Source organism: Catenulispora yoronensis, assembly GCF_039531695.1.
GTDB lineage: Bacteria > Actinomycetota > Actinomycetes > Streptomycetales > Catenulisporaceae > Catenulispora > Catenulispora yoronensis.
Genome location: NZ_BAAAQN010000040.1, coordinates 1 through 115,343 on the forward strand (window position 1 = coordinate 1; position 115,343 = coordinate 115,343).

Annotated in this window: 13 protein-coding genes and 3 pseudogenes (1 of these 16 running past the window's edge); 13 read left to right on the forward strand and 3 right to left on the reverse strand. The window is 71.5% G+C overall.

Translation table 11 applies throughout. The features are described from left to right. Positions 1-745: 745 nt before the first annotated feature. Positions 746-1,618, reverse strand: coding sequence for a metallophosphoesterase family protein (locus tag ABD481_RS28315; RefSeq protein ID WP_344668827.1), 873 nt, complete (start codon positions 1,616-1,618; stop codon positions 746-748). Between the two features lie 43 nt (positions 1,619-1,661). Then, entirely contained in the window at positions 1,662-2,240 is a 579-nt protein-coding gene (locus tag ABD481_RS28320; protein WP_344668828.1) for a hypothetical protein, read from the reverse strand. A 288-nt stretch (positions 2,241-2,528) separates the two neighbouring features. Here ABD481_RS28320 and ABD481_RS28325 point away from each other — a divergent pair, with 288 nt between their 5' ends. From ABD481_RS28325 to ABD481_RS28385, 13 genes and pseudogenes are all read left to right on the forward strand, one after another. After that, the gene (locus ABD481_RS28325; RefSeq protein WP_344668829.1) at positions 2,529-3,488 is read left to right on the forward strand and encodes a quinone oxidoreductase family protein; all 960 of its coding nucleotides are present in this window, start codon (positions 2,529-2,531) and stop codon (positions 3,486-3,488) included. Between the two features lie 106 nt (positions 3,489-3,594). Next, positions 3,595-3,825 (forward strand): DUF5988 family protein, encoded by a 231-nt coding sequence (locus ABD481_RS28330; RefSeq protein ID WP_344668830.1) that lies wholly within the window; start codon positions 3,595-3,597, stop codon positions 3,823-3,825. Positions 3,826-3,927: 102 nt separating this feature from the next. Beyond that, a pseudogene (locus tag ABD481_RS28335) lies at positions 3,928-20,437 on the forward strand (SDR family NAD(P)-dependent oxidoreductase); the annotation flags it as partial. 382 nt (positions 20,438-20,819) lie between these two features. Beyond that, positions 20,820-22,007, forward strand: coding sequence for an FAD-dependent oxidoreductase (locus ABD481_RS28340; protein ID WP_344668832.1), 1,188 nt, complete (start codon positions 20,820-20,822; stop codon positions 22,005-22,007). A gap of 111 nt (positions 22,008-22,118) precedes the next feature. After that, entirely contained in the window at positions 22,119-23,666 is a 1,548-nt protein-coding gene (locus tag ABD481_RS28345) for a class I SAM-dependent methyltransferase (RefSeq protein ID WP_344668833.1), read from the forward strand. Between the two features lie 15 nt (positions 23,667-23,681). Further along, positions 23,682-24,617, forward strand: a complete 936-nt coding sequence (locus tag ABD481_RS28350; protein ID WP_344668834.1) for an SDR family NAD(P)-dependent oxidoreductase — start codon at positions 23,682-23,684, stop codon at positions 24,615-24,617. A 214-nt stretch (positions 24,618-24,831) separates the two neighbouring features. Further along, positions 24,832-49,959, forward strand: coding sequence for a type I polyketide synthase (locus ABD481_RS28355; protein WP_344668835.1), 25,128 nt, complete (start codon positions 24,832-24,834; stop codon positions 49,957-49,959). Between the two features lie 75 nt (positions 49,960-50,034). Further along, a complete protein-coding gene (locus ABD481_RS28360; protein WP_344668836.1) occupies positions 50,035-70,020 on the forward strand; it encodes a type I polyketide synthase in 19,986 nt (6,661 codons plus the stop codon). Between the two features lie 48 nt (positions 70,021-70,068). Further along, positions 70,069-92,853, forward strand: coding sequence for an SDR family NAD(P)-dependent oxidoreductase (locus ABD481_RS28365; protein WP_344668837.1), 22,785 nt, complete (start codon positions 70,069-70,071; stop codon positions 92,851-92,853). Positions 92,854-93,064: 211 nt separating this feature from the next. Next, positions 93,065-102,394 (forward strand): annotated as a pseudogene (locus ABD481_RS28370) (SDR family NAD(P)-dependent oxidoreductase); the annotation flags it as partial. Between the two features lie 30 nt (positions 102,395-102,424). Beyond that, positions 102,425-113,083: pseudogene (locus tag ABD481_RS28375) on the forward strand (SDR family NAD(P)-dependent oxidoreductase); the annotation flags it as partial. A gap of 54 nt (positions 113,084-113,137) precedes the next feature. Then, the gene (locus ABD481_RS28380) at positions 113,138-114,862 is read left to right on the forward strand and encodes a class I SAM-dependent methyltransferase (RefSeq protein WP_344668840.1); all 1,725 of its coding nucleotides are present in this window, start codon (positions 113,138-113,140) and stop codon (positions 114,860-114,862) included. Positions 114,863-114,895: 33 nt separating this feature from the next. Further along, complete coding sequence (locus ABD481_RS28385; protein ID WP_344668841.1) at positions 114,896-115,183, forward strand: hypothetical protein; 288 nt, start codon at positions 114,896-114,898, stop codon at positions 115,181-115,183. A gap of 128 nt (positions 115,184-115,311) precedes the next feature. On the opposite strand, the gene ABD481_RS28390 is transcribed toward ABD481_RS28385, so the two are convergent. Continuing rightward, positions 115,312-115,343 carry the 3' portion of a TetR/AcrR family transcriptional regulator C-terminal domain-containing protein gene (locus tag ABD481_RS28390; protein WP_344668842.1) on the reverse strand. The gene runs 760 nt beyond the window's last position, so only the last 32 of its 792 coding nucleotides appear in the window; its start codon lies off the right edge, out of view; the stop codon is at positions 115,312-115,314.

Consider the following 115,343-nt stretch of genomic DNA (forward strand, 5'->3'; position numbering starts at 1 on the left):
GTTGCGGTTGCCAGGAGGGAGGGGAGGTGGGGGCGGTGGGGGTGGGGGTTGGGATGTGGGTCGGGATGTGGGTCGTTGGTGGAGTGGGGGTGGAGGCGGGGGTCGGCGGAGTGGGGGTGGGCGGCGGGGTTGTTGGTGGAGTGGGCGTGATGGTGAGTGGTGGCGGAGTGGGGGTGATGGTGAGTGGTGGCGGAGTGGGGGTGGGCGGCGGGGTTGGGGGTGTTGGGCATGGGTGGTTCTGCCTTCTTTGGGTTTTGCTGGTGGGGTCGTAGATAGATCCTCCTGTAGGGGAAGGCGTGGTGGGTAAGCCATTTGACTGGCGGTGAGATGGGTTGGGCTGAAAGCCAAAAGCTGAAAGCCAAAAGTTGAAAGCCAGTCAAAAGCTGGGCAGAGCAGGCGCTTCCAGCGAGGGCCTCGGATCCCTCGGGGAACTGGCGCCGGCTCCATAGGGGGGTGACTGCTAGTCCCTGCGCTGGCGGTTTGTGAGGTGGGGTTCGTTCCCCTCGGTCACGTCGGCAGCCCTACGGGTACAGCGCCGCCGCCCGGGTGTAAAGTCCATGCCGCTGCGGTGAGTGCTGTTGGGCGGCGGTTGTGCGTGCATGAACTTGACACCCGGTCGGCGGCGCTGTAGGCAAAGCCCTGCCGACGTGACCGAGGGGAACGAACCAAAACCCGGGCAGGGGACTGTGGACTCGGGGGCGGTGGTGGTGGCCGAGTCGTTTGGCTGGCGGTTGGCCGCTCTGCGTCAGGGGTTGAATACGTCGCCGGGCATGGTGGCGGGTGCGGGGCGGATTTGGCGCAGGGGGTTGACCGGGGGGCGTTTCTCCCATTCGCGGGGGTAGCCCAGTGAGACTTCGGTGAAGCGGACGCTGTCGTGGATGGTGCGGCGGGGGATGTGGAGGTGGCCGTAGACGACGTCTACCGCGCCGAAGCGTTTGTGCCAGTCGGCGGTGGCTTCGGTGCCGCACCATTGGGCGAACTCCGGGTGGCGGAGGACGCGGGTGGGGTCGCGGACCAGGGGATAGTGGTTCACCAGGATGGTGGGGAGGTCCGGGAGGGCTGTGAGGCGGGCTTCGGTGCTGGCTACGCGGGCTTGGCACCAGGCTTCGCGGGTGGGGTAGGGGTCGGGGTGGAGGAGGTACTGGTCGGTGCAGATGATGCCGGCGGCTTCGGCTATGGCGAGGCCTTCGGCGGGGTCGCGGGCGCCGGGTGGGAGGAAGGTGTAGTCGTAGAGGAGGAACAGGGGTGCTATCAGGACCGGGCCGCCGGGGCCGGGCCAGATGGGGTAGTCGTCCTCGGGGGTGAGGATGCCGAGTTTGCGGCATTCCATCACCAGGCGGAGGTAGCGGTGCTCGCCGCGGAACTTCACCGGGTCGCGGGGGTGGCTCCAGAGTTCGTGGTTGCCCGGGGTCCAGATCACCTGGGCGAAGCGGGTGGACAGGAGGCGGAGGGCTGCCACCACGTCGGCGAAGAGTTCGCCGACGTCGCCGGCGACGATCAGCCAGTCGTCGGGGTGGGTGGGGCGCAGGCGCTCCACGACCTGGCGGTTGGTCGCGTGGGCGACGTGCAGGTCGCTGATGGCCCACAGGCGCGGCGTCGCAGGGTTCTGGTCGCTCATCGTGTCGATTATCTTCCCGCGACGCCGGTCTGTGCCAGAGCGGTCAGGCGGTGTCGGCGACCTTGTCCAGGACCAGGTTGCCGGCCGGCTCCCACTTGCCGTCCTTGACGTAGGTGATGTCGTCGACGAGTTGGCCGGCCTCGTTGAAGGAGAAGGCGTCGGTGCTCTCGATCCATTCGCCCTGGGATTCGCCGCTCTCGGCGCCGGCGATGATGACGCGCAGGTAGCGGCCGGTGAAGGCGAAGGTGCCGTTCTCCCAGCCCGGGGAGTAGACGGTGCCGAAGCTGCCGAGGTTGTCGGCGTACTGGGCGACGTACTGGCCGTTGACCGAGTCCCAGCCGAAGTCCCAGTAGCCGACCACGGTGCCGGTGTTGGTGTTGGTCGGGATCGTCATCTTCACCTCGATGAAGTTCCCGTCCAGGATCTTGCGGCCCTGGAAGATGATCTGCATCTCCCCCTCGTCCGGGACCGGGGTGGTCAGGCCCCGGTACTCGCCGAGCAGCCAGTCCAGCTGCTCCATCTGCTTCGGCGGCGGGTTGATCAGGATCGAGTCGGACGGGGCGTCCTCGGGGGCCGTCGGCCGCAGCGCCGTGGTGCCCTTGAACGAGGTCGAGTCAGCCATTCATCACTCCAGTGTCCTGGCGGCGCGGTGCCGGCGGCATCGGAAATCCGGATCGGTCCGGACCACCCAGCACAGTAAGAAGCGGGGGTTTGCGGCGGCAATGAAACGTACGGCAAGTCAAGGGTTCCGAAACGCGGGTCAAGGGCGGGCAGGGGGCGGGCGGACGGTGCGGCTCTAGGGGACGGGCCCCGGAGTCGGGGCGCACCCCCTAAGCGCCCAGGAAGTCTTTTTCAGCGTTGCTAAATTGCGCTCGAACCCCATTCGGCGGTGAATTCCCGAGGAGGCGTGGTGAAGGCTGCGGTCCTGTATGGCATCGGACAGATCCCCAAGTACGAGGACTTCCCAGAACCCCTGGCGGGGGAAGGGGAAATCGTCCTCCAGGTCAGGGCGGTGGCCGTCGAGAACGTCGACAAGGCGATCGCGGCCGGCACCCACTACGCGAGCAAGCGGTACACGTCGCAGTTTCCTGTCATCCCCGGCTTCGACGGCATCGGGGTGCGGGAGGACGGGACGGTGGTTGGTTTCGCTACTACGCGTCTGCCGTATGGGGCGCTGGCGGAGCGTACGGTCGCGCCTGCTGAGGCGGTGGGTCCGGTGCCGGAGGGCATCGAGCCTGAGGTGTGCGCGGTGCTCGCGGCGGCCGTCACCGGCATGTCGATCAAGACCGCCGCTGGTTTCCAGCCCGGTGAGACGGTGCTGGTGCAGGGCGCTACTGGGGTGGCGGGTCGGCTCGCGGTCAAGGTGGCCAAGCTTCTCGGGGCCGGCCGGATCGTGGCGACCGGCCGCGATGCCGGGGCGTTGGAGCAGCTGACCGAGCTCGGCGTGGACACCGTGATCAACACGGCGGTGTCCGACGATGAGCTGGTCGCCGCCTATCGCAAGGCCCGGGGCGACGGCTTCGACGTGGTCGTGGACTATCTGTGGGCGCGGCCGACGGAGATCCTGCTGCGCACGCTGATCCCCGAGTCGTTCTCGTTCGGCCGGCCCACGCGGGTGGTCCAGGTCGGCGAGTCCGCCGGGTCGACGCTGTCGGTCTCGGCCGATGCCCTGCGCACGTCCGGTGTGGAGATCTACGGCGCGGCCAAGGGCCTCAACGCCGAGGTGATGGGTGAGGTCTACGAGCAGATCGTGGGCTGGACCCGGGCCGGGGCGCTGACCTTCGAGGTGGAGCGGGTGCCGCTGAGCGAGATCGAGTCCGCGTGGCAGCGCACTGATCTGCGCGGCAAGCGGCTGGTCATCGTGCCCTGACGTCAGGGTGCACGGCGTCGTTAGGGGCCGCTAAGGGTGTCGGCGGCTCCGCGGCGCATTCGATGATGGCGGCACGATCTGAGGACGAGGCCCTGGAGGTTTTCAGGTGAACGGATCAACCTCACACAGCGGCTACGAGGAAGTCCACGCCACGGTGGTGGTCGAAGGCGGTCCCCCCGGGCTCGCCCACGCGGCCGACAGCGCCACCTTCGGGGGCGGGGAGCGGGTCAAGGTCCCCTACCTCGGCGGATACGAGCACTACGAACGGGTCGAGGAGGCGGACGGTCCGGGCCCGCTGGTCTACCGCTGGCTCTACCGGACCGCCGTGGCTGAATGACCCGTGGGCCGGCACCCACCAGGACGACTCTTCCCGGGGAGGGACCACATGCTCCGCGCTGATCTGATCCGGCCTCTGCCCGAGACCCTCCGAGCGCATGCCGAGCGGATCGGCGCGAAGCCGGCGTTCCACGACGCCCGCCGGTCTGTGACGTACGCCGAGCTGGAGGCCCGGACCCGGCGGCTCGGCGGGCACCTGGCCTCCGGGCTCGGGGTGCCGCGCGGGGAGCGGGTGGCGATCCTGCTGGACAACGCGGTGGAGGTGGTCGAGAGCTACCTCGGCGTCCATCGGGCGGCGGCGGTGGGCGTGCCGGTCAACCCGCGCTCGACCGACGAGGAACTGGCGCACATCCTGGACGACAGCGGTGCCAGGGTCCTGATCACCGATGTGCCGCACGTGGAGCAGGTGCGGCGGGTCCGGGCCGGGCGCGAGCACCTGGTTGTCGTCGTGGTCGACGGCGACAGTGCACTGATAGACGGCGCGTACTCCTTCCACGAGCTCACCGAGACCGAACCCGAGCGGCCCGCGCCCGACGACCTCGGGCTCGACGAGCCGGCGTGGATCCTCTACACCTCCGGTACGACCGGCCTGCCGAAGGGCGTGGTGTCGACCGAGCGGAACTGCCTGTGGTCGGTGGCCGCTGCCTACGTGCCGTTGCTCGGCCTATCAGAGGACGATCACGTCCTGTGGCCGCTGCCTCTGTTCCACAGCTTGGCGCACGTGCTGTGCGTCATGGGCGTCACGACGGTCGGCGCGACGGCGCGCATCGTCCGGGACTTCTCGCCCGAGGAGATCCTGGACCTGCTGCGCGACGGCGACTATACGTATCTGGTCGGCGTTCCGACGATGTATCAGTATCTGCTGCGGTTCGCCGAGACCCGTCAGTGGTCGGCCCCGACCTTGCGGACTTGCCTCATCACTGGCGCGGTCACGACGCCGGACCTGGGTAAGCGCTTCGAGGCCGCCTTTGGCGTGCCGCTGCTGGACACCTATGGCAGCACCGAGACTTCGGGCGCCATCACCGCGAACACCGCCGACGGCGAGCGGGTCGCAGGGTCCTGCGGGCGTCCGGTCCCCGGTCTCGAACTGCGGGTCGTGGATCCGGAGACTTTGGCGGACGTGCGGCGCGGGGACGAGGGCGAGGTGTGGGTCAGCGCCCCCAACGTCATGATCGGGTACCACAGGGCGCCGGAGGCCACCGCGGCGGCCTTGGTGGACGGGACCTGGTATCGGACCGGCGATTTGGCGCGCCAGGACGAGCGCGGGAACCTGACCATCACTGGACGTATTAAGGAACTGATTATCCGGGGCGGCGAGAACATCCACCCGGGTGAGATCGAGCGGGTGCTGCTGACCGTGGACGGCGTCGCCGACGCGGCCGTGGGCGGCAGGCCCGATGCCCTGTACGGCGAAGTGCCGGTCGCGTACGTGGTGCCTCAGGCCGAGGGCGCGGTGGAAGCGGCACAGGTGTTCGCGGCGTGTAGGGAGCAGTTGGCGTACTACAAGGTGCCGGCCGAGGTCTACACGCTCGACGCCGTTCCGCGGACCGCGTCCGGCAAGGTCCGCCGCCATTTGCTGAAGAAGGCTCGGTCTCGGCTGCTGGGGCTGCGCGACGACGTTCTGCATACCGTTGAGTGGGTCGGTGTGCCGGGCGGCGAGCACGGTTCCTCGGCGTGGGCGCTGGTCGGGGAGGACCCGTTCGGGCTGGGGCCCGGGTTCGAAGCCTGCGTCGGGTCGCTCCGTGAGGTGCCCGAGGCGGCCGAGGCCGTGGTGTGTGCGGGGGGCGACGTCGCCGCCAAGGGCGTCGGCGAGGTCAACAACGTGGTGTGGCGCGTCCTGAAGTCGATCCGGGGATGGGTCGCCTCGGAGGGGGCCGGGACGCGGCGGCTGGCGGTGGTGACGCGGGGTGCGGTGGCGCGGTCGGCCGACGAGCCGGTGACCGATCTTGTCGGGGCGGCGGTGTGGGGTCTGGTGCGGGCGGTTCAGGCGGAGCTTCCCGGGCGCGTGGTGTTGGTCGATGTCGATCAGGACTTTGAGTCCGGGTCCGCCGAAGGCGCAGGGCTCTCGGCGGTACTCAGCGGCCTGGGTGATGAACCACAGGCAGTAGTTCGGCGCGGGCAGGTCTTGGTGCCTCGGTTGGTGCGGGCGTCGTTCGGCCGGGAGGAGGACGGCGCGCTGTGGGACCGGTCGGGGACCGTTGTCGTCTCGGCTGCGTTGGACGAGTCCGGGCGCGACGTCGTCGAACAACTGGTGCGGGCCGAAGGCGTGCACAGTGTTCTGATTTTCACTCCGTCGGCGTTCGAGAAGGAGTCGGCGCGCTGGTTGCGCGAGCTGGGCGGGCTCGGCGTGCGGGCGCGGGTGGTGTGGGACGCGCCGGCAGAGCGGGACCTGATTGCGACGGCCTTGGCCGGGGTGCCATCGCGGCGGCCGGTACGAGGTGTGCTGCATGTTGCCGATGCGGCGGCGAGTGGTGAGCAGAGTGCGGCTGGTGCGTTGTCGTTGGGCCGTATGCAGGTCGATCGGGCGTTGCGCGGCTCGATGGAGATGGCGTGGACACTGCATGAGCTGACTCGTGGGTCGCAGCTCACTGCGTTCGTCACGCTGTCGAGTGCGGATGGCGTTCTCGGAGCTGCTGGCCGGGCCGGTTGGGCTGCTGGCGAGGCATTCGTGAACGCGCTGGCGGGCGTCCCCCTGGCGTGGGGACCGCTGCACGGGGCTTCAGTGGCTGGGAATGCTGCGCTGTCGTCGATGACGGTGGCGTTGACCCCGGCGGAGCGGTTGTCGGTGCTAGCTGCGGCGTCGCCCGCGGCACGTCAGGGTGTCGGACCGGTTGTTGCCGCGCGTTTCGATGTTCCGCACATCCGTTCTCTGGGACGCGAGGTCGCCTCGCCGCTTCTTCGTGGCCTGGTTCTCGGCGATGCGGTCGTGCCCGACGCGGAGGCGCGCCTGTTGCAGTTGGTACGGAGCGAGGTCGCCCGGCTGATCGGCGGCGTCGACGAAGCCGACATCGATCCGGACCGGGCGTTCCGTGAACTCCAGTTCGGCTCGGTGGCGGCCGTCGAACTGCGCAACGGCCTCGCGGCCGCGACCGGGCTGAAGTTGCCCGCGACGCTCGCGTTCGACTACCCGACCGCCCGGAGGATCGCGAGCTACCTGCGACAGCGGATGGCGGGGGAGTGGCCTTCGGCCGCGCTGGACGCCGGCCGCGCCGGGCGTCGGCGGCGGTCCGGGGAGGAGTTCGACGAGCCGATCGCGATCGTCGGTATGGCCTGCCGCTATCCCGGCGATGTGCGCACCGTCGACGAGTTCTGGGACCTGATCGCCGCCGGCCGCGACGGCGTCACCCCGTTCCCCACCGACCGGGGCTGGGACCTCGACGCGATCTTCGGACCCGAGCTGGACACCGTCTACCGCCCCGAGGGCGGCTTCGTGTCCGGCATGGCCGATTTCGACGCCGACTTCTTCGGGATCTCCCCGCGCGAAGCGCTCACCATGGATCCGCAGCAACGACTGCTGCTGGAGACGTCGTGGGAAGCTCTGGAACACGCGGGGATCGATCCGCTGACGCTGCGCGGTGAGCAGGCCGGGGTGTTCGCGGGCCTGATGTATCACGACTACGCGCTCCGGTTGGCCGGCACTCCTGACTACGTCGCAGGGTTCGTCGATCCGGGGATCGCGGGCAGCGTCGTGTCGGGGCGGATCGCCTACACGCTGGGCCTGACCGGCCCGGCGGTGACCGTCGACACCGCGTGCTCCTCGTCGCTAGTGGCGCTGCATTGGGCAGTTCAGGCGCTGCGCAACGGTGAGTGCTCGATGGCGCTGGCCGGCGGTGTGACGGTGATGTCGACGCCGGGAGCGTTCGCCGGGTTCGCACGGCAGGGCGGGTTGGCTGGGGACGGCCGGTGCAAGTCGTATGCGGGTGCGGCGGACGGGACTGGGTGGGGTGAGGGTGTCGGGGTTTTGGTGGTGGAGCGGTTGTCGGATGCCCGGCGGTTGGGGCATCGGGTGTGGGGTGTGGTGCGTGGTTCGGCGGTGAATCAGGATGGTGCGTCGAACGGACTTACGGCTCCCAACGGTCCGTCCCAGGAGCGCGTCATTGTGCAGGCGCTCGCCGACGCCGGGCTCGGGGCTTCGGACGTCGACTTGGTCGAGGGCCATGGGACCGGTACGCGGCTTGGCGACCCGATCGAGGCGCAGGCGCTGTTGGCGACGTACGGCCGGGAGCGGGCGGACGCGCCGCTGTGGTTGGGGTCGGTGAAGTCGAACATCGGACACACCCAGGCTGCGGCCGGGGTGGCCGGGATCATCAAGACGGTGCAGGCCATGCGGCACGAAGTGATGCCGGCGACGTTGCACGTCGACGAGCCTTCGCCTCAGGTGGATTGGTCGGCCGGTGGCGTCGAACTGCTGACTGAGGCACGGGAGTGGCGTCGGGCGGCGGGACGGCCGCGCCGGGCCGGGGTGTCGTCGTTCGGGATCAGCGGGACGAACGCGCATGTGATTGTGGAGGAGGGCGATCCGGAGCCGGTTGGAGCGGTCTTGCCGGTGCCTTCTGGTGGTGTGGTGTGGGGGTTGTCGGCGAAGTCGGAGGGTGCGCTGCGGGCGCAGGCTTCGCGCCTGGCGCAGTGGACTGCGGATGGTGATGAAGGGCTCGTTGAAACCGGCCTTGCTCTGGCGCGACGCTCCAGTTTCGCCCACCGGGCCGTGGTGATTGGTCAGGATCGCGAGTCTGTGGTTGCGGGTCTGCGATCGGTTGCTGCTGGTGATGCGAACGCGATTTCGGGTGCGGTGGTCCCGGGGGTGTCGAGCGGCGGAGTGTCGAGCAGCGGAGTGTCGAGCAGCGGGGTGCTGAGTGGCGGAGTGTCGAGTGGCGGGGCGCTGGTGTTTCCGGGGCAGGGGTGGCAGCGGGTGGGGGTTGGTGCTGGTCTGCTGGCTGGTGGTGTGTTCGCGGAGGCGATCGCGGAGTGTGGGGAGGCTTTGAGGCAGTGGGTTGATTTTGATTTGGTGGAGGTGCTTTCCGGGTCGGATGATGCGTGGTTGGCCCGGGTGGACGTGGTGCAGCCGGTGTTGTGGGCGGTGATGGTTGGGCTGGCGCGGGTGTGGGAGTCGCTCGGCGTGGCGCCCCCAGTCGTGGTGGGGCATTCCCAAGGTGAGATCGCTGCGGCCGTGGTGGCGGGTGCGCTTAGCGTGGAGGATGGCGCGCGGGTGGTGGCGGTTCGTTCGCGGGTGATTCGTGAGCATCTTGCGGGTTCGGGGGCGATGGCGTCGGTGGCGGCGTCGGCGGCTGAGGTTGAAAGCTGGCTGGTCGACGGGGTGTCCATCGCGGCGGTGAATGGTCCTGCTGCGGTGACGGTTGCTGGTGAGCGTGAGGCGGTGTTGGCCTTTGCGGCTGAGATCGAGGTGCGGGGTGTGCGGGTTCGGGTTGTCGATGTCGACTACGCGTCGCATTCGCCGATGGTCGCCCAGATCGAAGACGTCCTTCGGCGCGAACTCGCCGGGCTGACTCCGCGCAAGTTGGCTCCCGGGCGCCGCTGGTTGTCGACCGTCACCGGGCAGTGGATGACCGGCACTGAGGCCGATGCCGAGTACTGGTACCGGAATCTGCGGCAGCAGGTCGGGTTCTCCCCGGCTGTCGAGCAGCTGGTGCGTGAAGGCCATCGGCTGTTCGTGGAGGCCTCCGGCCATCCGGTGTTGACCTCGGGCATCGAGCAGATCTTCGAGGCGTCGGGGGTGGCGGGCGCCGTCAGTGGCACCCTTCGCCGCGACGTCGCCGACCCCACCGGCCTCCTGACCTCGGCCGCGCGCCTGTTCACCGCCGGAGTCCCGATCGAGTGGCCGCGTCTGCTGTCCGACGCGACCGATGTGTTGAAGCCCTCGGTTCCGCCGTATGCGTTCGAACGTTCTCGCTATTGGGTCGACGGCCCGATCGGTGGCGTCGGGGACATCGGCGCAGTGGGTCTGTCAGCGCTCGATCACCCGCTGCTCGGTGCGTCTGTGGCGCTGGCCGACGGCGGATGCGTGTTGACCGGTCGGCTGTCGGTGACCGCGCAACCGTGGTTGGCGGACCATGCCGTGTCGGGGACCGTGCTGCTGGCCGGGACGGCGCTCGTCGAGCTGGCGTTGCGTGCCGGCGAGGCGACAGGGCATGGGCTGCTTCGTGAGCTGACGTTGCAGGCACCGGTGGTGCTTCCGGAGTCGGGCGCGTTGCAATTGCAGGTCACGGTCGGCGCACCGGCTGCGGACGGCGTCCAGGAGCTGTCGATCCACACGCGTCCCGCTGGTCAGGACTCTGAATCGACCGAGTGGACTTGCCACGCGAACGGCTTGCTCGCTGGTGAGGGGCAGCACGCCACGGTGAATGCCGCCCTGTTCGCACAGTGGCCACCGCTGGGTGCGGAACCGCTGTCGGTCGAGGGGCTGTACGAGCGGCTCGCCGAGATCGGGGTCGGCTACGGGCCGTCGTTCCGGGCGTTGCAGCGCGCGTGGCGCCGCGACGATGAGGTGCTCGCCGAGGTGGCGCTGCCGGATCAGGCGTCTGACGAAGATCGCTTCGGGTTGCATCCGGTACTGCTCGACGCGGCGTTGCAGGCGTGGGCGCTGGCTGATGCGCGCGATAGCGTGCGGATGCCATTCGTGTGGTCGGACGTGCGACTGGCTGCCGTCGGCGCGCGCAGCCTGCGGGTGCGGGTCGCGAGTGTCGCCGACGGCGGTGTCAGTGTTCTGGGGGTTGATGACGCGGGCGACTTGGTGGTCTCGGCGGCGTCGATGGTGTCGCGGCCGGTGGACGCGGAACAGGTGCGTTCGTGGGGACGGAGCGGCGCGGCTGATGGGCTGCTGGCCCTGGAATGGGTGCCGGCGCAGGCGGCGGCTGGAGCGGAAGCCGTTGCCGAATGGATGTTCGTGCCGACGGGAGGCGGCGCGGATCAGGTCGCTGATGTGGTGTGGGAGGTCCTGGAGCGAGTCCGGCATTGGTTGTCGAACGAGTCCGAGGGCCGACTGGGCGTCGTCACCCGCGGCGCAGTCGGCGAACCGGTCACCGATGTGGCCGCGGCAGCCGTCTGGGGCCTGATTCGCTCGATGCAAGCCGAGAACCCCGGCCGACTGCTCCTTGTAGACATAGAAATAGATACAGAAATCGACTCCGCTACTGGCGATCTGGCGGCGATCGTCAGCAACCTCGGAGACGACGATCAAGCGGCCGTGCGCGATGGCGTGCTGCTCGTACCACGACTGGTTCGCACGCCCGCGTCGGTCGAGACGGAAGCCGACCCGACCTGGGACCCGGCCGGCACCGTCCTCGTCACCGGCGGAACCGGCGGACTCGGCCGCCACGTGCTGCGCCACCTCGCGACGACCCACGGGATCCGCAGCCTCCTGATCCTCTCCCGCTCGGGGCCGTCGACTCCCGAAGCCCTCACCCTGGCCGCCGAGCTGGCCGCCCTCGGCGTCCGCGTCCGGCTGATCGCCGGGGACGTCGCCGACCGCGAGTTCCTCGCCGACGCGCTCGCCGGTGTTCCGCAGCGCTGGCCGCTACGTGGCGTCGTCCACGTCGCAGGGCTCGTCGACGACGGCGTCGCTCTGTCCCTCACCCGGGATCAGGTCGACCGCGTCCTGCGGGTGAAGGCCGGTGCCGCGCTGGCGTTGCACGAACTGACCGCCGACCTGCCGCTGACCGCGTTCGCGCTGTTCTCCAGCGCGGCCGCGATCCTCGGCGCGGGCGGCCAGGCGAACTACGCCGCGGGCAACGCGTTCCTGGACGGTTTCGCGTCCTGGCGTCGGTCGCAGGGGCTGCCGGCGACGTCGATGGCCTGGGGACTGTGGGACGAACAGCGCGGCATGGGAGGCCGTCTCGGCCAAGGTGACCGCAAGCGCCTTCAGCAGCTTGCCGCGCCGCTCTCCGTCGAGCACGGCCTGGAACTGTTCGACGCCGCGCTGGCGAATGCCGCCCCGATGTCCGTCCCGCTGCGGTTCAACGCGGCGTTCGCGCGGACGTTGGATCCGGTCCCGCCTCTGTTGCGGTCGCTGGTCCGTGGCGCTCCGCGTCGCGCCGTGAGTTCGAACACTGGTACCCCTGGCGGAGCGGGATTGGCGACCCGGCTGGCGGTGCTCGATCCCGAAACACAGCTCACTGAGTTGCTCACCCTCGTGCGCACGCATGTCGCCTCTGTCCTCAGGCACGACAGCGCGGACCGGGTCGACGTCGAGAACACCTTCAAGGGACTGGGCTTCGACTCCCTTACCGCCGTCGAACTGCGCAACAGCCTGCAAGCGGCGCTGGGCCGTCCGCTCTCCGCGACGGTCGTCTTCGACCACCCGCACCCGCGCGAGCTCGCTGAGCACCTGCGCGACCAGCTGCCCGGCGGATCGCGGCGCTCGGTGGTGGTGCAGGCGGCGGCGGTGGCGGACGAGCCGATCGCGATCGTCGGCATGGCGTGCCGCTTCCCCGGCGGGGCCACGACGCCGGAGGAGTTCTGGCAGCTGCTCGCGCAGGGCCGGGACGCCGTCACCGGGTTCCCGACCGACCGGGGCTGGGACGTGGAGGGCATCTACGACCCCGAGCCGCTCACGCCCGGCCGCACCTACGCCCGCCACGGCGCGTTCCTGCACGACGCCGCGCAGTTCGACGCCGCGTTCTTCGGGATCTCGCCGCGCGAAGCGCTGGCCATGGACCCGCAGCAACGCCTGTTGCTGGAGACGTCCTGGGAGGCATTGGAGCAGGCCGGCGTGGAGCCGGACACGCTGCGCGGATCGGCGACCGGCGTGTTCGTCGGCACCAACGGCCAGGACTACGGCCGCGACGCCGTCGGGCTGCCCGACGAGGTGGAGGGCTACGTCGGCATCGGCAGCTCGGCGAGCGTGATGTCGGGCCGCGTGTCCTATGTCCTAGGGCTGACAGGCCCGGCGGTGACTGTGGACACCGCGTGCTCCTCGTCGCTGGTGGCGCTGCATCTGGCGGCGCAGGCGCTGCGCTCCGGCGAGTGCTCGATGGCGCTGACCGGAGGCGTGACGGTGATGGCCAAGCCGTGGCCGTTCGTCGAGTTCAGCCGCCAGCAGGGCCTGTCGGCCGACGGCCGGTGCAAGGCCTTCGCCGCCGGCGCCGACGGCTTCGGCATGGCCGAGGGCATCGGGATGCTGGTGGTGGAGCGGCTGTCGGAGGCCCGCAAGCGCGGCCACCGCGTGCTGGGCCTGGTCCGGGGCTCGGCGGTGAATCAGGACGGTGCGTCGAACGGTCTCACCGCGCCCAACGGCCCCTCCCAGGAGCGCGTGATTCTGCAAGCCCTGGCGAATGCGGGTCTTGAGACGCAGGACGTGGACCTGGTCGAAGGCCACGGCACCGGCACCACGCTCGGCGACCCGATCGAGGCGCAGGCGCTGTTGGCGACCTACGGCCAGGGCCGGACGGCCGACGAGCCGCTGTGGCTGGGATCGGTGAAGTCGAACATCGGCCACACCCAAGCCGCGGCCGGTGTGGCGGGGATCATCAAGACCGTGCTGGCGCTCCGGCACGAGCTGATGCCGCCGACGCTGCACGTGGACGAGCCCACATCGCAGGTCGACTGGTCGGCGGGGGACGTGGAACTGCTCGCGCGAGCGCGCGAGTGGCGCCGGACCGAGGGTCGTCCGCGCCGTGCGGGCGTGTCCTCGTTCGGGATCAGCGGAACCAACGCGCACATCATCGTCGAAGAGGGTGACCCGGAGCCGGCGGTTGAGGGGCTGCCGAGCCCGGCGGGTGGGATCGCGTGGGCGCTGTCGGCGAAGTCGGAGGCCGCGCTCCGCGCGCAGGCCTCGCGCCTCGCGCAATGGGCGACGGATGGTGCGGACAGGGCGGTCGGTGCGGACGATGCCGACGGCGCGGGCGGCGACGACGGACTCGTCGAGACCGGTCTGGCTCTGGCCCGACGTTCACGGTTCGCGCACCGCGCAGTGGTCGTCGGCCAGGATCGGCGCGCGCTGGTCGAGGGCCTGCGATCGATCGCCGCGGGGGACCCGACCTCGATCGCGGGAACGGCGCTGCCCGATGTGTCCGGCGGCGGCGTGCTGGTGTTCCCGGGACAAGGCTGGCAAAGGATCGGCGTCGGCGCCGGCATGTTGACCAACGGCGGGGTCTTCGCCGAGACGATCGCCGAATGCGGCGCGGCACTGCGACAGTGGACTGATTTCGACCTCGTGGACGTACTGTTCGGATCGGACGAAGCCTGGCTCGGTCGGGTCGACGTGGTCCAGCCGGTGCTGTGGGCTGTCATGGTCGGCCTGGCGCGGATGTGGGAGTCGCTGGGTGTCGCGCCTTCGGTCGTGGTCGGGCACTCGCAGGGCGAGATCGCGGCGGCCGTCGTGGCCGGCGCCCTCAGCGTTGAGGACGGCGCTCGCGTCGTGGCGGTGCGTTCGCGGGTGATTCGCGACCACCTCGCGGGATCGGGCGCCATGGCCTCGATCGCAGCCTCGGCGGCCGACGTCGAGACCTGGCTGTCCGGCGCGGTGTCGATCGCGGCGGTGAACGGCCCGGGCGCGGTGACGGTCGCCGGCGAGCGCGAGGCGGTCCTGAGCTTCGCCGCGGACATGGAGGCCCGCGAGGTCCGCGTGCGGGTCGTCGATGTCGACTACGCCTCGCACTCGCCGATGGTCGAACAGATCGAGGACGTCCTGCGCCACGAGCTGGCCGGGCTGAGTCCGCGTGAGCCGGCACCGGGTCGGCGCTGGCTGTCGACGGTGACCGGGCAATGGATGACCGGTCTCGAAGCCGACGCCGACTACTGGTACCGGAACCTTCGCCAGCAGGTGGCCTTCGCTCCCGCTGTCGAACAGCTGATGCGTGATGGGCATCGCCTGTTCGTGGAGGCTTCCGGCCATCCGGTTCTGACCTCCGGCATCGAGCAGCTCTTTGACCTGCTGGGAGAATCCGGAGCCGTCAGCGGCACCCTGCGGCGTGACCTACCGGACGCGAACGCCCTGCTGGTCTCGGCCGCACGGCTGTTCACCGCCGGCGCTCCGATCGCGTGGCCGAAGCTGCTGACCGACGGCCCCGATGCCGATTCCGATGCCGCAGCCACAGCCGCAGGCCAGAGCGTGGCATCGTTGACGCTGCCGCCGTACGCCTTCGACCGCGCACGCTACTGGCTGGAGAGCCAGAGCTCTGTGATCGGCGACGTCGCCGCGGCAGGGCTCGTTCCAACCGGGCATCCTCTCCTGGGCGCAGCAGTCCCGCTGGCCGACGGCGGCTGCGTGCTGACCGGTCGGCTGTCCGTCGCCACGCAGCCATGGCTGGCGGACCACGCCGTCTCCGGGACGGTCCTGCTCGCCGGAGCAGCCCTGGTGGAGCTGGCGCTTAGGGCCGCGCAGGAGACCGACTGCGGCGGCGTCGGGGAGCTGACGTTGCAGGCTCCTGTCGTCCTCTCCACCGACAGCGCACTTCAGGTGCGGCTGACCGTCAGTGCCCCGGCCGGTGCACAGGCGCGGAGCCTGACGATTCATACCCGTCCCGAGAACCAGGACACTGAGTCCGAGTGGATGTTGCACGCCGCCGGCTCCCTCGTCGGCGCGCCTGAGCAGCCCGGACCAGACGTCACAGTGTTCGAACAGTGGCCGCCGCGCGGCGCGGATCCACTGCCGGTCGAAGGTATGTATGACCGACTAGCCGATATCGGTGTCGAGTACGGTCCGTCCTTCCGGGCGCTGCGCCGCGCGTGGAGTCGCGACGGAGAGGTGTTCGCCGAAGTCGCCCTCGACGATGCCAACGACACAGACCGGGGCTTCGGCCTGGACCCGGTGCTCCTGGACGCGGCATTGCAGGCCTGGGCGCTCGCCGACGGCGGCGACGGCGTGCGTATGCCGTTTGCCTGGTCGGATGTGCACCTCACAGCCATCGGCGCGCGCAGCCTCCGCGTGCGGATATCGGCTGACGCCACCGGCGTCGGCGTGCTGGGCGTGGACGACGCCGGCGATGTCGTGATCTCGGTCGGGTCGATGGTTTCGCGGCCGGTGGAGACCGACCAGGTTCGCGCCTGGGGACGGGGAACCACGACCGATGGCTTGCTCGGCCTGGAGTGGATCCCGGTGCCTCCGGCTCAGCAGGCAGCGACCCCGGAGACGCCGACTGAGTGGATCTTCGTTCCCGAAGGCCAAGTCGCCGATGTGGTCTGGCAGGTCCTGGAACAAGTCCAGGAGTGGCTGAGAGGCGATCCCGCAGGGCGACTCGCTGTCGTGACCCGTGGCGCGGTCGGCGATACCGTGACTGATCTCGGCGGCTCCGCTGTATGGGGACTGATTCGCACGGTCCAGTCGGAGCACCCCGGCCGCTTGGTACTCGTCGACACGGATTCTGAAAGCACCCCGGAACACGTGGCGCCGCTCTTGGCCGAACTAGGCGACGCCGAGCAGGCAGCCATTCGCAGCGGTGCTGTTCTGGTGCCTCGGCTGACGCGGATACCGACGCCAACTGAGCCTGCCACCTCATGGGATCCCAACAGCACAGTCCTCATCACCGGTGTGACCGGCGGACTCGGCCGCCACGTGGCACGCCATCTCGTCCGGACCCACGGCATTCGCAGCCTCCTGCTTGTCTCCCGCTCCGGCCCGGCGGCCCCTGACGCGCTGGCGTTGGCGGCCGAGCTGTCGGGCCTCGGCGCCCGCGTCCGCCTCACCGCCGCCGATGCCGCCGAGACCTCGGCCGTCCGTGACCTCCTCACCAGCGTTCCGTCGCATCTGCCCCTGCGCGGCGTGGTGCACGTCGCCGGAGTCGTGGACGACGCGCTCGCCCTTTCGCTCACCCGCCCGCACCTCGACCGCGTCTTCCGCGTCAAGGTCGACGCGGCCTGGACCCTGCACCAACTCACCGCCGACCTGCCGCTGACCGCCTTCGTCCTCTTCTCCGGCGCCGCAGGCATCCTGGGCGGCGCCGGCCAGGCGAACTACGCGGCGGGCAACGCCTACCTGGACGGCCTCGCGGCCTGGCGCCATGCACAAGGCCTCCCGGCGACCTCGCTGGCCTGGGGTCTGTGGGACGAAACCCACGGCATGGGCGGTCGCCTCACAGCCAGCGAGCGCCAGCGCCTTCAGCGTTTCGCAGTCCCACTCTCCGTGAATCAGGGTCTTGAGCTGTTCGACTCCGGAGTCGCCACCGGTCTGCCGCTCGTCGTGCCGCTGCGCCTCGACCCGACGGCGGTGCGTCGCCTCGATCGGGTTCCTGACCTGCTGCGCGGCTTGGTGCGAGACACTCCCCGGCGCGCCGTGACGACCGCCGGTGCAGTCTCCTCCGCTGCCGCCCACGGACTGGCAGCCGAGCTATCAGCCCTCGATGACGAGGCCCAGCTTCGCGAACTCCTCGCCCTGGTCCGCATCCGCGTCGCCGGCGTCCTTGGTCATACCGGCCCGGAGACCGTCGACGCCGACGAATCGTTCAAGGTCCTCGGCGTCGACTCGCTGATGGCCGTCGAAGTCCGGAACACACTGGCAGCGGCTATCGGCTTCTCGCTGCCCGCAACCCTTGTGTTCGACCACCCCAGCCCCCGCGCGCTCGCGCGCTACCTGCGGGACCGCCTGCCAGGTGCAGTCAGCGGTGTTTCCACGACCGGACCGAAGCGGACGCCCAGCAAGCGGAACCCGATCCCCGTCGACGAGCCGATCGCGATCGTCGGCATGGCCTGCCGGTTCCCCGGCGGCGCCGACACCCCGGAGGCGTTCTGGCAGCTTCTTGCCGACGGCGCGGACGCGATGACCGGCTTCCCCACCGACCGCGGATGGTCCGCCGACGCCATCGCAGAGCCCGATGACTCGACTGGACCTGCCTACGCCCGCCGCGGTGCCTTCCTCCACCGAGCCGGCGACTTCGACGCGGGCTTCTTCGGCATCAGCCCGAACGAGGCCCTGGCCATGGACCCGCAGCAGCGCCTGCTGCTCGAAACCGCCTGGGAAGCCCTCGAACGCGCGGGCATCGACCCGGAGGCCCTCCGCGACACCGACACCGGCGTTTTCATCGGCACCAACGGCCAGGACTACGGCCGGGTCGCCGCGTCCGATCCCGGCGTCGCCCCCGAGGTCGCGAGCCATCTGGGCGTCGGCAGCTCGGCCAGCGTCATGTCCGGCCGCGTCTCCTACACGCTCGGCCTTACCGGTCCGGCCGTGACCGTCGACACCGCCTGCTCCTCCTCGCTGGTGGCGCTGCACTGGGCAGCGCAGGCGCTGCGCAACGGCGAGTGCGCGCTCGCCCTCACCGGCGGCGTCACGGTGATGGCCACTCCCATGCTGTTCCCCGAATTCGCCAGCCAGGGCGGCATGGCCGCAGACGGCCGCTGCAAGTCCTTCGCCGGAGCCGCTGACGGGACCGGCTGGGGCGAGGGTGTCGGCATGCTGGCCGTGGAGCTGCTCTCCGACGCGCGCCGCCTCGGTCACCGTGTGCTCGGCGTGGTCCGCGGCTCGGCGGTGAACCAGGACGGCGCCTCCAACGGCCTGACCGCGCCGAACGGGCCTTCGCAGGAACGGGTGATCCGACAGGCGATCGCCGCCGCCGGGATCAGCGCCGCCGCCGTCGATCTCGTCGAGGGCCACGGTACCGGCACCAAGCTCGGCGACCCGATCGAGGCCCAGGCCCTGTTGGCCACCTACGGCCGGGACCGGAGCGGCGGACCGCTCTGGCTCGGCTCGGTGAAGTCGAACATCGGCCACACCCAGGCGGCCGCGGGCGTTGCGGGCGTCATCAAGACCGTGCTGGCGATGCAGAACGCTGAAATGCCCGTCACGCTGCACGTGGACGAACCGTCCCCGCACGTCGACTGGTCCGACGGCGACGTCCGGCTGCTGACCGGTGCCCGGGCCTGGCCGCGCGACCCGAACCGGGCCCGCCTGGCCGGCGTGTCCTCCTTCGGGATCAGCGGCACCAACGCCCACGTCGTCATCGAGGAAGGCGACCCGAACCCCGAGCCGTCCGAACAACCGTTGCCGGTCCCGGCCGGCGGCGTGGCGTGGCTGCTGTCGAGCAGATCCGGGCGCGGCCTGCGCGGCCAGGCCTCGCGCCTTGCGCAGTGGGCCGCCGACAGCGCTGACGGCATCGTCGAGAGCGGGCTGGCGCTGGCGACGCGGCGTGCCCGCTTGGCCCACCGCGCGACCGTGGTCGGCGCCGATCGCGCCGAGCTGGTCGAACGGCTCCGCCTGCTTGCCGAGGGCGTGCCCGCGCCGGGCCTCTTCACCGCTCCTGGTTCTGGCGCCGCGCGCCTCGACGACACCGACGGCGGCGTGGCGGCGCTGTTCTCCGGCCAGGGTTCACAGCGTGCTGCGATGGGCCTCGGCCTGCACGGAGTCGCACCGGTGTTCACCGAGATCCTCGATCTGGTGTGCGCCGAACTCGGCCTCGACCTGGACACTCTCGGCGACGCCGAACGGCTGAACCGAACCGAGATCACCCAGCGCGCCTTGTTCGCGATCCAGGTCGCGACCTTCCGCCAGCTCGAAGCCTGGGGCCTGACAGTGTCCTGGCTCGGCGGCCACTCCATCGGCGAGCTGACCGCAGCCTACCTGGCCGGCGTGTGGGACCTCGAAGGCGCCTGCCGGATCGTGGCCGCGCGCGGACGGCTGATGGGCCAGGCGCGCGCCGGCGGCGCGATGGCCGCGTTGGAGGCGACCGAGGCCCAGGTCCTCGAAGACCTGGCAACCGTCGACGGCCACATCGGCCTCGCCGCCGTCAACGGGCCGACGTCGGCCGTCGTCTCCGGGGACGCCGAAGCGGTCGAAGCCCTCGTCGCGAGCTACAAGGCCGCCGGTCGCAGAGCACGAAGGCTCACCGTGTCGCACGCCTTCCACAGCGCTCATATGGACGACGCGCTCGCAGGGTTCGAACGGATCGTCGCCTCCGTTCCGGCGTCGGCGCCGCGTCTGCGCCTCGTGTCCACGCTGACCGGCCTCGAACTCGACGATCAGGCGACCGATCCCGGCTATTGGGTACGGCAGCTCCGCGAGCCGGTCCGGTTCGCCGACGCCGTGACGTTCCTGGCCCGGCGGGGAGTCGCAGCCTTCGTCGACGTCAGCCCGGACGGCGTGCTGACCTCGATGATCAGCGGGGCGCTGCCGGAGGAGGCGGCCGAGACCCCGGTCGTCCCGACCCTGAGCGCGGAAGTCCCGGAGCCGGTCGCGCTGCTCCACGCCGCTGCCGCGCTGGACGTTGTCGGAGCGGCACGGATCGCCTGGCCCACCGTGCTTGCCGAACAGAGTCAGCCGGCCGAGCTCGAAACCGAGATCGCAGGAATCGAACTTCCTACTCACGCCTTCGCCCGGACCCGATACTGGCTCGCCATGTCCGGCGGCGGACACGCGAACCCGCACCTGGCCGCGACCATGTCCGCCGAGACCACCGACCACGACGACAGCCAGTCCGACGACCACCCCTGGCGCGAGCGCCTGTTCGCCGCCTCGTCGGCACAGCGCACAGATCTCCTTCTCAGCCTGGTCCGCGACCAGGTGCAGCGGCTCCTCGGCTACGCCGCCGAGGAGATCGACGTCGACCGCGGCCTGCTCGAACTCGGCCTCTCCTCCGTCACCGGCGTCGAGCTCAGCCGCCGGCTGAGTACGGCCACCGGCCTGCGGTTGCCCGCGACCCTCATCTTCGATCACGGCACCGTCGCCGCGATCGTCAAACAGCTGACCGCGCTCGTCGCCGACGCTGCTGACGCCGCCGACACCACGCCCGGATCCCCCGGTCACGGCGTCGCGACGGCGGCCGACTTCGAACGGCTGGAGCGTGCGCTGGCGACGCCGAGCGCCGAACGCTCCGAGCGCGAGCGCGTGACCGCCGGTCTGGAGCGGCTGCTCCGGCTGTGGCGGTCCGACGACGGCCGCGCCGACGGTGCCCTTTCCGATCCCGGCCGCCCCGACGGCGGACTGCCCGACCTGCGGTCCGCCGGCGTGGACGAGGTCCTGTCCTTCATCCGGGACGACCTCGGCCTGGACGACGCCCTCGACGGGCACTGAGAAACCCCGACGTTCAGCACAGCTCCCAGAGAGGTGGAACCGTGAAAGTCGTCATCATCGGAGCCGGGGTCGGCGGCCTGGCCGCCGCGGCCGGACTGCTGGCCGAGGGCCACGAGGTCGAGGTGTACGAGCGCTCCTCGGAGCTGCGCGCCACCGGCAACGGCATGATCGTGTGGCCGAACGGCTGCGGCATCGTGGACTCCCTCGGCATCCCCGCGCGCGAGCTCGGCATGCCCATGGACATCGGGGAGCAGGTGCTCGACAACGGCACCGTCATCTTCCACACCGAGTACGCCGGGATGGAGGAGTACTACGGCACGCCGCCGATCATGATCGGGCGTCCCCGCCTCGTGGCCCGCCTCGCCGAACTGCTGCCGGAGGGCACGCTGCGCCTGAACAAGCAGTGCACCGCGGTGCGCAACGTCGGCGGCGCCGGCCGCAAGGCCACCGGCGCGCTGGCCACCTTCGCCGACGGCACCAAGGCCGAGGGCGACGTCCTGATCGGCGCCGACGGCCTCGGATCCATCGTCCGCCGCACGATCCACGGCCCGCGCCCGGCCGCCTACACCGGCTGGGCCGCCTGGCACGGCGCGACCAAGGCCGACATCGAGCTCACCGGCCAGGCGAAGGTGCAGGCCTTCTCCGGCGCGAACGGCATCGCGGCGCTGCACCCGATCGGGTTCGGCCAGCTGTTCTGGGCCTTCGAGACGCCCTGGGAGGAAGGCGACAAGATCCCGCGGCTGCCGGACGGCTCCAGCGAGGTGGACACCGGCACCAAGGTCGGCAACCTCAAGGCCCGCTTCGGCGGCTGGGCCGAACCGGTCCCGACGCTGCTGGACTCGATCGAGGAGAACGACGTCAGCGTCTTCCCGTTCGTCCGCCACAAGGTGCCGCGGCACTGGGGCGAGGGCCGCATGACGCTGGTCGGCGACGCCGCGCACGTGGTCTCCCCGCGCACCGCGCAGGGCGTGAATCAGGCCCTTGAGGACGCCTGGGTCCTGACCCAGACCCTGCGCGACGGCAACGGCGACCCCTCGGCGCAGCTGCGCACCTATTGCAATACCCGCCGTTCGAAAGTCCGGGCCCTGACCATCACCGCGCAGATGATGGACAACAAGTACGGCCTGAAGGTCCTCGGCTGGATCACCAAGTACCTGAAGCAGGACTCGACCGAGGCCATGAACCGCAACCTGCGGATGTACAGCAACTACCTCAAGAAGCTGGACTGAAACAGCAGGTCAAGGCGGCGTGCTCGACACCCCTGGGGGCTTAGGGGTTCGGGCCGGGTACGCCCCCTAACATTCTCCGACGCCGGTAACCCCATAGGTAGGATTTCGAGCATGCCGACCAGTGAAATGGAATCAGTGATTGGCGACGGAATATCGTTCGCCGAGAGTTTCAACGCGTTCAACGCGGCTTCTCCGAGCGGATTGGTCGGTGCTTTCTGGCCGCTCCTGGAATCGCTGTGGACCGACGGCACGGTGCGGCCCGCCGCCTACGACGCCGTCGCCGGACTGGTGTCCGCCTTCCCGGCGGCGGACGGCCGCCGGCAGGCGCTGACCGCGCTGCTGCTCGGTCTGATCGCCGAGGCCGAGGGCGTCGACGCCGCCACCCGGAACCGGATCCGCGGCACCGTCCCCGGGGCCCTGGAGCTGCTGGCCAAGCACGGCGACGACGAGATGCTTCGCAGTGCCCTGCTGTACCTGGTCGAGCACTTCCCCGAGGACGCCGACCAGACCCTCGCCGCCGCCAAGGGCCTGAACCTGACCGCCGAGGAGGCCAGCCGCCTGGAGCGCAGCCTGAGCGTCCCGGACGTCGCCGACAAGGAAGGCGTGCTGCGCGTCGGCCGCACCTTCCCGGCGCCGACGGTCTGGGACATCCCCGCCGACGAGCTGCCCGGCGTCGGCGGCTGGGCGTCCTGGCTCGACCTGGACGAAGAGAAGATCAAGCTGGTGTGGGTGATGGACGCCGACTCGCTGCGCGCCGTCGACGGCGGGCGCGCGCTGTGGCTGGCCCAGGAGCGCGAGCTCGCCCCCTACGACCCGGCGCGGACGCCGACCGTCAGCGTGCCCGACCCGGCCCGGTTCGACGTGGCCGCCGTCGTGGGCGGCGCGACCCCGCTGGCCGCCGCGATGCGCTGCCCGACGTGTCAGGGCCCGATCACCGCCGTCGGCTCGGACGCGGCCTGCGCGGCCTGCGAGGCCTGCGAGAAGACCTATCCGGTGGGCGAGGAGTACCTGGACTTCATCCCCGAGGTCGACGACATCTACGACCCGTTCGTGCTGCCCGCCTACGGCCGCGGCATCCGGGAGGCGTTCCTGCGCCTGGTCGGCGAGAACTGGGGCGCGGCGCTGACGCTGGACCAGGAGGACGCGTTCCTGCGCGAGCACTTCGTCCCGGCCGAGGGCCCGATCATCGACATCGGCCCGGACAACGGCAAGACCACGAAGCTGTTCGCCGAGATGTTCGGCGCCGACCGGATCGCGCTGGTCGACCAGTCCGGCCCGATGCTGCGCTTCGTGCGCGGCCGCGCCCACGGCCTGACCGCGCTGCGCGCGATGTGCTACGACATGCCGTTCGCCGACCACAGCGTCGGTGCGGTCAACTGCTGGAACGTGTGGCAGGGCGCCAGCGACAAGCCGTCGCTGATCACCGAGATGCGCCGAGTGCTGCGGCCCGGCGGCGTGTTCACCTTCCTGGCCTACCGGCCCTCGCCGAACCCCGTCGGCCGCTACTTCCAGCAGAAGCTGAACATCAAGACCCTGGATCTCTACGAGCCCGAGGCCCTGCGCGCCGCGCTGGACGCCGACGGTTTCGACGTGTCCGCGTACGCCGAGCACGGCAGTGGCCTGATGCTGGTCGCGGCGCGCGCCCGCGAGCTGGACTGAGCCGGAGGAGGAATCGTGGACACCTTCGCCGGCAAATTCGCGGTGGTCACCGGCGGCGGCTCCGGGATGGGCCGCGAGCTGGTATTGGCGCTGGCCGGGCAGGGCTGCTCGGTCGCCGCCTGCGACTTGAACCTGGCCGGGGCCGAGCAGGTCGCCGAGGCGGCCCGCGCGGTGGCCCCGGCCGGCACCGCCGTCACCGCGCACGCCTGTGACGTCTCCGACGAGACACAGGTCCTGCGGTTCAAGGACGAGGTGCTCGCCGCCCACCCCGGCAGAGCCCTGAATCTGGTCTTCAACAACGCCGGCATCGGCGGCGCGGGCAGCTTCATCGACGACCCGCGCGCCATGTGGGAGCGGGTCTTCGCGATCGACTGGTGGGGCGTCTACTACTGCACGCGGGCGTTCCTGCCGCTGCTGATCGAGGGCCCCGAAGGGGTCCTGGTGAACACCAGCAGCATGAACGCGCTGCGCCCCACCCACGGCCCGAACCGGCCGCTGACCGCCTACGGCACCGCCAAGGCCGCGGTGAAGGCCTTCACCGAAGCGCTGATCGAGGACCTGCGCGAGCACGCGCCGCACGTGAGCGCGGCCGTGGTGCTGCCCGGCCACATCGGCACCGACTTCTTCGCCAACAGCCGCCTGGCCCATGGCGAAGGGGACCCGGAGACCATGACCGAGGCCGAGATCGAGGCGCAGCGGCCGATCCTGGCCCGCTACGGCGTGCCGGCCGAGTCCACCACCGAGGAGCTGCGCCAGTTCATGATCCGGCCCGGAGTGCTGTTCCGGGAGTCGGCGCCGGTGACCGCGGCCGAGGCCGCCGCGATCATCCTGGACGCGGTGCGCGCCGGCCGGTGGCGCATCGTCGTCGGCAAGGACGCCGAGGAGCTCGACGCGCAGGTGCGCGCCGACCCCGAGGCGGTGTACGAGCCGGCCGGGACCGCGGCCGAGTGATGACGACGACGTCGACCCGGCCGCGGACCCGGCCCTGACCTCTGCGCGGTGGCCCGGACTCCGGGCCACCGCGTTCCACGCTCGACCGACCACGGTGCGCGAGGTGCGACGCCTCGTGCGGCTGCGCCGTGCCCTGATGCCGGCCGCCCGGCCCGTGGTCGCAGTCCACTGACAATCCGTTCGGTAACCCGTCTAGGTAGGCGCGAGGTACGCGATGAACAGGGAAGAAGAACTCCTCGACTATCTCAAGCGGGTCACCGCGGACCTCCAGCGCACCAGACTGCGGCTGCGGGAGTTCGAGGCCGGGGCGCGCGAACCGATCGCGATCGTCGGCATGGCCTGCCGGATGCCCGGCGGAGTGCGCGGCGCCGACGAGCTGTGGCAGCTGGTCGCTCAGGGCCGCGACGCGGTCTCCGGCTTCCCCGAGGACCGCGGCTGGGACTTGGAACGGCTCTACGACCCGGATCCGGACCGGCCCGGCACCAGCTACGTCCGCGAAGGCGGATTCCTTGACGCGGTCGCGGATTTCGACGCCGGGTTCTTCGGCATCTCGCCGCGCGAGGCGCTCGCGATGGACCCGCAACAGCGGCTGCTGCTGGAGACGGTGTGGGAGGCGATCGAGGACGCCGGGATCGACCCGGCGGCCTTGCGCGGCCGTGACGGCGCGGTGTTCGTCGGCACCAGCATGCAGGACTACTCGCGGCTGGTGCTCGGCGGCGGGGCCTCGGAATCAGAGGGCTACTTCACCGCCGGCAACGCCGCGAGCCTGGTCTCCGGCCGCCTGGCCTACGCCTACGGGCTCGAAGGGCCCGCCGTCACCGTCGACACCGCGTGCTCGTCCTCGCTGGTGGCGCTGCACCTGGCCGCGCAGGCGCTGCGCAACCGGGAGTGCTCGTTCGCGCTGGTCGGCGGGGCGATGGTGATGTCCACCCCGGACGGGTTCGTGGAGTTCAGCCGGCAGCGCGGACTGGCGCCCGACGGCCGGTGCAAGTCCTACGCGGCCGCCGCCGACGGGACCGGCTGGGCCGAGGGCGTCGGCGTTTTGGTGGTCGAGCGGCTCTCCGACGCGCGCGCCGCCGGGCACCAGGTGCTGGCCGTCGTCCGGGGCAGCGCGGTCAACCAGGACGGCGCCAGCAGCGGTCTGACCGCGCCGAACGGTCCGTCGCAGGAACGGGTGATCCTCCAGGCGCTGGCCAACGCCGGGATCTCAGCGCACGACGTCGACGTGGTCGAGGGCCACGGCACCGGCACCCGGCTCGGCGACCCGATCGAGGCCCAAGCACTGCTGGCCACCTACGGCCGCGGCCGATCGCAGGACGCGCCGCTGTGGCTGGGGTCGATCAAGTCGAACATCGGGCACACCCAGGCCGCCGCCGGGGTCGCCGGGATCATCAAGATGGTGCAGGCGTTGCGGCATCGCGTCATGCCCGCGACGCTGCATGTGGACGCACCGTCGCCGCACGTGGACTGGAGCGTCGGCCGGATCGAGCTGCTGGCCGAGGCCCGCGAGTGGTCGGCGGTCGAGGGCCGCCCGCGGCGTGCGGGGGTGTCGTCGTTCGGCATCAGCGGCACCAACGCGCACATCATTCTCGAAGAGGGTGACCAGGACGCGGCTGAGGTCGAGACCGTCAGCGCTCCTGACGCGGGTCGGCCGGTCGCGTGGGCAGTCTCCGGCAAGACGGCTGCCGCGTTGCGTGCCCAGGCGGCGAAGCTTGCGGATTGGGCAGATACGGCCGGAGACGACGGCAGTGAGACAGGGCTCGCCGATATCGCGCTGGCGTTGACCACACAGCGTGCGAAGCTTTCGCATCGCGCCGTTGTCACCGGCGCCGACCGGGCCGACTTGATCAGCGCTCTGCGTTCGATCGCCGCCGAGGCTCCCACCGCCGCCGTGCACCGCGCCGCGTCGAGCACCGGCGGTCTGACGGCGGTGTTCTTCTCCGGGCAGGGTTCGCAGCGTGCTGCCATGGGGCTCGGTGTGTATGGTCTGCTGCCGGAGTTCACCGAGGCGCTCGACGAAGTCCGCGCACATCTGGACCCGTTGCTCGGCGTGCCGCTGCTGACGCTGCTGGCCGACGGCGAGCAGCTCGGACGCACCGAGTTCACTCAGCCGGCGCTGTTCGCCGTGCAGGTGGCGTGGTTCCGGCAGCTCGAAGCCTGGGGTCTGCGCGCCGACTTCCTCGGCGGCCACTCGATCGGCGAGCTGACCGCCGCGCACCTGGCCGGGCTGTGGGATCTGCCCGCCGCCTGCGCGGTCGTCGCTGCTCGCGGCCGCCTGATGCAGCAGGCCCGGTCCGGCGGCGCGATGCTGGCCGTGGCCGCCACCGAGGCGGAGATCGCCGAACAGCTCACCGGGCTGACCGACCGCGTGGACATCGCCGCCGTCAACGGCCCGCGCTCGGTGGTCGTCTCCGGCGACGCCGATCTGGTGGAGACGCTGGGCGAGCGGTGGCGTGCCGAGGGGCGAAAAGTGCGCTCGCTGCGTGTGTCGCACGCTTTCCACTCCCCGCACATGGACGCGGTCCTGGACGAGTTCCGTGCGCTGCTGGAATCAGTGCCTTGTCAGACGCCGCGAGCCGGACTGGTCTCCAACCTCACCGGCGGCGACGCCACGGCGCTGGTGACCGACCCCGCCTACTGGGTCGACCACGCGCGGCGTGCGGTGCGGTTCGCCGACGGCGTGCACTGGACCGCCGCGCAGGGTGCGACCCTGTTCGTCGACGTCAGCCCGGACGGCGTGCTGACGTCGATGATCTCCGGCGCGCTGCCGGACGAGGTCGCCGAGCGGTGCACGGTGCTGCCGGTGGCCCGCGTCGACCGGGCCGAGGACGCCGCCCTGTTGGACGCGGTCGCCGGTATCGAGGCCGCGGGCCGCTTTGTCGACTGGCCGCGCGTCTACGCCGGGCAGACCACGGGGCGTCGCGTCCAGCTGCCCACCTACGCGTTCGAACATGCTCGCTATTGGTTGGAGGGTGGCGGCGCCGCTACCGGCGATTTGCGCGCCGCCGGGCTCGGTGTGGCCGCGCACCCGCTGCTGGCCGCTACGGTATCGCTGGCCGGTGGCCGTGGCGTCGTGCTCACCGGACGACTCTCCCAGGCCGCGCAGCCGTGGCTGGCCGACCGGGTCCTCGGCGGCCTGGTGCTGTTGCCGGAGGCGGCGCTGGTGGAACTCGCAGTGCGCGCCGGTGACGAGGTCGGCTGCGGCCGGTTGCGGAGCCTGGACCTGCACGCGCCGGTGCCGATCCCCGAAGGCAGCAGCGTGGCCGTGCAGGTCACGGTCGGCGCGCCGGAGGCCGATGGAAGCCGTCCGCTGGCCGTCCACACCTCCGCCCGCGACGCCGAACCCGGTGATGGCGACTGGGTCGAGCATGCCACTGGCATGTTGGAGCCGGTCGGCGCCGACGCTGCGCCGGACACTGCGGACCTGACAGGCGAGTGGCCTCCGGCCGGTGCTGTATCAGTGTCCGTTGACGCGCTCTACGAGCGTCTGGCGGGTGCCGGCGCGGCGTTCGGGCCGACGGTGCGAGGGCTGACCGGGCTGTGGCGGCGCGGGCGTGACCTGTTCGCCGAGGTCGCGCTGCCCGAGTCGACAGCTGCGCAGGCCGCTGCCTACGGCTTGCATCCGGCGTTGCTCGACGCCGCGCTTCAGGCTTTGGCCGCCACGGATGGCGCGGGGCGCGAGCCCGGTCTGCGCGCCGTCAGTACTCTGCGGAACCTGCGGCTGCATGCGGCGGGGAGCGCCGGGCTGCGGGTTCGGCTGCGAGGCGACGGCAACGGTGACACCATTGCGATCACCGCGGCCGACCAGGACGGAACACCTGTCCTGACCGTCGATGCGGTGCGGACTCGTGCCCTGCCCGACACCGAACTCAGAGGCCTGAGCCGAGGTCCCGAGCGTGACTCCCTCTTTGTCACCGAGTGGACGACCATCGCCGCGCCGAGCCCGGAACACACGCCTCGACGCTGGGCCGTCGCAGGTCCCGACACTGGTTCGGCGCTCGCCGCGCTGACCGCGTCCGGGCTGGAGCCGGTCGCGGCCGAGGACGCCGATCGGGTGGTGTTCACCGTGCCGGCCGCCGACACGTACGCGGACATCACGCGAGTGCTGAGCGAGACGCTGGACGTCGTCCGGGCTTGGGCCGCGGATACCGATGGCGTTCCGGGCGCGCGCCTGGTCATCGCTACGCGCGGTGCCGCTTCCCCCGATGGCGGCGAGGTTGCCGACCTGGCCTCGGCCGCTGTCTGGGGGCTGGTGCGCTCGGCGCAGACCGAGCATCCGGAGCGGTTCCTGCTCGCCGATCTCGACGGGGATCCCGAGTCGTGGACCGTACTGCTGCGCGCCGCTGAGGGCGACGAGCCGCAGCTTGCGCTTCGTGCCGGGAGCCCGCATGCTCCGCGGCTGGCGCGGGCTCGGGACCTGACCCCTGCCGACCCTGATCAGGGCCCGGTCTGGGACCCCGAGGGCACGGTGCTGATCACCGGCGGCACCGGCGGTCTCGGGGCGATTCTCGCCCGGCATCTGGTCGGGGCGCATGGCGTTCGGCACCTGGTCCTGGCCTCGCGCACCGGCGGCGCGACGCCCGGGGCCGACGCTTTGGTGGCCGACCTTGCCGCTCTCGGCGCGGTAGCGGAGGCAGTGGCCTGCGACGTCACGGATCGCGAGGCAGTGGCAGCGCTGCTGGCCGCCATCCCGGCCGAGCGGCCGGTGAAGGCCGTGGTCCATGCCGCCGCCGTCGTCGACGACGGCGTGGTCGCGACCATGAGCGGTGAGCGCCTGGATCGGGTCATGGCCCCGCAGGCCCTTGGCGCGTGGAACCTGCACGAGCTGACCGCCGACCTGCCGCTCGATGCGTTCGTGCTGTTCTCCGGTGCCGCCGGGATATTCGGTGGCCCCGGGCAGGCCAACTACGCGGCGGGCAACGCCTTCCTGGACGCGCTCGCCGCGCATCGGCGGCACCGTGGCCTGCCCGCGGTGTCCCTGGCGTGGGGACTGTGGGCCGAGCCGACGCGGATGACCGCGCAGCTGAGCCACACCGACTTGGCCCGGATGGCGCGTGCCGGAACCGGCGCGCTGTCGACTGCTGACGGCCTGGCGCTGTTCGACGCCGTGACCGGATCCGTCGCGGCTGACGTGCCGCCGGTGCTGATCCCGACCCGGCTGGAGGTCGCCACGATCCAGGCGACGGCGACCCCTGATTCGGTCTCGGCCCTTTTGCGTGGCCTGATACGGATTCCGGCGCGCCCGGCGGCCAGTGCCGGCGGCGAGGGGCGTTCGGCGCTGGCCACGCGGCTGGCGGGCAATACGCGGGAGGAGCAGCACGAGGCGCTGCTGGAGATCGTGCGGGCGCAGGCCGCCGTCGTCCTCGGGCACGCCTCGGCCGACGCTGTGGACGCCGAACGGGCGTTCAACGAGATGGGCTTCGACTCCCTGACGGCGGTCGAGCTTCGCAACAGCCTGGGTTCCGCGCTCGGCCTGCGGCTGCCCGCGACGCTCATCTTCGACTACCCGACGCCGGACGACGTCGCCCGGTATCTGCTGCGTCAGATCTTCGGCGACGATCGGGCCACGGTGGTGCGGGCCGCGGCCATGGCCGACGAGCCGATCGCGATCGTCGGGATGGCGTGCCGGTATCCCGGGGGCGTCAGCACGCCGGAGGAGTTCTGGGACCTGGTCGCCCAGGGCCGCGACGGCATCACGCCGTTCCCGACCGATCGCGGCTGGAAGCTCGACAACATCTACGACTTCGCTCTCGACGAGCTGGGACGCGAGTTCACCGAGCGCGGCGGCTTCGTCGCCGACGCCTCCGGTTTCGATGCCGCGTTCTTCGGGATCTCGCCGCGCGAGGCGCTGGCCATGGATCCGCAGCAGCGGTTGGTGCTGGAGGCGAGCTGGGAGGCGTTCGAGCGGGCCGGGCTGGACCCGGTCGGGCTCAAGGGCAGCGAGACCGGCGTCTTCGTCGGTACCTATGCACAGGACTATGCGACGCTGCGCGATTACGCGCCCGCGGACGCCGAGCTGTATCTGGGCACTGGTACGGCCGCCAGCGTCATGTCCGGCCGCGTCGCCTACGCTTTCGGCCTGACCGGCCCGGCGGTGACGGTCGACACGGCGTGTTCGTCGTCGCTGGTGGCGCTGCATTTGGCGGCGCAGGCGCTGCGCAGTGGCGAGTGCACGATGGCGCTGGCCGGCGGTGTCGCGGTGATGTCGGTGCCGGCCGGGTTCATCGAATTCGCCAAGCAAGGCGGCCTGGCCGCCGACGGCCGCTGCAAGTCCTACTCCGGCTCCGCCGACGGCACCGGCTGGGGCGAGGGCGTCGGGATGTTGGTGGTGGAGCGGCTGTCGGATGCACGGCGGCTCGGGCATCGGGTGTTGGGGATCGTCAAGGGCTCGGCGGTGAATCAGGACGGCGCCTCCAACGGTCTGACGGCGCCGAACGGTCCGTCGCAAGAGCGGGTGATCCTTCAGGCGCTGGCCAACGCAGGGCTCGAAGTCTCCGACGTCGATCTGGTCGAGGGCCACGGCACCGGCACGCGGCTCGGCGACCCGATCGAGGCGCAGGCTCTGCTGGCGACGTATGGGCAGGGCCGGGCCGACGGGCCGATCTGGCTGGGCTCGGTGAAGTCCAACATCGGGCACACGCAGGCCGCAGCGGGTGTGGCCGGGGTGATCAAGACCGTTATGGCGATGCGGCACGAGACGATGCCCCGGACGCTGCATCTGGACGAGCCTTCGCCACAGGTGGATTGGTCGGCGGGAGAGGTGGAGCTGCTGACGGCGGCTCGGGAGTGGCCGCGGGATGCGGGGCGGCCGCGCAGGGCCGGGGTGTCGTCGTTCGGGATCAGTGGGACGAACGCGCATGTGATTGTGGAGGAGGGGGATCCGGAGCCGGTTGTTGAGGTATTGCCGGTGCCGGTGGGTGGGGTTGCTTGGACGTTGTCGGCGAAGTCGGAGGGGGCGCTGCGGGCGCAGGCGGGGCGGCTTGCGGAGTTTGCGACGGATGGGGATGTGGGGCTGGTTGAGACCGGGTTGGCGTTGGCGGGGCGGTCGCGATTCGGGGTTCGCGCTGCGGTGGTTGGTCAAAGTCGCCAGGCGCTGGTGACAGAGCTGTTGGAATTGGCGGAGGGCGGCGGTCTTACAAGCTCTAAAGCGATTGTCAGTGGTTCGGTGGCGGTGTTGTTTTCCGGGCAGGGGTCGCAGCGTCTTGGGATGGGTCTTGGGCTGCGGGGTGTGTTGCCGGTATTCACTGAGGTGTTCGATGAGGCGTGCGAGCTGCTGGGTTTGTCGATTGAGCTGCTCTCTGATGGTGAGGCGCTTGATCGGACTGAGGTGACTCAGCCTGCGTTGTTTGCGGTGCAGGTGGCGGCGTTCCGGCAGCTGGAAGCGTGGGGGTTGAGCGCGTCGTGGCTCGGCGGTCATTCGATCGGCGAGTTGAGCGCCGCGCACATCGCGGGTGTCTGGGACCTCGAAGGTGCCTGCAAGATCGTTGCGGCGCGCGGTCGGTTGATGGGTCAGGCGCGCGCCGGTGGTGCGATGGCCGCCCTGGAAGCGACCGAGGCCGAGGTGCTGGCGAGCCTGCCCGATGGTGTCGGTATCGCAGCGGTCAACGGCCCGACCTCGATCGTCGTCTCCGGTGATGCGGATGCTGTCGATGCGCTGGTTGAGCGGTATAAGGACTCTGGCCACAGGACTCGGCGTCTATCGGTCTCTCATGCCTTCCACAGTCATCACATGGACTCGGCGCTCGCGGAGTTCGAACAGGTCGTCGCATCGGTCCCGGCCTCCGCGCCGCGCCTGAAGCTGGTCTCCACCCTTACCGGTGTTGAGCTGTCCGGCGAGGCGATCGACCCGACCTATTGGGTCCGCCAACTCCGCGAAGCCGTCCGTTTCGGCGATGCCGTGACCTTCCTGGCTGCCCAGGGCGCAGCCGTCTATGTGGACGTCAGCCCGGATGGCGTGTTGACCTCGATGATCTCCAACGTCCTCGCCGAGCCCGCGACCGTCGTCCCGACGCTCCGCAAGGACGTTGACGAGCCGCTCGCGCTGACCCGCACCGCCGCCGCCCTCCACGCCGCAGGGTTGCGTATCAAGTGGCCGGACGTCATCGCCAATGGCGCGGACCTCGCGCAGCTCAACCCTGTTGCGCTCCCCACCTACGCCTTCGAACACACCCGCTATTGGCTCGACGCCCCGGTTGCGAAGGCGATCATGGCGACGACCGAAGTCGACGCCGCGTTCTGGGACCTTGTCGGTGGCGGTGACGTCGATGCTGTTGCTGATGCGCTGGGCGTTGTGGGTGACGGTGAGCGGGATGCCCTGGCCGGCGTTGTGCCCGCGCTGGCTCGGTGGCGTGGTCGTGGACGGGTCGCGGGGTGGCGCTATGAGACGACGTGGGAACCGGTGGCCGTGTCGGCGACCGCGCTTGATGGCGAATGGCTGTTGGTCACCTCGGACCGGGTTCCCGCTGGTCTGACCGAAGTTGTGGGCGACGGCTTGGCCCGGCGCGGCGCAACTATCAGGACTCTCACTCTCGACGAGTTCGAAGTGATGGCTGCTAACGGCGATCAGTGGCCTGAAAGGTTCACTGTTGTCTCGCTGCTCGGTTGCGCGGCTGTCACGGAGCAAGAGGCTGGGAGTGGGCTCGGATCCGGCATTGTCGACAATGTCCGTCTGGTTCAAGCGGCTATCCAGACACCTGCCCGCATCTGGGCACTGACTCGCGGCGGCGCTCCGGTCTCGGGCGGTGCTCCGCTCAACGCCTGGGCGTGGCAGCAATTCGCCCTTGGCCGGGTCGCCGGACTGGAATACCCGCACAACTGGCGCGGCGTGGTCGACCTGCCTGACGACGTCGACGACGCAGTTCTTGACCGCCTGCAAGCGGCACTCGGCGCCGGTACTGACACAATCACCGAGGACCAGGTGGCCGTGCGTGCCGAAGGCGTCTGGGCCCAGCGCCTGGTCCGCGTCCCCGCACCTGCCCCGGCCGCCGCTTCCGGTACCTGGACCACGGGTGGAACCGTCCTGGTCACCGGCGCGAGCGGAGCCCTCGGCGGCCGCATCGCCCGCTGGGTGGCCGAACACGGCGCGGCTCGCGTGGTGCTCGCCTCGCGTCGGGGCGCCGCTGCCGAAGGTGCCGACCAACTGGCCGAGGCGGTGACCGCTCTCGGCGCCGAGCCGATATTCGTACCTTGCGACGTATCCGACCGCGTCCAGGTCCGCGAGCTGATCCAGTCCCACGGCGAGGACCTGACCGCCGTCTTCCACGTGGCCGGCGCGGCGGCCCTGACCGTGCTCGCCGACGGAACTGACGACTGGTCGCCGTTGATGGCGGCGAAGGTCGCTGGCGCCTGGTGGCTCGACGCCGAGCTCGGCGACCGCGATCTCGACGCGTTCGTCGTGTTCTCCTCCATCTCCGGGACCTGGGGCAGCGGAAGTCAGGGTGCGTACGCGACGGCGAACGCCTTCCTGGACGGGCTCGTCGCCGCTAGACGTGCGCGCGGACTGACGGGGACGAGTGTGTCCTGGGGCCCGTGGGGCGGCGGCGGAATGGCCGAGGGCGAGGCGGGGGAGTACTTGGCCCGCCGCGGACTCCGGACCCTGGCACCCGAAGCAGCCCTCATGGCGCTCGAACAGGTGCTCCTTGAGGACCGGACCACGACCGTCGTCGCCGACATCGACTGGACCATATTCGCCCCCGCATTCACTCTCGCGCGGCTCGCGCCGCTGTTCGACGGCGTCCCGGAAGCCGTCGCCGCACTCCGCCCCGCCGAGCCGACCGCGCAGGAGGCGGGCTCGGCGACGGCGACTTCGGCGATGACGGTCGCGGCGGCGCTCGCCGCGGAACTCGCGGCGCTGGGCAGCGCGGAGCAGCGGCAGCAAGCGTTGCTGCGCGTGGTGCGTACCCAGGCGGCCGGCGTGCTCGGGCACGCCTCGGCCGACGGCGTCGCCCCGACCGTGTCGTTCACCGAACTCGGCATCGACTCCCTGACCGCGGTCGAGCTGCGCAACAAGATCGCGACTGCCACCGGCCAATCGCTGCCCGCGACGCTCGTCTTCGACTATCCGAACGCCGCAGCCGTTGCCGAACTACTGGGCGAACGCTTCTCCGGCCAGGCGCCGCGTTCGGTCGTGGTGCAGGCCGGCGCGGTCGCCGACGAGCCGCTCGCGATCGTCGGCATGGCCTGCCGCTACCCGGGCGGCGTCACGTCGGCCGCCGAGTTCTGGGACCTCATCGCGGCCGGCGGCGACGGCATCGCTGTCGGTTTCCCGACCGACCGCGGCTGGGAGTCGGCTGCCTCCGTCCTCAGCTCCGGCGCGGCCCACGGCGGGACGTTCCTGCCGGCCGGCGGTTTCGTGCCGGGCGCGGCCGAGTTCGATCCCGGCTTCTTCGGGATCTCGCCGCGCGAGGCCGTGGCGATGGACCCGCAGCAGCGGATTCTGCTGGAGGCATCGTGGGAGGCGCTGGAACATGCCGGACTCGATCCGCTGGCGCTGCACGGTAGCCAGGTCGGGGTCTTCATCGGCGCGAGCAGCCCCGACTACGCGGTCCTCGCGGGCAACAACCCCGAGGCGATGCACGGCTACGCAGCGACCGGCGTCTCGGGCAGCGTGCTGTCCGGGCGCGTCGCCTATGCGCTGGGCCTGACCGGCCCGGCGGTGACGGTGGACACTGCGTGTTCGTCGTCGTTGGTAGCGCTGCATTGGGCCGCGCAGGCGCTGCGTAACGGCGAGTGCACGTCGGCGCTGGTGGGCGGTGTGACGGTGATGTCGACACCGAGCGCCTTCGTCGAGTTCGCACGGCAGGGCGGCTTGGCGCGGGACGGCCGGTGCAAGTCGTATGCGGGTGCGGCGGACGGGACTGGGTGGGGTGAGGGTGTCGGGGTCCTGATGGTCGAGCGGTTGTCGGATGCTCGGCGGTTGGGGCATCGGGTGTGGGGTGTGGTGCGTGGTTCGGCGGTGAATCAGGATGGTGCGTCGAATGGTTTGACGGCGCCGAATGGTCCGTCGCAGGAGCGGGTGATTCTTCAGGCGTTGGCGAATGCGGGTCTTGAGGCCGGTGATGTGGATCTGGTCGAGGGTCATGGGACTGGGACGACGCTGGGTGACCCGATCGAGGCGCAGGCATTGCTTGCGACCTATGGCCGGGACCGGACGGACGGACCGGTGTGGTTGGGGTCGGTGAAGTCGAACATCGGGCACACCCAGGCAGCTGCCGGGGTCGCGGGAATCATCAAGGCCGTGTTCGCGATGCGGCATGGGGTGATGCCGGCGACGTTGCATGTGGATGAGCCTTCGCCGCAGGTGGATTGGTCGGCGGGGGAGTTGGAGCTGCTGACGGAGGCGCGGGAGTGGCGGCGGATGGAGGGGCGGCCGAGGCGGGCCGGGGTGTCCTCGTTCGGGATCAGCGGGACGAACGCGCACGTGATCATTGAGGAAGGTGATCTGGAGCCGGAGCCCGCGGCGTTGCCGGTGCCGGTGGGCGGGGTGGTTTGGCCGTTGTCGGCGAAGTCGGAGAGTGCGCTGCGGGCGCAGGCGGCGCGGCTCGCCGAGTGGACGGCCGACAGCGATGAGGGGCTTGTTGAGACGGCGTTGGCGTTGCTGGGGCGGTCGCGGTTCGGGGTTCGGGCTGCGGTGGTCGGGGCTGATCGGGCGGCGATGGTTGCTGGCCTGCGGAGGCTTGCTGGGGCGGCTGAACGGTTGGTCGGGTCGGCGGGTGCGGTGGCTGGGGCGGGTGTGTTTGAGGGTTCTGGTTCGGCTGGTTCTGCCGTGGCGGTGTTGTTTTCGGGGCAAGGGTCACAGCGCATTGGGATGGGTCTTGGGCTGCGTGGTGTGTTGCCGGTCTTTACTGAGGTGTTCGATCGGGCGTGCGAGCTGCTCGGTCTCTCTGTTGAGGCGTTGTCTGATGCCGAGGTTTTGAACCGGACTGAGGTGACCCAGCCTGCGTTGTTCGCAGTGCAGGTGGCGGCGTTCCGGCAGCTCGAAGCGTGGGGTCTGAGCGTCTCCTGGCTCGGCGGTCATTCGATCGGCGAGTTGAGCGCCGCGCACATCGCAGGTGTCTGGGATCTGGAAGGCGCCTGCAAGATCGTCGCGGCGCGCGGTCGGCTGATGAGCCAGGCGCGCGCCGGTGGTGCGATGGCCGCTCTCGAAGCGACCGAAGCCGAAGTGCTGGCGAGCCTGCCCGATGGCGTCGGCATCGCGGCGGTGAACGGCCCGACCTCGGTAGTCGTCTCGGGCGATGCGGATGCTGTCGATGCGCTGGTCGAGCGGTATAAGGACTCTGGCCATCGGGCCCGGCGCCTGACGGTCTCGCATGCTTTCCACAGTCATCACATGGACTCGGCCCTCGCGGAGTTCGAACAGGTCGTCGCGTCGGTCCCGGCCTCCGCGCCGCGCCTGAAGCTGGTTTCCACCCTTACCGGCACCGAACTGTCCAGCGAGGCCACCGACCCGACCTACTGGGTCCGCCAACTCCGCCATGCCGTCCGCTTCGCAGACGCGGTGACTTTCCTCGCGGACCAGGGCGCTGAGCTGTTCGTGGAGGTCAGCCCGGACGGGGTCCTGACGTCGATGATCTCCGGAATCCTCGACGAGGCCGTCGTCGTTCCGACGCTTCGCAAGGATGTTGACGAGCCGCGCGCCCTGACGAGTACCGCTGCCGCCCTGCACGCCGCCGGGCTCGACCTTGACTGGCCGACCGTCCTGGACGTCGACGCCGAACAGATCATCGCATCGGCCAGCCTCCCGACCTACGCCTTCGACCATGCCCACTACTGGATCGAGACCGGCGCTCGACACGTGGAGAGCGTGGAAGAGTCCATGGCCAGGTGGCGTTACGAGACGACCTGGCAGTCGGTGAGTCTGCCCGCTGGTGGCGAGCTGTCCGGGACGTGGGTCATCGTGACGTCGTCGCAGACTCCGGAAGCCTTGGCCGCCGCACTGGTCGGCGGGCTGGCGGCGCGCGGCGTCTCGGTGCGTGTCGCCGATGTGTTGGAGTGCGAGTCTTGGGCCGCGAGTCAGTGGTCTGAAGTCGGTGGCGTGCTGGCGCTGCTCGGGCGAGGTGAAGCAGACGGCGGTCTGGATGCGACCGTGCGCCTGCTCCGCATCTGCGCCGAGGCCGGGGCCGGCCGCGTCTGGGCCGTCACGCAGGGCGTCGGGCGCAGTGGGTCCCAGGCGCGTGCCGACGCTTGGGCGTGGCCGACGTGGGGCTTGGCCCGCGTCGCGGCACTCGACTGCCCGCCTGCGCTCTGGGGCGGCGTGATCGATCTGCCGGACGACACCGCATCAGTGTTCGACGACCTCGTGGCTGTACTGTCCGGCGACGTCGAGGATCAGGTCAGCCTGGATGGCGACGGCGTGTGGGCGCAGCGTCTCGTACGCATAGCCGCACCCGCCGCTGCCAACACCTGGTCGGGCGTCCGAGGCACGGTCCTCGTCACCGGTGCCAGCGGCGCGCTTGGCGGACGTGTCGCGGAGTGGGTGGCCGCGCACGGTGCCGAACGCATCGTGCTCGCGTCCCGCCGTGGCGCGGACGCTGAGGGAGCGTCGGAGATGGCGGCGCGCTTGGAGGCAGCGGGGGTCGAAGCGGTGTTCGTCCGCTGCGATGTCGCTGACCGCGATCAGGTGCGGGAGTTGGTGCAGGCGTGCGGTCCGGATCTGTCGGCGGTGTTCCATGCTGCTGGTGTCGCGGCCCTCACCCCAATCGCCGCCGACACCAAGACGGACAGCAACACCGACACCAACACCGACAGCACCACTGACGCCGTCGCCGACTGGACCCGCGTCATGGCCGCCAAGGCCCACGGCGCGTGGTGGCTCGACACCGAACTCGCCGACCGCGAGCTCGACGCCTTCGTCGTCTTCTCCTCCATCTCTGGCACCTGGGGCAGCGGCACTCAGGGTGCTTACGCCGCCGCCAACGCCTTCCTCGACGGCCTGATCGCGGCCCGCCGTGCCCGCGGCCTGTCCGGCACGAGCGTGGCCTGGGGCCCCTGGGGCGGCGGCGGTATGGCCGAGGGCGAGGCCGCCGAATACCTGGCACGGCGCGGCCTGCGCACGCTCGATCCAGACCTCGCGCTCACCGCCCTGGAGCAGGTCCTCGCCGAGGACCGGCCGCGGACGGTCGTCGCCGACGTCGACTGGAGTATCTTCGCCCCCGCATTCACCCTCGCGCGCCCCGCGCCGTTGCTGAGCACCGTTCCCGAAGCGGCCGCCGCACTCCGCGAGCAGGAAGAGGACGCGCAGAGCATCACCTCCGCCGCTTCCGTGCTGGCCACGCTTCTGGTTGGCAAGTCGGTCGCCGAGCAGCTCGACATCGTCCTTGAGCTTGTTCGCTCCCGCGCCGCCGCGATCCTCGGCCACGCCTCGGCGGAAGCCATTGCCGCCGACGCCGCGTTCAACGAGATCGGCTTCGATTCCCTGACCGCCGTCGAGCTGCGCAACAGCCTCGCCGCCGCGTCCGGGATCTCGTTGCCGGCCACGCTGATCTTCGACTATCCGACCTCGCGCGCGGTCGCCTCGATGCTTCGCGACCGTGCCGACGCGAGCGGGGCCGGTCGGTCCACGGTGATCGTGCAGGCGGCGGCGGTCGCGGACGAGCCGATCGCGATTGTCGGCATGGCCTGCCGATTCCCGGGCGGGGCACAGAGCCCTGATGAGTTCTGGGACCTGATCGCCAGTGGCCGCGACGGCGTCGTGCCGTTCCCCGATGACCGGGGCTGGGATCTCGGCACGATCTTCGATTCCGTGTCCGACGGCTCGCACCGAGGCGGCGGCGGCTTCCTGGCGGACGCCGCCCTCTTCGACGCCGCCTTCTTCGGGATCTCGCCGCGCGAGGCGATCGCGATGGACCCGCAGCAGCGCCTGGTACTGGAGGCCTCGTGGGAGGCGTTGGAGCACGCGGGCCTGGACCCGGCCACGCTGCGCGATTCGCAGACCGGCGTGTTCGTCGGGGCCGGGACCTCGGAGTACGCGGCGCTGCTCGCCGGCGACCGCAAGCAGGCCGAGGGCTACGGCCTGACCGGCAACGTGGCCAGCGTGCTCTCCGGCCGTGTCTCCTACGTCCTCGGGCTGACCGGTCCCGCGGTGACCGTGGACACCGCGTGCTCGTCGTCGCTGGTCGCGCTGCACTGGGCCGCGCAAGCGCTGCGCAGCGGTGAGTGCTCGATGGCACTGGCCGGTGGCGTCACGGTGATGGCGACGCCTGGCACGTTCACCGAGTTCGCCCGCCAGGACGGCTTGGCCTTCGACGGCCGGTGCAAGTCGTACTCGGCGGACGCGGACGGGACCGGCTGGGGCGAGGGCGTCGGCATGCTGGTGGTGGAGCGGCTGTCGGACGCACGGCGGCTCGGGCATCGCGTGCTGGGCCTGATGCGGGGCTCGGCGGTGAATCAGGACGGCGCTTCGAACGGACTGACGGCGCCGAACGGGCCGTCGCAGGAGCGAGTGATCCTCCAGGCGCTGGCCAACGCAGGGCTCGAAGTCTCGGATGTGGATCTGGTCGAGGGCCACGGCACCGGCACCAGGCTCGGCGACCCGATCGAGGCGCAGGCGTTGCTGGCGACCTACGGCCAGGGGCGAGCGAACGGGCCGCTGTGGCTGGGGTCGGTGAAGTCGAACATCGGCCACACGCAGTCGGCGGCCGGCGTGGCGGGGATCATCAAGGCGGTTCAGGCCCTGCGGCACGAGGTGATGCCGCGGACGCTGCATCTGGAGGAGGCGTCGCCGCAGGTCGATTGGTCGACGGGAGCGGTGGAGCTGCTGCGGCAGGCGCGGGAGTGGCGGCGGGAAGCGGGGCGGCCGCGGCGGGCTGGGGTGTCCTCGTTCGGGATCAGCGGGACGAACGCGCATGTGATCATCGAGGAGGGGGATCCGGAGTCGGAGGCGGCCGAGGTGTTGCCGGTGCCGGCCGGCGGGGTGGTTTGGCCGTTGTCGGCGAAGTCGGAGGGTGCCCTGCGGGCGCAGGCGCGGCGGCTGGCGGAGTGGACGGCTGATATCGACGAGGGGCTTGTTGAGACTGCGCTGGCGTTGGCGGGGCGGTCGCGGTTCGGGTATCGGGCTGCGGTGGTTGGTGAAAGTCGCCAGTCTCTTGTGACACAGCTGTTGGAGGTGGCTGAAAGCGGCGGTCTCTCAAGCGCTGAAACCCGTGCTGGTAGTTCGGTGGCGGTGTTGTTCTCGGGGCAGGGGTCGCAGCGCGTTGGCATGGGTCTTGGACTGCGGGGTGTGTTGCCAGTCTTCACCGAGGTGTTCGATGACGTGTGCGAACGGCTTGGTTTGTCGATCGCGGTGCTCTCCGATGGGGAGGCGCTGAATCGGACTGAGGTGACTCAGCCTGCGTTGTTCGCCGTGCAGGTGGCGGCCTATCGGCAGCTCGAAGCGTGGGGTCTGAGCGCCTCCTGGCTCGGCGGACACTCGATCGGTGAGCTGAGCGCGGCGTACCTGGCCGGTGTCTGGGATCTCGAAGGCGCCTGCAAGATTGTCGCCGCGCGCGGTCGGTTGATGGGCCAGGCGCGCGCCGGTGGTGCGATGGCTGCTCTCGAAGCAACCGAGGCCGAGGTCCTAGCGAGCCTGCCTGAGGGTGTCGGAATCGCGGCTGTTAATGGTCCGACCTCGGTGGTCGTCTCCGGTGATGCCGATGTGGTCGAAGCCCTGGTCGAGCGTTATAAGGACTCTGGCCATCGGGCTCGGCGCCTGACCGTGTCGCATGCTTTCCACAGCCACCACATGGATTCCGCGCTCGTCGAGTTCGAAAAGATCGTCGCCTCAGTCCCGACCCACCTTCCCCGCCAGCGACTGGTCTCGACCCTGACCGGCACCGAACTCGCGGACGACGTCACCGATCCGACCTACTGGGTCCGTCAGCTCCGCGAAGCTGTCCGCTTTGTCGACGCGGTGACCTTCCTGGCTGGCCAAGGCGCCAATGTGTTTGTGGACGTGAGTCCCGATGGCGTCCTCACCTCGATGATCTCCGGCATCGTCAACGAGCAGGCCACTGTTATCCCGACCCTGCGTAAGGACGCTGACGAGCCGTCCGCCCTGCTCCAGACCGCCGCACGGCTGTTCGCCTCCGGCGTCGAGCTGGCCTGGCCGGACGTGCTCGGGGTTCCGGAGTCGGCGGCGATCGCCCGCGTGGACACTCCGTCCTACGGCTTCGAACGCATCCGCTACTGGGCCGACGGCCGCGCCTTCTTCTCCGGTCGGGGCAGCGGCCTGGGCGCCGTCGATCACCCGCTGCTCGAAGCCGCGACCGAGCTTGCCGACGGCGGCCGGGTGCTTGAGGGCCGGCTGTCGCTGTCGACGCATCCGTGGCTCGGCGACCACCTGATCGGCGGGACGGTGTTCGTTCCCGGCACCGGGCTGGTCGAGTTGGCGATCCGGGCCGGTGATGAGGTCGGATGCGGCGTTCTTCGAGAACTGACACTGCACGCCCCGCTGGTCGTTCCGGCCGAGGGCGCGATCCAGGTTCAGGTGCGGCTCATCCGCGACGCTGAGGCGGTGGGCAGTGACGGCGACGGTTACCAGGTCAGCGTTCACTCCCGCTCCGAGCGCGGGGCGGCAGGGGAGTGGACCCTGCATGCGCGCGGAGAGCTGGGCGTTGGCGACCTCGGAGAGGGGTCAGAGCCGCCGGTCGAGCTGACCGCGGCCGAGGTCTGGCCGCCGGAGGACGTCGAAGCCGTCCCTCTGGACGGCGTTTACGAAGGCTTGGCAGAGCTCGGATACGGCTACGGACCGGTGTTCCAGGGCTTGTGCGGAATCTGGCGACGTGGTGATGACGAACTGTTCGTCGAAGCGGCGCTGCCGGAGGGTACCGACGGCGACGGCTTCGGCCTCCACCCCGCGCTGCTCGACGCCGTGCTGCACGGTCTCGGGGCGTCCGGGTGGGAAGGCCCTGGGCTCGGCGGCCTGCCGTTCGTGTGGAGCGATGTGCAGTTGTCGGCTTCCGGTGCACAAGCGCTGCGGGCCCGGCTGACCCGGGCTCGCGACGGCGGCGGCGTGCACGTCATCGCGGTCGACGGCTCCGGCGAGCCGGTCGTGGAGGTTGGCCGGCTCGTGATGCGGCCGCTGCCATCGGCGTCGGCCCCGGGACCCGTGGCCGCCCCGGGTTCAGCGGCGGTCCAGGACTCGCTGTTCGAAGTGGACTGGATCGCGCTCGACACCGAGCGCGTCGCATCGGTGGAGCTCGACGAGGCCGCCGTCACCGAGTCGATGCTGTTCCGGCCAATGTCATCGATCGTTGATACCGGCGCGCGCGCCCGTGAGCTCGCGACCCTGACCTTGGACGCGATCAAGGGCTGGATCGGCGGCGAGCAGCATCAGGCGGCTCGGCTGGTCGTCGTCATCGCCCCGAGCAAGGACCCCGCATACGGTGCGGTGGCCGGGCTCGTGCGCTCGGCACAGACCGAGCATCCCGACCGGATCATGCTGGTGGACGTTGACTCCGATGAAAACGTGTCGCTGCTTGCCAGGGTTCTACCGTTGGCCGCCTCCGAGCCGCAGCTCATGGTGCGCGGGGACCAGATCCTGGCCGCGCGGCTGGTGCGTGCGAAGTCCACTTCTGAAGCCGAGGCGACGGAAACCGAGCCGATCTGGGACGCAGATGGCACCGTCCTGATAACCGGCGGCACCGGCGGTCTCGGCGCGCTGGTCGCCCGACACCTCGCCCACGTCCACGGCGTTCGCAGCCTTCTGCTGATGTCGCGCTCGGGACCGGCCGGCGCCACTACGCAGGCGCTCGTCACAGAACTCGCCTCGATCGGGACCCGGGTGCGGGTGGTGGTCGGCGATGTCACCGACCGGGAGACGCTCGCTGCTGCCATCGCCGCCGTGCCCTCGCGCCGACCTTTGCGCGGCGTGGTTCATGCCGCCGGCGTCGTCGACGACACCTTGATCGAGAACCTGTCCGCCGAGCGCCTGGCCGGGGTCCTCAGCGTGAAGGCCGATGCGGCGTGGCACCTGCACGAGCTGACCGCGAACCTCGCGTCGGTCACGCGATTCGTACTCTTCTCCAGCGCGTCGGCCGTGTTCGGCGCCGGAGGACAGTCCAACTACGCAGCCGGCAACGCGTTCCTGGACGCACTGGCGTCGTGGCGAACCGAGGAACTCGGCCTGCCCGCGGTTTCGGTGGCGTGGGGCCTGTGGGAGGAAGCCGCGGGCATGTCCGGCCGGCTTCAGGCCGAGCAGGTACGTCGTCTCGCGCAGGCCGGTGAGGCCCTCACCGCCGAGCGAGGACTCGCGCTGCTCGACGCGGCGGCCGTCGGTGACCGGGCTCAGCTCGTCGCCACGAACCTCGGCCTGACGGCGCTTGCGGCGCAGAGCAGCGACGCCTTCCTGCCGCCGCTGCTGCGGACCCTGATACCACGAGCCCGGCGCCGTAGCGCTGTGGACGCCGGGTCTGCGCCTTCGGGCGTGCTCGCTGCGCAGCTGGCCGGGTTGGGCGAGCAGGAGCAGGTGCGGGCGTTGCTGGGGATCGTGCGTGCACAGGCCGCAACGGTTCTGGGGCACGCGTCGGGTGACGCGGTGGCGCCCAGTGTGCCGTTCACGGATCTGGGCTTTGATTCGCTGACGTCGGTCGAGCTGCGCAACGGGCTGGCGCGAGCCACCGGACTCACGCTGCCTGCCACGCTGGTGTTCGACTATCCGAGTCCTGATGCAGTGGCGGGTTACCTGCGCGGCCGGGTCGATGGCGGCGGATCGCGCACGGCGGTCGTCAAGGCGGCGCGGCGAAGCACGACGGCGGTGGACGAGCCGATCGCGATCGTCGGCATGGCCTGCCGCTATCCCGGCGGCGTGACGACGCCCGAAGCGTTCTGGGACCTGATCGCGCAGGGCCGCGACGGGGTCGGGCCGTTCCCGACCGACCGGGGCTGGGACCTCGACGCGATCTTCGGCGCCGGATCCGAGTCGTCGGTGCCTGCCTACCTGGCCGAGGGCGGGTTCGTGCCCGACATGGCCGAGTTCGACGCGCCGTTCTTCGGGATCTCGCCGCGCGAGGCGCTGGCCATGGACCCGCAGCAGCGGCTGTTGCTCGAAACGACGTGGGAGGCTTTGGAGCGGGCCGGAATCGATCCGGTCAGCCTGCGCGGCGAGCAGGCCGGGGTGTTCGCGGGGCTGATGTATCACGACTACGCGGCCCGATTGCCGGTCGTGCCGGAGAGCGTGCTCGGGTTCGTCGACACCGGCAATGCCGGCAGCGCGTTGTCCGGCCGGATCTCCTACGTTTTCGGGCTTACCGGTCCGGCGGTGACGGTCGACACGGCGTGTTCGTCGTCGCTGGTCGCGCTGCACTTGGCAGCCCAGGCGCTGCGCAATGGCGAGTGCTCGATCGCGCTGGCCAGCGGCGTTACGGTGATGGCGACGTCCACCACGTTCTCGGGCATGGCCCGGCAGGGCGGACTGGCGCGCGATGGCCGGTGCAAGTCGTACTCTGCGGCGGCTGACGGGACCGGCTGGGGCGAGGGCGTCGGCGTGCTGGTGGTGGAGCGGCTGTCGGACGCGCGGCGGCTCGGGCACCAGGTGCTGGGCCTGGTGCGCGGCTCGGCGGTGAATCAGGACGGTGCTTCGAACGGATTGACGGCGCCGAACGGGCCGTCGCAGGAGCGGGTGATCCTCCAAGCCTTGGCGAATGCGGGTCTTGAGACCGGTGACGTGGACCTGGTCGAGGGACACGGCACCGGCACCACGCTCGGTGACCCGATCGAGGCGCAGGCGCTTTTGGCGACCTATGGGCAGGGCCGGACGGCCGATGGGCCGCTGTGGCTGGGCTCGGTGAAGTCGAACATCGGGCACACGCAGGCCGCGGCGGGCGTGGCCGGGGTGATCAAGGCCGTGCTCGCGATGCGCAACGACCTGATGCCGAAGACGCTGCACCTGGAGGAGGCGTCGCCGCAGGTCGACTGGACGGCGGGGGAAGTGGAGCTGCTGGCCGAGCCGCGCGTGTGGGAGCGGGATCCGAGGCGGCCTCGGCGGGTGGGCGTGTCTTCGTTCGGGATCAGCGGGACGAACGCGCATGTGATCATCGAGGAGGGGGATTCGGAGCCTGCGGTTGAGACGTTGCCGGTGCCGGTGGGTGGAGTTGCGTGGGCGTTGTCGGCGAAGTCGGAGGTGGCGCTGCGGGCGCAGGCAGGGCGGCTGGCGGAGTGGACGGCCGATAGTGATGAGGGGCTTGTTGAGACTGCGTTGGCATTGGCGGGGCGGTCGCGGTTCGGGGTCCGTGCCGTGGTGGTTGGTGAAAGTCGCCAGTCGTTGGTGACACAACTGTTGGAAGTGGCAGGCGGCAGTGGTCTGACAAGCTCCAAGGTGCCCGCTGGTGGTTCCGTGGCTGTGCTGTTCTCGGGGCAAGGGTCGCAGCGGGTGGGGATGGGTCTTGGGCTGCGTGGTGTGTTGCCGGTGTTCACTGAGGTGTTCGATGAGGTGTGCGAGCAGCTGGGTTTGTCGGTTGATCTGCTTTCGGATGTCGAGGCGCTCAGTCGGACTGAGGTGACTCAGCCTGCGTTGTTCGCGGTGCAGGTGGCGGCGTATCGGCAGCTCGAAGCGTGGGGTCTGAGTGCGTCGTGGCTCGGCGGTCATTCGATCGGTGAGCTGAGCGCCGCGCACATTGCAGGTGTCTGGGATCTCGAAGGTGCCTGCAAGGTCGTTGCGGCGCGTGGTCGTCTGATGGGACAGGCGCGCGCGGGTGGTGCGATGGCCGCTCTCGAAGCGACTGAGGCCGAGGTGCTGGCGAGCCTGCCCGACGGCGTCGGTATCGCGGCGGTGAACGGCCCGACCTCAGTTGTCGTCTCCGGTGACGCGGAAGCTGTCGATGCGCTGGTCGATATGTATAAGAGCTCTGGAAGTCGAGCCAGCAAGCTGGCCGTGTCGCACGCTTTCCACAGCCACCACATGGACTCGGCGCTTGAAGAGTTCGAACGGATCGTCGCCTCGGTCCCGGCCTCGGCCCCGCGCCTGAAGCTGGTGTCCACGCTGACCGGTACCGAGCTCGCCGAAGAAGCGACCGAGGCGTCGTATTGGGTCCGTCAGCTCCGCCATGCGGTCCGTTTCGCGGACGCGGTGTCCTTCCTTGCGGAACAGGGCGCCGGCGTCTTCGTGGACGTCAGCCCGGATGGTGTCCTGACCTCGATGATCTCCGGGGTGGTTGAGGAGGCGGTCGTTGTCCCGACCCTCCGCAAGGACGTCGACGAGCCGCTCGCGTTGACCCACACCGCCGCTGCGCTGCACGCCGCAGGCCATGACATCGCCTGGCCCACGGTTCTTGGCAGCAGCGTGCAGCCCGGCGGCGTCGTCCTCCCCACCTATGCCTTCGAACACGCTCGCTACTGGCTGGACATCGAGCCCAGCACCGGCGACGTGCGCTCGGCGGGCCTCGGCGCCTCCGACCACCCGCTGCTCGGTGCGCGGGTCGGGCTGGCCGGTGGCGGCTGTGTGCTGACCGGCCGGTTGGCGGTGTCGACGCAGCGTTGGCTGGCCGACCATATGGTGTCGGGGACGGTGCTGCTGCCCGGTACGGGGCTTGTCGACCTGGCGATCCGAGCCGGTGACGAGGTCGGGTGCCCGTTGCTCAGGGAGCTGACATTGCAGGCTCCGCTGGTGTTGTCGGCGGATGGGGCGCGGCAGTTGCAGATCACCGTCTCGGCTCCGCTTGAGGACGGGACCTGCGAGGTCGCCATCCACAGTCGCCCCGATGAGCCGACGTCCGGTGGCCAGGGTGGTCAGGGTGGTCAGGGTGTCCAGGGCGGCGAGGCGGCGGTGTGGACGCAGCACGCCAGCGGTGTCCTGGCCGCCGCCGAACCGGACGGTCGGCTGAGCGAGTTCGGCGTTTGGCCGCCGGAAGATGCGGAGTCGGTGAGCGTGGAAGGGCTCTACGACACGCTTGCCGCCGCCGGATTCGACTACGGACCCACGTTCCAGGGCCTCCGAGAGGCCTGGCGCAGCGGCGACGAACTGTTTGTCGAAGTGGCACTGCCGACTGGCGACGGCGCAGACCTCCTCGCCAGCTCCGTTTCCGGCTCGGCCGCTCCGACAGCCGACGCTTTCGGGCTTCACCCAGCGTTGTTGGACTCCGTCCTGCACGCGGTTTCGCTCGCGGGCTGGCAGGAGCACCCCGGCGTGGAGGGCCTCCCGTTCGCCTGGAGCGGCGTTGTTCTGCACGCCACCGGCGCGGGTCTGCTCCGTGCGCGGCTGGCGAAGGTGGCCGAAGGCGGCATCTCGATCGTCGCCGTGGATGCTGCCGGCGCGCCGGTGGCCGACGTCGAACGCCTCGTGCTCCGTCCCCTCCCGCAGGTTGCGCTGGCCGAGGCCGGAGCGCGTGCCGACTCGATCGCCAACGACGTGTTCCGCATCAGCTGGACCGCCGTCGACACGGCATCCGACGGCGAAACAGCTCTGGTCCCGTGGAAGCTGCTGCGCGACGGCGACAAGCTGGCAGATGTCGAAGACCAGGACGCATGGATCGTCTACGAGCCCGGACTCGCACGGGCGGAGGAGGCTCTTAGCGTCGCCGTCCGCGCTCGCAAGGCCACAGCGCGCGCGCTCGACGTCGTTCAGCAGTGGGTGGCCGCCGACCGGAGTGACCTGGCGCGACTGGTCGTGGTGACCAGGGGCGCCGTGGCGGTCGGTTCGGAGGATGCCGGTTCCGAATCAGGAATCCTCGACCTGCCGGGCGCGGCCATCTGGGGTCTAATTCGCACAGCTCAATCCGAGCACCCTGGCCGGGTCGTCCTCGTCGACCTCGACGACGCGACCCCGCACGACCAAGCCGTGGCGCTCGCCGCGTCCGCGACCGACGAACCGCAACTCGCGCTGCGGTCCGGCAAGCCCTGGGCAGCCCGCCTGGCACGAGTCGCCATCGAGGCCGAACCCCAGCCGCAGCCGACCGACGCCGAGGCATCAAAGCCCTGGGACCCGGACGCCACGGTCCTCATCACCGGCGGAACCGGCGGCCTGGGCGCCTTGGTAGCGCGCCACCTGGTCACCAACCACGGGGTCCGCAGCCTTCTGCTTCTCTCCCGCTCCGGCCCGGCCGCCCGCGGCGTCAGCAGCCTGATTACTGATCTCGCGCACCTCGGCGCCCGGGTCCGGGTCATCGCCGCCGACGTCTCGGACCACGCCGCTTTGGCCGCCGTCCTCGCCACCGCCACCGCCGCCGATCCGGGTCGTCCCCTACGCGGCGTGGTCCACGCCGCCGGGGTGCTTGACGACGGCACCTTCGAGACCCTTACTCCTGAACGGCTCGACACCGTGATGCGTGTGAAGGCCGACGCCGCCTGGACGCTGCACGAGCTGACCGCCGATCTCGCGCTGACCCACTTCGTGCTCTTTTCCAGCGCGGCCGCCGCCTTCGGAGCGCCAGGCCAGGGCAACTATGCCGCGGCCAACGCCTTCCTGGACGCCTTGGCCACCTGGCGCTCCCAGCAGGGGTTGCCCGGCGGCGGGGTCTCGATGGCGTGGGGCTTGTGGGAGCAGGACTCCGGCATGGGAGGCCGGCTCGGCGAGGCGCAGGCGCGGCGACTGACGCAGACCGGTGCCGCGCTGAGCCCGGAACGCGGACTGGCGTTGTTCGACCTGGGCGCGACCTTGTCAGTGCCCGCACTTGTCCTGACCCACCTGGACCTGGCCGGATGGCGCGCTCAGACGACCGGTGCCGGATTGCCGGTTCCCGCCGTGCTGCGCACGCTGGTCCCGCGCGGGCGGCGGGCAGCGGCCGGCGCCGGCGGCGCGGGCGGTGCCGGCGGCGCGGGTGGCTCGGGTGGCGCGGGCGGCTCGGAGGCCGAGCTGCTGGCCCGGCGCCTGGAGGGCCTGGACGCCGCCGAACGCCGTCAGGCGCTCGTGGACGTCGTCCGCGCGCAGGTCGCGACCGTGCTCGGCTACCGCGCCGACGCGCCGATCGACCTCGCGCTCGGCTTCCTCGACCTCGGCTTCGACTCGCTGACCGCCGTCGAGCTCCGCAACCGCCTGCGCGCGGCCACCGGCGCCAAGCTCCCGGCGACGTTGATCTTCGATTATCCGACCCCTGTCGCGGTGGCGGAGCGCATAGGGGTCCTCCTCGAACCCCGAGGGACAGCGGCTTCCAGCTCTGTGAGCATGGATCCCGCCGAGGCGGAGATCCGCGACGTCCTGCGGTCGATCCCGCTCAGCCGCTTGCGGCGGGCGGGGCTGCTGGAGGAGCTGCTGCGGCTGGCCGGGACGTCGGGCGCCGCGGACCACGGGTCCGGCCCGGGCCTGGGCCCGGGTACCGCCTCGGGGGCCCCGGCCTCCGAGCAGAACGGAGCGGGGGACGGGACGGCGGACGACGACCTCGACCTGATGGACGTCGACGAACTGGTGCAGCGCGCGCTCCGCGACTCCACGCTGTGACGGCTCGCCGACTGGGCCGTATGAGGGCTTTGCGACTTCAGTGAGTGCTTGGTGAGTGAGGAATCGAGGCAGGGGATGGCCGCGTCCGAAGACCGCGTTGTCAAAGCACTGCGTGAGTCGTTGCGCGAGAACGAGGTGCTCCGGCGGCAGAACGCCCACCTGCTCGCGGAGCTGACCGAGCCGATCGCCGTGGTCGGGATGGGCTGCCGCCTGCCCGGCGGCGTCGGATCCCCCGAGGAGCTGTGGCGGCTGGTGGCCGAGGGCCGGGACGGTGTCTCGCCGTTCCCCCGCGACCGGGGCTGGGACGTGGAGAACATCTTCACCGATCCCGAACTGGACCGCTCCTACGAACCGGTCGGCGGGTTCGTCGACGACGTCGCAGGGTTCGACGCCGCCTTCTTCGGGATCTCCCCGCGCGAGGCCGTGGCGATGGACCCGCAGCAGCGCCTGGTGCTGGAGACCTCGTGGGAGGCCCTGGAGCACGCGGGCCTGGACCCGGCCGCGCTGCGCGGGACGCAGACCGGCGTGTTCACCGGCCTGATGCTGCACGACTACGCGATGGCGGCGCAGGACGTGCCGCGCGAGGTGCAGACGTATCTGGGCGTCGGCGGCGCCGGCAGCGTGGTCTCCGGCCGCGTCGCCTACACGCTGGGACTCACCGGCCCGGCGGTCACCATCGACACCGCGTGCTCGTCGTCGCTGGTGGCGCTGCACCTGGCCTGCGAGGCGCTGCGGCGTGGGGACTGCACGCTGGCCCTGGCCGGCGGAGTGTCGGTGATGGCGACGCCGGGCGAGTTCGTGGACTTCGCGCGGCAGGGCGGTCTGGCCGGGGATGGCCGGTGCAAGTCGTATGCGGGGGCGGCGGATGGTACGGGGTGGGGTGAGGGCGTAGGGGTTCTGGTGGTGGAGCGGCTGTCGGATGCTCGACGGCTGGGCCACCGGGTGTGGGGTGTGGTGCGTGGTTCGGCGGTGAATCAGGACGGTGCGTCGAATGGGCTTACGGCGCCGAATGGTCCGTCGCAGGAGCGGGTGATTCTTCAGGCGTTGGCGAATGCTGGTCTTGAGGCCGGTGATGTGGATCTGGTCGAGGGTCATGGGACTGGGACGACGCTGGGTGACCCGATCGAGGCGCAGGCGCTGTTGGCGACGTATGGGCAGGGTCGGGCCGGCGGGCCGGTGTGGTTGGGGTCGGTGAAGTCGAACATCGGACATACGCAGGCTGCGGCTGGTGTGGCGGGGATCATCAAGGCTCTGCTGGCGATGCGGTATGGGGTGATGCCGGCGACGTTGCATGTGGATGAGCCTTCGCCGCAGGTGGATTGGTCGGCGGGGGAGTTGGAGCTGCTGACTGAGGCGCGGGAGTGGGGGCGGACGGAGGGGCGGCCGCGGCGGGCTGGGGTGTCCTCGTTCGGGATCAGTGGGACGAATGCGCATGTGGTTCTGGAGGAGGGGGATCCGGAGCCGGAGGCGGCCGAGGGGCTGGCGGTGCCTTCGGGCGGGGTGGTGTGGGCGCTGTCGGCGAAGTCGGAGGGGGCGCTGCGGGCGCAGGCGGGGCGGCTGGCTGAGTGGGCTGCTGATGAGGATGAAGGGCTTGTTGAGACTGGGTTGGCTTTGGCGGGGCGGTCGCGTTTTGGGGTTCGGGCTGCGGTGGTGGGGGCTGATTGGGCGGCGATGGTTGCTGGCCTGCGGAGGCTTGCTGGGGCGGCTGATCGGTCGGTCGGGTCGGCGGGTGCGGTGGCCGGAGCGCCGGTTGAGTCGGTTGGGGTGGTGGCCGGGTCGGGCGTGTTCGAAGGTTCTGGTTCGGCTGCTTCTGCCGTGGCGGTGTTGTTTTCGGGGCAGGGGTCGCAGCGCGTTGGGATGGGTCTTGGGCTGCGTGGTGTGTTGCCGGTCTTTACTGAGGTGTTCGATCGGGTGTGCGAGCTGCTCGGTCTCTCTGTTGAGGCGTTGTCTGATGCCGAGGTTCTGAACCGGACCGAGGTGACCCAGCCTGCGTTGTTTGCGGTTCAGGTGGCGGCCTATCGGCAGCTCGAAGCATGGGGCCTGGGCGCGTCCTGGCTTGGCGGTCATTCGATCGGCGAGCTGAGCGCGGCGCATATCGCGGGTGTCTGGGATCTTGAGGGTGCCTGCAAGATCGTTGCGGCGCGTGGTCGTCTGATGGGGCAGGCGCGCGCCGGCGGTGCGATGGCCGCTTTGGAGGCGACCGAGGCCGAGGTGTTGGCGAGCCTGCCCGATGGCGTGTGCATCGCGGCGGTGAACGGCCCGACCTCGGTGGTCGTCTCCGGTGATGCCGATGTGGTCGAAACCCTGGTCGAGCGTTATAAGGACTCTGGCCATCGGGCTCGGCGCCTGACGGTCTCGCATGCTTTCCACAGCCATCACATGGACTCGGCGCTGGTCGAGTTCGAAAAGATCGTCGCCTCGGTCCCGGCCACGCTCCCACGCCTGAAGCTGGTCTCGACCCTGACCGGCACGCAGCTCGGCGAAGACGTGACCGACCCCCGGTATTGGGTGCGTCAGGTGCGCGAGACGGTCCGGTTCGCTGATGCCGTGACGTTCCTGGCGGAGCAGGGTGCCGGGGTGTTCGTGGACGTCAGCCCGGACGGCGTCCTGACCTCCATGATGGCAGGCGTCCTCGATGAGTCGGCCGCTGCCATCCCGACCTTGCGTAAGGATGCTGACGAGCCGAGCGCCCTGACCCAGAGCGCAGCCGCCCTCTTCAGCGCCGGAATCGACGTCGACTGGTCGGCGGTGCTGGGCGGTGGCGGCGCCGGGTCGGCCCAGCTCGAACTGCCCACCTACGCCTTCGACCACACCCGCTATTGGCTGGAGGCGCCCGCTGTCGCGGCGCTCGCCGACGGCGATTCCGAGTTCTGGGATCTGGTGGAGCGCCGGGACACCGAGGGCGTCGCGCGGTCTCTCGGCGTCGCCGAGGCCGAGCGCCAGGCGCTCGCCGATGCGCTGCCGGTGCTCGCACGCTGGCGGGAGCGGAGCCGCATTTCGCGCTGGCAGTACGGGGTCTCGTGGCAGCGAGTGGCGTCGGAGGCCACGCGCAGCCTGTCAGGGTCCTGGCTTGCCGTGGCGTCGTCGCGGACGCCTGCCGACCTCGTCGAGCGGCTGCGTGTCGGCCTCGCCGAGCGTGGCGCCGAGACCGTGACCGTGGCTGAGCTCCAGGAGTGCGAGGCCTGGGACGCCGAGCGCTGGGCCGAGTTCGGCGGCGTGGTGTCGCTACTGGGCATCGGGGAGTCGACGGCCACGGCCTCCGGCGTCGGTGCCGCAGTCACCGAAACCACGCGGCTGCTCCGGGCCTGTGCCGACGGCACGCGTATCTGGGCTCTGACCCAAGGCGGCACCGCCGCTCCCGGTGCTGCGCCGACCGATGCGTGGGCCTGGCAGACCTGGGGCTTGGGACGTGTCGCGGCACTGGAGTTCCCTGCCGTGTGGGGCGGCCTCGTCGACCTGCCGGAGGACCTCGGACCGGCGGTGTTGGACCAACTGGCGGGCGTCCTTGCCGCCGACGCGTCGGAAGAGGACCAACTCGCCGTACGGTCCGACGGCATCTGGGCCGCACGTGTCCTGCGCACATCGCAGCCCTCGGGCACGCAACCGGCAGACGGTCCGTGGAGTGCGCGCGGCACCGTTCTCGTCACCGGCGCCAGTGGCGCGCTGGGCGGACTCGTCGCGCAGTGGGTCGCCGAGCACGGTGCCGAGCGTGTGGTACTGGCGTCGCGTCGCGGTGACCAGGCCGAGGGCGCGACGGAGCTGGCGGCCCGGCTGGAGGCTGAGGGCGCGGAGGCCGTGTTCGTCCGCTGCGATATGGCGGATCGGGCGCAGGTCGGCGACCTGGTGCGGGCCTGCGGCGACGAGTTGTCAGCAGTCTTCCACGTCGCCGGTGTCGCCGATCTGACGCCGATCGAGTCCGCCCCCGACGCCGACTGGGCCCACGTCATGGGCGCCAAGGCGGCCGGTGCGTGGTGGCTCGACGCCGAACTCGGCGACCGGGAACTCGACGCCTTCGTCGTGTTCTCCTCCATCGCCGGGACCTGGGGCGGCGGCGGTCAGGGCGCGTATGCTGCCGCGAACGCCTTCCTGGACGGTCTTGTCGTCTCCCGCCGCGAGCGCGGCCTGGCGGGCAGCAGCGTCGCCTGGGGTCCGTGGGCCGGTGCCGGGGTCGCGGCCGACGACGCCGAAGCCGCCGCCTACCTCGCACGTCGTGGTCTGCGCGCCATGGACCCGGACTCGGCTCTCGCGGCCCTCGACCGCGCGCTGGTCGAGAACCGGGCCGCGACGGTCGTCGCCGACGTCGACTGGTCCGTTTTCGCACCCGCCTTCGTCATGGCCCGCCCCGCGCCGCTGCTGGCGTCCGTGCCAGAGGCGGCCGCGGCGCTGCAACTGGCCGGTGCCGACAGCGAAGCGAAGGCCGGCGCCGGCGCTGACAGCCGCCTGGCCGCCGAGCTGGCCGGTCGCAACCCCGAGGAGCAGCTCAGGATCCTGTTGGAACTGGTGTGCCTGCGAGTGGCCGCCGTGCTCGGTCATGCATCCGCCGACGCCGTGGACGCGCACGCCGCGTTCAAAGACTTGGGCTTTGACTCGCTGACGGCCGTCGAGCTTCGCAATGCCCTGGCTAAGGCGACCGGCCTGACGCTGCCCGCGTCGCTGGTCTTCGACTACCCGAGCCCCACCGCGCTGGCCTCGCTCCTGCGCGACCGCATCGGCTTGGCGGCGGGCGCCGGTGCGGCGCGCACGGTGGTGGTGCAGGCGGCCGCGGTGGCGGACGAGCCGATCGCGATCGTCGGCATGGCCTGCCGCTTCCCCGGGGGTGTGCGGAATCCGGACGAGTTCTGGGACCTGATCGCGAGCGGTCGCGACGGCATCGTGCCGATTCCGACCGATCGGGGTTGGGGCGACAGTGCGACGATCCTCGGCGCCGACCGGAACGCTGAGGGCACCGCGGATGTCACCACCGGACCGGCCGACATCGCGGGCGGCTTCCTGGCCGGTGCGGCTGATTTCGACGCCGCCTTCTTCGGGATCTCTCCGCGCGAGGCGCTCGCGATGGATCCCCAGCAGCGGTTGCTGCTCGAAACGACCTGGGAGGCACTGGAGAGCGTCGGCATCGCGCCGGCGAGTGTGCACGGTCAGCAGGTGGGAGTCTTCACCGGCGCCGGGACGTCGGAATACTCGACGCTGCTGGCCGGTGCCGCCGACCGGCTCCAGGGCTTCGGGCTGACCGGCAACGTCGCGAGCGTGATGTCGGGCCGGATCTCCTACGTGTTCGGGCTGACGGGTCCGGCCGTGACGGTCGACACGGCGTGTTCGTCGTCGCTCGTCGCGCTGCACTTGGCGGCCCAGGCGTTGCGCAACGGCGAGTGTTCGATGGCGCTGGCCGGCGGCGTCGCGGTGATGGCGACGCCGATCGCGTTCATGGAGTTCGCACGCCAGGACGGGCTTGCCTCCGACGGCCGGTGCAAGTCGTACGCGGGAGCGGCCGACGGCACCGGCTGGGGCGAGGGCGTCGGCATGCTCGTCGTCGAGCGGCTCTCCGATGCCCGGCGCCTGGGCCACCGCGTGCTTGGCGTCATGCGCGGCTCGGCGGTGAATCAGGACGGCGCTTCGAACGGACTTACGGCGCCGAACGGGCCGTCGCAGGAGCGAGTGATTCTTCAAGCGCTGGCCAACGCAGGGCTCGAAGTCGCGGACGTGGATCTCGTCGAGGGTCACGGGACCGGTACGCGGCTCGGCGACCCGATCGAGGCGCAGGCGTTGCTGGCGACCTATGGTCAGGACCGGTCCGAGGGCCCGCTGTGGCTGGGGTCGGTGAAGTCGAACATCGGCCACACGCAGGCCGCCGCCGGGGTCGCGGGTGTGATCAAGGCCGTGCAGGCGCTGCGCCGCGAGGTGATGCCCGCGACGCTGCATCTGGACGAGCCGTCGCCGCAGGTGGACTGGTCGGCCGGCGCGGTGCGGCTGCTGGCGGAGCCGCAGGAGTGGCGGCGGACGGAGGGACGGCCGCGGCGGGCCGGGGTGTCCTCGTTCGGGATCAGCGGGACGAACGCGCACGTGATCATCGAGGAAGGGGATGCGGAGCCGCTCGTTGAAGCGTTGCCGGTGCCTTCTGGTGGTGTGGCGTGGGGGTTGTCGGCGAAGTCGGAGGGTGCGCTGCGGGCGCAGGCTTCGCGGTTGGCGCAGTGGACTGCCGATGGTGATGAAGGGCTCGTTGAAACCGGTCTCGCGCTGGCGCGGCGTTCCGGTTTCGCCCATCGGGCCGTGGTGATTGGTCAGGATCGCGAGTCTGTGGTTGCGGGTCTGCGGTCGGTTGCCGCTGGTGATGCGAACACGATTTCGGGTTCAGTGATCTCGGGGGTGTCGAGCAGCGGAGTGTCGAGCGGCGGCGTGTTGGTGTTTCCGGGGCAGGGGTGGCAGCGGGTGGGGGTTGGTGCTGGTTTGCTGGCTGGTGGTGTGTTCGCGGAGGCGATTGCGGAGTGCGGTGTAGCGCTGCGGCAGTGGGCTGATTTCGATCTGGTGGAGGTGCTTTCTGGTTCGGATGAGGTGTGGTTGGGGCGGGTGGATGTGGTGCAGCCGGTGTTGTGGGCGGTGATGGTTGGGCTGGCGCGGGTGTGGGAGTCGTTGGGGGTGGCGCCCTCGGTGGTGGTGGGCCATTCGCAGGGTGAGATCGCGGCGGCGGTGGTGGCGGGTGCGCTCAGTGTGGAGGATGGCGCGCGGGTGGTTGCGGTGCGTTCGCGGGTGATTCGTGAGCATCTTGCGGGTTCGGGGGCGATGGCCTCGGTGGCGGCGTCGGCGGCTGAGGTTGAAAGCTGGCTGGTCGACGGGGTTTCCATCGCGGCGGTGAATGGTCCTGCTGCGGTGACGGTTGCTGGTGATCGTGAGGCGGTGTTGGCCTTTGCCGCTGAGATCGAGGCGCGGGGTGTGCGGGTTCGGGTGGTCGATGTCGACTACGCATCGCACTCGCCGATGGTCGCCCAGATCGAGGACGTCCTTCGGCGCGAACTTGCCGGGCTGACTCCTCGCGAGCTGGCTCCCGGGCGCCGGTGGCTGTCGACGGTGACCGGTCAGTGGATGACTGGTACTGAGGCTGATGCTGAGTATTGGTATCGGAATCTGCGTCAGCAGGTCGGGTTCTCCCCGGCCGTCGAGCAGCTGATAGGCGAGGGCCATCGGCTGTTTGTAGAGGCCTCCGGGCACCCTGTGCTGACCTCGGGCATTGAGCAGGTTCTCGAAAACGCCGAAGTGGCCGGTGCCGTCAGTGGCACTCTGCGCCGCGACACCGCCGACGCGACAGCGCTGCTGGCCTCCGTTGGACGGCTGTTCACCGCCGGTGTTCCGATCGATTGGCCGGTTCTCCTCTCGGGCGGCGTGGCCGCCGAGCCGGCGGTGACAGTCCCCGCATACGCGTTCGACCACTCGCGCTACTGGCTCGACGCCCCGACCACGTCCGTCGGCGACATCGGCGCCGTCGGCCTGGCGGCGACCGGCCATCCGCTGCTCGGCGCCGCCGTTCCGCTCGCCGACGGCGGCTGGGTCCTCACCGGCCGGCTCTCGATCGCCACCCAGCCCTGGTTGGCCGACCACGCCGTGTCGGGGACCGTGCTGCTGGCCGGGACGGCGCTGGTGGAGATCGCGCTGCGGGCCGGGGAGACGGCCGGGCACGCGGTTCTTCGTGAACTGACATTGCAGGCCCCGGTGGTGATTCCGGAGTCCGGAGCGTTGCAGCTGCAAGTCACGGTCGGCGCGGCCGGGCGCGATGGCGCGTGCGAGTTCGTCGTGCACACGCGCCTGGAGGACGCCGAAAACGCCGATGGCGAGTGGACACGCCACGCCTCCGGTTTCCTCGCCGACGCGTCGGCGGCGGTGGTCGATGCCGAGGGCTTCGCGGTGTGGCCGCCGCAGGGTGCTGTGACGTTGCCCGTCGAAGGGATGTACGAGCGGCTGGTGGAGCTCGGCGTCGAATACGGGCCGTCGTTCTGGGCCTTGCGTCGTGCGTGGCAGCGTGATGGTGAGGTGTTCGCCGAGATCGCGCTGCCGGAGACCACGGCCGACACCGACCGGTTCGGCGTGCATCCGGTGCTGTTGGACGCGGCGCTGCTGGCGTGGGCCGTGGCCGGGGGTGGAGACGGCGACAGCGGTGGCGAGACCGGCCAGGTCCGGATGCCGTTTGCGTGGTCGGAAGTGCGCCTCGCAGCAATCGGCGCGCGCAGCCTGCGCGTCCGGTTGGCGGCCGCCGCCGACGGCGGTGTCAGTGTGCTGGGTGTCGACGACACCGGGGCGGCCGTGGTCGCGGTCGGGTCGATGGTCTCGCGTCCGGTCGACGCCGGGCAGGCCCGGTCGTGGGGACGCGGCGGGGCCGACGGGCTGCTGGGACTGGACTGGGTGCCGATAGCGGTGCCGGTGTCGCCGGTTGCGCCGGCGTCGACGCAGTTGTCAGCGTCCTCGGCGTCGGCGAGGTCGTCGGCCGACGCCGCGGTCGAATGGCTGTTCGTGCCGGCTGGGCAGCGTGCCGATCAGGTTGCTGATGTGGCGTGGAGCGTGCTGGAGCAGGTCCAGGCCTGGCTGACGAACGAGGTACCGGAACGCCTCGTGGTCGTGACGCGCGGCGCGGTCGGCGACACGGTCGAGAACTTGGCCGGCGCGGCTGTGTGGGGACTGATTCGCTCGGTGCAGTCCGAGCACCCCGGCCGCCTCATTCTTCTGGATGCCGACCCCACTTCCACCACCGACACCGACGAACTGGCCGCGGTCGTGGCCGCCCTCGGCGACGAGGAGCAGGCGGCGCTACGTGACGGAGCCGTGCTGGTGCCCCGCCTGATCCGCATGGCCGCGCCCGCGCCCGCAGACGCGGACGAAGCCGGAGCAGTGTGGGACCAGGACGGAACAGTCCTGGTCACCGGCGGCACCGGCGGCCTCGGCCGCCACGTGGTGCGCCACCTGGCGACCGCCCACGGTATCCGCAGCATGCTGATCCTCTCGCGCTCCGGCCCGTCGAGCGCCGACGCGCTCACCCTGGTGCAGGAATTGGCAGAGCTGGGCGTTCGGGTCCGGATGGTCGCCGGTGACGTCGCCGATCGCGACACGCTCGCCGAGCTGATCGCGGCCATTCCGTCGCGGTGGCCGCTGCGCGGCGTCGTGCACGTCGCAGGGCTCGCCGATGACGCCGTCGCCCTGTCGCTGACGCACGAACAGCTGACGCGAGTCCTGCGCGTGAAGGTCGACGCGGTGTGGGCACTCCACGAACTGACCGCCGATCTCCCGCTCACCGCGTTCATCACCTTCTCCAGCGCGGCAGCCATCCTCGGCGCCGGCGGCCAGGCGAACTACGCCGCCGCCAACGCCTTCCTCGACGCGTTCGCGACCTGGCGGCGTGCGCAAAGGCTTCCAGCCACCTCGCTGGCCTGGGGCCTGTGGGACGAGGAGCGTGGCCTGGGAGGCCGCCTCACCAGCGGAGATCGCAAGCGGCTGCAACGGCTGGCGGCTCCGCTCTCGGTGGAGCAGGGCCTCAGCCTGTTCGATCTGGCGACCGGATCGACCCTCGCCATCCCCCTCCGTCTCAACCTCGCGTTCGCGCGCACCATGAACCCCGTCCCACCGCTTCTGCGAGCCCTGGTTCGCACCACCCCCCGCCGCGTCACCAGCGCCGATCCGGCCCTCGGCGCGGCGACCGGCGACACCCTCGCCTCCCGTCTCGCCGCGCTCGACGCCGACGCCCAGGCGCGCGAGGTACTGGCCCTGGTCCGCGCGCAGGCCGCCGCCGTCCTCGGCCACTCCGGTGCCGACGCGATCGGCGTCGACCAACCATTCAGCGAACTCGGGTTCGACTCGCTGACCTCGGTCGAGTTCCGCAACGGTCTGGCCGCCGCGCTTTCGCTGACCCTCCCCACCACCCTCGTTTTCGACTTCCCCACGCCGACCGCCGTCACCGCGTTCGTGCGCGACCGCCTCAGCGGCGTGACCAGGGCCGTGGTCGTGCAGGCCGCGGCGGTGGCCGACGAGCCGATCGCGATCGTCGGCATGGCCTGCCGCTATCCGGGCGGGATCGGCTCGGCCGAGGATCTCTGGGAACTGATCGTGTCCGGCGGCGACGGCATCAGCGCCGTCCCGGCCGATCGGGGCTGGGACACCGTGGACTCGGCCCGGGGCGGCTTCCTGGAGAGCGTCGCAGGGTTCGATGCCGCCTTCTTCGGCATCTCGCCGCGCGAGGCCCAGGCGATGGACCCGCAGCAGCGCTTGCTGCTGGAAACGACGTGGGAAGCCCTGGAAGACGCCGGGATCGACCCGACCGCGCTGCACGGTTCGCAGACCGGTGTGTTCGTCGGCGCGGGCAATCCCGACTACGCAGTCCTCGCCGGCCGACACCACGAGGCCGCGCAGGGCTACGCCGCCACCGGCGTCTCCGGCAGCGTGATCTCCGGCCGCGTCGCCTACGTCCTCGGCCTGACCGGCCCGGCAGTCACCGTGGACACCGCCTGCTCCTCCTCCCTGGTCGCCCTCCACCTGGCCGCGCAGGCCCTGCGCAGCGGCGAGTGCTCGATGGCCCTGGCCAGCGGCGTCACCGTCCTCGCCACGCCTGGCGCCTTCAGCGAGTTCACGCTCCAGAGCGGCTTGGCCGCCGACGGCCGCTGCAAGGCGTTCGCCGCCTCCGCCGACGGGTTCGGCATGGCCGAGGGCGTCGGCGTGCTCGTCGTCGAACGGCTCTCCGACGCCCGCCGCGCCGGCCACCAAGTCCTCGGCGTCCTGCGCGGCTCGGCCGTGAACCAGGACGGCGCCTCCAACGGCCTCACCGCTCCGAACGGCCCGTCGCAGGAACGTGTGATCCTCCAGGCGCTCGCCAATGCCGGTGTCGACGCGGCCGACGTCGATCTGGTGGAGGCACACGGGACCGGCACGCGGCTCGGCGACCCGATCGAGGCGCGGGCGCTGCTGGCGACCTACGGCCGCGAACGGAGCGGCGGCCCGCTGCGGCTCGGCTCGGTGAAGTCGAACATCGGCCACACCCAGGCCGCCGCCGGGGTGGCCGGCGTGATCAAGACCGTGCTCGCCATGCGGCACGGGCTCATGCCCGCGACGCTGCATGTCGACGCGCCGTCGCCGGAGGTGGACTGGTCGGCCGGCGCCGTCGAGCTGCTGACCGCGGCCCGGCCGTGGCCGCGCGAGGACGGCCGTCCCCGGCGCGCCGGCGTCTCGTCGTTCGGTATGAGTGGGACGAACGCCCACGTCATCGTGGAAGAAGGCGACGCCGAGCCGGCGGCGGCGACCGCGCCGGTTCCGCTGCCCGAGGGCGGCGTCGCCTGGCCGCTGTCGGCGAAGACCGAGGCCGCGCTGCGGGCCCAGGCGAGCCGCCTGGCGCAGTGGGCTGCGGAGAGCGAGGACGGTCTGGTCGAGATCGGTCTGACGCTGGCGGCCCGCGCCCGGTTCGGGCACCGTGCCGTTGTCACCGGCGCGGACCGCGAGTCGCTGGTCGCGCAGTTGCGCGGGCTGGCCCTCGGGGAGCCGATGGCGGGGACGTTCGTCGGCACCGGGCCGGAGCCGGTCTCCGTCGCGGTGCTGTTCTCGGAGGTTGGTTCGCAGGACGCTGACTCCGAGCAGGCCACGGCTGCTCGGCAGCTGGAAGCCTGGGGCTTGGCTGCGGCTTGGGAACTCCGCGAAGACGTGGGCCTGATCGTTGCCATGGCTCCGGACGCGACGCCCGACCCGACTGCGGTCCCGGTGCTGCATGCGGAGATCGAGAACTCTTCGGCCCTGGTCCGCACCGCCGCTGCGCTCTATGCGGCTGGCGTGCCCATGCGGTGGCCCGCGATTCTCGGCGCGGTCGACAGTGCTCAGACAAGCCGCGCCACCCTCCCTACCTACGCCTTCGAACATACCCGCTACTGGTTGCAGGCCCCGGGTGGCGCGGCCGCGGACCTTCCCGCCGCCGGCCTGACCACGACCGGCCACCCGCTGCTCAGCGCTGCTGTCGGACTCGCCGACGGGGGCCGGATCCTCACTGGCCGCCTGTCGATCGCCACTCAGCCCTGGCTCGCGGACCACGCCGTCTCCGGCACGGCTCTGCTGGCCGGGACCGCGCTGGTGGAGCTCGCGCTTCGAGCCGGGGCGGAGGCGGGCTGCGACCAGCTCAGTGAGCTGATGTTGCACGCGCCGGTACTCATCCCGCGCCAGGGAGCGTTGCAGCTCCAGGTCATCGTCAGTGCGCCAGGTGCGGACGGGGCTCGCGAGCTGGCCGTTCACACCCGTCCCGATACGCCGGACGCGGTCGCGGACTGGACGCGGCACGCCTCGGGCACGGTGGCTGTCGGTGACGGCGAGCCGCAGGCCCCGGATATCAGTGCCCTTGTCGCTTCGGCGACGTGGCCCCCGGCCGACACGGCCCCGATCCCGGTCGACGCCGTCTACGAGAGCCTGGCCGCCGTCGACAGTACGTACTACGGCCCCGCGTTCCACGCTGTGCGCGGCGCGTGGCGTGGCGCCGACGCCGTGTTCGCAGAGGTCGAACTTCCGGAGGCTGCCAGCAGCGTCGAAGGCTCTGACGGCTTCTCGATCCATCCGGTGCTGCTCGACGCGGCGTTGCAGGCCTGGGCTTTCGCCGGTGCCGGTGCCAGCGCCACTGCCGAAGGCGAAAGCGAAAGCGAAAGCGCCGAAGACGACAGCACAGTCCGGATGCCGTTCGCCTGGACCCAGGTGCGCGTCCCCCACCCGGGACGGCGCGCGCTGCGCGTCCAAGTGACGGCCGACGGCGACGGCGCCCTCACCGTGCTCGGCGTCGATGAAGCTGGCAACCTGGCCTTCTCGGTCGGCTCCATGGTGTCGCGCGCCGTGGACACCGAGCGCGTTCGCGGCTGGGGACGCGGCAACCCCGCCGAGGACCTGCTGCGGCTGGAATGGGTTCCGGCCCGTCGGCCCGCCGATCCTGACTCCGCCGCATCGCTCTCGTGGTGCGTCGTGGCCGACGACCTGTTCGGGCTCGGCCTGGAGTCGGCGGCGTCGTTCGACGACGTCCCGGCCGGTGCCGGCGCCGTGATCTGCGCCGGTGGCGACGGCGCTGACGGCATCGAGGACCTCGCGGCGACCGTGGCAGCGGTTCAGGCACACGCGGACGCCTGGCTGGCGAACGGCGACGGACGTCTGGTGCTCGTGACCCGGGGTGCCGTCGCGGTCAGCGCCGACGAGGCCGTGGCCGACCTGGCCGGAGCGGCTGTCTGGGGCCTGATCCGGGCTCTGCAGGCGCGGCACCCGGACCGGATCGCCGTGATCGACCTGGACCCGAAGTCCTATGCGCACTCTGACTTCCTCCAGGCGCTCGCCGACTCCGGCGACGAGCCCCAAGCCGCCGTCCGCAACGGTGGACTCGGTGTAGTCCTGCCGCGCCTGATGCGTGTTGCGCCGAGCGACGCCGACCGGGAATCGGTGTGGAGCCGGTTCGCCTCCGGTTCTGTGCTGATCGCGGCACCGGACGCTGATCGGATAGCCCGGCATCTCGCGACCACTCACGATGTGCGGGACCTGGTCCTTGCAGTCCCCTCGCACGCCATTCCGAGTCCTGAACTGACCGTGACCGGCGCCCGAATCAGGGTCATGACGCTCGACCCGGCCGACCGCACCGCGCTCGCCGAGGCCGTCGCCCTGATCGAGTCCAACGGCCCCATAAGCGCGGTCATCCTCTCCGCCGACGGCACCTTGGACCAGGTCGCGACCGCCGCTTGGAACCTGCACGAGCTGACCTCGGCCCCGGCCCGGCAGCCCCTGTCCGCCTTCGTCATGTCGTCGAACGCCGCTGGGATTCTGGGCTCTGATACCGAGGCAGCCGCCGGGAGCGCCTTCCTGATCGGGCTGGCCTCCTTCCGGCACGCGCTCGGCCTGTCCGGCCAGACCTTGGCCTGGGGTAGCGGCGGTGTGAGCCTGGCCGCCGCGCCCCGGCCTGAGGAGGAGGCGCAACTGCTGGACCTCGCCGTTGCCGAACCGGATGCCGTGCTCGTGCCACTGCGGCTGAACCGTGCCGCCTTGCGGGCGCTCGGCTTCATGCCTGCGGTGCTGCGCGATTTCGATCCTGCGCGCGGCGCTGCGGCTCCCAAGACCGGTGCGTCAGTCGCCGGCGCGCCCGCCACCGACGGCTTCGCCGCGCGCCTCGCCGCCCTGGACCAGCAGGCCCAGACCCGCGAACTCCTCGCCGCCGTCCGGCTCCAGGCCGCGGCCGTCCTCGGCCACGCCGGACCGGACGCGATCGTCGAGGACGCGGCGTTCAAGGACCTGGGCTTCGACTCGCTGACCGCCGTCGAGCTTCGCAACGGCCTGATGAAGGCGACCGGGCTCACGCTCCCGGCGACGCTGGTGTTCGACCACCCGAGCCCGCGAGCCCTGGCCGACCACCTGCGCCGCAGCCTGCCCGGTGCGACGCGCCGCGCGGTCGTGGTCCAGGCTGCGGCGACCGTTGACGAGCCGATCGCGATCGTCGGCATGGCCTGCCGGTTCCCGGGCGGCGCCCGCACACCGGAGGAGTTCTGGCAGCTGCTGGCCGATGGCGTCGACGCCGTGACCGGCCTGCCCGGCGATCGGGGCTGGGACGTGGACGCCCTGGCCGGTCTGAACCGCACCTCGGCCGGCGCCGCCTCGGCCACCGATGCCCGCCAGGGTGCCTTCCTGAACGCGGCCGGGGACTTCGACGCGGCGTTCTTCGGGATCTCGCCGCGCGAGGCCCTGGCCATGGACCCGCAACAGCGGCAGCTGCTCGAAGTCTCCTGGGAGGCGCTGGAAACGGCCGGTTACGACGCCGAGGCGCTACGCGGTTCCGCGACCGGCGTGTTCGTCGGCACCAACGGCCAGGACTACGCGGCGGGCCTGCGAACCGTGCCCGAAGGCGTCGGCGGCTTCCTCATCACCGGCAGCTCGGCGAGCGTGATGTCCGGCCGGGTCTCCTACACCCTGGGCCTGACCGGCCCGGCCGTCACCGTGGACACCGCTTGCTCCTCTTCGCTGGTGGCCCTTCATCTGGCTGCGCAAGCTCTGCGCAGCGGCGAGTGCTCGCTCGCCCTCGCTGGCGGCGTCACGGTCATGGGCTCGCCGATGCTGTTCGACGAGATGGGCCGCCAGTCCGGCCTGGCCTCCGACGGCCGCTGCAAGGCGTACTCGGCCGGCGCCGACGGCATGGGGGTCGGCGAGGGCGTCGGCATGCTGGCTGTGGAGCGGCTGTCGGATGCGCGGCGGCTCGGGCACCGGGTGCTCGGCATTGTGAAGGGCTCTGCGGTGAACCAGGACGGCGCCTCCAACGGCCTGACCGCGCCGAACGGACCATCACAGGAACGCGTGATCCTGCAAGCCCTGGCCAACGCAGGGCTCGAAGTCTCCGACGTCGATCTGGTCGAGGGCCACGGCACCGGGACCCGGCTCGGCGACCCGATCGAGGCCCAGGCGCTCTTGGCCACCTATGGCCAGGACCGCAAGGGCGGTCCGCTGTGGCTGGGCTCGGTGAAGTCGAACATCGGCCACACCCAGGCCGCCGCCGGAGTCGCCGGGATCATCAAGACCGTGCTGGCGCTGCGGCACGGCCTGATGCCCAAGTCGCTGCACCTGGACGAGCCCTCGTCGCGGGTCGACTGGGCCAGCGGCGACCTCGAACTGCTGACCGAGGCCCGGGAATGGCCGCGCGCCGACGGCCGGGCGCGTCGCGCGGGGATCTCCTCGTTCGGGATCAGCGGCACGAACGCGCACGTCATCGTGGAGGAAGGCGACCCCGATCCGGTCGCGCCGGAGGCCGTCGAGCTGCCGTCCGGCGGCGTCGCCTGGCCGCTGTCCGCCAAGTCCGAGAGCGCGTTGCGGGCGCAGGCCTCGCGGTTGGCGCAGTGGGCCGCCGACAGTGACGAGGGGCTGGTCGAGACCGCCCTCGCGCTCGCCGGCCGGTCGCGGTTCGCCCATCGCGCCGTGGTCGTGGGCACCGATCGCGGCGAACTCGTCGAAGGGCTGCGCTCGATCGCGACCGGCGAGCCGGGCGCGGAGACCTTCGTGAGCTCGGGCTCGGTCCCGGGCGCCGGGGTGTTCGTCTTCCCCGGCCAGGGCTGGCAGCGGTCCTGCGTCGGCGGGGCGTTGCTCGCGCAGGGCGGAGTGTTCGCCGAGACCATCGCCGAATGCGGACGGGCCCTGCGGCCGTGGACCGACTTCGATCTCGTCGAAGTGCTGTCCGGCACCGACGAGTCCTGGCTGGAGCGCGTCGACATCGTGCAGCCGGTGCTGTGGGCGGTGATGGTCGGCCTGGCCCGGGTGTGGGAGTCGCTGGGCGTCTCGCCGTCGGTCGTCGTGGGGCACTCGCAGGGCGAGATCGCCGCCGCGGTGGTGGCCGGCGCGCTGAGCATCGAGGACGGGGCCCGGGTCGCCGCCGTCCGATCGCGGATCATCCGCGAACTGCTCGCCGGTTCCGGCGCCATGGTCTCGATCGCGGCGCCGGCGGCGGACGCCGAGAGCTGGATCGCCGCGGCCGGGTTCGCCGACCGGCTGTCGGTGGCCGTGATCAACGGACCGGACGCGGTGACGATCTCCGGCGAGCGCGAGGCCGCCGAGACCCTCGCCGCGGATCTGAAGGCGCGCGAGGTCCGCGTGCGGGTCCTGGAGGTGGACTACGCCTCCCACTCGCCGATGGTCGAGCGGATCGAGACCGTTCTGCGCGAGGAGCTGGCCGGGCTGACCCCGCGCGCGCTCACGCCGGGCCGCCGGTGGCTGTCCACGGTGACCGGGCAGTGGATGACCGGCCTGGAGGCCGATGGCGACTACTGGTACCAGAACCTGCGCGAGCCGGTGGTGTTCGGTCCGGCGATCGGCGAACTGGTCGCCGATGGGCAAGGACTCTTCCTGGAGACCTCCGCGCATCCGGTGCTGTCGGCGAGCATTGAGCAGATCCTTGAGGAAGCCGGAAGCACCGGCGTGGTCGGCGGTTCGCTGCGTCGCGGCGCGGCGGATCGCGGTGGGCTGCTGGCTTCGGCGGCCCGGTTGTTCACGGCCGGTGTGCCGATCGACTGGCCGGGGCTGCTCGATCCGGGCCAGGATTCTGATCCGGCGGGGTCCGGCGGTCGAGCCTTCGCAGTGCCCACCTATGCGTTCGAACACGCGCATTACTGGCTCGACACCCGAGGCGGCGCCGCCGGGGACGTCAGCGCGGCCGGGCTGTCGGCCGCCGGACATCCGCTGCTCGGCGCGGCAGTCACGCTGGCCGACGGTGGTTGTCTCCTGACGGGCCGCCTCGCCGCCGGGACGCAGCCGTGGCTTGCGGACCGCGCGGTGTCGGGGGTGGTGCTGCTGCCGGAGACGGCGCTGGTCGACCTGGCGCTGCGGGCCGGTGAGCAGGTCGGCTGCGAGGTTGTTCGAGAGCTGACGTTGGAGGCACCCGTCGTGGTGCCGGAGGACGGCGCGGCGCTTCGGCTCCAGGTCACCGTAGGTGCGCTCGCGGACGATGGGACGTGCGAACTCGCCGTCCATACGCGCCCCGACACTGCTGACGAGGGTGAGTGGATCCGGCACGCCACCGGGACGCTGGCCGGTGCCATGCGGCAGCAGCAGGAGGTGGATCGGGGTACTGATACCGAGTGGCCTCCGGCCGATGCCGAGCTGCTGATCGGGGACGGCGACCGGGTCTTCGAGCGGCTCGCCGAGGAGACAGGGCTCGTCTATGGTCCGTCGTTCCGGGCGCTGCGGCGCGTGTGGCGGCGTGGCGAGGAACTGTTCGCAGAGCTCGAACTCTCGACGGATCTGCCAGTGGTCGGCGACGCCGCGTTCGGGATGCACCCGGCGCTGCTGGACGGAGTGCTTCAGACCTGGCATGCCAGCGGTGCGGCCCCGGCCGAGGCGGCGCTGGTCACCAGCCTTCGCGGCGTCAGCCTGGCGGCAGTCGGCGCGACCAGCCTGCGGCTGGCGATACGCGTCGATGGCGATGCCGAAGCCCCACGTATCAGAGTCCTGGCGCGCGATACCGAAGGCCAGCCGGTCGCGGAGATCGAGGCGATCTCGTTCGGTCCGGTCCCGGAGGCGCTCGCCGAGCAGGCGGCCCGGCGGCGCGAACGCGATGCGATGTTCGTCGTCGACTGGACGCAGATCCCAGCGACCGCGGCTGGTGGCGCTGCCGCTCCGTGGGCGGTGCTTGGCTGTGATCCGTATGGCGTCGGCGGTGGTGCGGTCTATGGATCGCTCCGTGAGGTGCCGACCGACACGTCGGCCGTGGTCGCATACTGCCCGGCTGTCGCGGGTGACGCCGCCGACGCTCCCACGCGGCTGCGCACTGTCATCGCTCGCACCTTGGCAGTGCTTCAGGAATGGCTGTCTGTCGAGCGGGCCGAGGGCTCGCGTCTGGTGGTCGTGACCCGGCAGGCTGTGTCCACTTCGGCCGACGACCCGATCGCCGATCTCGCGGCTGCCGCCGTGTGGGGCCTGGTCCGTGGTGCGCAGGCCGAGCAGCCCGGCATGGTCGTGCTCGTCGATGTCGACGGTCGCGAAGTCCTGCCGCCGGCCGGGCTCGCGGCAGCTGTCGTCGGTGAGGAACCGCAGCTCGCCGTGCGCGGCGGTCGGATCCTGGCCGCACGTCTGGCCCGCGCCGCTCGGCCTGAGACGCCATCGGAGACGTCGTCGTATCCTGCGGAAGCGGTCCCGACCTGGGACCCCGACGGTACCGTGCTGATCACCGGCGGTACCGGCGGCCTCGGATCCCTGGTGGCCCGTCATCTCGTCGCCGAGCACGGCATCAGGAGCCTGCTTCTGCTGTCCCGCTCCGGCCTCGAAGCGGCGGGTGCCGCGGACCTTGTCGCCGAACTCACCGCTGTCGGTGCCGATGTCGTCGTCGAAGCCTGCGACGTCGGCGACCGATCGGCACTGGCCGCCGCCCTCGCCCGGATCCCGGCCGACCGGCCGCTGCGCGGTGTCGTCCACACCGCCGGAGCTCTCGACGACGGCGTCGTGGAACTGCTCACCCCCGAGCGCTTCGACCGGGTGCTCGCCCCGAAGGCCGACGGCGCGTGGCACCTGCACGAGCTGACCGCCGACCTGCCGCTCACGCAATTCGTCGTGTTCTCCAGCGCGGCCGGCGTGTTCGGCGCGATGGGGCAGGCCAACTACGCGGCGGCCAACGCGTTCCTGGACGCTCTGGCCGGACATCGGCGCTCGCTGGGGCTGCCCGCGACGTCGATGGCCTGGGGGCTGTGGGCCCAGCGCACCGGGCTGACCAAACACCTGTCCGACGTCGACACCGAGCGGCTGCGCCGGACCGGCGCGGACGCCATGAGCGACGAGCGCGGGCTCGCGCTGTTCGACGGCGCGGTGGCCGCACCGCACGCCGCGCTCGTGCTCACGCCGCTGCCGCTGGCCGCGATGCGGGCCACCGCCGACCAGACCGGGGTGCCGGCGTTCATGCGGGGTCTGGTCCGCGTCGGGACGACGCGCCGCCACGCCGCCGGTGCGGCGAATACGGCGAATACGGTGCTGGGGGACGGGATCGGCGCGGGGGGCGTGGGCGGCGCGGGCGGCGGCAACCGGTTGGCCGAACGCCTCGCCACGCTGCTGCTCGACGAGCAACAGGCGCTGCTGACCGAACTGGTCGGCAAGGAGGTGTCGACCGTGCTCGGCCACGCCGACTCCGCCGCCGCGCCCGCGCCGCAGCAGCCGTTCCGGGACCTCGGGTTCGACTCGCTGATGAGCGTCGAGCTGCGCAACCGGCTGTCGGCGCTGACCGGGCTGCGGCTGCCCACCACCACCGTCTTCGACCATCCGAACCTGGGCGAGCTGGTCACGTTCCTGCGCGGCCGCCTGGCCCCGGCCACCGAGCCGGACGTCGGCGCGGTGCTGGGCGCGATCGACGCCGTCACCGCGCTGCTCACCAGCGCCCGGCTGGCCGGCGTGGACCGGGTCCGGGTGACGACCGGACTGCGGGCCCTGCTCGGCGGGTGGCAGACCGGCGAGAGCGGCGCGGCCGCCGCCGGGTCCGACCCCGCAGCCCTCGACCCCACCGCTTTCGACCCCGGCGATTTCGACGGCGCCAGCGACCAAGAGCTTTTCGACATGCTCGACGAGTCCTTCGGCCGCGACTGATCCGCCATCAAGCTGCACACGCATTAGCGCATAAGGGAGAGCCGCGACATGTCCAACGAGGAGAAGCTCCGCGAGTACCTCAAGCGCGCCATGGCGGAGACGCGTCGGACGCAGCAGCTGTTGCAGCAGGCGGAGGACCGCGAGCGGGAGCCGATCGCGATCGTCGGCATGGGCTGCCGCCTGCCCGGCGGCGTCGCCTCGCCCGAGCAGTTCTGGCAGCTGCTGGCCGACGGCCGCGAGGGGATGGGGCCGCTGCCCACCGACCGCGGCTGGGACCTGCCGGAGCTGTTCGGCCCGGAGACCGCGGACCGCCCCTGGCCGGCCGGCGCCTTCGTCGAGGAGGTGGCCGGTTTCGACGCGGGCTTCTTCGGGATCAGCCCGCGCGAGGCGCTGGCGATGGACCCGCAGCAGCGGATCCTGCTGGAGGCCTCGTGGGAGGCGCTGGAGGACGCCGGCATCGACCCCGAGTCGCTGCGCGGCGGCCCGATCGGCGCCTTCATCGGCACCAACGGCCGCGACTACGCCTCCCAGCTGCGCCAGCCGCCGCCGGAGGCCGAGGGCTACCTGATGACCGGCAACGCGGTCAGCGTGCTGTCGGGACGGCTGTCGTACGTATACGGGTTCGTGGGCCCGGCGCTGTCGGTGGACACGGCATGCTCCTCCTCGCTGGTCGCCCTGCACCTGGCCTGCCACTCGCTGCGGCACGAGGAGTGCGACCTGGCGCTGGCCGGCGGCGTGACGGTGATGTCGACGCCGTTCACCTACGCGGAGTTCACAAAGCAGGGCGGCCTGGCCGCCGACGGCCGGTGCAAGGCCTATGCGGGAGCCGCGGACGGCACCGGCTGGGGCGAGGGCGTCGGCGTCCTGGTGCTGGAGCGGCTGTCGGACGCCCGCCGCCGTGGGCACCGGGTCCTGGGCTTGCTGCGCGGCTCCTCGGTGAACCAGGACGGCGCGTCGAACGGCCTGACCGCGCCCAACGGCCCCTCGCAGGAACGAGTGATCCTCCAGGCCCTCGCCAACGCCGGAGTGCCGGCCGGCAGTGTCGACCTGATCGAGGGCCACGGTACCGGGACCCGCCTCGGCGACCCGATCGAGGCGCACGCGCTGCTGGCGACCTATGGGCAGGGCCGGACGGAGGGCCCGGCGTGGCTGGGGTCGGTGAAGTCGAACATCGGGCACACGCAGGCGGCGGCGGGTGTGGCCGGGGTGATGAAGGCGGTGCTGGCGATGCGGCACGGGGTGATGCCCGTGACGCTGCACGTGGACGAGGCCTCGCCGCAGGTGGATTGGGCGACGGGGGAAGTCGAGCTGCTGACGGCGGCTCGGGAGTGGCCGCGGGTGGAGGGGCGGCCGCGCAGGGCTGGGGTGTCGTCGTTCGGGATCAGTGGGACGAATGCGCATGTGATTGTGGAGGAGGGGGATCCGGAGCCGGAAGCGGCCGAGCTGTTGCCGGTGCCTTCGGGTGGTGTGGTGTGGGGGTTGTCGGCGAAGTCGGAGGGTGCGCTGCGGGCGCAGGCGGGGCGGCTTGCGGAGTGGGCTGCTGATGACGATGAAGGGCTTGTTGAGACTGGGTTGACTTTGGCGGGGCGGTCGCGGTTTGGGTGTCGGGCTGCGGTGGTTGGGGCTGATCGGGCGGCGATGGTTGCTGGCCTGCGGAGGCTTGCTGGGGCGGCTGATCGGTTGGTCAGGTCGGCGGGTGCGGTGGCCGGCGTGCCGGTTGAGTCGGTTGGGGTGGTGGCAGGGTCGGGTGTGTTTGAGGGTTCTGGTTCTGCTGGTTCTGCTGTGGCGGTGTTGTTTTCGGGGCAGGGGTCGCAGCGCGTCGGGATGGGTCTTGGGCTGCGAAATGTGTTGCCGGTTTTCACTGAGGTGTTCGATCGGGCGTGCGAGCTGCTCGGTCTCTCTGTTGAGGCGTTGTCTGATGCCGAGGTCTTGAATCGGACCGAGGTGACTCAGCCTGCTCTGTTCGCAGTACAGGTGGCGGCGTATCGGCAGTTGGAAGCGTGGGGTCTCGGCGCGGCGTGGCTCGGCGGTCATTCGATCGGTGAGTTGAGCGCCGCGCATATCGCGGGTGTGTGGGATCTGGAGGGTGCCTGCAAGATTGTCGCGGCGCGAGGCCGTTTGATGGGTCAGGCGCGCGCCGGTGGTGCGATGGCTGCTCTTGAGGCGACCGAGGCCGAGGTGTTGGCGAGCCTGCCCGATGGCGTGTGCATCGCGGCGGTGAACGGCCCGACCTCGGTGGTCGTTTCCGGTGATGCCGATGTGGTCGAAGCTCTGGTCGAGCGTTATAAGGACTCTGGCCATCGGGCTCGGCGCCTGACGGTCTCGCATGCTTTCCACAGTCATCACATGGACTCGGCGCTGGTCGAGTTCGAAAAGATCGTCGCCTCGGTCCCGGCCACGCTCCCACGCCTGAAGGTCGTCTCGACGCTCAGCGGTGTCGAGCTCGGCGAGGAGGCGCTCGATCCCCGCTACTGGGTGCGTCAGGTGCGCGAGCCGGTGCGCTTCGCCGATGCCGTGACCTTCCTGGCCGCGGAGGGTGCCGAGGTGTTCGTCGACGTCAGCCCGGACGGTGTGCTGACTTCGATGATCTCCGGCGTCGTGAGCGAGGCGGTCGTTGTTCCGACTCTGCGTAAGGATGCTGATGAGTCGGCCGCGCTGACTGCCTCTGTCGCTGCGCTGTATGCGGCGGGCCTCGATCTTGATATTCCGGCTGTGCTCGGCGCCAGTGGCGAGCAGGTCCACGTCGCGCTACCCACCTACGCCTTCGAACACAGCCACTACTGGCTGGACGACCCGGCCGATGGCGCCACCGTCGGCGACATGCGCGCGGCCGGGCTTGCCAGCGCGGGGCATCCGCTGCTCGGCGCGTCGCTGGGCCTTGCCGGCGGTGGTTGGATCCTTACCGGACGGCTGTCCGCCGCCGCGCAGCCGTGGCTCGCCGACCATGTGGTGGCGGGTGTCGTCACCGTTCCCGAGGCGGTGCTTGTCGAGTTGGCGGTGCGCGGGGCCGACGAGGCGGGCTGTGCGGTGGTCGGCGAACTCCGGTTCGAGGAACCGCTGCTGCTGCCCGCCGACGGCACCTTGCAGATCCAGGTCACCGTGGGTGAGCCGGACGGTGCCGGTACGTGTGAGATCGGGATCTTCTCCCGGACTGACAGCGAGATCGCCGACGTCGAGTGGACGCGGCACGCGACCGGCACGGTCGCCGCTGGCGAGGTGGCCGCAGCCGCGAGCGTGAGCGCCTTTGACGACCTCGCCACGTGGCCGCCTGTTGACGCGAGTCCGGTGTCCGCCGACGCCATCCACGACCGTCTCGCCGACGCCGGTGTCGTCCACGGCCCCGGATTCAGGGCACTGTGTCAGGTGTGGCGGCGCGGCGACGATCTCTTCGTCGAACTCGAACATCCGTCGGGGCAGCTCGGCGCCTTCGCTATCCATCCGGCGCTCGTCGAGGGCTTGGTGCAGGCGCTGGCCGCCGAGACTTCCGGGCCGCACATTGCCGCCGAGATATCGGGATTCCAGCTGTTCGCGGGTGGCGCGCGACAACTGCGGGCGCATCTTCGCTTGGACCGCAGTGCGGTGGGGACGCAGACCACTGCCACCGTCCGCGCCGTCGACGAGCAGGGCGGACCGGTTCTGTCCATCGACGCGCTCACCCTGCGTGCCGTGGACACCGCGCAGTTGCACCGTCTGGCGAAGAGTTGCGATCAGGTGCTCGATGCTTTGTTCGCCCTCGACTGGAGCCCCGTCCCGGCCGTCGGAAGTGCCGTCGGCCGGCCCTGGACGCTGATCGGTGAGGACCGTTTCGACATCGGCGACGGTAGTTCGAACGACCCTCAGGCTTGGACAGTCGCCTGTGTGGCTGGCGGGGCTGACGCCGACTGGGCTGACGCCGCTGGCGCGAACCCCGGCGCGAACCCCGGCTCGAACCCCGGCGCCCAGGCGCGCGTTGTGGCTGGTCAGGTCCTCGATGTCGTCCGCGACTGGTGTACCGATGACAGCCGCGACGAAAGCGCTCGCCTCGTTGTCCTCACGCGCGGCGCTGTCGCCGCCCGCACCGCCGACCGAATCAGTGACCTGTCAGCCTCGGCCGCGTGGGGCTTGGTGCGTTCGGCCCAGGCCGAATATCCCGGCCGGGTCGTCCTCTTGGACTGGGACGCCGACGAGCCCGTCGGTCCTGTCGATCTCGGCCGCGTCCTCGCGACCCTCGGCGACGAGCCGCAGGCCGCGGTCCGTGCCGGTCGCCTGCTTGCGCCGCGTCTCGTCCGTGCTCAGACCACTGACACCTCGCCATGGTCCGCCGACAGCACCGTCCTGATCACCGGCGGCACCGGCGGCATCGGTGCGATGGTCGCCCGCCACCTCGTCCGCCGCGCCGGCGTCCGCGGCCTGCTGCTCCTGTCCCGCTCCGGGCCCTCCGCTCCCGGCGTCCCCGAGCTCGTCGACGAGCTGACTGCGGCCGGCGCCCAGGTGCAGGTGCTCGCCGCCGACGTCGCCGACCGGGTCTCGCTCGCCGCCGCCCTGGCTACGGCCACGGCTACGGCCACAGGCGACGCGGATCTCCCGCTGCGCGGCGTCGTGCACACGGCAGGCGTCATCGACGACGGCGTGCTCGAAGCCCAGACGCAGGACCGTCTGGACACTGTCATGCGCGTGAAGACCGACGCGCTGTGGAACCTGCACGACCTCACCGCCGACGTCCCGCTCACCGCGTTCGTCGTCTTCTCCGCCGCTGCGGGCATCTTCGGCTCGCCCGGGCAGAGCAACTACGCAGCGGGCAACACGTTCGCCGACGCATTCGCCGCTTGGCGTACGGCCCAGGGCCTGCCGGGCGTCTCGATGGCCTGGGGCTTGTGGGGCGCGGAGTCGGGCATGGGCTCGCGGCTGTCGGAGGTGGACCTGCGGCGTCTGCTCCGCACCTCCGTGCCGCTGACCGAGACCACCGGACTCGCGTTGTTCGACGCCGCCTGCGCCGCCGGCCGACCGTTGCTCGTCCCGACCTGGCTCAACCTCGCGGGCCTGCGGACCCAGCTGGCCGGCGGTCCGGTTCCGCCACTGCTCAGCACCCTGATTCCGCAGCCGCGCCGCAGTGCCGCCGTCGAGTCGCCATACGCGCCGACTCAAAGTACTGACACCTTCGCCACCGGACTGGCCGCGCTGGACCCGGCCGGGCGCGCGGCGGCGCTGCTCGACCTGGTGCGCGGCCACGTCGGCGGCGTCCTGGGCCACGCCTCAGCCGCGACCATCCCGGTCGACCAGCCGTTCACCGACCTCGGATTCGACTCCCTGACCTCGGTCGAGCTGCGCAACAACCTGGCTCGGGCCACCGGTGCCACGCTGCCCGCCACACTCGTGTTCGACTACCCGACGCCCGTCGCGCTCGCGGACTATCTCGGCGAGCGCCTCGGCGGCGGCGCGGCGCGCGCGGTGGTCGTGCAGGCGGCGGCGGTCGCCGACGAGCCGATCGCGATCGTGGGCATGGCCTGCCGGTTCCCGGGCGGCGTGGCCTCGCCGGAGGAGTTCTGGGAGCTGCTGGCCGACCGCCGCGACGGCATGTCGGCGTTCCCCGACGACCGCGGTTGGCCGCCGGGGGAGGACTTCGGGCCGGAGTGGACGCGTCAGCACCGGGCCGAGGGCGGCTTCATCGCCGACGCCTCGGCGTTCGACGCGGCGTTCTTCGGCATCTCGCCGCGCGAGGCGCGCGTCATGGACCCGCAGCAGCGGGTGCTGCTCGAAACGTCCTGGGAGGCGCTGGAGCGCGCCGGGCTCGACCCGGCGGAGCTGCGCGGCGGCCAGGTCGGCGTCTTCGTCGGCAGCAACGGGCAGGACTACCAGTCGGTGCTCGGCCAGGCGCCGCAGGAGAGCAGCGGCTACCTGAGCACCGCGGTCGCCGGAAGCGTGGTCTCGGGCCGGATCGCGTACGCGTTGGGGCTGACCGGCCCGGCGGTGACGGTGGACACTGCGTGCTCGTCATCGCTGGTGGCGCTCCATTTGGCGGCGCAGGCGCTGCGCGCGGGCGAGTGCTCGATGGCGCTGGCCGGCGGCGTGACGGTCATGGCCACCCCGCTGCTGTTCGCCGAGTTCGCGCGGCAGGGCGGGCTGGCCGGGGACGGCCGGTGCAAGGCGTATGCGGGTTCTGCCGACGGGACCGGCTGGGGCGAGGGCGCCGGCGTGCTGGTGGTGGAGCGGCTGTCGGAGGCCCGGCGGCAGGGCCACCGGGTGTTGGGACTGCTGCGCGGCTCGGCGGTGAACCAGGACGGCGCTTCGAACGGGATCACGGCGCCGAACGGGCCGTCGCAGGAGCGGGTGATTCTCCAGGCGTTGGCCAACGCAGGGCTCGAAGTCGCGGACGTGGACCTGGTCGAGGGCCACGGGACCGGAACGAAGCTCGGCGACCCGATCGAGGCGCAGGCGTTGTTGGCGACGTATGGCCGGGATCGGGTGGCGGGTCCGGTGTGGTTGGGGTCGGTGAAGTCGAATATCGGTCATACCCAGGCGGCGGCCGGGGTTGCCGGGGTGATCAAGGCGCTGCTGGCGATGCGGCATGAGGCGATGCCCGCGACGCTGCACGTCGACGAGCCCTCACCGGCGGTCGACTGGTCGGCGGGGGAGCTGGAGCTGCTGACGCAGGCCCGGGCGTGGCCGCGCGACACGGCGCGTCCGCGCCGGGCCGGGGTGTCGGCGTTCGGGATCAGCGGGACGAACGCGCACGTGATCCTTGAGGAGGGCGACGCGGAGCCGGAGGCGGTGACGCCGTTGCCGGTGCCGATGGGTGGGGTGGTGTGGGCGCTGTCGGCGAAATCGGAGGCGGCGCTGCGGGCGCAGGCTTCGCGGATGGCGCAGTGGACTGCGGACAGCGATGAGGGATTGATCGAGACCGCGCTGGCGTTGGCGGACCGGTCGCGGTTCGGGGTTCGGGCGGCGGTGGTGGGGGCTGATCGGGCGGCGATGGTGGCTGGCCTGCGGAGGCTGGCGGGGGTGGGCGATCGGTTGGCCGGGTCGGTGGGTGAGGTGGCCGGAGCGCCGGTCGGATCGGCCGGGTCGGGTGTGTTTGAGGGTTCTGGTTCGGTCAGTGGTTCGGTGGCGGTGTTGTTTTCGGGGCAGGGGTCGCAGCGCGTTGGGATGGGTCTTGGGCTGCGTGGTGTGTTGCCGGTCTTCACTGAGGTGTTCGATCGGGCCTGCGGGCTGCTGGGTTTGTCGATCGAGGTGCTCTCCGACGCTGAGGCGTTGAACCGTACCGAGGTGACTCAGCCTGCGTTGTTCGCCGTGCAGGTGGCGGCGTATCGGCAGCTCGAAGCGTGGGGGTTGAGCGCTTCCTGGCTCGGCGGGCATTCGATCGGCGAGCTGAGCGCGGCCCACCTCGCTGGCGTCTGGGATCTGGAGGGTGCCTGCAAGATCGTCGCCGCGCGTGGTCGGTTGATGGGGCAGGCGCGCGCCGGTGGTGCGATGGCGGCGTTGGAGGCGACTGAGGACCAGGTGCTGTCGACGTTGGCCGGCAATGTCGGCATCGCGGCTGTGAATGGCCCGACCTCGGTTGTTGTGTCTGGTGACGCCGATGTCGTCGACGCCCTGGTCGAGCAGTACAAGAACGCTGGCTATCGGGCGCGGCGCCTGACGGTGTCCCATGCCTTCCACAGCCACCACATGGACTCCGTCCTGCCCGAGTTCGAGCAGGTCGTGGCTTCGGTTCCGGCGTCGGTGCCGCGGTTGAGGCTGGTGTCCACGCTGACCGGAGCCGAGCTTGCGGATCAGGCTGCTGACCCCGGGTACTGGGTTCGCCAGCTCCGCGAGGCTGTTCGCTTCGGCGACGCTGTTCAGTTCGTCGCCGATCAGGGCGCAGGGGTGTTTGTCGACGTCAGTCCGGACGGCGTGCTGACGTCGATGATCTCCGGCGTCGTGGGCGACGCGGTGGTTGTTCCGACGCTTCGTAAGGATGTTGACGAGCCTGCCGCGCTGACTCAGACCGTCGCCGCGCTGCATACCGCGGGGCTCGATATCGCCTGGCCGACCGTCCTGGGCGTAACTGCCGATTATCCGACCAGCGTCGAGCTTCCGCCTTATGCCTTCGAGCGCTCACGCTTCTGGCTGGACGGCGCGCTCAGCGCTGGCGATGTTCGGGCTGCCGGTCTGGGCGCCTCGGACCATCCGATGCTCGGTGCTTGTGTGGTGCTGGCGGACGGCGGCCGGGTCCTCACCGGGCGGCTGTCGCTGGCGTCGCACCGGTGGCTGGCGGACCACGTCATCGGCGAGACGGTGTTCGTGTCCGGGACCGGGCTCGTGGAGTTGGCGATTCGCGCCGGGGACGAGGCCGGGTGCAGCGCTGTTCGTGAACTGACATTGCACGCTCCGCTGGTGATTCCCGCTGAGGGCGCGGTGCAGATCCAGGTCGGTGTCGAGCGGCAGGGGGAGGCCGGCGAGTGCGGCATCACGGTCCACTCGCGGCCGGACGGAGCCGGTGCCGGTGCCAGTGGTGGCGAGTGGACGCTGCACGCAGAGGGAGTCCTGTCCGCCAATCAGCTTTCTGAGACCTTCGCTGTCGCCGATCTGTCGGGCGATGCCGAGTGGCCGCCGTCGGGCGCGCAGGCGATATCGATCGACGCCTTCTACCCGGCGGTTGCCGAGCGCGGCTATGTCTATGGCCCGGTGTATCAGGGCCTGCGTGGTGCCTGGCGCCGTGGTGATGATCTGTTCATCGAGGCCGCACTGCCCGGGGAGTCTTCCGCCGCCGACGGATTCGGCGTCCATCCGGCGCTGCTTGACGCCGTTCTGCACGGCATCGCCGTCGCCGAATGGGACGGCCCCGGTCTCGCGGGCCTGCCGTTCGCGTGGAGCGGGATCCGGCTGTGGGCATCGGGTGCCAGCGTTCTGCGAGCCCGCCTGACGCAGGTTCGCGAAGGCGGCGTCCACATCGTCGCGGTGGACGGTGCCAGGGAACCGGTGGTCGAGGTCGACCGCCTCGTAATGCGCCCGCTGCCGCAGCTCACCGGCGAGTCCGGGACGGCGGTCGACCTCGCGCGACAGAGCCTTTACACCGTCGAGTGGACCCGGATCGGCGCCCCGACCAGCGCCGAAGCGGACCAGGACAACTGGGTAGTGCACCGTGTCGACGGCGGCGGTCCCTACGCTGGCGCAGGTGCGGCCGAGGCGGCTAGCGCGCAGGCGCTTCGCGTAGTTCAGCAGTGGGTCCGCGAGGAGCACGAGGCGGCCGAACGGCTGGTGGTGCTGACCCGGGGTGCCGTGGCGGCTGGCGCGGGGCCGATCGCTGACCTCGCGGCCGCCTCGGTGTGGGGCCTGGTCCGTACGGCGCAGATCGAGCACCCGGAACGGATCGTCCTGGTGGACCTCGATCCGGCGGACGTCGCGGAGGCCGACCTCGGACCGGTGCTCGCGGCGATCGGCGACGAGCCGCAGGTCGCGATCCGTGGCGGCGAGCTGTTCGCGCCCCGGCTGGTCCGCGCTGGCGGTGCCGCCGCGGCCCCGGCGTGGGACCCGAACGGCACGGTGCTGATCACCGGCGGTACTGCCGGCCTCGGTGCGCTGGTGGCTCGCCACCTTGTCGCCGAGCACGGTGTCCGAAGCCTGGTCCTGCTGTCCCGGTCGGGAGCCTCGGCGCCGGACACGCAGGCGTTGCTGGCCGAGCTGGCGAGCCGAGGCGCACGGGTCCGCGTGGCGGCTGGAGACGTTTCGCACCGCGACGTGCTCGCCGCCGCGATCGAGGCCATTCCCGCTCGCTGGCCGCTGCGAGGTGTGATCCATGTTGCCGGTGTCCTCGACGACGGCCTGCTCGAATCCCTCACCGAGGAGCGACTGGCCGCGGTGATGCGGGTCAAGGCCGACGCGGCGTGGCATCTGCACGAGCTGACGGCCGACCTCCCGCTGACCAACTTCGTGCTCTTTTCCAGCGCCGCCGGGACCTTCGGCAACGCGGGGCAGGCCAACTACACCGCAGGCAATGCGTTCCTCGATGCATTGGCCGCTTGGCGCGCATCCCAGGGATTGCCAGCAGTGTCCATCGGCTGGGGGCTCTGGGAAGACGGTGTCGGCATGGCGAACCGGCTCAGCACGAGCCAGGTCCGCCGACTCGCCCAGGGCGGCATGCCGATCACCGCTGCTCAGGGTCTTGCGATGTTCGATGCCGCGACGGCGACAGCGACAACTACAGCCACAGCCACAGCCACAGCCACAGCGATTGAGGCAGCCACACCGACCGCTACCGAGACCGAGACCGAGACCGAGACCGCGACCGCCGGAGCCACAGCGACTGCGACCGCCGGAGCGACCCCGACCGCGACCGCCGGAGCCACGGCGACCGCGACCGACACAGCCGCCGACCAAGCCCCCGCCCCCACCCACCTCATCGCCGCCAACCTCGACCTCGCCGCGATCCGCGAGCAGAGCGCCGGCCAGCCGGTCATGCCCCTGCTCCGCGTCCTCGTCCCCCGCTCCCGCCGCCGCGCCGGTGCTGCCGCAGCCGCCGACGCGACCGCCGGTGACGCCCTGCGTCAGCAGCTCACCGGCCTCAACGAGGCGGAGCAACTTCGTGCCCTGGTGACCATCGTCCGCACGCAGGCCGCCGCCGTTCTCGGCCACGCCTCCGCCGACGCCGTCGCCCCCGAGATCCCCTTCCAGGACCTCGGTTTCGACTCCCTCACCTCCGTCGAGCTGCGCAACGGTCTGGCGCGCGCCACCGGTCTCACCCTCCCCGCGACCCTCGTGTTCGACTATCCGAGCCCTGATGCCGTCGCGGGCTACCTGCGTGAGCGCGTCGGCGGTACCGGTACGCGATCGGCCGTCGTCCTGAAGGCTTCGCGGACCGCCAAGTCCGGCATCGACGAGCCGATCGCCATCGTCGGCATGGCCTGCCGCTACCCCGGCGAGGTCCGCTCCGCCGACGAGTTCTGGGACATGGTCGCCACCGGCCGCGACGGTATCGCTCCGTTCCCCACTGATCGCGGCTGGGACCTCGCTGCCATCTTCGATCCCGAGGCCGAGACCGCGTACCTGCCCGAGGGCGGGTTCGTGCCGGACATGGCCGAATTCGACGCCGACTTCTTCGGCATCTCCCCGCGCGAGGCCCTCGCGATGGACCCGCAGCAGCGCCTGTTGCTCGAAACCACCTGGGAGGCGCTGGAGCACGCGGGCATCGATCCGATCGCCGTGCGTGGCGAGCAGGCGGGCGTCTTCGCGGGCCTGATGTATCACGACTACGCCGCCCGGCTGCCCGCCGTCCCGGACAACGTCCTCGGCTTCCTCGATACCGGCAACGCGGGCAGTGTCCTGTCCGGCCGTATCGCCTATCTGTTCGGCCTGACCGGTCCGGCCGTCACCGTCGACACCGCCTGCTCCTCCTCCCTGGTCGCCCTGCACCTCGCGGTCCAGGCGCTGCGGTCCGGCGAGTGCTCGATGGCGCTGGCCGGCGGCGTCGCGGTGATGTCGACGCCCGGCACGTTCGCCGGGTTCGCCCGGCAGGGCGGCCTGGCGCGCGACGGCCGCTGCAAGTCGTTCGCGGGGGCGGCCGACGGGACCGGCTGGGGCGAGGGCGTCGGCATGCTCGTCGTCGAGCGCCTGTCCGATGCCCGACGCCGGGGCCACCGCGTCTGGGGCGTGGTGCGTGGTTCGGCCGTGAACCAGGACGGCGCGAGCAACGGCCTGACCGCGCCGAACGGGCCGTCGCAGGAGCGGGTCATCCTCCAGGCCCTGGCCAACGCCGGGCTGGCGACCGCCGACGTCGATCTGATCGAGGGCCACGGCACCGGCACCACGCTCGGCGACCCGATCGAGGCGCAGGCGCTGCTGGCCACCTACGGCCAGGACCGGCCGGAGGACCGGCCGTTGTGGCTCGGGTCGGTGAAGTCGAACATCGGCCACACCCAGGCCGCCGCCGGCGTCGCCGGGGTGATCAAGCTGGTGCAGGCGCTGCGGCACGAGCTGATGCCGCCGACGCTGCACGTCGACCAGCCCTCGCCGAACGTCGACTGGTCGGCCGGCGACGTGGAGCTGCTCACCGAGGCCCGCGTGTGGCCGCGGGACGCCGCGCGCCCGAGGCGCGCGGGCGTGTCCTCGTTCGGGATCAGCGGCACCAACGCGCACATCATCGTGGAGGAAGGCGACCCCGAGCCGCTCGGCGTCTCGCCGCTGCCGGTGCCGTCCGGCGGCGTGGCCTGGCCGATCTCGGCGAAGTCCGAGGCGGCGCTGCGCTCGCAGGCCTCGCGGCTGGCGCAGTGGGCCGCCGACGGCGACGAGGGGCTCGTCGAGACCGGCCTGGCGCTGGCCGGCCGGTCCCGGTTCGGGCACCGCGCCGTGGCGCTCGGCGCGGACCGGGCCGAACTGGTCGCCGGACTGCGCTCCATCGCGCTCGGCGACCCGGGGGTCGCCGGGGCCGTGCTGGGATCGGCCTCGCCCGCCGTCTCCGGGTCCGAGGTGCTGGTGTTCCCCGGCCAGGGCTGGCAGCGTGTGGGCCTGGGCGCCGGGCTGCTGGCCGAGGGCGGCGTGTTCGCCGAGGCCGTCGACGAGTGTGCCAGTGCCCTGAGCCGGTGGACCGATCTGGACCTCAGGGCCCTGCTGTCGAGTCCGGACGACGCCTGGCTGCGCCGCGACGACCTGGTCCAGCCGGTGCTGTGGTCGGTGATGGTCGGCCTGGCCCGGGTCTGGGAGTCGCTGGGGGTCGCGCCGTCGGTCGTGATCGGGCACTCGCAGGGCGAGGTGGCGGCGGCGGTGGTCGCCGGGGCCCTCAGTATCGAGGACGGCGCCCGTGTGGTCGCGACCCGCTCCCGGGTGATCCGCGAGTACCTCGCCGGGTTCGGCGCCATGGTCGCGATCGCGGCGCCCGCCGCCGACGTCGAGGAGTGGATCGCCGAGGCCGGACTGACCGGCGACGTCTCGGTGGCGACGCTGAACGGTCCCGGCGCCGTGGCGGTGTCCGGCCTGCGGGACGCGACGCTGACGTTCGGGCAGCAGATCGAGGCCCGGGGCGAGGTGCGGGTGCGCGTGCTCGACATCGACTACGCGTCGCACTCGGCGAAGGTCGAGAAGGTCCGGGACGTGATCTGGCAGGAGCTGGCGGGCCTGCGGCCCCGTCCGGTCGCGCCGGGGCGGCGGTGGCTGTCGACGGTGACCGGGCAGTGGATGGCCGGCGACGAGGCCGACGCCGACTACTGGTACCGGAACCTGCGCGAGCAGGTGCGGTTCGCCCCGGCAGTCCGGAGCCTGGTCCAGGACGGGTACCGGCTGTTCGTGGAGGCCTCCGGGCATCCTGTGCTGACCAGCGGCATCGAGCAAATCCTCGACGTCGCCGAGGTCGCCGGCGTGGTCGGCGGCACGCTGCGCCGGGACGTGGCCGAGCCGGCCGCGCTCGCGGCGTCGGCGGCGCGGCTGTTCACGGCCGGGGTGCCGATCGACTGGCCGCGGCTGCTGGTCGGCGGCGGGAGCGGCGGTGGTGCCGACCGAATCGACAGATTCGACAGTGTGGACAGTTCGGGCCGTATCGGCTCGGACCGTGCCGACCGCACCCGCGCCGGTGCCGGTACCAAGGTCGTGCTGCCCTCCTACGCCTTCGAACACTCTCGCTACTGGCTGGAAGCCCCTGCCGGGATGATCGCGGACGTCGCCGCCGCCGGTCAGTCCGCGACCGGCCACGCCGTGCTCGGGGCCGCGGTCCCGCTCGCTGACGGCGGTTGTGTGCTGACCGGCCGACTCTCCGTCGCGGCGCAGCCGTGGCTGGCCGATCACGCGGTTTCCGGCATCGTCCTGCTCCCGGCGACCGCGCTGCTCGACCTCGCTCTGCGTGCCGGTATGGAAGTGGACTGCGACAGCCTCAGGGAGCTGACGCTGCACGCGCCGGTCCTGATCCCCGACGGCGGCGCGCTCCAGCTCCAGGTCACCGTGGCCGCACTCGACGAAGCCGGCCTCCGCGAGTTCGCCGTTCACAGCCGGTCCGAGGGCTCGGGCATCGAGGAATGGACCCGCCACGGCAGCGGCTCGCTCGGTTTCGGCGACGAAGCGGCCGATGCCCGGGCCTTCGCCGACCTCGGCGCGGCCTGGCCTCCGCACGATGCCCAGCCGATCCCGGTCGACGGCCTCTATGAGGGACTCGCGGAAGGCGGCGTGTTCTACGGCCCCTCTTCCCAGACGCTGCGCAAGGTCTGGCGCCGCGACGGCGAGGTTTTCGCAGAACTCGAACTGCCCGACACTTCGGCGGCACAGACCACTGCTTTCGTCATCGATCCGCTCTTGTTCGGCGGTGCGCTGGCGGCGCTGGGTCTCGACGAGGGCGCCGAGCCGGTCATGCCGTTCAACTGGACCGACGTCCGCGTCTGGTCGACCGGCGCGCGCCTGCTCCGGGTCCGGATGACCACCGGTGCCGACGGTGCCATGACGATCGCTGCCGCCGGACCGTCCGGCGAGCCGGTGGTGACGGTGCGCAGCCTGGTCATGCGGCCATTGGCCGTCGCGGCGCTCGCGGGTGACTCGCTGCGGGACGCGCTGTTCGAGCTGGAGTGGTCGACGCTGGAGAGCGCGAAGGCGACGGTCGGTTCGAAGACGTGGGCTGTTGTCGGCGACGACCGCCTTGGGATCGCGGCCACTGCGCAGAGCCAGACCTTTGCGACGCTCGCCGAAGTTCCGGCAGACGTTCCGCTGGTTGTCTTCAGTGCTGGGGCGACTTCGGGTCCTGATGACGACGGCGATGGTGATGGCGCTCGCGACGACGTTCCGACGTTGGTCCGCGACGCTGTGACCGCAGTCCTGGAGACGGTTCAGGAATGGCTGCTCTCCGACGACAGCACTGTTGCTGGCCCGCGACAGCTGGTCGTCGTCACTCGTGGCGCGGTCTCGACGTCGGAGGCCGATCCGGTCGTCGACTTGGCCGGGGCTGCGGTGTGGGGACTCGTGCGATCCGTCCAGACCGAGCATCCCGGCCGCGTCGTCCTGCTGGACCTCGCGCCGGAGGAGGCGGTGGCCGACAGCGTCGTGGCGGCGCTGGCCGCCGTGCCGGACGCCGTCGCGGCAGACGAATACCAGCTTGCGGCGCGCGCCGACGGTGTTCTGGTGCCTCGTATGGTCCGAGTCGCCGACCTGCCTGACACCGCGTCCGACACCGCGTCCGACACGACGTCCGACACCACGTCCGACGCGCCGTGGGACCCGGCCGGGACCGTCCTGGTGACCGGCGCGACCGGCGGCCTCGGCGGCGTCGTGGTGCGGCACCTGGCCGCCTCCGGCGTCCGCGACCTGGTGCTCGCCTCCCGCTCCGGCTGGGGCTCCGGGGCTTCCGCCGGGTTGCTCGCCGAACTTTCGGCGGCCGGGGTCCGGGTCCGGTTGGTCGCCAGCGACGTGTCGCAGCGTGCTGACGTCGTTTCGCTCCTGGACGCCGTCGCGGCTTCCGGGCGTCCGCTGACCGGCGTCGTGCACCTGGCCGGAGCCACCGCCGACAGCGTGGTCGAGGGTCTGACCGCCGAGGCTGTCGGCCGCGCGCTCGGTGCGAAGGCCGGCGGCGCCTGGCACCTGCACGAGCTGACGGCTGAGCTCGGCGTGACGAACTTCGTCCTCTTCTCCAGCGCGGCCGGGGTTATGGGCGGCGCCGGCATGGCCGGCTACGCGGCCGGCAACGCCTTCCTCGACGGCCTGGTTTCCTGGCGGCGCGCCGCGCGCAAGCTGCCCGGGATCTCGCTGGCCTGGGGCGCGTGGGCCGAGGACGGCGGGATGCGCGGCCGGCTCGACGACGTCGACCGGCAGCGGCTCACGCGCGGCGGCCAGGCGCTGTCGAACCAGGAAGCGGCGCGGTTGCTGGACCTCGCGGTGGACGCCGACCGTCCGCTGCTGATGCCGATCCGTCTGGATCTGCCGAGGATGCGCGCCGAGCTGGCCGGGGCGGCGGCTCCGAGCCTGCTCAGGACCCTGGTTCCGGCTGCCGCGCACCGGCGTGGCGGATCGGGAGGCGGCCTCGCGCTCGGCACCGAGGCGCTGATCGCGCAGCTGTCCGGCCGCGACGGGTCGGAACAGCGGGCGACGCTGCTCGCGCTGGTCCGCACGCATACCGCCGCGGTCGTCGGCCGGGCCTCGGCTGCCGACATCCCGGAGGACCGCGCGTTCAGCGACCTCGGGTTCGACTCGCTGATCTCGGTCGAGATGCGCAACGCTCTGGCCGCCGTCACCGGGCTGCGGCTGCCCGCGACGCTGGTGTTCGACTACGCCAACCCGGGCGCGCTGGCCGACTACCTCGGCGAACGGTTCGCCGAGCTGATGGCGCGGGAGTCCGGCTCGTCCTTCACATCGGCTGCGGCTGCGGCGGCTGCCGCCAAGGCCGCGGCCGGGTCCCGGTCCGGAGGCGTCAACCAGGCCGACGAGCCGATCGCGATCGTCGGCCTGGCCTGCCGCTTCCCCGGCGGCGCGGGTTCGGCGGACGCGTTCTGGGAGCTGCTGGCGGCGGGCCGGGACGGTCTTGTGGACCTGCCCGGAGACCGGGGCTGGGAGCAGTTGTTGAGCGGTTCCGATGCGGCGCCGGATCTGGACGTCCGCCAGGGCTGCTTCCTGGACGGCGCCGCCGGCTTCGACGCCGGGTTCTTCGGCATCTCGCCGCGCGAGGCCCTGGCGATGGATCCGCAACAGCGGCTGCTGCTGGAGACGTCGTGGGAGGCGTTGGAGAGCGCGGGCATCGATCCGGTCGGGCTGCGCGGCGGCGACACCGGCGTGTTCGTCGGCACCAACGGCCAGGACTACGGGGCGCTGCTCGCGGCCAACCCGGAGAGCGCGGCCGGTTACGTCGCGACCGGTGGCGCGTCGGTGATGTCGGGGCGCGTCTCCTACACCCTGGGCCTGACCGGCCCGGCGGTGACCGTGGACACCGCGTGCTCGTCGTCGCTGGTCGCGTTGCACTGGGCCGCGCAGGCGCTGCGCAGCGGTGAGTGCTCGATGGCGCTGGCCGGGGGTGTGACGGTGATGGCCACGCCCGCCGGGTTCATCGAGTTCTCCCATCAGGGCGGCATGTCCGCCGACGGACTGTGCAAGGCGTACGCGGGGGCGGCGGACGGCACCGGCTGGGGCGAGGGCGTGGGCATGCTCGTGGTGGAGCGGCTCTCCGACGCCCGACGTCTCGGACACGAGGTCTGGGGCGTGGTGCGCGGCTCGGCGGTGAACCAGGACGGCGCCTCGAACGGCCTGACCGCGCCGAACGGCCCCTCGCAGGAGCGAGTGATCCTCCAAGCGCTGGCCAACGCCGGACTCGGCGCGTCGGACGTGGAGCTGGTCGAGGGCCACGGCACCGGGACCCGGCTCGGCGACCCGATCGAGGCGCAGGCGCTGCTCGCCACCTACGGCCGGGACCGGGCGGCGGGCCCGGCGTGGCTGGGCTCGGTGAAGTCGAACATCGGCCACACCCAGGCCGCCGCCGGCGTCGCGGGCGTGATCAAGGCACTGATGGCGATGCGCCACGGCCTGATGCCCGCCACGCTGCACGTCGACGAGCCCTCGCCGCAGGTCGACTGGACGGCCGGGCATATCGAACTGCTGACGCGGGCCCGCGAATGGCCGCGCGTCGAGGGCCGACCGCGCCGGGCCGGCGTGTCCTCGTTCGGGATCAGCGGCACGAACGCGCACGTGATCCTCGAAGAGGGCGACCCAGAACCGATGGCCGCCGAACCGCTGCCGTTGCCGGCCGGCGGAGTCGCGTGGGTGGTGTCGGCGAAGTCGGAGGCGGCGCTGCGCGCTCAGGCCTCGCGGCTCGCGGAGTGGACTGCTGACAGCGATGAGGGGCTGGTCGAGACCGCGCTGGCGTTGGCGGGGCGGTCGCGGTTCGGGTATCGCGCGGTGGCGGTCGGTGGGGATCGGGCGGAGTTGGTCGCGGGGTTGCGGCGGATCGCTGAGTTGGGAGGTGAGAGTGCGTCGGCCGGGTTGGTGAACGGCTGGCGGGCTGCTGAGGCGGTCGGGGCGATCGCGAGCCCGAGCAGTGTCGCGGTCGTCGGGACTGCTTCGACGGCTGGATCGCTCGCGGTGTTGTTCTCCGGTCAAGGTTCGCAGCGTGTTGGTATGGGGTTGGGTCTGCGTGGTGTGCTGCCGGTGTTCACTGAGGTGTTCGATCGGGCGTGCGAGCTGCTTGGTGTGTCCGTCGAGGCGCTGTCTGATGCCGAGGCGCTGAATCGGACTGAGGTGACTCAGCCTGCGTTGTTCGCGGTGCAGGTGGCGGCGTATCGGCAGCTCGAAGCGTGGGGTCTGAGCGCGGCGTGGCTCGGCGGTCATTCGATCGGTGAGCTGAGCGCGGCCCACATCGCGGGTGTCTGGGATCTGGAAGGCGCCTGCAAGATTGTCGCGGCGCGTGGTCGTTTGATGGGTCAGGCGCGCGCGGGTGGTGCGATGGCTGCTCTCGAAGCGACCGAGGCCCAGGTTCTGGAGAGCTTGCCGGAGGGTGTCGGTATCGCGGCGGTGAACGGCCCGACCTCGGTCGTCGTCTCCGGCGATGCCGAAGCGGTCGATGCTCTGGTCGACGCGTATAAGAGCTCTGGCCGCCGAGCCAGCAAGCTGACCGTCTCCCACGCCTTCCACAGCCACCACATGGACTCGGCCCTCGCCGAGTTCGAACAGATCGTCGCCTCGGTCCCGGCTGCGGCGCCGCGCCTGAAGCTGGTGTCGACCGTTACCGGTGCCGAGCTCCGCGACGAGGCCACCGATCCGACCTACTGGGTCCGCCAGCTGCGCGAAGCCGTCCGCTTCGGGGACACGGTGAGCTTCCTCGCCGAGCAAGGCGCCTCCGCGTTCGTCGACGTCAGCCCGGACGGCGTCCTGACCTCGATGATCGCCGGTGCGCTCGACGAGCCGGGCACGATCATCCCGACTCTGCGTAAGGACACTGACGAGCCCGAAGCGCTGCTCCGCACCGCCGCCGCCCTGCACGTGGCCGGAGCCCCCATCGACTGGCGCGGCATCCTTGCCGCCGGCGTCGAGGCCCCCGGCCGCGTCGCCCTCCCGACCTATGCCTTCGAACACAGCCGCTACTGGCTCGGTCTGCCCTCCGCGCCCGGCGACGTGCGCGCCGCGGGTCTCGGCGCCGCCGGACACCCGCTGCTCAGCGCGGTCGTCCCGCTCGCGGGGGACGGCGGCCGCGTCCTCACCGGACGGCTGTCCGTCGCCGCGCAACCGTGGCTGGCCGACCACGTGATCGCCGGATCAGTGCTCGTCGCCGGCGTCGCGATGGTGGACCTGGCGATCCGGGCCGGGGACGAGGTGGGGTGCCCGCATCTCAAGGAGCTGACTCTGCACGCGCCGCTGGTGCTGCCAGCGAACGGCGCGCGCCAGATGCAGGTGACGGTGTCGGCGCCGGCCGAGGACGGCGCCTGCGAACTGACGATCCACACTCGGCCCGACAGCCTCGGCACCGACGAGGAGTGGACTCGTCACGCCAGCGGCGTGCTGACGGCCGCCGATGATCAGGGCGCTGATGGGGCGCGCTTCGCCGACTTCGCGGTCTGGCCGCCGGAGGGTGCGGAGTCGATCAGCGTCGAAGGGCTCTACGAAAGCCTTGCCGCCTCCGGCTTCGGCTACGGACCCGTTTTCCAAGGTCTGCGCCGGGTCTGGCGCCGCGATGACGAGCTGTTCGTCGAAGCCGAGCTGCCCCAGGACCCGAGCCGGCCGATCGAGCCGACCAACCCGACCAACCCGACCAACCCGACCGCCCCGACCGATCCGCGCGCCGAAGGCTTCGGCGTCCACCCCGCCCTGCTCGACGCGGTGATCCACGCCCTCGGCGTCGCCGACGGCTGGCAGGACCATCCCGGCGCCGCCGGACTGCCGTTTACCTGGGGCGACGTCCGACTCCACGCGTCCGGCGCCCGCATGCTCCGGGCCCGCCTGGCGAAGGTCGCCGACGGCGGCATCAGCCTGACCGCCGCGGACGGGGCCGGGGAAGCGGTGATCGACGTCGACCGGCTGGTGCTGCGTCCGCTTCCGGAAGGCGCGCTCACCCCGGCGAGCGGCCCCGAGGCCGACGACCCGGCGCGCGACGCGCTGTTCGTGCTCGACTGGGTACCGGCCGCCGAGCCGAGTGCCGAAGCGCTGGCCGAGGTCGCGGACGTCGAACAGCTGACCAGCTGGACGATTCACCGCCCGACCCCGGTCATGGCTTCGGGCAGCGGTGCTGACACCGAATCCGATCCTGAAGCCGATGACACCGACCTCGCCGAGCGAGTCCGCGCCGCGACCGCCGAGACTCTTGAAGCTCTCCAGCAGTGGGCCGAAGCCGAGAGCGCCTCGGACGCCCGCCTGGCCATCGTCACCCGCGGAGCCGTCGCCACCGACGGCGAACCGGTCAGCGACCTGGCGGGCGCGGCGATCTGGGGTCTGGTGCGTTCTTCGCAGCCTGAGTTGCCCGGCCGCCTGCTTCTGGTGGACCTCGACCAAGGCCAGGAGAGCGAAGCGCTCGCCCGAGCTCTCGCCGTCGCGAACGTCACCGACGAACCGCAGCTGGCCGTCCGCGCCGGCCGCGTCCTGGCCGCCCGCCTTGCCCGCGCCGCCGCCTCCACCCGCCTCGCCCCGCCCGCGACGAGCACCACCTGGCGCCTCGAACCGGGCCCGCACGGCACCCTCGACGGCCTGCGCCTCGCCGCCGATCCGGTCGCCGCCGAGCCGTTGGCCCCGCACGAGGTCCGCATCGAGGTCCGCGCCGCCGGGCTCAACTTCCGCGACGTGCTCATCGCGCTCGGCATGTATCCGGGCCGCGCCGAGCTGGGTTCGGAGGGTGCGGGCGTCGTCGTCGAGGTCGGGTCCGAGGTCGGCACCCTGGAGGTCGGCGACCGTGTCATGGGCCTGTTCGGCGGTGCGTTCGGTCCGCTGGCCCGCGCCGACCACCGGATGGTGGCCCGGATCCCGCGCGGCTGGTCCGACGAGACTGCCGCCTCGGTGCCGATCGTCTTCCTCACCGCCTACTACGGCCTGGTCGACCTCGCGGATCTCCAAGCCGGAGAGCGGGTCCTGATCCATGCCGCCGCCGGCGGTGTCGGCATGGCGGCCGTCCAAGTGGCCCGGCACCTCGGGGCCCGCGTCCTGGCCACCGCCAGTCGCGGCAAGTGGGACGCGGTCCGCGCGCTCGGCGTCGAGCCCGAGGCCGTCGCCTCCTCCCGGGATCTCGGCTTCGAGGACGCCTTCCGGACCCTCACCGGCGGCGCCGGCGTTGATGTGGTCCTCAACTCCCTGGCCGGGGACTTCATCGACGCCACTCTCCGCCTGATGCCGCGCGGCGGCCGCCTGGTCGAGATGGGCAAGCTGGACCTGCGCGATCCGGAGGTGCTGGCCGTCGAGAACCCGGGCGTCGTCTACCAACCGTTCGACCTCATGGACGCCGGGCCCGAGCGGATCGGCGAGATGCTGGCCGAGCTGGTCGCCCTCTTCGACGCCGGGCGACTCAGGCCTCTGCCGGTCCGTGGCTGGGACCTGCGGCGGGCCCGCGAGGCGTTCCAATACGTCAGCCAGGCCAAGCACATCGGCAAGGTGGTGCTGAACATCGCGCCGCGCTGGAACCGCGAGGGGACCGTCCTCATCACCGGCGGCACCGGCGGTATCGGCGCACACCTCGCCAAGCACATCGTCACCGAGTACGGCGTCCGGAATCTGGTGCTCCTGGCCCGATCCGGGCCGGCGAGCGAGGCCGCCGTTCGCATCGTCGCGGAGCTTGCCGAACTCGGCGCCCAGGCCGATGTGGTGGCCGGTGATGTGGCGGACCCGGCCGGGGTGGCCGCGGCGTTGGCCGCCGTTCCCGCCGACCGGCCGCTGACCGCTGTCGTCCACGCCGCCGGTGTGGTCGACGACGGGGTGTTCAGCTCCCTGACACCGGACCGGATCGACCGGGTGATGCGGCCCAAGGCCGACGGTGCCTGGAACCTGCACCTGGCCACGCGCCACCTCCCGCTGGAAGCGTTCGTGCTGTTCTCCAGCGCCGCCGGTGTGCTCGGCTCGCCGGGCCAGGCGAACTACTCGGCGGGCAACGCCTTCCTCGACGGCCTGGCCGGTTGGCGCCGGGCCCACGGCCTGCCCGCGGTGTCGTGCGCCTGGGGCCTGTGGGCCGGGACCGACGGCATGGGCGGCCGCGTCGTGGAGGGCAAGTCCCGCTCCGGGGACGGACTGAGCACGGCCGACGGCCTGGCGTTGTTCGATGCCTGCGACAGCTCCGACGAGCCGGTCCTGGTCCCCGCCCGCATGGATCTGGCGGCCATGGCCGCCGCCGCGGCGGACCCGGCGCAGGTGCCCGCGCCGCTGCGGGCGCTGGTCGTCCCGGGCCGGGCCCGCCGCACCGCCCGGCAGGCCGCGTCCTCCGGCGCCGACGGCAAGCCCGCCTGGCTCGTGGACCTGCCGCTGCGCGGCGCCGCCGAACAGCGGCGGCTGCTGGTCGACCTGGTCCGGGCGCAGGCCGCCGGGGTTCTGCGGCACGCGTCGCTGGAGGAAGTGGACGCCGACCGCGCCTTCACCGAGGCCGGGTTCGACTCGCTGACCGCCGTCGAACTGCGCAACGGCGTCGGTGCCGCGACCGGTCTGCGGCTGCCGGCGACCGTCGTCTTCGACCATCCGACTCCGCGTGCGCTGGCCGAGCACCTGCTGGGCGAACTGGTCGGCGACGACTCGCTCGGCGCCGCCGCGCTGCTGGCCGAGCTGGACCGGATGGAGACGGCGCTGGCCGCGGTCGCCGCCACGGACGCCGAGGGCGGGCAGATCCTGGTCCGGCTCCAGGCCCTGACTTTGAAGTGGACCGCGCTGCGCGACGCCCGCGACGGCGACGCGGACGCCGGCACCGGACTGCAGACGGCCACCGACGACGAGCTGTTCGACTTCATCGACCGCGACCTGGGCTTGTCGTGAGAGCCGGGGTTGTCGTGAGTGCCGGGGTTGTCGTGAGTGCCGAGCCAGTCACGAGAACGGGGCCGGTCATGCGAACGGGGCCGGTCCTGAGGACCGGGCCGGTCCCGAGAACCAGGTGCGCGGGACGAGTACGCAGGCGCAGGGGCGAGAAGGGGTTGGTGGGGCCGAGATGAGCAACGAGGACCGGCTGCGGGACTATCTCAAGCGGGTGACCGCGGACCTTCAGCAGACCCGGCAGCGGCTGATCGAGGCCGAGTCGCGGGATCGGGAGCCGGTGGCGATCATCGGCGTCAGCTGCCGCTACCCGGGCGGCGTCACCTCGCCCGAGGAGTTCTGGCGGCTGCTCGACGCCGGGGCCGACGGCATCGGGCCGTTCCCCGAGGACCGGGGCTGGATCATCGACACCGATCCCGGATACCGGCCCGAGGGCGGCTTCGCCGGGGACGTCGCGGCATTCGACGCCGCCTTCTTCGGCATCTCGCCCCGCGAGGCGCTGGCCATGGACCCGCAGCAGCGGCTGTTGCTGGAGTCCTGCTGGGAGGCCGTCGAGACGGCCGGCATCGACCCGACCACGTTGCAGGGTTCGACGACCGGGGTGTTCGCCGGCACCAGCAGCCACGAATACAACTCGCTCGTGGTCGGGAACGCCGCGGCCGCGGGCTTGGAAGGCTACGTGCTCACCGGTACCGCGGGCAGCGTGGTCTCCGGACGCGTCGCCTACGCCCTCGGCCTGACCGGACCAGCCCTCACCGTCGACACCGCCTGCTCCTCCTCCCTGGTGGCGCTGCACCTGGCGGTCCAGGCCCTACGCAACGACGAGTGCTCCATGGCTCTGGCCGGCGGCGTCACCGTCCTGGCCACCCCTGGCACCTTCGCCGAGTTCTCCCGCCAGGGCGGCATGGCGGGCAACGGCCGCTGCAAGCCCTACGCGGCCGCCGCCGACGGGACCGGCTGGAGCGAGGGCGTCGGCGTGGTGCTCGTCGAGCGCCTGTCCGACGCCCGGCGCCTCGGACACCGGGTGTGGGGCGTGGTGCGTGGCTCGGCGGTGAACCAGGACGGCGCGAGCAACGGCCTGACCGCGCCGAACGGGCCCTCGCAGGAACGCGTCATCCGGCACGCGCTGGCGAACGCGCGGGTCAGCGCCTCCGACGTGGACCTGGTCGAGGGCCACGGCACCGGGACCCGGCTTGGCGACCCGATCGAGGCCCAGGCGCTGCTGGCCACCTACGGCCAGGGCCGCACCCACGGGCCGCTGCGGCTGGGATCGGTGAAGTCGAACATCGGGCACAGCCAGGCGGCGTCCGGCATCGCGGGCGTCATCAAGGCGGTGCTGGCGATGCGGCACGGGACGATGCCGAGGTCGCTGCACGTGGACGAGCCGACGCCGCAGGTCGACTGGTCGGCCGGGGAGATCGAGCTGCTGACGGAGGCGCGGGAGTGGCCGCGCGACGCCGAGCGGCCCCGGCGGGCCGGGGTGTCGTCGTTCGGGATCAGCGGCACGAACGCGCATGTGATCGTCGAGGAGGGCGATCCCGAGCCGGAGCCGGTGCCGCCGGTGGCGGTGCCGAATGGTGGAGTGGCGTGGGCGCTGTCGGCGAAGTCCGACGGGGCGTTGCGGGCGCAGGCTGCGCGGCTGGCTCGGTGGGCGGAGGGTGGGGGCACGGCTGAGGGCTCGGCTGACGGTATGACCGAAAGTCTGCGCGTGGGCCTGGTCGAGACCGCGTTGACGCTCGCCGGCCGGTCGCGGTTCGGACATCGGGCAGCGGTCGTCGGCGCGGATCGCGAGATCCTGGTGGCCGGGCTGCGGTCGATCGCGGCCGGTGAGCCGAGCGCCGATGCTTATGTGGGCGCGGTCGCCGGGGCCGGCTCCGGCGTGCTGGTGTTCCCCGGCCAGGGCTGGCAGCGGCCGGGCGTCGGCGCCGGGCTGCTGGCCGAGGGCGGCCGGTTCGCGGAGGTGATCGGCGAGTGCGGGCAGGCGTTGAGCCAGTGGGCTGATTTCGACCTCGTCGACGTGCTGTCCGGAACCGACGAGGCCTGGCTGGAGCGGGTCGACGTCGTCCAGCCGGTGCTGTGGGCCGTCATGGTCGGCCTGGCCCGGGTGTGGCAGGACGCCGGATTCACCCCGGACGCAGTGCTCGGCCACTCCCAGGGCGAGATCGCGGCTGCGGTGGTGGCCGGCGCGCTGACCGTGGCCGACGGCGCGCGCGTGGTCGCGGTGCGGTCGCGCGTCATCCGTGAGCACCTGGCCGGCAGCGGCGGAATGGTGTCGATCGCGGCGTCGGCGGCCGACGTCGAGAAGTGGATCTCGGCCACCGGACGTACCGGCGCGGTGTCGGTGGCGACGATCAACGGCCCGGGCGCCGTCACGGTCGCCGGTGAGCGGGACGCGGTGGTGGGCTTCGCCGCCGAGGTCGAGGCGCGGGGCGTCCGGGTGCGGGTGCTCGACGTGGACTACGCGTCGCATTCGCCGATGGTGGAACGGATCGAGGCGGTGCTGCGGCGCGAACTCGCCGGGTTGAAGCCGGGACCGGTGCGGGGAAGCGGGTGGCTCTCGACGGTCTCAGGGCTCTGGTTGCGCGGCGACGAGGCCGACGCCGAGTACTGGTACCGGAACCTGCGCGAGCAGGTGCGGTTCGGGCCGGCGGTCGAGGAGCTGGTGCGCTCCGGGCACGGGGTGTTCGTCGAGGCGTCCGGGCATCCGGTTCTGACGTCCGGGGTCGAGCAGGTGTTTGAACAGGTTGCTGAGATGCGTGCTTCCGGCAGTGCCGCCGCACCCACCGGAGTCGTGTCCGGGACGCTGCGGCGCGATGTCCCGGACCGGGCCGGGCTGCTGGGCTCGGCGGCGAAGCTGTTCTCGGCGGGCGTGGGGATCCAGTGGCAGCCGCTGCTGTCCGGTGGCGCGGACACCGTGGACCTGGCGAGCGCGCGGGTCGCAGTGCCCGGATACGCGTTCGAACGCACCCGGTACTGGCTGGACGTGCCGTCCGACGCGGCCGGGGACGTCAGCGCGGTCGGCCTGGCCGCGACCGGACATCCGCTGGTCGGCGCCTCGGTGGCGATGGCCGGCGGCGGGTGTCTGCTGACGGGACGGTTGTCGGTCGCCGCGCAGCCGTGGCTCGGCGTCTCGGCGGCGGCGCGGGCTGCCGGTGTCGTGGTGGTGCCCTCCGGCGCACTGCTCGACCTGGTGCTGCGCGCAGGGGCCGAGGTCGGCTGCGGCGCGGTGCGCAGGCTGGCTGTGGAGGTTCCGTTGGTGGTGCCCGAGGAGGGAGGGCTCCAGCTTCAGGTCACGGTCAGCGCTCCGAGTTCGGACGGGACGTGCGAGCTGGCGGTCTTCACCCGCTTCGAGCGCGACGGCGACGCCGATTCCGATACCGAGGCTGAGGAGTGGACGCGGCACATCATCGGCGTTCTGGCTCCCGCCGACCAGGCACCCGAGCCGGCTGACTCGGCCGGCGAGCCGGCTGCGGAGATCGAGGTCGGGGCGACGTCGATCGGCCAGGCTGTCGTCGACGCGGTGGTGGCGTTGGCCGGGGACGACGTGGCCGCGGAGACCGTGGCGCTGGTCGCAGGGTTCGATGACGTCGTCGCATCGGCTGTCGGCGCCGAGCGCCTTCGCTTGTATGTTCGCCGCGATGACGACGACAACTTCCACGTCTCGGCAGTCACTCCCGACGGTGTTCGAGCCCTGTCGATCGGGTCGCTGGCCGTGCATCGAATGCCGATCGGCGACCTGCGGAAGCTGGATCGGGGCTCGGCGGGCGACGCGCTGTATCGGATCGAGTGGATCGAGGTCCAGGCGGTCCCGGCGGTCCCGGCGGTCGCGGCGGAGGACATCCGTTCGGTCTTCTGTGCGACCGCGGCCGAGGCGAACGAGGCCATTCAACAGCGGATCGCGTCCACGGAGCCGTATCGGCTGGTGATCATGACTCGCGGGGCGGTGTCGACCGGTGCAGACGACCCGGTCCGCGATCCGGCCGCGTCGGCGGTGTGGGACCTGGTGAAGGCCGATCGACCGGACGCTGTCGCAGTGCTCGATATCGGAGCCGATGCCGAACCTGATCCTCAGGCGGTTGCTGCCGTCCTCGCCGACGAACCGCGCCTGGCCCTACGCGGCGGCAAGCTCCTTGCGCCGCGTCTGGTGAAGGTGCGCGCCACCGACGAATCTCTGCCCGACGACGCGGTCCACGTCCTCACCGAACTGGTCAACGGCACCGAATGGCCGTCGGCGGACATTGTGTCCGCACAGGTCGACTTCGTGGGAGTACGCGCGCGGCAGGCCGACGGCACGCCGGTTCCGCACCTGCTCCGGGCCCTGATACGCGCCGCGAAGCCGGCACCGGCCGATGCCCCGGCCGACGTGCCGGTCCGCGCCCGCCTCGCCGCGGCCGAGCCCGAACAGCAGCTCGAAATCCTGCTCGACCTGGTGCGTCGCCAGGCCGCCTCCGTCCTGCGACACGACACCACCGACGCCGTCGGCACCGACAAGCCGTTCCGCGAACTGGGCTTCGACTCGCTCACCGCCGTGGAGATGCGCAACCGGCTGGTCGACGCCCTCAGCGTCCCGCTGCCGACCACGGTCCTGTTCGACCACCCCTCCGCGCACGAACTCGCGGCCTTCCTGCTGGACCGCCTCACCGAGAGCGCCGGCGGCCCGGCGCGCGCCGTCATCGTGCAGGCCGCGGCGGTGGCGGACGAGCCGATCGCGATCGTCGGCATGGCCTGCCGGTTCCCCGGCGCGGTCAGCACTCCCGAGGAGTTCTGGCGGCTGCTGGCCGACGGGTCCGACGGCATCGGGCCGTTCCCCGGAGACCGGGGCTGGGAATCCGTGCTCGAAGACGCCCTGGCCGCCGGCTACCGGCCCGAGGGCGGCTTCCTGGCCGACGTGTCAGGGTTCGACGCCGGGTTCTTCGGCATCAGCCCGCGCGAGGCGCTCGCCATGGACCCGCAGCAGCGGCTGGTCCTGGAGGCGTCGTGGGAGGCGTTCGAAAGCGCCGGGATCGAGCCGGGCAGCCTGCGCGGCAGCCGGACCGGGGTGTTCCTCGGCGCCGGATCCTCCGAGTACGTCGCCCTGCTCGCGGCGAACCCGTCGGGCGCCGAGGGCTACCTGATGACCGGCAACGTCGCCAGCGTGCTGTCCGGCCGCGTCTCCTACACGCTGGGCCTGACCGGTCCGGCGGTGTCGGTCGACACGGCGTGCTCGTCCTCGCTGGTCGCGCTGCACTTGGCGGCGCAGGCGCTGCGCAACGGCGAATGCGAGATGGCGGTCGCCGGCGGCGTGACGGTGATGGCGACGCCGGGGCTGTTCGGCGAGTTCGCACGCCAAGGCGGCCTGGCCGCCGACGCGCGGTGCAAGGCGTATGCGGGTACTGCTGACGGGACCGCGTGGAGCGAGGGCGTCGGCGTGCTGGCGGTCGAGCGCCTTTCGGACGCGCGCCGCCTCGGCCACCGAGTGCTCGGGCTGCTGCGCGGCTCGGCGGTGAACCAGGACGGCGCTTCGAACGGCCTGACCGCGCCCAACGGCCCGGCGCAGGAGAACGTGATTCTCCAGGCGCTCGCCAACGCCGGTGTGACTGCTGCCGAGGTGGACCTGCTGGAAGGCCATGGCACCGGCACACGGCTGGGCGACCCGATCGAGGCGCAGGCGTTGTTGGCGACGTATGGCCGGGATCGGGCGGCGGGGCCGGTGTGGTTGGGGTCGGTGAAGTCGAACATTGGTCATACGCAGGCCGCCGCCGGGGTCGCCGGGGTGATCAAGGCACTGCTGGCGATGCGGCACGAGGCGATGCCTGCGACGCTGCACGTCGACGAGCCCTCACCGCTGGTGGATTGGGAGAGCGGCGCCGTCGCGCTGCTGACGGATGCGCGGGAGTGGCGGCGGGAGGAGAGCCGGCCCAGGCTCGCGGCGGTGTCGTCGTTCGGGATCAGCGGGACGAATGCGCATGTGATTGTGGAGGAGGGGGATCCGGAGCCGGTTGTCGAGGTGGCGCCGGTACCGGTGGGTGGGGTGGTGTGGGCGCTCTCGGCGAAGTCGGAAGGGGCGTTGCGGGCACAGGCGGCGCGGCTGGCCGAGTGGGCTGCCGATGACGATGAAGGGCTGGTCGAGACCGGCTTGGCGTTGGCGGGGCGGTCACGGTTCGGGGTTCGGGCCGCGGTGGTCGGCCAAAGCCGTGAGTCCCTGGTGGCACAGCTCTTGGAGGTGGCAGGGGGCGGCGGTCGCTCGAATTCTCAAAACCTTGTTGCTGGTTCGGTGGCAGTGTTGTTTTCGGGGCAGGGATCGCAGCGCATTGGGATGGGTCTTGGGTTGCGGAATGTGTTGCCGGTGTTCACTGAGGTGTTCGATCGGGCGTGCGAGCTGCTGGGCTTGTCGATCGAGATGCTGTCCGACGCTGAGGTTCTGAATCGGACTGAGGTGACTCAGCCTGCGTTGTTCGCTGTGCAGGTGGCGGCGTATCGGCAGTTGGAGGCGTGGGGCTTGAGCGCCTCGTGGCTTGGCGGTCATTCGATCGGTGAGCTGAGCGCGGCATATCTGGCAGGCGTGTGGGATCTGGAGGGCGCCTGCAAGATCGTCGCGGCGCGTGGCCGGTTGATGGGACAGGCACGCGCTGGCGGTGCGATGGCGGCTCTCGAAGCGACCGAGGCCGAGGTGTTGGCGAGCCTGCCAGACGGTGTCGGTATCGCGGCGGTGAATGGCCCGACCTCGGTGGTCGTCTCCGGCGATGCCGACGTGGTCGAAGCCCTGGTGGAGCAGTATAAGGACTCTGGCCATCGGGTTCGGCGTCTGACGGTCTCGCATGCTTTCCACAGCCACCACATGGACTCGGCGCTGGTCGAGTTCGAAAAGATCGTCGCCTCGGTCCCGGCCACGCTCCCACGCCTGAAACTGGTCTCGACCCTGACCGGCACCGAACTCGCCGACGACGTCACCGACCCGACCTACTGGGTCCGGCAGCTGCGCGAAGCCGTCCGCTTCGCCGACGCCGTCCGGTTCCTGGCGGACCAGGGCGTCGGGGTGTTCGTGGACGTGAGTCCCGACGGCGTGCTGACCTCGATGGTCACCGGCGTCGTGAGCGAGGCGGTCACCGTTCCGACGCTCCGCAAGGGTGTCGACGAGCCGACCGCGCTGACGAAGTCCGCCGCGGCCCTGCACGCGGCGGGACTCGATCTCGACTGGCCGACCGTCCTCGGCGGCGGCGATCAGCCCGGTCGGGTCGGCCTGCCCACCTACGCCTTCGACCGGACGCGCTACTGGGTGGCGCTGCCGCCTCGGCGCGGCTCCGGGGCCGCCGGGGACGACGTCGACTCAGAGTTCTGGGATCTCGTCGGCCGTGCCGACGTCGACGGCGTCGCCGCCGAGCTCGGCGCGGTCGACGACGGCGAGCGCGACGCGCTGGCCGGCGTCGTGCCGATGCTCGCACGATGGCGCGGACGGGGCCGGCTCGGGCGGTCGCGGTACGAGGTGACGTGGGAGAAGCTCCCCGGCGCGACGTCGGCCGAGCTGACCGGATCCTGGCTGCTCGTGACATCGGCGGAGGTGCCCGATGATCTGCGTTCTGTGTTGTCCGAACGTCTGCCCCAGTTGGCGACGACCGATCTGGCGAGCTGCGAGGCCTGGAGCGCCGAGCGCTGGGCCGCGTTCGACGGCGTGCTCTCGCTCCTGGGACGCGTGGGCGGCGGCGACGCGCCGGGAGTGTCGTCCGGCCTGGCCGAGACACTGCGGCTGATCCGAACCTGCGCCGCCCTGCCGAAGCCGCCGCGTATCTGGGCTCTGACCCGGGGCGGCGCGGCGGCGCCCGGCGGTGCGGACATCGATCCGTGGGCCTGGCAGCTCTGGGGCCTGGGACGCGTCGCGGCGCTGGACCTGCCGGCCGGGTGGGGCGGACTGGTCGACCTCCCCGCCCAGGTGGACGCCGAGACGGTCGGCCGGCTCGTCGAAGTCCTGGCCGATGGCACGCAGGACCAGGTGGCCCTGCGTTCCGACGGTGCTTGGGCGGCTCGACTGGTGCGACTCCCCGAGACGCAGACTTCGGAGTCGTGGAAGGCGCGCGGGACCGTGCTGATCACCGGCGCCAGCGGCGCGATCGGCGGACGTGTCGCGCGCTGGGCCGCTGAGCGCGGCGCGGCCCGGATTGTCCTTGCCTCACGTCGCGGTGCCGAAGCTCCCGGCTATGCGGAGCTGGTCGCGGCGCTCGATGCCGCCGGGACGGAGGCCGTGCCAGTGGTCTGCGATGTGGCGGACCGGGATCAGGTGCGCGCGCTGCTGGCCGAATGCGGTCCCGACCTGTCGGCGGTCTTCCACGCCGCCGGGGCCCCGGGCCTGACACCACTCGGCGGGCCGGACGCGGTCACCGACGCGGGCCGATGGTCCGAGGTCGCGGGGGCCAAGGCGGCGGGTGCGTGGTGGCTGCACCAGGAACTCGGGGACCGGGAGCTTGACGCGTTCGTCGTGTTCTCCTCGATCGCGGCGGTGTGGGGGAGCGGGGCTCAGGGTGCTTATGCCGCTGCCAATGCCTTCCTCGACGGTCTGGTGACCTCGCGGCGCGCTCGCGGACTCGCGGGCACGAGCGTCGCCTGGGGCCCGTGGGGCGGCGGCGGGATGGCTGACGGCGACACCGGCGAGTACCTCGCACGGCGCGGGCTGCGGGTCCTGGATCCGGACCTCGCCCTCACCGCACTCGAACAAGCGGTGGTGCGGGCCGCCGGCGCCACGGGCACCGCCATGACAGGCATGACAGCCCTGACATCCGGCGCCGACACGATCGCCGCTGACGGGGCCGCCCCGCCGGCTTCTGCGCTCGCCTCCGCTGTTACCGCCGCCACTGCCGCCACCGCCGCCACCGCCGTCACCGTCGTCGCCGACGTCGACTGGAGTGTCTTCGCCCCCGCATTCACGCTCGCTCGCCCGGCGCCGATCCTGGCGGCCGTCCCCGAGGCCGTCGCCGCGCTCAGGGCACAGCAGTCTCCGGACGCCGCCCCGGATCCCGGCGCCGGCGCCTTCGTAGCCCGGCTCTCGGACCTCACACCCGAGGAGCGGAAGCGCGAGCTGCTGGATCTGGTGCGGACGCAGGCCGCCCTCGTGCTCGGCCACGCCTCCCCGGCGGAGGTCGGGCCCGACAGCGCGTTCAGCGACCTGGGCTTCGACTCGCTCACCGCGGTCGAGCTTCGCAACGTCCTGACCCGGGCCACCGACCACCAGCTCCCGCCGACGCTGGTCTTCGACCATCCGACCCCCACCGCCGTCGCCGAGTTCCTGCGCGGCGAGCTGCTCCCGCAGGACGCCCCGCCCGCCGAGGTGGCGCTCACCCAGCTCGGGCAGCTGGAGGCCGCCCTGGCCGCGCTGCCCGCCGACGACGCCGCGCGCGGGCTGGTGATCAACCGGCTCCAGGCGGCGCTCGTCGGGATGGGCGGGACCGGGGCCGGGGCGCGGCGGGGGTCCGGGCCGGACGCCGGGCCGGACGCCGAGTCCACCGCCGACCGGCTCAAGGCGGCGAGCAGCAGCGAGATCTTCGACTTCATCGACAGGCAACTGGGCCGGTCCAAGTAGAGAAGGGAGCCGGACGACACCATGGCTACCGAGGAACAGCTCCTTGACTACTTGAAATGGGTCACGGCGGACCTGCACGAGACCCGGCAGCGGCTGCTCGACCTGGAGTCCGAGCTGCCCGAGCCGATCGCGATCGTCGGCATGTCCTGCCGCTACCCCGGTGGCGTCGAGTCCCCGGACGACCTGTGGGACCTGGTCGCCGCCGGCCGCGACGGCGTCACCCCCAGCCCCACCGACCGGGGCTGGGAGGTGATGGGCTCGGCATTCAGCGCGCCCGCTTCGCTGCGCCCGCACGGCGGGTTCGTCGCCGACGCGGCCGGATTCGACGCCGCCTTCTTCGGCATCTCGCCGCGGGAGGCCTTGGTGATGGATCCCCAGCAGCGACTGTTGCTGGAGTCCTCCTGGGCGGCCCTGGAGCACGCCGGACTGGATCCGCAGACCCTGCGCGGCACCCCGGCCGGTGTGTTCATCGGCGCCAGCCTGCCCGATTACGTGGCGCTCACCGGCGCCAATCCCGAGGCGGCGCAAGGGTATTCGGCCACCGGCGTGTCCGGCAGCGTCCTGTCCGGCCGCATCTCCTACGTCCTGGGCCTGACCGGCCCGGCCGCCACCGTCGACACCGCCTGCTCGTCCTCGCTGGTCGCGCTGCACTGGGCCGCGCAGGCACTGCGCGCGGGCGAGTGCCCGATGGCGCTGGTCGGCGGTGTGACGGTGATGGCCACGCCCAGCGCCTTCATCGAGTTCGCGAAGCAGGACGGCCTGGCCGCCGACGGCCGCTGCAAGTCCTTCGCGGCCGGCGCCGACGGCACCGCCTGGGGCGAGGGCGTCGGCGTGCTCGTGGTCGAACGCCTGTCCGACGCCCGGCGCCTCGGCCACCACGTGTGGGGCGTCCTGCGCGGCTCAGCCGTCAACCAGGACGGCGCCTCCAACGGCCTCACCGCCCCCAACGGCCCCTCCCAGGAGCGCGTCATTCTTCGGGCCCTGACCAACGCGGGCCTCGGCGTGTCCGACGTCGACCTGATCGAGGGCCACGGTACCGGCACGAAGCTCGGCGACCCGATCGAGGCCCGCGCCCTGCTGGCCACCTACGGCAAGGGCCGCGCGGACGGTCCGGTCCACCTGGGATCGATCAAGTCGAACATCGGCCACACCCAGGCGGCCGCGGGTATCGCAGGGGTCATCAAAACGGTGCTGGCGATGCGGCACGAGACGATGCCGCCGACGCTGCACGTGGACCGGCCCTCGCCGCAGGTCGACTGGACGGCGGGCGAGATCGAGTTGCTGACGGAGGCTCGGGAGTGGCCGCGGGATGCTGAGCGGCCGCGGCGGGCTGGGGTGTCTTCGTTCGGGATCAGTGGGACGAATGCGCATGTGATTGTGGAGGAGGGGGATCCGGAGCCGGTTGTTGAGGTGTTGCCGGTGCCTTCGGGTGGGGTGGTGTGGGCGCTGTCGGCGAAGTCGGAGGCGGCGTTGCGGGCGCAGGCGGGGCGGCTGGCCGAATGGGCTGCCGAGGGTGATGAGGGGTTGGTCGAGACTGGGTTGGCTTTGGCGGGGCGGTCGCGGTTCGGGGTTCGGGCTGCGGTGGTTGGCCAACGTCGCCAGACCCTTGTGACACAGCTCATGGAAGTGGCAGATGGTGGTGGTCTCTCAGACTCGAAAACCCTTGCTGGTAGTTCGGTGGCGGTCTTGTTTTCGGGGCAGGGGTCGCAGCGCATCGGGATGGGTCTTGGGTTGCGGGGTGTGTTGCCGGTGTTCACTGAGGTGTTCGATGAGGTGTGTGAGCGGCTGGGTTTGTCGATCGAGCTGCTCTCTGATGGTGAGGCGATCAATCGGACTGAGGTGACTCAGCCTGCGTTGTTCGCGGTGCAGGTGGCGGCGTATCGGCAGCTGGAAGCGTGGGGGTTGAGCGCTTCCTGGCTCGGCGGTCATTCGATCGGTGAGCTGAGCGCGGCGCACATCGCGGGTGTCTGGGATCTGGAGGGTGCCTGCAAGATCGTTGCGGCGCGTGGTCGGTTGATGGGGCAGGCACGCGCGGGCGGTGCGATGGCTGCTCTGGAAGCGACCGAGGCCGAGGTGCTGGCGAGTTTGCCCGATGGGGTGTACATCGCCGCTGTGAACGGCCCCACGTCGGTGGTTGTCTCCGGCGACGCCAGCTCTGTCGAAGCACTGGTCGAGCGGTATAAGGACTCTGGTCACAGGGTCCGTCGCCTGACGGTCTCGCATGCTTTCCACAGTCATCACATGGACTCGGCGCTGGTCGAGTTCGAAAAGATCGTCGCCTCGGTCCCGGCCACGCTCCCGCGCCTGAAGCTGGTCTCGACCCTGACCGGCACCGAACTCGCGGACGACGTCACCGACCCGACCTATTGGGTGCGTCAGGTCCGGGAAACCGTGCGGTTTGCCGACGCGGTGACGTTCCTCGCCGATCAGGGTGCTGCAACCTTCGTCGACATCAGCCCCGACGGAGTGCTGACCTCGATGATCTCCGCCGTCGTGAGCGCGGCGGTCGTCGTCCCGACCCTGCGGAAGGACGTCGACGAGTCGAGCGCTCTGACCAGCTCCGCCGCCGCCCTGTACGCCGCCGGGATCGACATCGACTGGCCGGCCGTCCTCGGCGGCGGCCTTGAGCCGGGTCAGCTCAGCGTCCCCACCTACGCCTTCGAACACAGCCGCTACTGGCTCGACTTCCCGGCCGACATGTTCGGGGTCGGCGGCGACGCCCACTGGCGCTACCGAACGGTGTGGGATCGGCTCGCGTCGACGGCCTCGACTCCGCCTCCGACCGACTCGCCGTGGCTGCTGGTGACGTCCTCGCCGCGAGTCCCGGCCGAGACGGTCGCCGAGATCCGCGACGCACTGTCGGCGGGCGGCGTCGAAGTGCACATCGCCGATCTGGCCGACTGCGAGGACTGGAGCGCCGATCGGTGGTCCGGCTTCGGCGCCGTTGTCTCGCTGCTGGCCCTTGGCGGAGCGTCGGCCGACGTCGAGCCCGGTGTCTCCGTCGGCGTCGCTGACACGCTGCGTCTGCTCCGCGCCCGAGCGGCTACGGCCGGCCCGCGTATCTGGACTCTGACGCGCGGTGGCTCAGCGGCGCCCGGCGGTGCGGCCACTGATCCCCTGGCCTGGCAGGTGTGGGGCCTGGGCCGGGTCGCGGCGCTCGATCTCTCGCCGCTTTGGGGCGGCCTGGTCGATGTGCCGTCGACATTCGACGCTCGCAATAGCGCTGACCTGATCGCCGTCCTCGCCGATGGCAGCCAAGACCAGGTCGCGCTCCGTGCCGACGGGGTGTGGGCCGCGCGCCTGCTGCATGACGACCGTACGCCGACGCCCACTGCCGCGAACACCGACGAGGCCTCCGCGTGGACCACCCACGGCACCGTTCTCGTCACCGGCGCCAGCGGCGCGCTCGGCGGCCGCGTGGCCCGCTGGGCCGCCGAACGCGGCGCGGCGCGCGTGGTCCTGGCCTCCCGACGCGGCGATCAGGCACCGGGCGCCGCCGAACTCGCCGCCGCGATCGAGGCCCACGGCGCCGAACCCGTGTTCGTCCCCTGCGATCTCGCTGACGAGGCCGCTGTCCGCGACCTGCTCACCGCCTGCGGCCCGGATCTCGCCGCCGTCTTCCACATCGCCGGCGCCGCCGCCGCGTCTCCGCTGATCGCCGACGCCTCGCCGGCCGACCAGCAGCGCGAATGGTCCGAGATGATGCGGGCGAAGGTCTGCGGAGCGCGCTGGCTGGACCGCGAACTCGCCGACCGCGAGCTCGACGCCTTCGTCGTCTTCTCCTCGATCTCCGGCGTGTGGGGGAGCGGGGGTCAGGGTGCGTACTCGGCCGCGAACGCCTACCTCGACGGCCTGGTCACCGCCCGGCGCGAACGCGGCCTGACCGGCACCGCCGTGGCGTGGGGCCCGTGGGGCGGCGGCGGGATGGCCGACGGCGACGCGGGCGAATACCTCGCCCGCCGCGGCCTCGCCCCGCTCGATCCCGACCGGGCGTTGGCGGCCCTGGACCAGGCCGTCACGGCAAGTCATGTCACGACCGTGGTGGCCGATGTCGACTGGAGCGTGTTCGCTCCCGCGTTCACCCTGGCCCGCCCCGCGCCGCTGCTGGAGTCCGTGCCCGAAGTCGCCGCGGCGTTGCGGCCGGAGTCGGCCACGAATTCGGGCTCTGCGACGTCCGTCTCCGGCGCCGACAGCGGCCTGGTCGCGGAACTGCGGGGCCGCTCGGAGACCGAGCAGTCCCGCATGCTGCTGGACCTGGTCCGCGCCCGCGCCGCCGAAGTCCTCGGCCACGCCTCGCCCGACGCGATCGCGGCCGACGCCGCGTTCACCGAACTCGGGTTCGACTCGCTGACGGCTGTCGAGCTCCGCAACGCGCTGGCGAGGACGACCGGCCTGACGCTGCCCGCCACCCTCGTGTTCGACCACCCGAGCCCGACGGCGCTGTCCGGCTTCCTGCGGGAGCGGCTCGGCATCGGCGGCGGCTCGCAGGTCGTGGTGCAGGCGGGGGCGGTGGCCGACGAGCCGATCGCCATCGTCGGGCTGGCCTGCCGGTATCCCGGCGGCGTCGCCTCGGCCGAGGATTTCTGGGAGCTGATCGCCGGTCGCGGCGACGGTATGACGTCGTTCCCGAAGGACCGCGGGTGGGGCGACCTGGAGGCGCTGATCGCGTCCGCCGCCGAGGCCACCGACGCGCCCGCGCCGCTCATCGAGGGCGGATTCCTCGCCGGAATGGCGGACTTCGACGCCGACTTCTTCGGCATCTCGCCGCGCGAGGCGCTGGCCATGGACCCGCAGCAGCGGCTGCTGTTGGAGACCTCCTGGGAGGCGATCGAGCACGCGGGTATCGACCCGCACGCCCTGCGCGGCGTGCAGTCCGGTGTCTTCATCGGCGCCAGCACCCCGGACTACGCGGTGCTCGCGGGCAACGACCCGGAAGCCGTGGCCGGCTACACCGCGACCGGCATTGCCGGCAGCGTCCTGTCCGGGCGGATCTCCTATGTCCTCGGGCTGACCGGTCCGGCGGTCACTGTCGACACCGCGTGCTCCTCCTCGCTGGTGGCGCTGCACCTGGCCAGCCAGGCCCTGCACAACGGCGAGTGCACGATGGCGCTGGCCGGCGGGGTCACGGTGATGGCCACGCCGACCCCGTTCCTGGAGTTCGCGCGCCAGAACGGCCTGGCCGGGGACGGCCGTTGCAAGTCCTACGCGGGCGCCGCCGACGGCACCGGCTGGGGCGAGGGCGTCGGCGTCCTGGTGCTGGAGCGGCTCTCCGACGCCCGGCGCCTCGGGCACCGGGTGTGGGCGACGGTGAAGGGGTCGGCGATCAACCAGGACGGCGCTTCGAACGGCTTGACCGCGCCGAACGGGCCGTCGCAGGAGCGGGTGATCCTTCAGGCGCTGGCCAACGCAGGGCTCGAAGTCGGGGACGTGGACCTGGTCGAGGGCCACGGGACCGGGACGAAGCTCGGCGACCCGATCGAGGCGCAGGCGCTGCTGGCGACCTACGGCCGCGAGCGTGCCGACGGGCCGCTGTGGCTGGGATCGGTGAAGTCGAACATCGGCCACACCCAGTGCGCCGCGGGGGTCGCGGGCGTCATCAAGACCGTCCTGGCGATGCGGCACGAGACGATGCCGGCGACGTTGCACGTCGACGAGCCGTCGCCGCAGGTGGACTGGACGGTCGGCGCGGTGGAGCTGTTGACGCGGGCCCGGGAGTGGCCGCGCGACAATGAGCGGCCTCGGCGCGCCGGGGTGTCCTCGTTCGGGATCAGCGGGACGAATGCTCATGTGATCATCGAGGAAGGGGATGCGGAACCGCTCGTCGAGACGCTGCCGGTGCCTTCGGGTGGGGTGGCTTGGGCGTTGTCGGCGAAGTCGGAGGGGGCGCTGCGGGCGCAGGCTTCGCGCCTGGCGCAGTGGGCTGCGGACAGCGATGAGGGCCTGGTCGAGACAGGACTCGTACTTGCTGCGCGCTCGCGGTTCGCGCATCGAGCAGTGGTGCTTGGTGAGGACCGTGCTGCTCTGGTGGCCGGGCTGCGGTCGGTGGCGGTCGGCGAGCCGGGGACTTATGGGGTCACGGTGCCGATGGTGTCGGGCGACTCGGTGTTGGTGTTTCCGGGGCAGGGGTGGCAGCGGGTGGGGGTTGGCGCTGGGCTTTTGGCTGGTGGTGTGTTCGCGGAGGCGATTGCGGAGTGTGGGGAGGCTTTGAGGCAGTGGGTTGATTTTGATTTGGTGGAGGTGCTTTCCGGTTCGGATGAGGCGTGGTTGGGGCGGGTGGATGTGGTGCAGCCGGTGTTGTGGGCGGTGATGGTTGGTTTGGCTCGGGTGTGGGAGTCGTTGGGGGTGGCGCCCTCGGTGGTGGTGGGCCATTCGCAGGGTGAGATCGCGGCGGCGGTGGTGGCGGGTGCGCTGAGTGTTGCGGATGGCGCGCGGGTGGTGGCGGTGCGTTCGCGGGTGATTCGTGAGCATCTCGCAGGTTCGGGTGCGATGGCGTCGGTGGCGGCGTCGGCAGCTGACGTGGAGAGTTGGCTGATAAGCGGAGTATCCATCGCGGCGGTTAACGGCCCACGCGCGGTGACGGTTGCTGGTGAGCGGGAGGCAGTGCTGGCGTTTGCGGCTGAGACTGAGGTGCGGGGTGTGCGGGTTCGGGTTGTCGATGTCGACTACGCGTCGCATTCGCCGATGGTCGCCCAGATCGAGGACGTGCTTCGTCGTGAACTTGCCGGGCTGACTCCTCGCGAGTTGACGCCTGGGCGCCGGTGGTTGTCGACCGTCACCGGGCAGTGGATGATCGGCACTGAGGCCGATGCTGAGTATTGGTACCGGAATCTGCGGCAGCAGGTCGGGTTCTCCCCGGCCGTTGAGCAGTTGATCCGTGAGGGCCATCGGCTGTTTGTGGAGGCCTCCGGGCATCCCGTGCTGACTTCCGGTATCGAGCATCTTTTCGACGTGCTCGAAGAATCCGCCGCCGTGACCGGCACGTTGCGCCGTGATACTGCGGATGCGACTGCGCTGCTGGCCTCCGTCGGACGGCTGTTCACCGCCGGTGTTCCGATCGATTGGCCGGTTCTCCTCTCGGGCGGCGTGGCCGCCGAGTCGGCGGTGACAGTCCCCGCATACGCGTTCGACCACACCCGCTATTGGCTCGACGGCGCCGCCTCCCCGGTTGGCGACTTCGGCGCGGCCGGGCTCGCGGCGACCGGGCATCCGCTGCTTGGCGCGGCGGTGCCGCTGGCCGACGGGGGATGGGTGCTGACCGGGCGGCTGTCGATCGCCGCGCAGCCGTGGCTCGCGGACCACGCGGTGTCCGGCACCGTGCTGCTCGCCGGGACCGCGCTGGTCGAACTCGCTCTGCGTGCGGGTGTCGAAGCAGGCTGCGACACATTGCGCGAGCTGACGCTGCACGCCCCGGTCGTCGTCCCCGCCGCCGGCGGGCTCCAGCTCCAGGTGGTCGTCACGGCGCCCGGTGCTGACGGTGGCCGCGACCTGGCCGTTCACACCCGTCCTGACGATCCGGACGCGCCCGGCGAGTGGACCCGCCATGCCAGCGGCATCCTGGCCGTCGGCCCCGAACCGGCCGACCGGACCGCGTTCGCCGATCTCGACGCGGCGGCGGACTGGCCGCCGCGCAACGCCGAACCGCTGGCCGTCGACGGTATGTACGAACGTCTCGCCGAATCCGGGGTCGAATACGGATCGGCGTTCCACGCGCTGCGGCGGGCCTGGCGGCGCGGGGACGAGATCTTCGCAGAGGTCTGGCTCACCGACCCGGCCGGTCCGGACCGGCGCTTCGGGCTGCATCCGGTGCTGCTCGACGCGGCTGTGCAGGTCCTCGGCCTGGAAGGGGCGGAAGGGCTGGACACCGGTGCCGGGCCGATCCCGGAGGGCTCCTCGGTGATGCCGTTCAGTTGGACCGATGTCGATCTGTGGGCCTCCGGCGTTACGCGCCTGCGGGTCCGGGTCGGGGCTTCGGCACAGAGCGGAACTTCGGCACAGAGCGGGGTCTCGGTCCACGCGGCGGACGAGAACGGTCAGCCGGTGGCCGCTGTCGGCGCACTCGTGCTGCGTCCGGTGTCGGTCGATCGAGGTGCCGGTGCTGACGCAGCCCTGATTCGCGACACCCTGTTCAGCCTCGAATGGCAGCAGGTGATTGCGCCGTCGGCCGGCGAGTTGCAGGGGCTGACCCCGGCGGTGTTCCACGCCGGAGCCAAGAGCGGGGAGGAGGCCGACGACCTGCCCGGCGTCGTCCACTCCGCGACGGCTGAAGCCTTGCACGCCGTCCAGGACTGGCTCCGCCGTGACGACATCGAGGACGACGCGCGCCTCATAGTCCTTACTCGGGGTGCTGTATCGACCGAGGCCGCCGAACCTGTCACCGACCTCGCCGGTGCCGCTGTCTGGGGTCTGATCCGCTCGGTCCAGTCGGAGCATCCCGGTCGCTTCGTGCTGGTCGATCTGCCGCAGGGTGCTGAGGAAGGCGACGTCGAGCCATCGGTGTGGGCGGCCGCCGCGCGGGGCGACGAGCCGCAGCTTGCGGTCCGTTCCGGTAGTCTCCTGGTCCCGCGCCTGGTTCGCGCTGCCGTCGGCTCTGGTGCAGACCCTGGTGTCGGCCCCGACGCCGCCACTCCGGTCGACTGGTCCGAGGGCACCGTCGTCGTCACCGGCGCCACTGGCGGCCTGGGCACCGCCCTGGTGCGTCACCTCGTCGATTCCGGAGCCCGCGACCTGCTGCTGCTGTCCCGCTCCGGCATGTCGGCCCCTGGCGCCGGTGCTCTCATGCGCGAAGCGGCGACGGCCGGCGCTCGCGTCCGGTTGGTCGCCTGTGACGTCTCCCAGTGTGCGGAACTCTCCCAGGTCCTCAAGCAGCTCAAGGCCGATGGCCGAGAGCCGGCCGCAGTCGTCCACCTGGCCGGGACGACGGCCGACGCCACCGTCGAGGGACTCACCGCCGACCGACTCGACCAGGTCTTGGCGGCCAAGGCGGACGCGGCCTGGTACCTGCACGAACTCACCGCGGAGCTTGCGCCTGCGGCCAGGCTGGTTCTCTTCTCCAGCGCTGCCGGAACGCTCGGCAGCCCCGGCATGGCGAACTACGCGGCTGCCAACGCTTTCCTGGACGCCCTCGCCGCCGTCCGCCACGCGGCCGGCCTGCTGGTGAACGACCTGGCCTGGGGCGCCTGGGCCGAGGCGGGCGGCATGGGCGGCCGGCTCGGGGACGCCGACCAGCGGCGCATGGCCCGGGTCGGGGAGGCGTTGGCCACCGACGAGGCGCTGCGGCTGTTCGACCTCGCGCTGGCCGAGAACCACAGCGTGCTGATTCCGACGCGCCTGCGGACCGCGCGCCTCCGGGGCGTCGACCCCGCGTCGATCCCGGCGGTCCTGCGCGCGCTGGTGCCCGCGTCCGGGCGCGGATCGGGCGCCGGCGTGGCGCCCGCGCCGACCTGGACCGAACGCCTGGCCGGGCTCGGCGCCGACGAACTGCCCGAGGTCCTGCTGACCCTGGTCCGCGAGCTGATCGCCCGCGTCCTCGGCCACGGCTCGGCCGAGGAGGTGCCGGCCGATCGGACCTTCACAGAGCTCGGATTCGACTCGCTGACGGCTGTCGAAGCGCGCAACGCGCTCAGCGCCGCTACCGGACTGCGGCTTCCGGCGACGCTGGTGTTCGACCATCCGGACCCGCAGATCCTGGTCGGCCATCTCAGTACCTTGCTGGGGCCGTCGATCGCGGAGGCGGGATCCGGAGCGGTCGGGGCGGCCGCGAGGCCGTCCATCGCCGCCGATACCTCGGACGAGGCCGCCAACCCCATTGCTCGTATGTACATCGAGGCCTGCGAAGCAGATAAATACGACGAGGCTTGGGGCTTCGCCCGCGCCGTCGCGCGGCTCGCGCCGAAGTTCTCCGGCCCGGAGGATATCGACCGGGTTCCCGAGCCGCTGGTCCTGGCCGAAGGCCCGGAAGCGGACGCTGTCGCCGCCGATGACGAGGCAGCGGCTTCCGACAACGCCGAAGCCGTCGTCTTCTGCTTCCCCTCCTTCAGCCCCGCCTCCGGTCCGCACGAATACACTCGCTTCGCCGCCGGTCTGCGCGGCCGGCGCCGCGTGCTGCTGGTCCGGCAGCCGGGGTTCCTGGACGGCGAGCGCCTGCCGGAGAGCTTCGACGCCCTGGTCCGCCTGCACGCCGACACGGTGCTGCGCACCGCGGGCGAGGCCCCGTTCGTCCTCGTCGGCCGCTCGGCCTCCGGCTGGCTGGCCTACTCGCTGGCCCGTCACCTGGAGGAACGCGGCCGGGCCCCGCTCGCGGCCGTGCTGATCGACACCTATTTCGGCGAGGCGCAGGAACGGGAGAACCTGTTCCACGGGGCGCGCGCCATGATGGAGCGGGAGAAGCGTTCGACGATGCTCAGCGACGTCCGGGTGACGGCGATGGGCTGCTACGAGGGGCTGATCGAGCACTGGCGTCCGGAGCCGATCACCGCGCCGACGCTGCTGGTGCGGGCGACGACGCCGTTCTCGACCCAGATGGTCCGGCCCGACGGGCTAGACTGGCGGGCCTCGATGACGTTCGCGCACGACACCCGGGACGTTCCGGGCGACCACTTCACCATGTTGGAGGAGTACGCCGAGGACACCGCCGAGGCTGTTCAGGAGTGGCTCGGCGAGGTACCCCCTATCCGCCCATCGGGCCTGTGAACAGCCCCTATCGGCCCCCGGAGCAGGGCTCGTATTCCTGTTAGCGTCCGCCGCATGACGACCTCGACGAGCACCGGTTCCACCGCACTGGACGACTTCCATCGAACAGGCACGGGCGACGCGCGCCGCGAGGCGTTCCGCAAGCTCGTGGCGACCGTCTGGCAGGACGGCTCCCGCACCGCCGAGGCCGAGCCCGTGGGGCTGGCCCTGGTGCGGGAGCTGACCGCGGAGCTGCCGGACGGCACGGACAGCAAGGAGGGTACGGATGGCACCGGCGGTACGGATGGCACCGGTGGCACCGATGCCACGGCGCGCCGTGGCTTCCATGGCCACCATGCCGTCCTGCTGGGCATGCTCCTGGAGGCCGGGCCTGGGGACGGGAAGGAGGCCGACACCGACCCGCTCGCCAGCGCCACGCTCGACGGCGTCGACGGCCTCCTGCGTCTGCTGGCCTCCGCCGCCGCCGACGAGCCGCTGACGCTGGCCCTGTTCTACCTGCTCGCGCACCTGCCGGGTCGTCGTGAGCCGATCCTGGCCGCCGTACCGGCCGGCTCGGCCGTCTTCGAGGACGACCTCAGCCGCCTGCGACGCTGCCTGACCGACGTCGACCCCGACGACGAGATCAGTGTCCTGAAGCTCGGCCGCAGCTTCCCGTCCCCGTCGGCGTGGACGGTCACCGACGAGGAACTGCGCGCGGTCGGCGGCTGGGTGCAGTGGGCCGATCTCGGCGAGCACCTGCCGGCGTTGTGGGCCGGGGAGACCAACACGCTGCTCGGTTACAGCGGCGCCAAGGCGCTGTGGGCCGTCGAGCACGGGGAGGTCGTCGACACCCCCGAGTACGTCGTCGAGAACGACGTCGTGGACCTGGCGCCGGCCAAGGCCGACAACGGCTCGGTGGCGCTGGCCCGCCACCTCGGGGTGCTGCGCTGCGTGGCCTGCCACAGCCCGCTCGGGGCCAAGAAGACCATGCTGCGCTGCGCGAAGTGCGACGAGCGCTATCCGGTCAAGGGCGGTTTCGCCGACATCCTGCGGACCAAGGACGACCCCGAGGATCCGCTGATGGCGCGGTTCCACGAGAAGTGGCTGCGTCCGGCGTTCATGCGGCTGATCGGCGGCAACTGGGCCGGCGAAGTCACTTTCGCTGATGAGAACCGCTGGGTGATCGAGTTCATGCGTCCGGCCGACGGTCCGATCGTCGACCTGGGTCCCGGCGCCGGTATCACCACCAAGACCCTCGCCGACAAGTACGGCGCCGAGCGCCTGATCGCCGTCGACGCCTCGGCCTCGATGCTCGGCCGCCTGGCACGCCGGGTCCCGGGTGCGGCCGGGGCCAGGGCTGACGCCGCCAACATGCCGTTTGCCGACGGCACCGTGGGCGCCGTCAACTGCTGGAACATGCTGCACTACTTCGAGGACAAGACCGGGGCGCTGCACGAGATCGGCCGAGTCCTGCGGCCGGGCGGGTCGTTCACGCTGATGGACCTGGTCCCGGACCCGGACTTCGTGGCCCGCTACTTCCAGGGCCGGATGGGCGAGACGGTGGTCCGCAAGCTGTTCGGGCCCGAGGAGATCGGCCGGTGGCTCGGCGCGTCCGGGATGACTGTGCAGGACATCTACCTGCCCGGCGGCAATTTCATGATCCTGCGGGCGCTGCGGACGGACGCGCCGCTGCCGGAGCCGGAACCGGAGTCGGAGTCGGACCTGAAGTCGGACCTGAAGTCGGATCTGAAGTCGGATCTGAAGTCGGAGTCGCAGTCGGAACCGGAGCCGGTCGCGTAGCGGCGGCGGACTCGCGGACGACGCGGACATCCGATGGGATCCGAGACGGCACCGCTCCCGGAGCGGCGCAGCGGTGGTGTGGCGGCGGCGTCGCAGAGCCGCGCGATGCAGCCCGAAGCGGCCCAGGTCGACCGGTTTTTGGCCGCCTTCGATGCGTTGGTCGATCAACTGCGGATCGATCTGGCCCGGCCCGATCCGACCCGGCCCGATCCGGCGCACGGCGAACAGCCGCCGACCGAAGAGGGCTCACCTCCTGCCGAAGGCCCGGACGCCCGGGTGCTTCGCTACTTCGAGGCCTCGATGTGGCTGTGGCTCCACTAGCCGCGGTGGCGGCCCGACGACCGTCGAGCCGCTCCGGACCATCCCTCCGCGGACCATCCCTCCGCGGACCATCCCTCCGCGGACCATCCCTGCGCGGACTATCCCGGCGCGGGCCGTCCCTGCGCGGACTATCCCGCCGCTGGCCGTCCCTCGGCGGGCT

Excerpts from the sequence above, each read along its gene's own strand:
- ABD481_RS28320 (WP_344668828.1), bottom strand. The coding sequence starts at position 2,240 with ATGGCTGACTCGACCTCGTTCAAGGGCACCACGGCGCTGCGGCCGACG.
- ABD481_RS28345 (WP_344668833.1), top strand. The coding sequence starts at position 22,119 with ATGCCGACCAGTGAAATGGAATCAGTGATTGGCGACGGAATATCGTTC.
- ABD481_RS28360 (WP_344668836.1), top strand. The coding sequence starts at position 50,035 with ATGGCCGCGTCCGAAGACCGCGTTGTCAAAGCACTGCGTGAGTCGTTG.
- ABD481_RS28355 (WP_344668835.1), top strand. The coding sequence starts at position 24,832 with ATGAACAGGGAAGAAGAACTCCTCGACTATCTCAAGCGGGTCACCGCG.
- ABD481_RS28365 (WP_344668837.1), top strand. The coding sequence starts at position 70,069 with ATGTCCAACGAGGAGAAGCTCCGCGAGTACCTCAAGCGCGCCATGGCG.
- ABD481_RS28385 (WP_344668841.1), top strand. The coding sequence starts at position 114,896 with ATGGGATCCGAGACGGCACCGCTCCCGGAGCGGCGCAGCGGTGGTGTG.
- ABD481_RS28380 (WP_344668840.1), top strand. The coding sequence starts at position 113,138 with ATGACGACCTCGACGAGCACCGGTTCCACCGCACTGGACGACTTCCAT.
- ABD481_RS28315 (WP_344668827.1), bottom strand. The coding sequence starts at position 1,618 with ATGAGCGACCAGAACCCTGCGACGCCGCGCCTGTGGGCCATCAGCGAC.